Genomic DNA, 115,343 nt, shown 5'->3' with positions numbered 1-115,343 from the left:
AGCATCATTATAACCAGGCTTTCATGCTTTTCATGAAAAAAGGTTTTGATGAAACAGCACTTCGCAAGGTCATTCAAAAGATCGCCATTCATCATGATGCATTACGCATAGCAGTCCGTGAGTCAGACAGTGGATACGAAACATGGTATCGAGGAATAGAGGAAGGTGAGCTGTATAGTCTTGAAGTGATTGATTTGAGAGGCGAAACAGACTGCACCCAAACCATTGAGACCAAAGTAAATGAAATTCAGAGTAGTATTGCTCTAACAGAAGGTCCACTTATCAAGCTGGGACTGTTCCAATGTCAAGAAGGGGACCACCTACTGATTGTCATTCACCATGTGGCAGTTGATGGCGTTTCGTGGCGAATTTTATTTGAAGATATCGCGAGTGGTTATGAACAGGCCCTAAAAGGTGAAGCAATTAGCTTCCCACAAAAAACGGATTCCTTCCAAAAGTGGGCCGAGGAACTATCTCTTTATGCAGACAGCGAAGAATTGCAAAAAGAGAAATCATATTGGCAACAGATTGAACAAATAGACAAGACAGATTTGCCAAAGGATTTCATTCAGGAACAGTCAGTGATTGGGGAAAGTCAAATCGTAGCAGTGCAATGGACAGATCAAGAGACGGAGCAGTTGCTAAAACAAGCAAATCGCGCTTACAGCACAGAAGTTAACGATTTATTGCTCACGGCTTTGGGAATGGCTATACACGATTGGACTGGTACAGAGCAAGTGCTTGTGAATGTAGAGGGTCACGGTCGCGAATCCATTATTCAAGATATTGACGTTACGCGTACGGTAGGTTGGTTTACAAGTCTGTATCCTGTTGTGCTCCAGATGGGGACAGATCAAGGTGTCTCTCAACGGATCAAGCAAGTCAAAGAAATGATGCGCCAAATTCCGCATAAGGGGATTGGTTATGGTATTTTACGCTACTTAACCCAATCTCAAGATAGAGACATAAGCAGAGCAGAGCCTGAGATCAGCTTTAACTATTTGGGTCAATTTGATCAGGATTTACAGCATAATGCTCTTCAACTGTCGAATCATTCAAGTGGAGCTTTCGTAAGTGGACAGGCAGTGAGAAAATATACACTTGACTTGAATGCAATGGTCACAGATGGATCGTTAAAACTTACAATTAGTTACAGTAGTAAAGAATATCGCAAAGAAACAATGGAGCAATTAGGTGAACTTTTACGTGTAAGCCTACAACTAGTGATTGCGCACTGCTTAACAAAAGAGCAGGTAGAACTAACACCAAGCGATCTATTGTTAAAAGGACTGACTGTCGAGGAACTTGATCGGTTCGTGGCACAAACGAAGCATATTGGTGAGATTGAGAACGTTTACTCATTGACACCGATGCAAAAAGGTATGTTGTTCCACAACCTGATGGACTCACATTCAGGGGCTTATTTTGAACAATTAACGTTTGAAATACAGGGTAGCTTTGATGTCATCACTTTTGGTAAAAGTCTAGATGCCCTCACACAAAGGCATGCAACACTGAGAACCAACTTCTACAGTGGATGGAAAGATGATCCTGTTCAGGTCGTTTATCGACAAAAGAGCAGTGAGCTATACTTTGAAGATTTGCGCGAAATGGACGAGGCAGAACGTGAGATGTATCTGACTACCTTTACCAGCCAAGACAAAGCAAGAGGATTTGATCTGGCTGAAGATTCTCTGATGCGTGTATCGATTTTGCGTACGACAGCAGAAACCTATCATTTCATTTGGAGTTTCCATCATATTGTGATGGACGGCTGGTGCTTACCAATAATGACCAAAGAAGTGTTTGAAGGCTACTCCGCCATTCTGCAAAAAAGACAACCTGAGTTGGAAGACGTAACGCCTTATAGCCAGTACATTGATTGGTTAGAGCGTCAAAATGAAGAGGATACATCCAAATATTGGAGCAATTATTTGGCAGGCTACGAGAGTCAATCACTCTTGCCAAAAGAGAAGCCGCAGAACAGAGAAGGCTACTCTGCTAAGAAGCTGACTAACGTGCTTACTAAGACACTGGTTGCCCGAATGAATCAGGTCGCGAAGCAACATCAGGTGACAATTAATACGTTCATGCAGACCGCATGGGGCATTTTATTACAAAAATATAACAGTAATCAGGATGTTGTTTTTGGGAGTGTCGTTTCAGGAAGAACGGCAGATATACCAGGAATTGAAGGGGTAATTGGTTTATTTATCAATACTATTCCGGTACGGATTCGTTGTAAAGGGGAAGAAACGTTAGGAGAAGTATTGCGAAAAGTGCAGGAGCAAGCACTGGAATCGCATGCGTACGATACGCATCCTCTCTATGACATTCAAGGTCTGACTGCACAAAAACAAGATTTAATTAACCATATCATGGTGTTTGAGAATTATCCTGTGGAACATGAAATGGAACAATTGGGAATTGGTAAACAAGCCAGCTACACAATTGTAGATGTAAAAGTAACGGAACAAACAAACTATGATTTCAATATAGCTGTAATACCGGGCGAAGAGACGAAGCTTTTATTGGAATATAATGCTCTGGTATATGATGAAGCGAGTGTTGAGCGAATCGGGATGCACTTTGTTCATATGCTGGAGCAGATTGTAGACAATCCAGATGCTCGCGTAAACGAACTAGAAGCTGTGACACCAATAGAGAAAACGCAGATTGTTGATGTATTCAACAATACTCAAGCGAACTATCCACGCGAGAAAACGGTTTACCAGTTGTTTGAAGAACATGCGGAGCAAACTCCGGATCAAGTGGCGGTCGTTTATGAAGATGAACAATTGACCTATCGTGAATTAAACGAGAAAGCAAATCAACTAGCACGGACCCTACGAGCAAAGGGAGTTCAGGCAAACCAATTAGTCGGCATCATGGTAGAACGTTCTTTAGAAATGATAGTTGGTATCTTTGGGATATTAAAAGCTGGAGGGGCCTATGTGCCTATTGATCCAGAATACCCGGAAGAGCGTATTCGTTATATGCTGGAGGATTCTGGTGCACAGCTGTTGATGGTTCAAAGTCATTTGCAGGAGCGTATCTCCTTCGAGGGAACACTCCTAATGCTAGATGATGAGAAAGTGTACAGCGCAGACGATACCAATGTAGAACCAATCACTGGACCTAATGATTTGGCTTATGTTATTTACACATCTGGAACAACGGGCAAACCAAAAGGTGTCATGGTTGAGCATCACGGTCTGTGCAATTTAAAAACGTATTTTGAATACAATTTGAACCTGAGCGCCCAAGATAGAACGGTGCAGTTTGCCAGCATGTCGTTTGATGCTGCATGCGCAGAGTTCTTTAAAGCTTTTATTTGTGGTGGAACATTATTTATACCTCCTACTTCCGTCATTATGAATTACCGTTTGTTTGAAAACTATATCACAAAAAATCAAATTACTGTTGCGGCCTTGCCTCCTACTTATGCAATTTATCTGGAGCCAAGCAATATGCCTAGCTTAAAAACGTTGATCACTGCTGGGTCTGCCTCTTCTGTTGAATTAGTACAGAAATGGAAAGATCATGTGTCATATTTTAATGCCTATGGTCCAACAGAGGATTCAATCTGCTCATCTGTATGGTCTTATGACAAGGATTCCATGTCTGAGAAAGTTGTTCCTATCGGAAGTCCTATTAAAAACCATCGGATCTACATTGTAGATGCAGACGGTCATTTACTACCTATCGGTGTTCCAGGCGAGCTATGCATCGCTGGGGAAGGGTTAGCACGAGGGTATTTGAATCGGCCAGAACTTACAGAAGAAAAATTTGTGAATAGCCGTTTTAGAGAAGGCGAGCGGATGTACAGAACGGGCGATCTGGCAAGATGGATGTCAGATGGTACCATTGAATATTTGGGCCGAATTGATCATCAGGTAAAAATCCGTGGATACCGTATTGAGCTTGGTGAGGTTGAAGCGCAGCTGTTGAAGATAGATTCGGTTCAAGAAGCTATTGTCATAGCGAGGGAAGATGAAGCAGGGCAAAAGCATTTATGCGCCTATTTTGTTGCTGAAACCCAGCTGAGTATGGTCGAACTCAGAAGCGAATTATCCCATGAACTACCTACTTACATGATTCCGTCTTACTTTGTGCAATTGGAGCAAATGCCGCTTACCTCAAATGGGAAAATTGATCGAAAAGAGCTACCTGCACCTGAAGAAATCATGCACACCGGAGTGGAATATGTAGCTCCTCGGACAGAAGTGGAGCAATTGTTGGTATCCATTTGGAAAACTGTTTTAGGAAGTCAGAAAATGGGTATCTTGGATAATTTCTTTGATCTAGGAGGAGACTCAATCAAAGCAATCCAAGTCTCTTCTAGATTACTTCAATCTGGATACAAGCTGGAAATGAAGGATTTGTTTAAATATCCAACAATAGAAAAGCTATGCCCACAGCTTCAATTGGTTAGCAAAATAGCAGATCAAGGGGAAGTAGAGGGTCAAACAGCTCTTACACCGATACAGCGCTGGTTCTTTGAACAGATGAAGGTCGAACAGCATCATCATTTTAACCAAGCGTTCATGTTGTATCGCAAAGAAGGGTTTGTGGAGACAGCGCTTTGTGAGGTTATGCAGAAGGTTGCTTCTCATCATGACGCTTTGCGGATGGTATTTACTCTGACTGAGAATGGATACCAGGCACGGAATCGCAGAGTGGACGAAGGGGAGCTATACACTCTTGAAGTTATTGACCTCAAAGGAGTAATAGATTGCTCCAAAGCGATTGAGAAGAAAGCAAATGAAATTCAAAGTAGCATAAATATACTTGAAGGCCCGCTCATGAAACTTGGCTTGTTCCAATGTGTAGATGGGGACCATCTATTGATCGTTATTCATCACTTAGCAGTAGACGGAATTTCGTGGCGAATTCTATTTGAAGATCTTGCAACGGGTTATGAACAAGTGAAGAACGGAGCAGCAATTCAACTACCGCAAAAAACCGATTCGTTCCAAATGTGGACCGAACAGTTGTCCCTTTATGCGAACAGTGAAGCAATGGAGAATGAACAAAAGTACTGGCAACAGATTGAGCAAATGAACATGCCGCTACTTCCAAAGGATTATGCTCAAGCGAAGAAGCTGGTACAAGATAGCGAAATAGTTACCGTTCAATGGACTGAACAGGAAACGGAACAATTGCTGAAACAGGCGAATCGTGCATACGCAACAGAAGTAAATGATTTGTTACTGACTGCACTTGGGATGACAATCCATGCTTGGACTGGTATGGAACAGGTTTTCGTTAATCTTGAAGGGCACGGTAGAGAGTCAATCATTGCGGATGTTGATATCACCCGAACAGTGGGTTGGTTTACAAGTCAGTATCCAGTTGTGGTAGAGGTACAAGCGGGTAGGAATTTATCTCAGAAAATTAAGGGCGTCAAGGAAGGGCTACGCCATATTCCTAAAAAGGGTATTGGTTACGGAATCTTGAGATACCTATCAACGTTGCAGGGCAACGTTGTATTTGAAGTAGAGCCGGAAATCAGTTTTAACTACTTAGGTCAGTTTGATCAGGATTACCAGCATAACGAGATGCAGCTATCACCTTATTCCGTTGGAGAAGCTGTAAGTGAACTGATAGAAATGAAAACCGCTTTAAATATTAACGGAATGATTTCTAATGGCAGATTAGAGATGTCAATCAGATATAGTGACAAGGAATATAACAAAGAAACAATTGAGCAAGTAGCTAGCTTGTTCCAAGAGTCTTTACGTGATGTGGTAGCACATTGCGTGGCGAAAAAAAGTACAGAACTTACGCCAAGTGATGTTTTATTAGCTGAACTGAGCATTGAGGAGCTTGATCGGTTAGTAGAACAAACGCAAGAAGTAGGCGAAGTGGAAAATGTATACGAATTAACGCCGATGCAGAAAGGTATGTATTTCCACAGCTTGATGAATCCGCATTCTGGTGCTTATTTTGAACAAACAACCTTTGATCTAACGGGAAGCTTCGATCTTACCGCGTATGCTAAAAGTTTAGATGCATGGGTACAAAGACACGAGGCATTGAGAACAAACTTCTACAATGGCTTGAAAGACCAGCCAGTACAAGTGGTTTATCGACACAAAAATGGTGAACTTCACTATGAAGACTTACGCGAAATGGATATGGCTACACGAAATTCCTATATCGCAACTTATAAGAGCGAAGACAAAGCAAGAGGCTTTGATTTAGCTCATGATTCATTAATTCGTGTATCGATTCTTCGCACAGAGGAAGAAAAGTACCACTTTATTTGGAGCTTCCACCATATGGTGATGGACGGCTGGTGCGTGTCTATCATGACAAAAGAAGTATTTGGTGGCTATATTGCGATTCGGGAAAACAGGCAGCCTGAGTATGCTGCATTGACTCCTTATAGTCACTATATTGAATGGCTAGGACGGCAAGATCGGGAGAGTGCATCTAGCTACTGGAGCGAGTATTTAGCTGGGTATGAACAGCAAACGTTGTTGATAAACGAGAAGAAGCATGGGAAAGACAGCCAAGCAGAGGGTTATGTGGCAACTAAGCTAAATTGCACGTTTAGTAAAGAACTTACCAAACGTTTGAATCAAACAGCTAAGCAGAATCAGGTAACAATCAATACACTGATGCAGACTGCATGGGGAATCATGCTCCAGAAATATAATAATCATCATGATGCCGTCTTTGGAAGCGTCGTCTCTGGAAGACCGGCTGACATTCCTGGTGTTGAAAACATCCTTGGTTTGTTTATCAATACAATTCCAGTACGTATTCGTTGTGAAGCAGAGGAAACAGTTGCGGAGGTAATGAGAAAGATTCAGGAACAAGCACTGGCATCTAATGCTTATGACACCTATCCGCTCTACGATATTCAGGCGCTAACCGAACAAAAACAGGATTTAATCAATCACATTATGGTGTTTGAGAATTATCCAATGGAACAGCAAATTGAGCAATTGGGAAGCACTGGACAGTCAAAATTTGAAATTGGCAACATAGATACGGTGGAACAGACTAACTATGACTTCAACCTGATCATTATGCCTGGCGAAGAGATGGGGATTTGCTACGGTTATAATACTTTGGTATTTGATCGGGCGAGTATTGAGAAAATACAGGGTCATTTTGTTCACATTGTCGAGCAAATTACGTCCAATCCGCATCAATGTGTAAGCGAATTAGAATTGGTCACTGCAACTGAGAAAGAGCAAATTTTAGCTATGTTTAATGATACGAAAGCGACATATCCACAGGACAAAATGCTTCATCAATTGTTTGAGAGTCAGGTGGAGCGTACACCAGATCAGGTGGCAATTGTTTGTGAAGAATCAAAGCTTTCCTATCGTGAACTGAATGAACGCGCAAATCAATTAGCCAGAACCTTGCGAATGAAAGGTGTAAAAGCCGATCAGCTCGTAGGTATCATGGCTGAGCGGTCGCTAGAGATGATCGTCGGTATGTTGGGCATTTTAAAAGCTGGCGGTGCCTATGTGCCAATTGATCCTGAGTATCCGCAGGAGCGTATCAGCTACATGCTAGAGGATGCGAATGTTACACTGTTCGTATCACAGCGTCATTTGCAGGATCGAGTATCGTTTACAGGTACACTCGTGCTGTTGGAAGAGGAAACCTCATACCAGACAGATGGTTCGAATCTGGAGCCGATACATGGGCCAAAAGATATGGCCTATGTCATCTATACATCAGGCACAACAGGCAAGCCTAAGGGCGTTATGGTGCAGCATGCAAGCATTGTAAACACGATCCTTTGGAAAGCGGACACGTACCAGTTTTCGATGGAAGATCATGTTTTGATGGTAACTCCGTTTGTGTTTGATCCATTCCTTACACACTTATTTGGACCTTTAGTCATGGGATCAACGGTATATCTATTACCTGATGAAGAAAGTAAGGACCATGAGGCTATCAAGAAAGCAATTACACAACAAAAAATTACTCACTTACAAAGCTCACCTAGCTTTTTATGGGCGATGGTAGAGACTATGAATCCACAAGATTTACAGTCAGTAAAAAATATTGTCGTGGGTGGAGAGAAGATCGTTTCAGCACTTGTTAGAAAGGTGGCGGAGTTAAATCCGAACATCGAAATTTGCAACGAATACGGTCCTACAGAAAGTACTGTAGTAACCACGTCACTATCCATAACGCAGCCAGAACAGGAACTCTCGATTGGAAAACCAATTGCAAACAAACGAGTTTATATCGTAGACCAACATAATCAGCTTCAGCCAGTTGGAGTAGCCGGGGAGCTGTGCATTGCAGGAGCAGGACTGGCTAGGGGTTACTTACATCTTCCAGAGCTTTCGGCAGAGAAGTTCGTTGATAATCCGTTTGCATCAGAAGAGAAGATGTACAAGACAGGCGATTTGGCTAAATGGCTACCAGATGGAAACATCGAGTATTTGGGCCGCATCGACCACCAAGTAAAAATCCGTGGCTATCGCATCGAACTTGGTGAGGTGGAAGCGCAACTGTTACGTGTAGATTCTGTGCGCGAAGCAATTGTGATTGCACGTGAAGAGGAAGATGGACAGAAGCATCTATGCGCGTATTTTGTAGCGGATAAGCAATTAACCGTAGGTGACCTTCGAAGTGAGTTGTCTCAAGAATTACCTAGTTATATGATTCCAGCTTACTTTATGCAATTGGAACAAATGCCACTTACTACAAATGGAAAAATTGACCGTAAAGCATTGCCTGCTCCAGAGGGAGGCGTGCAAACAGGAGTGGAATATGTAGCGCCACGCACATCGGTTGAGCAAACGCTTGTTTCCATTTGGCAGGCTGTTTTAGGAAGTCAACAGATTGGTATTTTAGAGAATTTCCTTGATCTTGGAGGCGACTCTATTAAAGCCATTCAGGTTTCTTCCAGACTGCTTCAAGCAGGCTACAAGCTTGAAATAAAAGATTTGTTCAAATATCCAACTGTGGCCCAATTAAGTCCACATCTCCAATTGGTTAGCAAAATTGCTGATCAAAGGGAAGTGGTAGGTGCGGCAAAACTAACGCCAATTCACCACTGGCTTTTTGAACAAAAATCAGCTGAACCACACCATTTTAACCAGGCAGTCATGCTGTATCAGAAGCAAGGATTCGATGAAATGGTACTGCGTCAAGTGATGCAGAAGATTGCAGAGCATCATGATGCCCTACGGATGGTTTTCCCAATGACCTCCGATGGATACGAGGCTTGGAATCGTGGAGTGGATGAAGGAGAGCTGTATAGCCTCGAAATAATTGATCTGAAGGATGAAGTTGAGCTTGCGCAGGTAATTGAGGCGAAAGCAAACGAGATTCAAAGTAGCATTAATATAACAGAAGGCCCACTAATGAAGCTCGGACTATTTAAATGTGCAGAAGGCGATCATTTGCTGATTGTGATTCATCATTTGGCAGTAGATGGTGTTTCTTGGAGAATCCTGTTTGAAGATATCGCGGCTGGTTACGAGCAAGTATTGAGTGGACAAGAGATTCGTCTGCCTCAAAAAACCGATTCATTCCAGACTTGGGCAGAGCAGTTATCTTACTATGCCAACAGTCAGACAATGGGCGCAGAACGGGCATATTGGAATCAAGTCGAACAGACTAAATTGATCCCGTTGCCTAAGGATCACATACAGAAGAAATCATTGGTACGAGATGGAGAAATCATTACAGTACGTTGGACAGAACAAGAAACAGAGCAGCTATTGAAGCAGGCAAACCGTGCCTACAACACGGAAGTTAATGATCTGTTACTCACAGCGCTTGGAATAGCTATTCATGCGTGGACGGGCACAGAACAAGTACTAGTCAATTTAGAAGGGCATGGTCGGGAGTCTATCATTCCAGACGTAGATATTACACGTACAGTGGGCTGGTTCACAAGTCAGTTCCCAGTTGTTTTAAAGACCAACGCGAGCAGGAATGTCGCCCAGCAGATTAAGACGGTCAAAGAGGGACTTCGTCAAATCCCACAAAAGGGTATTGGTTACGGTATCCTCAGATACTTGTCTGAGCCGCAAGAGGGTATGACATTTAGAGTAGAACCTGAGATCACTTTTAACTATCTAGGGCAGTTTGATCAGGATTTGCAACGTAATGCTATGCAATTCTCTCCATATTCAAGTGGAGCAGCTGTTAGCCAAGATAAGGAACGTAGATACACGTTGGACATGAATGGTCTGATTTCTGGAGGCGTCCTGGAGCTTACGATTGGCTACAATGGCAAGGAGTACCGTCAGGAAACGATGAAGCATGTGGCTGAGTTATTACGTTCGAGCTTGCAAGCGGTGATTGAACACTGCGTAGCTAAGGAACGTACGGAATTGACGCCAAGCGATATTTTGTTAAAAGGTCTGACCGTTGAAGAATTGGAGCGTTTGGTGGAAGATACCCAGCATATAGGCGAGATTGAGAACGTCTACCCGTTGACGCCGATGCAGAAGGGCATGTATTTCCACAGCTTGATGAATCCACTGTCGGGAGCTTATTTTGAACAAACAACCTTTGATTTGATTGGAAGCTTCGATGTTATTGCTTTTGGTAAGAGCTTAGATATTTTGACACAAAGGCATGTAGCGTTGAGAACGAATTTCTACAGCGGTTGGAAAGACCTACCGGTACAAGTGGCTTACCAAAATAAGCGCAGCGAGCTTTACTATGAGGACTTGCGCCAAATGGATAAGGCGAAACGTGAGGCTTATCTCACTACCTTCGCAATTGAGGATAAAGCAAAAGGATTCGATTTGGCTCATGATTCACTCATTCGTGTGTCCATTTTACGTACAGATGAAGAAGGCTATCACTTAATCTGGAGTTTCCATCATATTGTGATGGATGGCTGGTGCTTATCTTTAATGACACAAGAAGTATTTGGTAGTTATTTTGCCATTAGAGGAAATAGGCAGCCTGAGCTTGACGACGTAACGCCATATAGTAACTATATCGAGTGGTTGGCAAATCAAGATGATGCAGAAGCATCCAAATACTGGAGCGAATATTTAACTAGTTATGATCAGCAAACCTTGTTACCAAAAGGAAAGACACAAAGCAAATCGGAGGGGTACGTTGCTCAGAAGCTAACTCGTGAGCTTGGCATAGAGCTAACCGGACGTTTACAACAGGTAGCAAAGCAGGCACAGGTGACAATTAATACGTTGGTGCAATCAGCGTGGGGAGTTACCTTGCAAAAGTATAACGATAGCCAGGATGTGGTTTTCGGAAGTGTCGTCTCTGGAAGACCATCTGAAATTCCAGGAATTGAAAATATCATTGGCTTATTCATCAACACGGTCCCAGTACGTATCCGTTGCAAGGGGGAAGAATCCTTTGCAGATGTAATGAGCCGCGGACAGGAACAGGCGCTAGCATCTCAAGCGTTTGATACTTATCCGCTATACGATATTCAACGACTGACCTCACAAAAACAAGATTTGATTAACCATATTGTGGTGTTTGAAAATTATCCAATGGGGCAACAAATCGAGCAATTGGGTAGTAGTGATCAAGAAAGCTTTGAGATTGCAAATATCGAGATCATGGAACAAACGAACTATGACTTCAACCTGTCGGTCATACCGGGAGAAAACATGGATGTTTGCTCCGAATACAATGCCCTTGTCTATGATCAAGAAGGTATTGAGCAGATTTTGGGGCATTTTGTACACATCATGGAGCAAATCGCGGACAACCCTCACATCCGAGTAAACGAGCTGGAACTGATAACAGCAGGAGAGAAGAAACATATTCTAGAGGTATTTAACGATACAGCTACGGATTACCCACGAGCGATGACAGTCCAGCAGTTATTTGAAGCACAGGTAGAGAGTACGCCAGATCAAGTCGCGGTTGTTTATGAGGGAAGTCAATTAACATACCGTGAGTTAAACGAACAGGCAAATCAATTGGCGCGAACGTTACGAGCTGACGGAGTACAAGCTGACCAATTAGTAGGTATCATGGTGGAGCGCTCTCTAGAGATGATGGTCGGTATCCTAGGGATTTTAAAAGCTGGCGCTGCTTATGTACCAATTGACCCTGAGTATCCAGAGGAACGTATCAGCTACATGCTGGAGGATGCAGGAGCTAAGTTGCTAGTGACGCAAAGTCATTTACAAGAGCGCGTATCCTTCACAGGAAGAATTGTGATGCTGGATGATTCAGAAGCTTATAACGAGGATCATTCCAATCTAGAACCGATACAAGGACCAAATCATTTAGCATATGTTATTTATACATCAGGAACAACCGGTAAGCCAAAAGGGGTCATGATCGAGCATCAACAACTGACAGCTATGGCTCAAGCTTGGAAACTAGCATACGGTTTAGACGGAGAGCATCCAAAAGTATTGCAGTGGGCTAGTTTTTCCTTTGATGTATTCACAGGCGATTATGTCCGTGCATTATTGCATGGTGGAGAACTGATTATATGCCCAAGTCAATCAAGACTAGAACCTGCGAGCATTTATGAGCTACTCAGGGGGCATAAAGTGTCCATTTTTGAATCGACACCAGCTATTGTCATTCCACTCATGGATTATGTATATGAAAACAAATTGGACATCGATTCTTTGAAAACGCTAATTGTAGGTTCAGATCACTGCCCTCCAGATGCGTTTGCCACATTGCTAACCAGATTTGGCTTGCACATGCGTATTCTCAATAGCTATGGGGTAACGGAAGCGTGCATTGATTCTAGCTTCTTTGAACAGACGGACTCTCTAGTAGCAATGAATATACCGATTGGTAAGCCATTGCCTAATGTGAAAATGTATGTTTTAGATGAAAATCATGTGATACAGCCTATCGGGATATCAGGAGAATTATATATTGCTGGAAGTGGTGTGGGACGAGGTTACCTGAACCGTCCTGAGATGACGGAAGAGAAATTTATGGATAATCCGTTTGTTACAGGAGAGCGGATGTATAGAACGGGTGACTTGGTAAGATGGTTGCCAGATGGCAATATCGAATATTTGGGTCGAATAGATCATCAGGTGAAAATCCGTGGGAACCGTATTGAGTTAGGAGAAGTGGAAACACAGCTCTTAAAAATCGCGACGATAAAAGAGAATGTCGTAGTTGCACAAGAAGATCAGGTCGGTAGAAAGTACCTATGCGCCTACTTTGTTGCAGACAAGAAACGATCTGCAAGTGAATTAAGAGGGGCATTATCACAAGTGCTTCCGAGTTTCATGGTTCCTTCTTATTTTGTGCAAATAGAGCAATTACCACTTACACCAAATGGAAAAATCGACCGTAAAGCGTTACCTGTTCCAGAAGGAAACGTGGAAAGCGATATCGAATACGTGGGACCTCGCACAGCCGCGGAGAGAATGCTAGTTTCCATTTGGCAAGCTGTCCTCGGAACAAAAGCGATCGGGATCATGGATAATTTCTTTGATCTTGGCGGTGACTCGATTAAATCTATTCAGGTCTCTTCCCGCTTATTACAAGCAGGTTTTAAGCTGGAAATGAAAGACTTGTTCCGCTATCCAACTGTGGCGCAGCTAAGCAAACATATTCATTCCGTTACAAGAATAGCTGATCAAGGTGAGGTAATAGGAGAAGTGTTGTTGACACCGATTCAACGCTGGTTCTTTGAGCAATCCTTTGCAGATCAGCATCACTACAATCAAGCCATGATGTTATACCGAGAAGAAGGCTTCGATGAAACAGCTCTTCATAAGGTAATGGAAAAGATTACGGAACACCATGACGTGTTACGGATGGTATTCCGTGCTTCTGAGGAACAGTATCAGGCATGGAATCGCGGAGTAGGAGAAGGTGAATCATACAGTCTGGAAGTGTTTGATTTCAAAGGCACAGCCGACTGCGCTCAAGCGATCGAAGACAAGGCTAATCAGATGCAGGCGAGCATCAATTTAAGCGAAGGCCCTCTTCTAAGACTAGGATTGTTCCAATGTGAGGATGGGGATCATCTGCTCATTGTCATCCATCATTTAGTCGTAGATGGTGTTTCTTGGAGAATTTTATTTGAAGATATTGCGAATGGATATGAACAAGCGGTTAAGGGCGAAAGCATCCACTTCCCGTATAAAACAGATTCATTCCGTACATGGGCAGAAGAATTATCTCATTACGCGAACAGCGAAAAAATCGAACTTGAACGGGAATATTGGCAGCAAATTGAACAAACTGCAACAACTCCATTACCGAAAGATAACAAGCAAGTTACTACATTTATAAAAGACATCGAATTCGTCACGGTTCATTGGACAGAGCAGGAAACCGAGCAACTGTTAAAACTAGCAAACCGAGCCTATAACACAGAAGTGAATGATTTATTGCTCGCAGCTTTAGGCATGGCAATTCAGACTTGGACCGGAATGGAACAAGTGCTGGTGAATATGGAGGGACATGGTAGAGAAGCTATTCTCTCAGATGTCGATATCACACGCACAATAGGATGGTTTACGAGTCAATATCCTGTTCTGCTACAGATGGATGCAGCTAAACAGGTGTCTAAGCAAATTAAAACGGTTAAAGAAGGTCTCCGCCAAATATCGCAAAAGGGAATTGGCTACGGAATCCTAAGATACTTGTCTGACTGCGAGGAAGGTAATAGATTCTCAGCCGAGCCTGAAATCAGCTTTAACTATCTCGGTCAGTTTGATCAAGACCTACAAAACAACGCCATTGAGCTATCTCCATTCTCAAAAGGCGCAGACATGAGCGCAAATGCGAACATGCAATATGCATTGGATATGAACGGTATGATCTCGAATGGTGCATTGTCGATGACGATCCATTACAGTGGCAAAGAGTATCATCGTGAAACGATGGAGCAGTTCACTGAGCTCTTACAAGAGAGTCTGCGTGAAGTGATTGCACACTGCGTAACGAAAGAACGTACAGAACTAACGCCAAGCGATGTTTTGTTACAAGGACTGACAGTAGAAGAGCTGGAACAGATAGATGCACAAACCAGAAACATTGGTGAAATTGAAAACATATATGCCATGACGCCGATGCAGAAGGGTATGTGGTTCCACAGTCTCATGGATCCGCAATCAGGAGCTTACTTTGAACAAACGACGTTTGACGTGCTTGGGCGCTTCGATGCTACCGTTTTTGGACAGAGCTTACAAATGCTGTTCCAACGACATGAGATTTTTAGAACAAACTTCTACAACGGATGGAAAGATCAGCCGGTACAAGTCGTGTACCAAGATAGAAATAGAGCACTTCATTATGAAGAATTGCTGGGAATGGATGAAATAGAACGCGACTCTTACATTGAATGCTTTATCGAGAAGGACAGGGCAACTGGATTTGACCTAAGTCAGGACATATTGCTACGCGTGTCGATTCTACGAACTGGTAAGGAAACTTATAGAATCATCTGGAGTTCCCATCATATTCTCATGGATGGCTGGTGCTTGTCTCTGGTTGCTCAAGAGGTGTTCGAATGTTATTTTGCCATCTTGCAAAACAGAGAACCAAAATTGGCTGAGGTACCACCGTACAGTGCCTATATAGAGTGGTTAGAACGCCAAGACAGAGAAGAAGCATCTACTTATTGGAGCGGTTATTTAGCTGGATATGATCAACAGACGATCGTACCAAAAGAGAAGGTGCAAAGGAAAGAAGATCCAGTTTTCGACCATCGTTTCTGCGATTTAGGCAGAGAACTAACTTCACAGATGAATGGGTTAGCAAGACAACATCAAGTGACGATCTATACACTGATGCAGACTGTTTGGGGTGTGATGCTTCAGAAATACAACGGTAGTCAGGATGTCGTTTTTGGAAGCGTAGTATCCGGAAGACCAGCTGACATTCCAGATGTTGAGAGTATGATTGGTTTATTCATTAATACCATTCCGATACGTATTCGTTCGGAGGCAGGTGCTACATTTGCTGAAGTGATGAAACAAAGTCAGGAGCATGCTCTAGCATCCCATGCTTATGACACGTATCCACTATATGAAATTCAAGCCTTGACTGAACAAAAACAAGATTTGATCAATCATATTATGGTGTTTGAGAACTATCCGATGGAACAGCAAATGGAGCAAGTAGGAGGCAATGACCCATCAGCCTTTGAGATTGCCAACGTTAAGATTGTAGAACAGACAAATTATGACTTTAACCTAAATGTTCTGCCTGGTGAAGAGATCAGAGTTCATATCGAGTACAATACGTCCGTGTTTGACCAGACAGGCATTGACAGGATTCTGGGGCATTTTGTTCACATGATGCAACAAGTAATCAACAATCCTCATGTGCCTGTAACCGAGCTTGAATTGGTAACAGCTAAAGAGAAAGAGCAAATCATGGGTGTATGTAACAATACAGAAGCAGATTCACATTCACATCAAGAGAAGACTGTCCAGAAGTTGTTTGAGGATCAGGTGGAACGTACACCAAATCAAGTGGCGATTGTATGTGAAGGTGAGCAACTGACTTATCATGAGCTGAATGAACGGGCAAATCAGCTAGCGAGAACCTTAAGAAGTAAGGGGATTGAAGCTGATCAACTGGTGGGTATCATGGTTGAGCGTTCTGTAGAGATGATGGTCGGTATCTTAGGGATAATAAAAGCCGGCGCTGCTTATGTACCGATTGATCCCGAGTATCCAGAAGAACGTATCAGCTACATGCTTGAGGATGCGAGTGCAAATCTATTAGTCCTGCAGAGTCACTTAAAAGATCGTGTCTCCTTTACAGGAAATCTCGTAATGTTGGACGACTCAGAGGCATATAGCGAAGATGGTTCAAATCTGGAACCGATACAGGGTCCAAATCACTTAGCATATGTGATCTATACATCAGGAACAACAGGCAAGCCAAAAGGGGTCATGATTGAACACAAGCAACTAACTGCTATGTCTCATGCTTGGAAACTGTCATACGGATTAGATGAACAGAATCCAAAAGTATTGCAATGGGCTAGTTTTGCCTTTGACGTATTCACGGGAGATTATGTCCGTGCCCTCTTGAACGGTGGGGAATTAATTATATGTCCAAGTCATTCAAGATTAGAGCCTGCTAACATCTATGAGCTAATTAATAAGCATCAGGTTACCATTTTTGAATCGACGCCAGCTATTATGATCCCACTTATGGATTACGTCTACGAAAACAAATTGGATATCCAGTCTTTGAAAACGTTGATTGTGGGTTCAGACCAATGTCCTGTGGATGCATTTGCTCAACTGCTAAGCAGATTTGGTGAACATATGCGCATTCTTAACAGCTATGGTGTGACCGAAGCGTGCATTGATTCTAGTTATTTTGAGCAAACAAGCTCTCTATTGTCGTTGAACTTACCGATAGGAAAACCATTGCCTAACGTAAGAATGTACATTTTAGATGAGAACCGTGCTATACAGCCTGTGGGTATTCCAGGTGAGTTGTATATTGCTGGGATCGGTGTGGGACGTGGCTATCTGAATCGTCCAGATATGACAGCTGAGAAATTTGTAGATAGTCCTTTTGTAGACAACGAAAGAATGTACAGAACGGGTGACTTGGTACGATGGTTATCAGATGGCAATATCGAGTATGTAGGCCGGATCGATCATCAAGTGAAAATTCGCGGAAATCGAATTGAGCTAGGCGAAATAGAAGCGCAATTGTTGAAAATAGATTCGGTTGAAGAAGTTGTGGTCATTGCCCAAGAAGATTCTGTAGGACAGAAGCAGCTGTGCGCCTATTTTGTAGCTGACAATCAACTTACTGTAAGCGACCTAAGAAGTACATTGTCACAAGAGCTGCCTGGATATATGATCCCGTCTTATTTTGTACAGCTTGAGGAGTTACCATTAACACCAAATGGAAAAATTGATCGAAAAGCACTACCTGTTCCTGACGGTAGCATGCAAACAGGAGTAGAGCATGTAGCACCACGTACTCCAATGGAACTCAGCTTGGCTAATATTTGGGAAGAGGTACTGGGTACTTCAAACATTGGAGTGAAGGACAACTTCTTTGATATTGGAGGTCACTCTTTACGTGCTACAACTTTGGTGGCTAAGATTCACAAAGAATTGGGCCTTAACGTAGCGTTACGGGACGTATTTAGTTCTCCGACGATTGAACAAATGGCAGCAGGAATAACAGGTATGGAATATAGGGCTTATGCTTCTATACCAGTAATTGAAAAGAGAGATTTCTATCCTGTCTCATCCGCGCAAAAACGGTTGTATATATTAGGACAGATGGAAGGCGGAGAGCTTAGCTACAATATGCCGAGTGTTCTCCTGGTAGAGGGTCCTCTTAATCGAGCATCATTAGAGGAAGCCTTCAAAAAACTGATTGGACGACATGAAGCACTGCGCACTGGATTTGAAATGGTAAATGGAATGCCGATACAGCGTGTTTATCAGGATGTGGAATTTGAAGTAGAGTACGGGCAGGCAACTGATGAAGAAGTAGAAAATATCGTTCGCGCATTCGTACGTGCATTTGATTTGGAAAAAGCGCCACTTCTCAGAGTGGGACTTATCGAGCTTGGGGTGGAACGACATCTCCTACTGTTTGATATTCACCACATCGTTTCTGATGGTGCTTCAACAAGCATTCTGATACATGAGTTCGTTCAATTATATAGAGGCGTGGAACTATCACCGCTTCGAATTCAGTACAAGGACTATGCAGTGTGGCAGCAAACGGAAGTACAAGGCCAACACATGGGCAAACAAGAAGAGTATTGGCTGGATGTCTTCCGTGGAGAAATCCCAGTGTTAGATATGCCAACCGACTATGCAAGGCCTGCTGTACAAAGTTATCAGGGAGACACATTTGAATTCGTCATTGATGAACAAAGAAGCAATGGATTAAAACAAATCGCAGCACAAACCGGTTCCACCTTATTTATGGTCTTACTGGCTAGCTATTCAACTATGCTCTCCAAATATAGTGGACAAGAAGATGTCATTGTAGGAACTCCGATTGCGGGAAGACCTCATGCTGATTTGGACAGCTTGATCGGTATGTTCATAAATACACTAGCAATTCGTACACAGCCAGCAGGAGAGAAATCCTTCTATGACTACGTGCAGGAAGTCAAAGAGCATGCGCTAAAAGCATTTGAAAATCAGGAGTATCCGTTTGAGGAACTGGTGGAAAAATTGCATGTGGCGCGTGATTTCAGCCGAAATCCATTGTTTGACACAATGTTTATCATGCAAAACGTGGAGAACGAGGAACTTGCTATTGAGGGATTGCGATTTACGCCTTTTGCGGATGAGCATGCTGTTGCCAAGTTTGATCTAACACTAAATGCGATGGAAGAAGCAGATAGCATCAGATGCGGAATGGAATATGCCACTTCTCTATATAAACGAGAAACCATAGAGCGAATGGCAGAGCATTTCCTACAGGTGATCGATGGAATTATCAACGATCCAGAGGAGAAGCTTTCTTCCCTTGAGATGATAACCTCGAAAGAGAAAGCTTTCATTCTTGATACATTTAATGACACGGCAGGAGATTACCCACGTGAGAAAACGATTCACCAGTTATTTGAAAGTCAGGTAGAGCGCACGCCGGAGCAAGTAGCTGTAGTCTACGAAGGACAGCAGATGACGTTCCGTGAACTAAACGAGCGAGCGAACCAACTGGCTCGAACATTACGTGCAGAAGGTGTACAGCCAGATCAACTAGTTGGCATTATGGTGGAGCGTTCCTTGGAAATGATGGTCGGACTATTAGGTATCTTGAAAGCCGGTGGGGCTTATGTACCGATTGATCCAGAATATCCAGAAGAGCGCATCCGTTATATGCTGGAGGATGCTGGAGCCAAGTTGGTTGTTATGCAAAGCCAATTACAAGACCGTCTAGCTTTTGCAAAGAGACTTCTATCCTTAGACGAGGAAGCTTCTTACCATCAAGACGGCTCAAATCTGAATCCGCTAAGTAGCTCTACTGATTTGGCTTATGTGATCTATACGTCTGGATCGACAGGCAAACCAAAAGGAGTCATGATTCAACATCAGTCGGTCGTGAACTTTATCCAGGGCATCACGGACCAGATTGATTTTGTCCAAGGGAAGTCCCTGCTTTCTGTTACTACCATCTCGTTTGATATCTTCGTGTTAGAAACGTTCCTTTCCTTAAGTAAAGGGGTAAGAGTCGTTCTAGCTAGTGGGGTTCAACAAACAGATCCGAAAGCCTTACGTGATGTGATGGTAGAACAGCAAATAGATATGATTCAAATGACGCCGTCTCGTATGCAGATGTTGCTGTCATCCGATCATGTCGATTGCTTACAAGACCTACAAGAAATCATGCTCGGAGGAGAAGCATTGCCTACTTCCTTGCTGGAGATACTGCGTAAGAATACTCCGGCGCGTCTGTACAATATGTACGGTCCAACGGAAACTACTGTATGGTCGTCAGTTGGCGAAGTAACAGAAGGAGAGCACATCACCATCGGTAAACCGCTTGTTAATACACGCTTTTATCTTCTAAATGAGGAGGGGCAACCTCAACCAATTGGGGTAGCAGGGGAGCTGTGCATTGCTGGCGAGGGACTGGCAAGAGGCTACTGGAACCGTTCTGAGCTTACGGAAGAGAAGTTTGCAGAAAACCCAATCGTGCCAGGAGAAAGAATATATAAAACGGGAGATTTGGCCAAATGGCTTCCAGATGGCACGATCGAGTATCTAGGTCGAATCGACCATCAAGTAAAAATCAGAGGCCATCGAATTGAGCTTGGGGAAGTAGAGACACAATTATTGCACGTGGATTCTGTACAGGAAGCAGTGGTAATCGCACGGAGAGACCAAGAGGGACAACAGCAGTTATGCGCATACTTTGTAGCTGAGCAGCAACTGACCGTTAGTGATCTTAAAGGTCAATTGTCCCATGAACTACCGAGCTATATGGTTCCGTCTTACTTCGTCCAATTAGAGCAAATGCCACTTACACCAAATGGAAAGATTGACCGCAACGCATTGCCTGCCCCAGAAGGTGGCATTCACACTGGAGCAGAGTACGTGGCACCTCGCACATGGATGGAAGCCAAGTTGGTACAGATTTGGCAAGAGGTACTTGGTCTTACAAACATCGGAATTAGAGACAACTTCTTTGAAATCGGTGGTCATTCCTTACGAGCAACGACTTTGGTCGCTAAAATTTATAAAGAAATAAACAAAAATCTTCCATTACGGGATGCATTCCAATACCCGACTATTGAGCAAATGGCACATGTAATAGAGGGTATGGAACAAAGCGCGTATGCGTCTATTCCAGTCATTGAAGAAAGTGAGTTCTACCCGGTATCTTCTGCTCAGAAGCGTTTGTACATCTTGAGTCAGTTAACAGGTGGCGAAATTAGCTACAATATGCCAGACATTGTGATGATCGAAGGGGCGTTGGATCAACAGCGGGTAGAGGAAGCCTTCCGTAAATTGATCGCACGTCATGAAACCTTACGAACCAGCTTTGAGATGGTAAATGGAGAGCCCGTACAACGAGTCCACCAACAAGCTGATTTCGCAGTTACGTATGCGCAAGCGAGTCTAGAAGAAGCAGAAGACCATGTTCGTGAATTTGTTCGTGAATTTGACCTACAAAAAGCACCATTATTACGTGTTGGTTTGATTGAAATGTCAGCGGATCGCTATCTCTTGCTGTTTGATATGCACCATATCATCTCTGATGGAGTTTCCATGGGCATTCTCATTCAAGAATTTGCCCGTCTATATGGCGGAGAAGAGCTACCACCTCTTCGCATCCAATACAAAGATTATGCTGTATGGCAACAAGTAGGCGTTCACAGTGAGCAGATGAAACAACAGGAAGCATATTGGTTGGATGCATTCCGGGGGGAAATTCCTGTACTGGATATGCCGACTGATTATGTGCGACCAGCTTTACAAAGCTTTGTCGGAGAAACAATTGAATTTGTTATTGACGATACAGGCAGAGAAGGATTAAAGAAACTCGCGGCACGAACCGGCTCTACCTTGCATATGGTAATGCTTGCAGCCTATACAACGCTCTTGCACAAATATACAGGGCAAGAGGATGTAATCGTAGGAACTCCGATTGCAGGAAGACCACATGCTGATCTTGAGCCTATGATCGGGGTATTCCTGAACACCTTAGCACTTCGTACCTATCCGTCTGGAGACAAGTCGTTCTACGAATATTTGCAAGAAGTGAAGGTAAGTGCTCTTAAAGCATATGAGAATCAGGATTATCCGTTTGAAGAATTGGTAGAGAAACTGAATGTAAACAGAGATTTAAGCCGAAATGCGCTGTTTGACACGATGTTTGAATTTATCAATTTGGAGCAAGACGGGCTACACATGGAAGGTTTGAATGTTCAGCCTTATCCAAGTGAAAATACCGTGGCTAAATTCGATCTGACATTAGAAGCAATCGAAAGAGCAGAAGGTATCGTGTTCACGATGGAATATGCTACGTCCCTGTTTAAGAGAGAGACAGTTGAGCGTATGGCAGGACATTTCAAACAAGTCATTCAAGCTATTGTCCATAATCCGCAAGCTACATTATCGTCCTTAGAGATGATTACTCCAGCAGAAAAAGGGACAATTTTAGAAGGATTCAACGCTACGACTACTGATTATCCACGTGAGAAAACAATCCATCTCTTGTTTGAAGAACAAGTGGAACGTTCTCCAGATCAGGTAGCAGTTGTCTATGAGGGCAGCCAATTAACATATCGTGAACTGAATGAGCGAGCGAATCAACTAGCTCGAACATTACGAGCTGAAGGCGTGCAAGCTGATCAGTTGGTCGGCATTATGGTTGATCGTTCTGTTGAAATGATGGTTGGGATATTGGGAATTCTCAAATCTGGCGGTGCGTATGTGCCAATTGATCCTGAATATCCAGAAGAGCGAATCAGCTATCTGCTAGAGGATGCTGGAGCAAAACTATTGATCATGCAGAGTCATTTATTTGAGCGAGTATCCTTTACTGGAAAAATCGTGATGCTAGATGATTCAGACTCCTATAGTCAAGATGGATCAAATCTACAAGCAGCATCGAATCCGAATAATCTTGCTTATGTCATCTATACATCAGGAACAACGGGCAAGCCAAAAGGTGTCATGATAGAGCACAAGCAGGTAACTTCTATCGCTTCTGCTTGGAAGCAAGCCTACCGTTTAGATGAAGAGTCAGTGAGATTGTTGCAATGGGCCAGTTTTTCCTTTGACGTATTTACGGGTGATTATGTTCGAGCTCTTTTACATGGTGGGAAATTAGTGATTTGCCCTAGCCAGTCTAGGTTAGATCCTACTCGTATCTATGGACTTATGAGAGAACATGGAATTACGATTTTTGAATCTACGCCAGCTATCGCTATTCCACTAATGGAGTATGTGTACGAAAACAGCTTGGACATTCGTTCCTTGAAAACATTAATTGTAGGGTCAGATCAATGTCCTCCAGATGCCTTTGCCCAATTGGTAAGCAGATTTGGTTCGCATATGCGTATTTTAAACAGCTACGGTGTAACGGAAGCGTGCATTGATTCTAGTTATTTCGAACAGTCCGATGCTCTGCCAGCGTTGAGTTTACCTATAGGTAAACCGTTGCCTAACGTAAAAATGTACGTGTTAAATGAGAACCATGCTATTTTACCTGTGGGTGTTCTAGGCGAGTTGTATATTGCTGGAAACGGTGTAGGACGCGGTTACTTAAACCGTCCAGAAATGACGGCGGAAAAATTCGTGGATAACCCGTTTGCATTGGGAGAGAAAATGTACAGAACAGGAGACTTGGCAAGATGGTTGTCGGATGGAAACCTTGAGTATATTGGACGAATCGACCACCAAGTGAAAATTCGTGGAAATCGAATTGAACTAGGGGAAGTCGAAACAAAGCTCTTGAAGACACCATTCATGCAAGAGGCTGTGGTCATCGCCCGCGAAGATGAAGCTGGATTAAAGCAGTTATGCGCGTATTTTGTAGCGAACAAAACGCTTACTCTAAGCGAGCTTAGAAGCACTTTGTCTCAAGAATTGCCAGGGTACATGATCCCGTCCTACTTTGTCCAATTGGATCAGATGCCGCTTACACCAAACGGTAAAATCGACCGCAAAGCATTACCTGCTCCAGAAGGAAGTGTCCAAACTGGTGCAAATTACGTAGCGCCACGCACACCGATTGAAAAAACACTTGTTTCGATTTGGCAGGCTGTACTGGGAACAGACGCGATTGGGATCATGGATAAATTCTTTGATCTTGGTGGTGACTCTATTAAATCCATTCAGGTTTCTTCACGCTTGTTCCAGGCAGGATATAAGCTGGAAATGAAGGATTTGTTCCAGTATCCAACCGTTGCTGAATTGAGCAAACGTGTTCAATCGATCACTCGTATCGCAGACCAAGGCGAAGTAGTAGGCGAAGTGGGATTGACACCGATTCAGCGTTGGTTCTTCGAGCAGGCTTATACAGAACAGCATCACTATAACCAAACCGTCATGTTGTTTAAAGAGCAAGGCTTTGATGAAGAGGCACTTCACAAGGTGATGCAAAAGATTGCCTGGCACCATGATGCATTGAGGACGGTATATACTCCAACCGAAAGCGGATATAAGGCATGGAACCGTGGAGTAGAGGAAGGCGAACTGTACAGCCTGGAAGTTGTTGATTTCAGGGATGTAACCGATGGTGCTAAAGCGGTGGAAGCAAAAGCAAGCGAATTGCAAAGCAGCATGAACATAGGTGAAGGACCGCTTATGAAACTAGGATTGTTCCGTTGCACAAATGGTGATCATTTGTTGATTATTCTTCACCACTTGGTCGTAGATGGAGTTTCATGGCGTATTCTGTTCGAAGATATTGCGACTGGGTATGAGCAAGCATTGAGCGGAGAAGAAATTTGCTTCCCGCACAAAACAGATTCATTCCAGACGTGGGCAAGCCAATTGGCTCTTTATGCTAATTCAGATGAAATGGAGCATGAACGGGAGTATTGGCAAAAGCTTGGACAAATTCCAATGACTCGATTGCCAAAAGATAACACCCAAGCTATTTCGATCATGAAAGATAGCCAGTCTATTATGGTGCATTGGACAGCCCAGGAAACGGAGCAGCTACTGAAACTAGCGAATCGTGCCTACAATACAGAAGTAAATGATTTGTTGCTCACAGCACTTGGTATGGCCATCCATTCTTGGACAGGCTTAGAACAAATTCATGTGAGTCTGGAAGGTCACGGACGCGAGTCAATCCTTCAAGACATGGATATCACCCGAACAGTGGGGTGGTTTACAAGTCAATTCCCAGTCGTTCTAGAGATGCATGCAGGTAAACATGTGTCCCAGCGAATCAAGAGTGTTAAGGAAGAACTTCGCCACATTCCACAAAAGGGAATTGGTTACGGCATTCTAAGATATTTATCAGAGCGAAGCGAAGGTGTAGCTTTTACAGAGCCAGAGATCAGCTTTAACTATTTGGGGCAGTTTGACCAGGACTTGCAAAACAATGACATTCAGCTATCACCATTTGCGAGTGGCGCAGAAACCAGCCAAAACGCATCTATGCCGTATACACTTGACATGAACGGTTTAATCTCGGAAGGTGCCTTATCGCTTGAAATTAACTACAGTGGTAAAGAGTATCAGAGGGAGACGATGGAGAAGCTAGCTGAATTGCTACAAGCAAGCCTCCGTGAAGTAGTGGCGCACTGCGTAGCCAAGGAACGTCCGGAATTAACGCCAAGTGATGTCTTGTTACGAGGACTGACGGTTGAGGAACTAGAACAGATCGTAGAACAGACCACCCAGGTAGGTGAAGTCGAAAATATTTACGCGATGACGCCTATGCAGAAGGGAATGTGGTTCCATAGCTTGATGGACCCGCAGTCTGGGGCTTACTTTGAACAAACGACGTTTGACATAAGTGGACGTTTCAATGTTGAGGTTTTTGAAACGAGCTTACGAATGCTGTTCCAAAGACATGAAATATTTAGAACGAATTTCTACAACGGATGGAAAGAGCAGCCGCTACAAGTGGTATATCGAGAAAAAGACAGCGCGCTTTACTACGAAGACTTGATGGCGATGAATGACGAAGTGCGGAAGCCTTACATCGATACCTTCATCAAGAAAGACAAGGAAACAGGCTTTGATTTAAGCCAAGATTTATTGATGCGCGTGTCGGTTCTTCGTATTGGGGAAGAAGACTACAAACTTATCTGGAGCTCCCATCATATTTTGATGGATGGCTGGTGCTTATCGCTGGTCGCCTCAGAGGTGTTTGAATGTTACTTTGCCATTCAGCAACAAAGAGCACCGCAATTGGCCGAAGTATCTCCGTATAGTGCCTATATTGAATGGCTGGAACGCCAAGACAGTAAGGAAGCCTCTAGCTATTGGAGCAACTATTTGGCAGGATACGATCAACAAACGATGGTGCCAAAAGCACAGTCGTCTAGCAAAGTGGAAGAGCAGGTATTCATGACTAGCTTCTGCGATGTAGGTAAAGAACTGACGCTACAGATGAATACAGTAGCAAGACAACAGCAGGTTACGATCAATACACTCATGCAGACCGTTTGGGGCTTGATGCTTCAAAAGTACAATGGAACCGATGATGTCGTCTTTGGAAGTGTTGTTTCGGGTAGACCAGCGGATATTCGGGACGTTGAGAACATGATTGGCTTGTTCATCAATACGATCCCAGTACGTATCCATTGCAAAGAAACAGCCACTTTCACCGACTTACTGAAACAGAATCAAGAAAAAGCGCTCGCATCCCATGCATATGACACCCATCCGCTCTATGAGATTCAGGCACTAACGGAACAAAAACAGGATTTGATCAACCATATTATGGTGTTTGAGAATTATCCGGTCGAACAGCAGATGGAGCAAGTAGGAAAAGATGACGAAACGGCATTTGAGGTCACTAACGTCAAGATGGTGGAGCAAACCAACTACGACTTTAATCTCATTGTTATCCCTGGTGAAGAGATTAGAATCCACATTGAGTATAATGCGTCTATGTATGATCAAACGGGCGTTGAGAGGATTTTGGGACATTTTGTTCACGTCATGCAGCAAGTGATCAATAACCCGGCTGTTGCTGTAAATGCGGTTGAATTAGTAACACAACAAGAAAAAGCGCAAATCGTCGAGGTATTTAACCATACAGCAGTTGCTTATCCTCAGGAGTACATGATCCAACAATTGTTTGAACAGCAAGCGGAGCGCACACCAGACCAACTGGCAATTGTATATGAAGCTGAGCAAATGACCTATCTTGAATTGAATGAACGGGCAAATCAACTAGCTAGAAGCTTACGAGTGAAAGGTGTACAAGCTGATCAATTGGTTGCCATTATGGCCGAGCGTTCCTTAGAGATGATTGTCGGTATGCTTGGAATCTTGAAGGCTGGTGGGGCGTATGTACCGATTGACCCAGAATACCCAGAGGAACGTATCCGTTACATGCTAGAAGATGCAGGAGTGCAGTTGGTAGTTACGCAACATCAGTTGCAAGAGCAAGTTTCCTTCTTTGCTGCTGATAAGCTTGTGCTTCTAGACGATAAAGCGACTTATCAAGAGGAGCGATCAAATCTGGAGCCGATACATGGACCGAACAACTTGGCCTATGTCATCTACACCTCTGGAACCACTGGCAAGCCTAAGGGCGTTATGGTTGAACACGCAAGTATAGCTAATACGATTCACTGGAAAGCAAATACGTATGGATTTACTGGAAACGACCGGGTGCTGATGGTTACTCCATTTGTCTTTGATCCATTTCTTACACACTTGTTTGGTCCATTGGTATCTGGTTCAACAGTGTATTTGTTGCCAGATGGGGAAAGCAAAGACCCTGTTGCTATTAAAAAAGCTATTACGCAACAGAGCATTACGCATCTGCAAAGCTCACCTAGCTTCTTATGGAGTATCGTGGATACGATGAATCCCGAAGATTTGCAGTCAGTAAAGAATATCGTTGTCGGCGGAGAGAATATCGTTTCGGCGTTAGTTAAGAGAGTGACGGAAATGAATCCGTACATTGAAATTTGCAACGAATACGGTCCTACAGAAAGCAGTGTAGTCACTACTTCTCTATCGATTACACATGCGGATCAGGAACTCTCCATCGGAGCACCGATCGCAAATAAGCAGGTCTATATCGTAGACCCTCACAATCAGCTTCAGCCGATAGGAGTAGCAGGAGAGCTATGCATTGCGGGAGCTGGTTTAGCTAGAGGATATTTACATCTTCCGGAGCTTACAGCGGAGAAATTCGTGGATAACCCATTTGTAGCAGAAGAACGGATGTACAGAACAGGCGACTTAGCAAGATGGCTACCAGATGGCAATATCGAATATGTAGGTCGTATTGATCATCAAGTGAAGATTCGGGGCTATCGCATAGAGCTTGGCGAAGTGGAAGCACAGATGACGAAACTAGCACCGATTCAAGAAGCTACCGTCATTGTAAAAGAGGAGGAAGCTGGACAAAATCAGCTATGCGCCTACTTTGTTTCTGAAACGCAGCTGAAGGTAAGTGAACTTAGAAAAGCATTAACTCATGTGTTGCCTGAGTATATGGTTCCATCATATTTTGTACAATTGGAGCAAATGCCACTTACTTCGAATGGAAAAATTGATCGCAAAGCGTTACCTGCGCCTGAGGGAAGCATTCAAAGCGGAAAAGAATATGTGGCCCCTCGCACATCAGTTGAAGCTAAATTGGCATTGATTTGGCAAGAAGTACTCAGTCTCTCAAGCATAGGAGTAAAAGAGAACTTCTTTGAAGTGGGAGGACACTCGTTACGAGCAACAACTTTGGTTGCTAAGATTCACAAAGAGATGAACGTTGTTGTGCCACTTAGGGACATCTTCAAAAATCCGACGATTGAACAAATGGCTCAACTGATCGCTAGCATGGAGCAAATCACGTACGCTTCCATTCCTGTTATAGAGGAAAGCGAGTACTACTTGGTTTCCTCTGCTCAAAAGAGATTGTACATTCTCAGCCATCTTGAAGGTGGAGAGCTTAGTTACAATATGCCGGGCATCATGATGCTAGAAGGTTCATTAGACCAGAAGCGTGTAGAAGCAACGTTCCAAACATTGACCCAACGACATGAGACGCTACGCACGGGATTTGAATTGGTCAATGGGGAGCCTATGCAACGAGTTCATGATGAAGTGTCATTTATGCTGGAGTATTGGGAAACCAGCCTAGAGGAAGCAGAGCCGATTATCAATGAGTTCGTACGCTCGTTTGACCTCAAGCAGGCTCCACTATTACGGGTAGGCTTACTTTCAGTTGATATCAATCAGTATATCTTACTGTTTGACATGCACCATATTATCTCTGACGGTGTTTCCATGGGCGTTCTAATGCAAGAATTTGTCCAACTATATCGGGGAGAAGAACTATCTCCACTTCGAATCCAGTACAAGGATTATGCCGCTTGGCAGCAGGCAGGTATTCAGAGCGAGTGGATGAGCAAGCAAGAAGCTTACTGGATGGAAGTCTTTGCGGGTGAAATTCCTGTTTTAGACATGCCAATTGATTATCAACGGCCTGCAACTAGAAGTTTTGAGGGAGAAGCAATCGAATTCGTAATTGACAAACTGAGAAGCGAAGGGCTTAGAAAGCTTGCAGCAGACAATGAAACTACGCTGTACATGGTGCTACTCGCAGTTTATACAACGCTGCTTTCTAAACAAAGTGGCCAAGAAGATATTATTGTCGGTACCCCGATTGCGGCAAGACCGCACGCTGATCTAGAGTCAATCATCGGAATGTTCGTCAACACACTGGCTATTCGTAATTATCCAGAGGCTGATAAATCGTTCCTGAGTTACTTGCAAGAGGTCAAAGACAGTTCATTACAAGCTTATGAAAATCAAGATTATCCATTTGAAGAACTAGTTGAGAAGCTGGATGTGAAAAGGGATTTAAGCCGTAACCCGTTGTTTGACACAATGTTCGTCTTACAAAATACGGAGCAAGGAGATTTGTTCATTGAAGGCTTGCAACTGAAACCTTATGGAGAACAACCTATCGTAGCTAAGTTTGATTTGACTTTAAATGCAGAAGAGCTTGAAGACAGTATTGAGTGTAGCTTTGATTTTGCAAGCTCCCTGTACAAGCGTGAAACGATGGAACGGATGATCGAGCATTTCATGCAAGTAATCGATTCTATCATTGCAGATCCAGAGGCACAGCTCTCTTCCATTGAGATGATTACGTCACATGAAAAAGCCACAATCCTTGAGACATTCAATGATTCACAGGCTGATTATCCGCGGGAGAAAGCAATCCATCAGTTCTTTGAAGAGCAGGTGGCACTTGTTCCGGATCATGTCGCAGTTGTATACGAGGGGGAACAGCTTTCTTATCGTGAACTAAACAAGAAGGCAAATCGATTGGCAAGATCATTGGTGGCTCAAGGAGTTCAGGCAGATGGGCTAGTAGGAATAATGGCCGAACGGTCTCTGGACATGGTTGTCGGAATGCTTGCGATCTTAAAAGCAGGAGGAGCCTATGTACCGATTGATCCAGAGTATCCGGAAGAACGGATTGCCTATATGTTGGAGGATTCAGGTGTAGAGCTGTTAGTGTTGCAGTCACATTTACAAGAGCACGTAGCTTTCGATAAGAAAGTTGTGCTACTAGATGACGAACAAGCCTACCATACAGATGATTCTAATTTGGAACTCAGATCTGGACCGAACCATCTAGCCTACGTGATCTATACGTCAGGGACGACAGGGAAGCCGAAAGGAACCTTAATTGAGCATAAGAACGTGGTTCGTCTGTTATTCAACAGCAAAAACTTGTTTGATTTTAATGCTTCTGATACATGGACGTTATTCCATTCATTCTGCTTCGATTTCTCCGTGTGGGAAATGTATGGGGCACTTTTATACGGTGGAAAATTGGTTATCGTGCCTCAACTGACAGCCAAGAGTCCGAAGCAATTCCTTCAGTTACTCGAGGATCAGCAAGTGACGATATTGAATCAAACACCAACCTATTTCTATCAATTGCTTCAGGAAGAGGCAAGTGATGGCAAAAAAGAGTTGGCCATACGAAATGTGATTTTCGGTGGTGAGGCGTTAAGTCCATCCTTGTTGAAAGATTGGAAGGCGAAATACCCGCACATCCAATTAATTAACATGTATGGAATAACAGAAACCACAGTACATGTCACGTACAAGGAAATTACAGAAGCAGAGATTTCTCAAGCGAAAAGCAATATTGGTAAAACGATCCCAACCTTATGCGCATACATCTTAGATGAACATATGCGACTGCAGCCTGTTGGAGTTAAGGGAGAGCTGTATATTGCTGGTGTAGGATTAGCTCGAGGCTACTTGAATCGTCCAGAGCTGACCAATGATCGATTCGTTACTAATCCATTTGCACCGGGCGAGCGGATGTATAAGACCGGGGATTTGGCGAGATGGCTTGCGGATGGCAACATTGAGTATTTAGGTCGAATTGACCATCAAGTTAAAATTCGTGGCTATCGCATTGAGCTAGGAGAAGTGGAAACTCAGCTGCTGAACATTGAATCCGTCCAAGAAGCGATCGTGATTGCACATGAAGATGAGAGTGGAGAAAAATACTTATGCTCCTACTTTGTGGCAAACAACGAACTGACCGTAAGCGAGCTAAGAAGAGCATTATCACAACAGTTGCCTGACTACATGATTCCGGCTTATTTCGTGCAAGTGGAGCGGATGCCTTTAACCTCGAACGGAAAACTAGATCGAAAAGCGCTACCAGCACCAGAAGAAGGTCTGAAGACTGGAAGAGAATATGTTGCTCCTCGAACACGGGTAGAAGAGAAGTTAGCTCAAATCTGGCAAGATGTACTGGGACTATCACAAGTAGGAGTGACGGAAAACTTCTTCGAGATTGGAGGACACTCCCTACGCGCAACGACTCTAGTTGCTAAAATACATCAAGTACTAGACACAAGCATTACACTACGAGATGTGTTCCAGATTCCAACGATTGAGCAGATGGCTAATCGAATTGCGAATATGGAAAAACACGCTTATATATCCATTCCAATTGCAGAAGAAAAAGATTACTATCCTGTATCCTCAGCTCAAAAACGTCTCTATATTTTGAGTCATGTGGAGGGTGGGGAGCTTAGCTACAATATGCCAGGCGTTATGACGATAGAAGGTCAGTTGGATCGGATGAAGCTAGAGACAGCATTCCGACATTTGATTGATCGTCACGAGACATTACGCACAGGCTTTGAAATGGTAGATGGAGAGGTAGTTCAACGGGTCTATAAAGACGTGGAGTTTGCAGTGGAAAATATACAAGCGAGAGATGAGGAAGTGGAAGCACGGATAAGCGGTTTTGTGCGGAAGTTTGATCTTCAGCAGGCGCCATTAATCAGGGTTGGACTCATTGAAGTGGAACTGGATCGACATATCTTGCTGTATGATATGCACCATATCATATCTGATGGAGTCTCGATGGGTATTCTGATGCAAGAAGTTGCCGAACTGTATGAAGGCAAAGAGTTGTCACCATTGCGGCTTCAGTATAAGGATTATGCGGTTTGGCAACAGCAAAGATCGCAGAGTGAGCTATATGAGCAGCAAGAGAACTACTGGTTTGGTGAATTCTTTGGTCAACTGCCTGTCTTGGATTTATTGATTGCTTATCCGAGACCTGTGGTGCGTAGCTTCGAGGGTGCAGAGTACGAATTTGTGATTGAACGTGGATTGTCTGAACAAGTAAACCGGTTGGCTGAAAATAGTGGAAGCACATTGTATATGCTTCTCATGGCTACCTATACGACCTTGCTTTCTAAGTACAGCGGACAAGAAGACATCATTGTTGGTACTCCTGTCGCTGGAAGATTGTCTGCAGAATTGGAACCACTTATCGGTATGTTTGTCAACACGTTAGCAATCCGTAATTACCCACAGAAGGATAAGACGTTCCAAGTTTACTTGGAGGAAGTTAAAGAACGTACGTTCCAAGCCTTTGAGAACCAAGAGTATCCATTGGAAGAACTGGTGGAAAAACTGAATGTGAAGCGGGATGCGAGCAGAAATCCACTGTTTGATACGGTGTTTGTCATGCACAATACGGAAAGTCAGGAAGCAACCATCGAATCGCTATCCATTACTCCTTATGTGCAAGAGCATACCGTTGCCAAATTTGACTTAACATTGTCAATGAGCACAGAAGAGGGAGAGATTAGAGGAGCATTCGAATATTGCACAAAGCTTTTCAATAAAAACATGATTGAACAGCTAGCAAATGATTTCGTACGGATATTGTCGGAGGTTGTCAGCACTCCAGATAAAAAGCTAGGGGCAATCGATTTGTTAGAGAATGCTACTAGCAACGACCAGCTTGTAGAATCCATTCAATTTGATTTTTAAGGGAAAAGAATACTTTTAACGAGTGTGTGCTATGGAGAGATCCATAGCACACGCTCAACATTTATTTCTTTGCACTCATTCATTTCGTTGCGGATATTAAAGGTAAGAAGAGGTGTGGATGTATGATAGTGGACAGTGGACACCTCGTTGTTCGTTTCCTTCATATGTAAATAAAAAATTGGAGTGATGCAATTGAAAGCTCTATTTGAAAAAGAAAAGGCTTTTTGGAGCAACAAGTTTGATGCCGAAGATCATCTCGTAAGTCTTCCGTATAATAGAACAACCACTATAAGCAGAAATACGGACAGCTTCCATACTGTTTGCACTACGTTGCCACCCCATATTTCCCAAAGAATCAGTTCCATAGCAGGCGGGTCATCTTTAGCCATCTTTATGATCTTGTTAGCTGGTGTAGAATGCTTGTTGCACAAATATAGTAACGAAGAAAATGTGATTGTAGGCGTTCCCGGAATACGTACATCAGATGATGCCCCACCACTTTCGAATCAGCTATTGATTTTGAAAAATGAAGTACATAGCAAGAGTACATTCAAGTCTTTGTTAAACCAAATGAAGACATCCGTCAGTGAAGCAATCAAACATCAAAGTCTCCCATTTTGGAATTTTATAGATAGACTGAATGTACATTACGATTCGAAACATGTACCTATTGTCAATACCATCGTTTCGTTAAAAGAGATTCATCCGCTAGATTTCGAGGAACACGCGACTTTTGACATCCATTTTCAATTTGATTTGGAGAATGGTTCTCTTCATTTAACTACTATTTATAACGAAAATCGTTATGATCAAGAGCTGATTGCCCAAGTTGGGAGGCATTTATCTCATATTTTATCCATTGTCTTATTTAACCTTGACCTTTCTTTAGATCAAGTTGATCTGTTTTTAGAAGCTGAGAAAGAACAGCTTTTGCTTACTTTCAATAATACGAAAACGGCATATCCGAGAGAGAAGACCATTCAACAGTTGTTTGAGAGTCAGGTACAGCGTACACCGGATCAGGTGGCAATTGTCTTTGAAGATAAGCAAATGACCTATAAGGAGCTAAATGAAAAGGCTAATCAACTAGCACGAACTTTGAGAACGAAAGGAGTCCAAGCAGGACAGTTGATAGGACTTATGGTTGAGCGTTCTCTAGAAATGATCATCGGAATTTTCGGGATTTTAAAAGCAGGGGGAGCTTATGTACCAATTGATCCAGAATATCCGAATGATCGTATTCGTTACATGCTCGAAGACTCGGGAGCAAAGCTATTCGTATTGCAAAGTCATTTACAGCATCGAGTGGATTTTAAGGGAACGTGCCTATTGATAGATGATTCGGAGGCTTACAGTGAGGACGGTTCCAACTTGGAGCCATTAGCAGAAGCTACCGATGTAGCTTATGTAATCTATACTTCTGGATCTACTGGGGCACCTAAAGGTACGCAAATCAGACACTTCAGTGCTACAAGAGTCGTAATGAACACAAATTACATCGAAATTGGAGAAAAAGATACGCTACTACAGCTTTCTAACTATGTGTTTGATGGTTCTGTATTTGATATCTACGGTGCTTTACTGAATGGCGCAAAGCTGGTCTTAATTAAACGAACGGATATGCTTGATCTGAATAAATTAAGTGTAGTTATTGAGCAACAGAATGTTACGGTTTCCTTTATGCCTACCGCATTTTTCAACATGCTGGTAGACCACCAGCTAACATGCTTAAAGAATATCCGCAAAGTCCTAATTGGAGGAGAACGGGCATCGGTTAGTCATGTAAGGAAGGCATTTGATTATTTGGGACCAGAACGGTTAATTCATGTTTATGGCCCGACGGAGAGTACGGTTTTCACCACCTTTTATCCAATTGATTCTCCATTGGAAGCTGTAGCTACAGTTCCGATTGGGAAACCGCTAGCCAATACATTGGTGTACGTGGTGGATCAGGCGAACAACCTCAAACCGATTGGGGTTACAGGCGAATTGTGTATAGCAGGAGAAGGTCTATCTATTGGATATCTCAACAGAGAAGAGTTGAATGTGGAAAAATTCGTGGATAATCCGTTTGTACCGGGAACCCAAATGTATCGTACAGGTGATTTGGTTAAAATGCTTCCAGACGGAACCATTGAGTTTTTGGACCGGATTGATAAACAGGTAAAAATCAGAGGATTTAGAATTGAGCTGGGAGAGATTGAAAATGCACTTTTAACATTCCCAGAGATCAACGAAGCAGTTGTTATGGATGGAATAAAGGATGGAAATAAATATTTAGCAGCGTATTACGTCGTAAAAGAGTCAATCCAAGTGGGGGAGCTACTCAGAAATCTGTCAGAGAAGCTACCCGAATATATGGTTCCCGATTATTTCATGCCACTTAACCAGATGCCTCTTACTCCGAACGGAAAAATTGATCGGAAAATGCTCCCCGATGTTGAGGACACTTTGCAAATAGAAGTAGAATATGTGGCACCACGCACAAAGTTGGAAGAACAATTAGAAGATATTTGGAAACGAATTTTAAGCATACCCAAGATTGGAATGAGGGATAACTTTTTTGACAGAGGCGGCCATTCTTTACGAGCAACAGCCTTGGTATCTACGATTCATAAAGAGATTCAAAAGAATATACAGCTAAGAGATGTATTTCAAAATCCAACGATCGAACAGATGGCTCAATTAATTGAGGATATGGAACAAACGGCATATTCAATCATACCAATTATGGAAGAAAAGCCATATTATCCGGTCTCTTCTGCACAAAAGCGACTCTATATTTTGGGTCAGCTAGTAGGTGGGGAACTTAGCTACAATATGCCGAGTGCTTTGATTTTAGAGGGAGTGTTAGACCGAGTACGTTTAGAAAAAGCTTTTGATCAACTAATCGCACGTCATGAAATATTGCGTACCAGCTTTGAACTAGTAAACGGAGAACCAATTCAACGTGTGCACAAGGAAGTTTCTTTCGCCATTGAGTATGTTCAAGTTGCAAATGAAGCAGTAGCAGAAGGCTTTATTCGTGATTTTATACGAATGTTTGATTTGCAAAGTGCCCCATTGTTGCGAGTGGGACTTGTCGAGCTGGCCTCAGATCGTCATATATTATTGTTTGACATGCATCATATCATTTCTGATGGAACTTCTTTCAGCGTTCTTATTCAGGAATTTTCCGGATTGTATGGGAAAGAGGATTTACCTGAACAGCGAATTCAGTATAAAGATTACGCTTCTTGGCAACAGCAACAAATGCAAAGTGAATGGTATCAACAACAAGAGAACTATTGGCTACAAGCATTTTCAGGGGAACTACCTGTACTCCATATGCCTACTGATTATACCCGTCCAGCTGTGAGAAGCTTTGCTGGAAGTCTGTTGGAGTTTGTAATCGACAAACAAAGAAGTGAGGAACTAAAACAACTTGCAGCACAAACTGGATCGACTTTATATATGGTGTTATTGGCCATTTATACCACGCTACTAAGTAAATACAGTGGGCAAGAGGATATTATTGTAGGAACTCCGATTGCTGGAAGACCTCATGCAGATTTAGAAAGTCTGATCGGTATGTTTGTAAACACTCTGGCGATACGGAATTATCCGATGAGTGAGAAGACGTTTTATGAATACTTACAAGAAGTCAAAGAAACCTCTTTGAAGGCGTATGAGAATCAAGACTACCTCTTTGAAGAGTTGGTAGATAAGCTGGATGTAAACAGGGATATGAGTCGTAATCCACTATTTGATACGATGTTTGTGCTGCAAAATCTAGAAAGTAAGGAACAGGATTTGGAAGGCCTGCGTATCACACCATATGCCAGCGAACATACGATATCAAAATTTGATTTGACACTAAATGCAATGGAAGATGCAGATACGATCATGTGCAGTTTCGAATATGCTACAACGCTTTACAAGCGAGAAACAATCGAGCGTATGACGGAGCATTTTCTACAGATAATTGACGTACTTGTAAGTAATCCACATGCAAAGCTTTCCTCCATTAATATGATGACGCCTCAGGAGAAGGCATTGATTCTCGAAACGTTTAATGATACGACAGTGGATGATCTACAGGAGCAAACGATTCACCAGTTATTTGAAAGTCAGGTTGAGCGTACACCGGATCAAGTGGCTGTAGTCTATAAAGGTGAGCAACTGACGTACCGTGAAGTAAACGAGCGAGCCAATCAATTGGCACGAACCCTGCGAGCGGAAGGGATAGGGCCCGATCAACTCGTTGGTATTATGGTGGAGCGTTCTCTTGATATGATGGTCGGTCTCTTAGCAATCTTGAAAGCGGGGGGAGCTTACGTACCGATTGATCCAGCATATCCGGAAGAGCGGATCCGCTACATGCTAGAAGATGCGGGGGCCAAGCTGGTAGTGGTGCACAGCCATTTGCAGGAGCGTATTTCTTTTGCCGGAAAATGTCTCACTTTGGATGAGGAGGCTTCCTATCAGAAAGATGCGTCCAACCCTGAACCGATAAGTGGTCCAGCTGATTTAGCCTATGTCATCTACACATCAGGATCGACAGGTAAGCCTAAAGGGGTCATGATAACTCATCAAGCAGTGGTCAATCTGGTACATGGCATATCGGATCGGATCGACTTTGCTCAAGGGAAGTCCCTTCTTTCCGTTACCACAATTTCGTTTGATATCTTCGTGCTAGAAACGTTTCTTTCACTATGTAAAGGGGTAAGGGTCGTCCTAGCTAGCGGGGAGCAACAGACCGACCCGCAAGCCTTGAGCGAGGTCATTTTGGAACAGCAAATTGATATGATTCAAATGACCCCTTCTCGTATGCAGATGCTTCTGTCATCCATGCATGGTACGGAGCGTGTGAAATGTCTAAAGGGAATACGTGAGATTATGCTTGGTGGAGAAGCTCTTCCTGCTTCTTTGCTTAACACGTTACGTGAGCATACTCAGGCACGGTTGTACAACATGTACGGTCCGACCGAAACAACCGTTTGGTCATCAGTTGGAGAAGTGACGACAGGAGAGTCTATCACGATTGGCAAGCCATTGATGAACACGCTCTTCTATATTCTAAGTACCGAGGGTCATCCTCAACCGATTGGGGTAGCAGGTGAGCTATGTATCGCGGGCGAGGGACTGGCAAGAGGTTACTGGAATCGTCCAGAATTAACGGCGGAGAAGTTTGTGGAAAACCCGGTTATGGCAGGCAGTAAGATGTATCAAACAGGCGATTTGGCAAAGTGGCTTCCCGATGGCACCATCGAGTATCTGGGCCGAATCGACCATCAGGTTAAAATCCGGGGCTATCGCATTGAGCTTGGGGAAGTAGAAGCACAGCTTGTAAACATGGAAGCGGTACAAGAAACCGTGGTAATCGCACGAGAAGACCAAGCTGGGCACAAACAATTATGCGCATATATTGTAGCAGAAAAGCAATTGACCATGAGTGAACTAAAAAGCAGATTGTCTCATGAACTGCCTGGCTACATGATCCCGTCTTACTTCGTGCAGTTGGATAAAATACCACATACACCAAACGGAAAGATCGATCGTAAGGCTTTGCCTGCCCCAGAGGATGGTAGCCATATGGGAGTAGAATACATGGCGCCTCGTACGTGGATGGAGACTAAGCTTGTGCAAATTTGGCAGGAGGTTCTTGGTCTTCCAAACATCGGGATGAAGGACAACTTCTTTGATATTGGTGGTCACTCCTTGCGAGCTACCAATTTGGTCTCCAAAATCTACAAAGAGTTGAACCAGAATCTGCCGTTACGGGATGCTTTCCAATATCCTACCATTGAGCAAATGGCAGAAGTATTGGAGAAAAGAGAAGAAATCGCTTATGCGTCTATTCCAATCATTGAAGAGAGAGAGTACTATCCGGTTTCTTCTGCCCAGAAGCGATTGTACATTTTGAGTCAATTAACAGGTGGCGAAATTAGTTACAATATGCCGGATGTGGTGGTGATAGAGGGGGAACTGGATCAAGGGCGATTAGAGATAGCCTTCCGCAAGCTGATTTCGCGTCATGAAACATTACGAACCAGTTTTGAACTGGTAAACGGAGAACCCATGCAACGAGTACACCAAGATGTGGATTTTGTGGTGGAGTATGCGCAAGCCAGTATGGAAGAGGCAGAAGCATATATTCAAGGCTTTGTTCGCACGTTTGACCTTGAGCAAGCGCCATTACTTCGTGTTGGGCTGGTTGAACTAGCGAGAGACCGCCATCTTCTGATGTTTGACATGCACCATATAATTTCTGATGGTGTTTCCTTGGGCATTTTGATCCAAGAATTTGTCAGCTTATATGGGGGGGAAGAATTATCTCCACTGCGCATCCAATACAAAGATTATGCGGCATGGCAGCAAGAAGGCGTTAAGAGCGAGGAAATGAAACAGCAAGAAGCATACTGGCGTGAAGTCTTCCAAGGAGACATTCCTGTACTCGACATGCCAACCGATTATGTCCGTCCGGCCATGCAAAGCTTTGAGGGTGATACGATTGAAATTGTCATCAGCAAAAAGAGCAGGGATGGCTTGCGGAAGATAGCAGCACAAACCGGTTCCACCTTGTATATGGTATTGTTAGCAGCTTATACAACCCTGTTACATAAATATACGGGTCAGGAAGATGTGATTGTAGGAACTCCGATTGCCGGAAGATCTCATCCGGATTTGGAGCCGATCATCGGTATGTTTGTCAACACTTTGTCTATTCGTACCTATCCAGTAGGTGAGAAAACGTTCTATGAGTTTGTGCAAGAAGTTAAAGAGAAGGCATTAGGAGCGTACGAAAACCAGAATTATCCATTTGAAGAGCTAGTAGACAAGCTGGATGTCAAGAGAGATTTGAGCCGAAATCCAATGTTTGACACGATGTTTGAGTTGAAGAATCTAGAGCAAGAAGAATTGAGTATCGAGGGCTTGCATCTTACTTCTTATGTGGACGACCATGCGGTGTCTAAGTTTGATTTAACTTGGAATGCGGTAGAGCAAGCAGAGGGAATCGTATGTAGCATTGAATATGCTACTTCTCTCTATAAGGAAGAAACAGTTGAGCGGATGGGAGAGCATTTTGTACAGTTAATTGAAACGATTGTGCATGATCCACATGCAACGCTCTCATCTCTTACTATAATAACGCACCAAGAGAAAGAGCAGATTCTAGCAGTATTTAATGATACGACGTCGGATTATGTAGCGGATAAGACGATCCATCAGATGTTTGAGAGTCAGGTGGAGCGTACGCCGGATCAAGTAGCAGTGATCTACGAGGCTAGCCAACTGACATATCGTGAGCTGAATGAACGAGCTAATCAACTGGCGAGAACCTTGCGAAAAGAGGGTGTACAAGCTGATCAGTTAGTTGGCATCATGGTTGAACGCTCCTTGGAGATGATGATTGCAATCTTCGCGATTTTGAAAGCGGGCGGTGCTTATGTGCCGATTGACCCAGAGTTTCCTGAGGAACGTATTAGCTACATGCTAGAGGATGCGGGTACGAAGTTGTTGTTGGTGCAAAATCATTTACGCGACCGGGTATCTTTTGCGGGAAAACTGGTTGATTTAAATGATGGACAAATGTATAGCAAGGACAAATCTAATCTCTTGCCTATAAATGATTCACAACACTTAGCCTATGTCATCTATACGTCTGGATCAACAGGCAAGCCTAAAGGGGTTATGGTAGAACATCATTCTGTCATAAACCGACTGATGTGGATGCAAACTAGATACCCAATTACAGAAACAGACACTATTTTACAAAAAACAGCAATTACGTTTGACGTATCAGTGTGGGAACTGTTTTGGTGGTCCCTCGTAGGCTCAAAAGTATGTTTATTATCTTTGGGGGGCGAGAAGAACCCTGAACGCATCGTTGAGACGATAGCTGAGCAAGGTATTACCACTATGCATTTTGTCCCAGCTATGCTGCACGCTTTTTTAGAGTACCTTGAGCAATGTTCAAGCAAGGATATAAAGAGAAAACTTCATAATCTGAGACAAGTTTTTGCGAGTGGGGAAGCTTTGGCGCCTTCACAAGTAGCCAGGTTCCACCATATCATTGCATCAGTGAACCAAGCACAACTCATTAACTTGTATGGACCGACTGAAGCTACTGTAGACGTATCGTACTTTGATTGTCGTGCAGATCAAGAGTACACAGTAGTCCCGATAGGCAAACCAATTTTCAATACGCAACTCTACATTGTTCAAAATGAAACGGAACACCTTCAACCGATCAGTGTAGCAGGAGAGTTGTGCATAGCGGGAGTGGGGTTGGCCAGAGGCTATTTAAATCGTCCCGAGCTTACGGCAGAGAAGTTTGTGAACAACCCGTTCGTGCCAAACGAACGAATGTACAAAACGGGAGACTTGGCAAGATGGCAACCAGATGGAAATATCGAGTATCTTGGTAGGATCGACCATCAGGTGAAGATTCGCGGCTACCGCATTGAGCTTGGCGAAGTAGAAGCACAACTCTTGAAAGTGGAAACGATTCAAGAGGCGGTGGTAATCGCAAGGGAAGACGCAACAGGACAGAAGCAACTATGCGTGTATTTCGTAGCCGATAAACCACTGATTGTAAAAGATCTAAGAAGCACATTGTCACAACATTTACCTGGATACATGATTCCTTCTTACTTTGTGCAATTAGAACGGATGCCATTATCACCGAATGGAAAAATCGATCGTAGGGCGTTACCTGCTCCTGAAGGAAGTATGCAAACAGGAGTGGAACATGTAGCACCGCGTACCCAGATAGAAGTGCAGATAGCAAAAATTTGGCAAGAGGTGCTTGGGATTCCAAGCATTGGGGTGAAAGACAACTTCTTTGACAGTGGAGGACATTCCTTACGAGCCACTACTCTAGTTGCCATGATGCATAAAGAGATGGGCATCAGTCTTCCCTTGCGTGATGTTTTCGGATATCCCACGATTGAACAAATGGCAGAACGAGTATCTGGGATAGATTATGTTGCTCACTCCTCGATCCCCGTGATCCAGGAGAGAGAGTTCTATCCAGTATCTTCTGCTCAAAAGCGATTGTTTATTTTAAATCAAATCGAAGGTGGAGGACTCAGCTATAACATGCCAAGTGTCCTGATGGTAGAGGGACAGCTTCATCGAGAGAATCTTGAAGAAGCATTCCAAAGCCTGATCGACCGCCATGAGACACTTCGAACAGGCTTTGAGATGGTGAATGGAGAGCCAATCCAACATATTTACCGTGACGTGACATTTGAGGTTGAGTACTCACAGGCAAAAGAAGGGGAGACGGCAGAAATCATTCAAGGATTCGTGCGTTCATTTGATCTTGCAAAAGCACCGCTCTTGCGGGTTGGGCTTATCGAACTTGAAGCGGATCGCCACGTCTTGATGCTTGACATGCATCACATCATTTCTGACGCTGTTTCCACAAGTATTTTCGTTCAAGAGTTCTTCCAATTGTACAAAGGAGAGGAGCTAGAACCGCTTCGAATTCAGTACAAGGATTATGCGGTGTGGCAGCAAGAAGAAGTACAAAGTGAACGAATGATCAACCAGGAAGCATATTGGTTGGAAGTCCATAGCGGTGAAAGCCCGGTACTTGATTTGCCAACAGATTATCCAAGACCTGCGGTACAAAGCTATCAGGGAGATACATTCGAATTTGTGATCGATCAACAAAGAAGCGATGGAATGAGACAGATTGCTGCACAAACGGGATCGACCTTGTACATGGTTTTGTTGGCTACTTATACCATTTTATTAAGCAAAAACAGTAGACAGGAAGATATCGTTGTAGGAACTCCGATAGCGGGAAGACCGCATGCAGACCTTGGTGGATTGATTGGTATGTTCGTTAACACCCTAGCGATTCGCACCTATCCAGCGGCAGAAAAAACATTTTACGAATATGTCCAAGAGGTCAAAGAGCATGCGCTACATGCATTTGAAAATCAGGAGTACCCATTTGAGGAACTGGTAGAGAAATTACATGTAGCACGTGATTTCAGTCGCAACCCGCTGTTTGACACTATGTTTGTCTTACAAAATGTGGAGCAAGGAGAACATACTATCGAGGGCTTACAACTTAGACCGTATCAGGGAGAGCATACCGTTTCTAAGTTTGATGTAACCTTATATGCCGAAGAAGATGATGAAACCATTGTGTGTACTTTCGAATTTGCTACGTCGCTGTTCAAACGAGACACCATAGAGCGAATGGCAGAGCATTTTCTACAGATAATCGACAGCATTATGATTGATTCGCATACGAAGCTCTCTACCATTGAGATAATCACGCCTCAAGAGAAAGAGTTAATTCTAAAAACTTTTAATGACACAGTAGCGGATTATCCAAGGGAGAAAACGATTTACCAATTATTTGAGAGTCAGATGGAGCGTACACCGGAGCATGTGGCTGTAGTCTTCGAAGGAGAGCAACTAACATATCGTGAATTAAACGAGCGAGCGAATCAACTGGCACGAACTCTGCGAGCGGAAGGGATAGAAGCGAATCAGTTGGTGGGGATTATGGTCGAACGTTCCCTTGACATGATGATCGGGCTGTTGGGTATCTTGAAAGCTGGAGGAGCCTACGTGCCAATTGACCCAGACTACCCGGGAGAGCGTATTCGCTACATGTTGGAGGATGCGGGAGCCAAATTGGTAGTGCTGCAAAGCCATTTGAAAGAGCAGATATCTTTTACTGGCAGATTTGTAGCTCTAGATGAGGAAGCTTCCTATCAGAAAGAAATATCTAACCTTGAACCGATCAGTGGTCCTGCTGATTTAGCCTATGTCATTTATACATCTGGATCGACAGGCAAGCCAAAAGGCGTCATGATTTTACAGCAGGCGGTTGTCAACCTGTTGCAAGGCATAACCAATCAAATCGACTTTACCCAAGGGAAGTCACTTCTTTCTGTTACGACGATTTCATTTGATATCTTTGTATTAGAAACGTTACTTTCGTTAAGTAAAGGAGTAAGGGTAGTTCTAGCTAGTGGCATTCAGCAAATAGAACCGAGGGCATTAAGTGATGTGATTCAAAAACAACAGGTGGACATGATCCAAATGACACCTTCCCGCATGCAAATGTTGTTATCCTCGGGGCACATCCAGTGCTTGCAGGGCTTACAAGAAATCATGTTTGGTGGAGAAGCACTTCCAGCTTCTATGCTCAAAACCTTGCGTGAGAATACGCAGGCACGTTTGTATAATATGTACGGTCCAACGGAAACAACGGTGTATTCATCGGTGGGACAACTGATGGAAGGAGAAAACATAACGATCGGCAAACCGCTCGTGAACACTACCTGCTATATTTTGAATGCTGAAAACCATATCCAACCGATTGGGATAGCAGGTGAACTGTGCATTGCAGGAGAAGGATTGGCAAAAGGCTACTGGAACCGTCCTGAGCTATCAGCAGAAAAATTCGTAGAGAACCCGTTTGTGGCAGGAGAGAGGATGTATAAAACAGGAGATATGGCAAGATGGCTACCAGATGGCAGCATCGAGTACCTGGGGCGAATGGACCATCAGGTAAAAATTCGGGGTTACCGCATTGAGCTTGGTGAAATCGAAGCGCAACTCCTACAAGTACCTTCCGTTCATGAAGCGGTGGTGATTGCAAGAGAGGACCAAGTGGGGCAGAAGCATTTGTGCGCTTATTTTGTGGCAAAACAGCAACTTACAGTAGGTGAAATAAGAAGTTCGCTGTTACAAGATTTACCTACTTACATGGTTCCATCCTATTTCATTCAACTTGAGCAACTGCCGTTGACACCAAACGGGAAAATCGATCGAAATGCGTTACCTGCACCAGAAGGAAATATCCATCTAGGAGTGGAATATACTGCTCCACAAACACCAACGGAATTGCAATTGGTAGAAATTTGGAAAGAAGTACTTGGTGTTCTCAAAATAGGTAGAAAAGACAATTTCTTTGAGCTAGGTGGACATTCTTTACATGTCCTTGAATTAATCAGGAAGATCTATACTGATATTCGAGTCGAAATCCCTATCCGTGTAGTGTTTGAAATGCCCACTATAGAAGGAATGGCGCAGGAAATTGTAAGATCCATGTTTGAAAAAAATCATAACAACCCGATCATGAAATTAAACGAACATGGACGTGTGAATGTGTTCTGCTTCCCTCCAGCGATCGGATATGGAATGGCTTACATCGACATGGCGAAACTACTTGAAAACCATTGTGTGATATACGGCATCGACTTTATCGAAGAATATAAAAATGATGAGGATTTAATGGAACAATATGTAAAAATCCTTACTGACGTACAAGACAAACAACCATACGTGTTCTTGGGTTATTCAATGGGAGGTAATCTCGCATTTGAAGTGGCAAAAGCTATGAAGCTAAAAGGCTATGAAGTAAAGGATATTATCATGCTTGATTCTATTAGAAGCAATGGAGAGGCAGAATTCTCGGAGGAAGAAGCAATAAAACAAATCGATTCTCTATTAGAAGACATGCCTGAACAGTATAAGCATCTTGTAACTCCTGCTTATACGAACAGAATTTATTCATATGCTAGGTATCGGAATCAACTTGTAAATACGGGTACTGTCCAGGCAAACATCCATGAATTAATAGCAAAAGATTCTACGAGAAAGGGATCAACGGAGGATTGTTCTTGGTCATGGGGAGATGCAACACTTGGTACTCATACTGAACATCAAGCGAAGGGGACGCATGAAGAGATGCTTGACCCTGAAATGATTGGGGAGAATGTAAGATTAGTACGTCTCATTGTCCAACAAATCATCGATGAAACGTACGCTGTCACTTCTAATGCAACGAATCGTTTTAGGTAGACATTGCAAGTCAAAATGATCATTGTTACAAAATCCAGTATAACGTAGACGAATAGAATTTACGGGCATGATATTCTCGAATGGGTAAATGTGGGTAAACACCAGTCTCTATTCGTGAGCGATCATGCCCGTTACTCTTTGAAACACTTTTACACAGATTTACTTGATGATTACTTTACGGTGAAACTATTTTGGTTTACAGGTAACTATATTTTCTATTGTGATTAGAGGAAGATTTCCTAAGCAACTTTCCTTTTCTTTCTTTGAGGTTTATCACGTCTAGAAGAGAGGATGGCAGCATATAGACAAATGACAGCTGCCACCCAAAAGACAGTATGAAGAGCAGCCATATAAGCTTCTACATTTAATATATCAGTGCTGCTAGAGTCAGGTTGATTGTCTGTTAATCTATTTAATTGAAAAGAGAATAGTGAGATAGCAAATGTCGTACCCAATACCATTCCGATATTTCGGACTAATGCATTTAGACCGCCTGCTATTCCCAACAGTTTATGTGGAACAGACCCTAGAATACTGGCATTGTTTGGAGATAGAAAAAGACCAGAACCGATTCCAAAGATGGCCATGTGCATCGCAACAAGCCAAGCAGGCTCACTAGTCGTAAGCCGGGTGAGCAGGACAAAGGAAATGGCATTAATCAACAGACCTGAAATCGTTAAGTAATAAGAACCAATTTTATCTGAAAGCCAGCCAGATAGCGGGGCCACTATCGCCATCATCACAGCATTTGCCATCATGACATAGCCCACGATTTTTGGGGGATATTCTAGCACCAATTGCATATAAAATGGCATGAGAATTGTTATGCAAAACAAGGAGAGAAATGAAAATAGAGCAGCAAAGCTCCCTGAACGGAATGTACGAATCTTAAATAGAGAGAAGTCAAGCATTGGATATGAGATTCGTGTTTCGCGTCGATAGAACAAGACGAAGATTACTAATGAAAAGAGAATGCCACCTAGTGTAATACTTGTTGTCCAACCGTGTTCTTCCGCATTGGAGATGGTATATAGGAACGTAATCATACTTGTCATGTACATAATGGAACCAAGATAGTCAAAAGGTTCTCCCGCGCGTTTTTGGTGCTGTTTTGGCATGATACGCAGAGCTACAATAAATCCGATTAAACCAATCGGTACGTTAATCCAAAAGATAGATTCCCAACCAAAAGAACTAACTAGAATACCACCGATGGCTGGACCTGACAATGAACCAAGTGATACCACCATGCCTGTTATTCCAAGGGCACGGCCACGTTCTTCTTTGGGAAAAGTGGCAGCAATAATGGCTTGACTGTTAGCCATGAGCAGTGCAGCACCAGCAGCTTGCACGACCCGCATACCAATTAACATCCAGATGGATTCTGACAAACCGCATAAAGCAGAGCCAATCATAAAAATTAAAAACCCAAGATTATATAATCTCCCACGACCAAATAGATCAGATAACTTTCCAATAATGGGCAGGAGGGCAGCGATTGCTAATAAGTAGGCGGTTACAACCCATTGTACGACGTGTAACGGAACCTGTAATGTACTGGAAATGCTAGGAAGAGCGACATTCGTGATGCTTCCATCCAATGTTGACATAAAGATTCCCAGAGACACGTTGGTTAGTATCCACCAGCGTAGTGCAGTGCTGGTAGTAGATAGATGACCTTCCTGACTCATCTTATTTCCTCCTTATAAACCGAAATGGTCTATCCTTTTTTAATGAGCATACGAATAGTCTCAGAGAGGTCAAGGTTGTTTTTTTGACACAAGGATTGCAGTTTTTGGTATGTTTCCTCATCTAGTCTGACATGGATGGCATGCTGTAGTCGCTCATCCTCAAGTTTACGTGGGCGCCCCCGTCCTAGTTTTTTACGAAAAATCTCATCCTTATTGGGCTTTCTGTCAACGATCACATAGCCTTGTTTTTCTATCCATTCATCCCCTTGATTTTTATTCCAAACAAAAAGCGCTTTTTTGCGAACCTTTGCTAGATATATATCCATTTTTTGATCATCTAATCCATGTTCTATTGCTTCTTTTAACCATTTTTGCTCGAAGGCTTGAGCGAATTCTTGAAAAGAGCTGAATCGATTATCCATAAATGAATTCCACCTTTTTTGTTCTACAGAAAATATAATCCCGTTTCTAGAAATAAGCAATCCTTTTTTTGTGCTACAAAAAATATAGGGATTTGTCTTTTTATATTTAAACCTGCATAAACCAGAAAAAATATGCTCTTCTCTTGCAATTTCTGAAAGTTTGATTATCATTAAAAAAGGAAGTTCATTGATGTCTAAGGCTGGCTGACTACTGTCATTCCATTCATCCTGTGCTTTCACGCATACGCGTACAGAGTATGGCGGGCTTGATAACTGGTATACCACTGCTAAGTATTAACCCACCATAAAACAGCTTGAGCAACGCTTTTTGGTTTGCGCTGGTTGTTTTGTGGTGGGTTTTTTTATTTTTTTGTAGCTGGTGGAAGAAAGAAAAGGAGGATATAACCCTTGAACAAAACGATTTCATTTACTATCAACGATACGTTGCATCAAGCAGAAGAGGGAACTAGAATTCTTGATTATCTTCTTGAACACGAGATAAAACATCCTCATATTTGCTATTCACCTATCTTAGGTCCTATCCAAACATGTGATACCTGTACCTGTGAAATTGACGGACAGTTGATGAGAGCTTGCTCTACAGTTGTACAGGAGGGTATGAACATCAAGACCTCTTCTTCACGGGCACAGGATGCGCAAAAACAAGCTATGGATCGTGTACTGGAAAACCACATGCTGTACTGTACCGTCTGTGATAATAACAACGGTAATTGTCGTGTACATAATACCGTAGAGCTGATGGAAGTGGAGCATCAGGAGCGACCGTTTCGAGAAAAAGGCTACGAGGTGGATATGTCCCATCCCTTTTACAGATATGATCCAAATCAGTGCATTCTGTGTGGACGTTGTGTAGAAGCTTGTCAGGATTTACAAGTAAACGAGACCTTGACCATTGATTGGGAACGTGAAATGCCTCGCGTTATCTGGGATCAGGATAAATCTATTAATGAATCCTCCTGTGTCTCCTGTGGGCATTGTGTCACTGTATGTCCGTGCAATGCTTTAATGGAAAAAACCATGCTGGGTGAAGCAGGCTTCATGACCAATATTGGAAAAGATTTGCTTGATCCCATGATTGAATTGGTTAAGGAAGTAGAGCCTGGTTACAGTGGAATTTTGGCCATATCCGAAGTAGAAGCGGCAATGCGCGAAACTCGGACGAAAAAGACAAAAACGGTGTGTACATTTTGCGGCGTAGGCTGTAGCTTTGAGGTTTGGACGAAAGGACGCCAAATTTTAAAAATTGAACCATCTGAGGAAGCACCAGTCAATAGCATTTCTACCTGTATTAAAGGAAAATTTGGATGGGATTTCGTGAATAGTAGCGAACGGTTGACAACACCGCTGATTCGACGTGGAGATGAGTTCGTCCCGGCGACATGGGAGGAAGCGCTTACATTGATTGCGAGTAAGTGGAAAGAGATGAGAGAGAAGTATGGTGGCGACGCATTCGGTTTCGTTAGCTCGTCAAAGACAACCAATGAAGAATCTTACTTGATCCAAAAATTAGCTCGACAGGTTTTTGAAACAAATAACGTGGACAATTGTTCGCGTTACTGTCAGTCTCCAGCTACAGATGGATTACTATCGACCGTTGGTTATGGTGGCGACTCAGGCGTTATTACAGATATTGCTGCTGCGGGCTTGGTGATTATCATCGGGGCTAATCCGACAGAAGGTCATCCAGTCTTGGCAACACGGGTGAAGCGGGCGAAGAAATTACATGGTCAAAAACTAATTGTTTCCGATCTACGCAAACATGAAATGGCAGAACGTTCCGATTTGTATTTACATCCTAATCAGGGCACTGATTTCGTTTGGTTAACAGCGGTAGCTAAATATATCATTGATCAGGGCTGGCATGCTGCTGACTTCCTAGCAGAGCGTGTCACACACTTAGACGAATATAAGAATGTCATACAAAGGTACACACTTGAATATGCGGAAGAAGTGACTGGAATTTCACAAGAGCAACTAAAAGAAACAGCAAAAATGATTTGCGAGGCAGATGGTACATGCGTACTGTGGGGCATGGGCGTTACCCAAAACGTAGCAGGCTCTCATACATCAGCTGCTATTGCCAACCTTTTATTAATCACGGGTAATTTTGGACGTCATGGTGCGGGAGCGTACCCACTGCGTGGACATAATAACGTTCAGGGCGCTTGCGATATGGGTTCCTTGCCAAATTGGTTACCTGGTTACCAATCCATCTCTGATGATGTGGCACGTCAAAAATTTGAGAAGGCGTATGACGTGAAGATTTCTAATAAACCGGGTTATACAAACATTCAGATGCTACAAGCGGTAGAAGAAGGCAAGCTAAAAGCTATGTATTTGATCGGAGAAGATATGGCTTGGGTTGATTCCAATTCCAATCATGTGCAGGAGACCTTAAGTAAGCTTGATTTTTTTGTGGTACAGGACATTTTTTTCACAAGGACAGCGCAATTTGCAGACGTCATTTTGCCTGCCGCCCCTTCTTTAGAAAAAGACGGTACGTTTACTAATACAGAAAGACGGATTCAACGATTATATCAAGCATTGCCTACATTGGAAGGCTCCAAGCCAGATTGGTGGATCATTACACAGCTTGCTAACCATCTCGGAGCCAACTGGGAGTATGGATACCCGGGTGATATTATGGACGAAATTGCATGCTTAAGTCCAATTTTCTCAGGAGTTAGCTATGAAAGGTTGAAAGACTGGAACAGTTTGATTTGGCCTGTGTTGCCAGATGGAACAGACGAACCGTTACTCTACATCAATCGCTTTAATTTTCCTGATGGCAAGGCTCGTCTTTCCTTGGTAGAGTATGTACCACCTGTTGCCTATCCAGCGGAATTTGATCTTGTAGTTAATAACGGACGTTTATTAGAACACTTCCATGAAGGGAATATGACTAATAAATCGAAAGGTATTCAATATAAAGTGCCAGAAGTATTTGTCGAGGTTCCACCAGATCTTGCTTGTGAGCGGGGAATAAAAGATGGCTCCTTGGTACGATTAGTGTCTCCATATGGAGCCATCAAGTTACGGGCCGTCGTGACTAAACGAGTACAAGGAAAAGAGCTATACGTCCCGATGAACTCAGTCAGTTGTGACAATGCCATCAATATCCTAACAGGTAATGCAGTAGATATACGGACGCAAACACCAGCCTATAAACAAACCAAGGTGCGCATGGAAGTGCTTGAGCAGAATGGCCAGAATCCATTGCCAAAAAATAATCCACGTAATGCCAAACGAAATCCACAGTTGGGTGTTCAGGTGGAACGCAAATGGGCACGGACTGATTATGACCCCATTGCTGATGTGAACGTAGCAGGAGGGAAGCAATAATGGCCAGACCAATTTCAAAAATAGCTAAACCAGTTGTAACAAAAGAAGAGAATCAGGAATTGCAACTTACTCAACTTAAAGAAGAGCTTGCCATGCATGCTCAAAGTATTCGTCAATCCGTAAAACTGTTAGATGAACTACATCAAGCAGGAGTTCTAGAAACTGTACAGTCTATGGTTCAAAGCAAGGAAAAGATGGCAGGCATCGCAATTAAGCAATTGGTAAAGCCAAACGTAACCAAGTCGATTAACAACGTCATGGCGTTAACGGACGCTTTATCTGAATTAGAACCAGAGATGACCAAGAAGCTAGTGGCAAGTGTTACTCATGGTTTGCAAAAAGCAGAAGAAGCAAGTGCAAAAGAGAATAAAGTTGGCATGTTTGATCTGTTCAAAGCTCTACAAGATCCTGATATTAACCGTGCCATTTGTTTTGGATTGAATATGTTAAAAGGGGTAGGAGAAAGCTTAAAGGAGCAAGAGAAGGAAAAATAGAAGATCGGTGAGCAGTTATAAGGAACAAGTAAAGAGGCGGCATGTGACCGCCTTTTTTATATTTTCAACCCCATAAAGGTGTAGTGGAATATTGTTTTGAGCGTTTACCGATTCATAATAGTAGAAAAAGCAAAAGATTTTTACAGGAATTTTTAATTTTGATAGCACAAATATCCATCCCAGAAAAACAAACATACGTTCCTTTTTTCGGTGGAAGCCCTTACAAAAATTTATTTTTATAAATAAAACTATCTTTTTTTTATAAAAAATGTGGAAGTGTTATTTTGTTAAAGATGAAAAAGGCGTACTAACAAGGTTTTTTAGTTTAATTACAGAAATTTCACAAGAGTTATATTATAAAATATATGGATGACAAATCAAGGGGGCTGTGGTACGGTAGCAGTAATCCATACCTGGCGGAACAGTGTACGTCTGACATGTACACTTTAACACCAAGAATTTAAGGAAGTGAAATGATGAAGAAATTAGGACTTTTACCCAAAATCATTCTAGGGATCATATTAGGGGTAATTATTGGCTCCATCTCGCCTGAGTGGATCGTCAAAGGATTTGCAACGTTTAGTGGTATTTTCAGTAATTTCCTTAATTTTATTATTCCGTTGATTATTATCGGATTTATTGCTCCTGGTATTGGGGAGCTTGGAAAGGGTGCTGGAAAACTCTTAGGATTAACCACAGCAATCGCATATGGTTCTACAATTGTAGCAGGATTGGCCGCCTATTTTGTAAGCACCAACTTTTTCCCACATATTTTAGAGGTTGGAAAACTAACTAGTGCTTTTCAAAATCCAGAAGAAGCATTAACCCAGGCTTACTTTACGATTGAAATTCCGCCGATAATGGGCGTAATGAGTGCACTTATGCTTGCTTTTACCTTAGGACTAGGGTCTGCTGCCCTCAAGGGAGATTCCCTACTAAAAGTGATGGTTGATCTTAGAGGAATTGTTGAAAAGGTGATTTCCTCTGTTATCGTACCGTTATTGCCTGTGCATATCATGTGTGTATTTACCAATCTGACATATGCTGGACAAGTACAACTAATTATCTCTGTATTCTTTAAAGTCTTTATAATTATTATTACTTTGCATATGGTGTATATTATCGTGCAGTATTTTATTGCTGGACAACTAGGGCGCAAAAGGTTTTTGCCACTAATGAAGAATATGCTCCCTGTCTACATGACAGCAATCGGTACACAATCTTCCGCGGCTACAATACCTGTTACCTTGCGTCAAGTGAAGAAAAATAAGGTAAGTGACCAGATTGCAGACTTTGTAGTCCCTCTATGTGCAACTATTCACCTATCCGGAAGTACGATTACGCTCGTCAGCTGTGCCATGGCTGTAATGATGTTGAATGGAATGACGACTTCTTTCGATATTGTGTTTCCATTTATTCTAATGCTGGGCATTACCATGGTGGCTGCCCCAGGTGTACCAGGTGGAGCCGTAATGTCAGCAATTGGTTTATTGCAATTAATGCTTGGGTTTAGCCCATCACTGACATCACTAATGATTGCTCTTTATATAGCACAAGATAGTTTTGGAACAGCGTGCAACGTAACAGGGGATGGAGCGATTGCAATTATAGTGGATCGTATTAAAGGCGGGCAAAAAATACAGGAGCCTGCAGAACAGATGGAACCAATCCTATAATTATGGAAAAGGCTCTACTCATTTACATTGGGTAGAGCCTTTTTTACTTACTAAAGATAATTGATAGGTAAATAAAAGTTTGCTAGATGTTTCCTTTTCATATAAGGGATTTCAATTTATACTTCATAGAGAAAGCAATCAGTAAGGAGTGGATTTCATGCAAGATATCTATCGCGCATTTGTATTGGATGTGATGGATGGCCAATCCAACATGCAGATACAAGAACGGTCTATAGCAGATTTGCCAGATGGAGAGGTAACGATTCGTGTTGCCTATTCCAGTGTTAATTTCAAAGACGGCATGGCGACGATCCCGAATCGCATAATCCGCAAATACCCTATGGTTCCGGGTATTGATATGGCTGGAGTCGTAATCGCTTCTACGGATGAGCGCTACCAAATAGGCGATCAGGTTATTGCTACAAGCTATGAAATAGGTGTGTCACATCCAGGCGGGTTTAGCGAAATTGCTAGAGTACCAGCTAAATGGGTCGTGCCTTTACCAAATGGTTTGACGATGAAAGAAGCCATGATTTTGGGAACAGCAGGTTTTACAGCAGCCTTATCAATTGTGCGCCTAGAGGAGAATGGTTTGTCTAAAGAACAAGGTCCTGTATTGGTTACTGGTTCTACAGGTGGTGTTGGTAGTGTCGCCGTTGATATTCTAGCAAAAAGCGGATATGAGGTAACGGCCAGTACGGGTAAAGAGAGTGAGCATGCTTATTTAAAAGAACTAGGAGCAACAAACATTTTGCATCGTAATGAGGTTATTGCTACGGACGAAAAACCAATGCGTCAACAGCTTTGGGCTGGAGCCGTAGATCCAGTCGGGGGGAAAACATTAGAGTACATACTTTCTACCCTCAAGTATGGAGGTTCGGTAGCCGTAAGTGGTTTAACCGGAGGAGTGGACGTGGCTACGAGTGTATACCCGTTCATTTTACGAGGAGTGAACCTATTAGGGATAGATTCAGTCTATTGCCCGATGAATAAACGTGAAAAGGTATGGCAGCGCCTCGCAACCGATCTGAAACCACAACATTTGACAGATCAGATGGCGAAGGAAATTACGTTGGAAGAATTATCAGTGACCCTTTCTCAAATTTTAGAGGGTCAAATACGTGGCAGAACAATTGTGAAATTGTAATTGACGCTAGAACCTTCTGTTTTGTGTCCTTATGTTACGGGTAAAGTAACAGGATAACTGTTACTCTTAATTCCCCTGCGATTGGTTGGGGTAAAATATCCTTTTATCCACAAATGTAGTGAGTAGAACGATGAATAAAACGCTTGGAAGGGACTTAGGTCCCTTCCTTTTTTGTTGATTTAGAGGGTGAAGTATAAGTTCTAATTTTGAGGGATAGGAACTAGGGTTCTCGTGGGGCAAAAGCCACTTAATCGTGAAAGGAGGAATAGGTTAAGGCTAGCATAATGGCCAGTCTTGCTACAATATTCAATCAATTATTCCTGCCTAATCATGTTTCAAATAACTGTCCCTCTAAAGCCTTGATATATCGCTCAGCAGATTTTTGCACAGTTTCATTTGCATGCTCGGCTACTATTCCATGAAAGGCATTGTATAGTCGATTAAATGGTAATCCCTTTACTCTATCAGCCATTTCTCTTACTTTATTTGCAGGTAATGGAATTAGGTTCGGATAGCTATACATAAAGCTTACCCATGAATTGTCTGCCACTACTTGAATGATATCCCCTGTTAAAAGAAGACCTTTGCCGTTATTTCCATCTTTCCAATGTAAGACAGACCCGCCTTTAAAATGTCCTCCCAATCGCTGAATGGTCAATTGATCGGTCAAGGCATGAGACTCTCCTGACCAGTAAACGATGTGTTCACTGGGACGAGTGATCCATTCTTTATCAGCTTCATGAACATAGATGGGAGCGTTAAAGGTTTCTGCCCATTCCACTTGTGTCGAATAATAATGTGGATGAGAAAGGGCAATTGCTTGGATTCCACCTAATGTCTGTAACTCCTCAACGGTTGATTGATCCAAATAGGTAATGCAATCCCACAAAAGATGAAGACCATTACTTTGTACGAGGTACGCATTTTGTCCGATTGCAAATTTTGGTTTCGTTGTAATACTAAATAATCCGTCTTCTTTTTGTAAAATTTCATTCGTATAGACTTTCTTTTGTTGCATCTCTTCTAGTGTTGTCCACGTTTGTCCAATAGGGTTCACATATTGTCTTTCTTCCTTACAAATAACACAATAAGGGGGAACTTCCTTGCTTCTAGGGTATTGAACTCCGCATGTAGTACAGATGAAATGTAACATATATAAGCTCCTTTATATTCAGTATTTCCCATAAATAGTATACATGGAAAGGAAACATTGATCTTGTACCAATGACTGATAAAGGGAAACGAAAACAGCGGGCTACTTTATCCATATAGGCCTACTTGTTTTCGTTTTTAATTTGTCTAGAGTCATTTTAAGACTTAGTAAATGTTCTTGCTTGCTCTACTGCACGCTTTCGATCGTGTGAGGTAAAAGGCAAGGATGTTCAACCAGAAGAATGCTTTCCAAACAGAGAGCCATGTGGGCCGATAGCCACGATACCAAGTCATGTATAAGCAGGACATAAGAATGGGCTTATTTTGTCCGTCACGGTTTTTTCATGGGTTATGGTTCACTTGTGTTTTTTTCCTACTGTCGACATGCTATGATATGAATAATAGATGTTTTCTGACAGAATATGATGGGAATGTGCTCAAAAAATAGGAGGCTTTTATGTTAAAACGTTATGTAACAGCTGGTGCCTTTTTAGCATTGTTAGGAGTAGCTTTAGGAGCTTTCGGTGCTCATGTTCTCGAAAAGATGTTGGATGCAAAAGGGTTGGCCACTTTTGAAACTGGGGTACGTTACCAAATGTATCACGCACTAGGCTTGTTATTCGTCGGGCTGTTGGGTAATCAACTAGGTGAGTCTAAGATGTTGAAATGGGCGGGTAATTTCTTGTTGGCTGGTATTCTCATCTTCTCGGGTTCCCTGTATCTCTTATGTGCAACAGGAGTTAAAATGCTAGGAGCTATTACCCCGATCGGCGGCGTCTGTTTCTTATTGGGTTGGCTTTTTGTAGTATTGGCAGTGAGAAAGAAATCATAAGAGGAGCACCGTTGTAGATTGCCTCGGCTTACATAGTTTTCCGATAGCAATATGTAAAAGACCAGATGCTCCCCAAATGATTGCTGTACGTACACGAATTACGATACGAGCTATGCCTATTCTTGCTTTGGGTCCATATGGGGTGGGGAATTGGACCCGAAAGATTTATACACGATCCTCCTCTAATTTGTAGGTTAGCTTACAACCATTCATTAAATTTACGAATGTACCATTTTTTTATGAAATGGGTGAGGAGAGCATAACTAAGTAATATTCCTACTAACCAAGGGAAATATTCCAGTGGTAACGGCTGTAATCCAACACTTGCTCCAAATGCAGAGAACGGTATATAGATTCCCGCAATGATAATGACACTGGTTAAAAGTAATACCGGTAAACTAGCTCGACTCTGAATAAATGGTATTTTTTCTGTGCGAATCATATGCACAATGAGAGTTTGAGACAATAGTCCTTCGATAAACCAGCCAGATTGGAATAAGGATTGATCAGCAATGGTATTGGCTGCAAATACATAATACATGACGAAATAGGTAGCATAATCGAAGATCGAGCTAATAGGACCGATGAAGATCATGAATCGACCCACCGATTTAGCATCCCACTTTCTTGGAGTCTGTAAAAATTTCTTATCCATGTTGTCCCAAGGGATGGATAGCATTGAAATATCGTAAAACAAATTTTGAATTAACAAGTGAATGGGTAACATGGGGAGGAAAGGCAGGAATGCACTTGAACCCAGTACACTAAATACATTACCAAAATTGGAACTAGCCGTCATCTTGATATATTTAATTATGTTCCCAAACGTTCTACGCCCTTCGATAACTCCTTTTTCTAAAACCATCAAGCTTTTTTCTAACAAAATGATATCTGCTGATTCTTTTGCGATATCGACTGCTGTATCCACCGAAATTCCCACATCTGCATCACGTAAAGATGCTGCGTCATTGATTCCATCCCCCATGAACCCCACAGTGTGACCTTTACTTTGAAGTGCTCGAACAATTCTTGCCTTTTGTAGCGGATTCAGCTTGGCAAAGACTGTTGTCTTTTCAGCTAGATCAGCTAGCATCTCATCCGTTATATCATCAATTTCACTTCCTAGAACAATCCGATCTACTTGTAAACCTATGTCTTTACAAACCTTACGAGTAACTGCTGCATTATCACCTGTAAGGACTTTGACATCGACACCGTTTTTATTCAGTGCTTGTATTGCGGTTGCGGCACTTTCCTTTGGTGGATCTAAAAAGCCAATGTATCCTACAAGAATCATATCACTCTCATCTTTGACGCTGTACGAATTGTCTATTGAGTCAGAATGTTTAATGGCAACGGCGACAACACGTAAACCATCTGTGTTTAATCCATGTACAACTTCTTGTATGTTATCCGTCATTTGTGATGTAAGGGGCACGATTTGTCCATTAGTAGATACTTCAGTACAAATACTTAGAATTTCTTCCATAGCCCCTTTACAAATGAGAATACGTCCTCCATTGTTTTTTTCTAATGCCACTGACATTCTGCGTCGATTAAAATCGAAAGGTATTTCATCTATTTTTTGATAGCTCTTCTCGGCTCCCAGAACGTCGGTTAGCTCGGCATGCTCTAAGACGGCAACATCTAATAAATTTTTTAATCCTGTTTGATGGTAACTGTTTAAATAGGCATACTCCAATACGTTCTTACTTTCGTTCCCATAAATATCCAAATGCTTTTCTAAAACGATTTTATCTTGAGTAAGTGTTCCCGTCTTGTCTGTGCATAAAATGTCCATAGCTCCAAAATTTTGGATAGCATTGAGTCTCTTTACAACCACTTTGTTGCGAGCCATGCTGATCGCACCTTTGGCTAGATTGGCTGTAACAATAACGGGGAGCATTTCTGGCGTTAAGCCAACAGCAACTGATAACCCGAAGAAAAGAGCTTCCATCCAATCACCTTTAGTAAAACCATTTATGAAGAAAATGATGGGAACCATAATTAACATAAAGCGAATAAGGACAAAGGTAACGCTGTTCACGCCTTTATCAAAGCTTGTCAACGGACGTTTACCTACCAATGTTTTTGTCATAGAACCAAAGTAAGTAGAAGACCCGGTCGAAACCACTAGGGCAGTGGCAGAACCACTAATCACGTTTGTCCCCATATAACAAATATTTGAAAGTTCTAATGCATTTAGAGATTGAAGGGCGGAAGCTTGTTTTTCTACGGGTAAGGCTTCACCGGTGAGAGCCGATTCACTGACAAACAGATCTTTGGAGAAGAGAATTCGAACATCTGCTGGAACAAGATCTCCGGCTGAAAGATGGATCATGTCACCAGGTACTAGTCTCTCCATATCGATCTCTTGTTTTGTGGATAGTCGGGTTACTGTTGCAGTTGTTTTGACCATCGCTTTCAGTTTTTCTGCTGTCCGTATGGAACGGAATTCCTGAGTAAAGGTGATTAGCACGCTGATGGAAACCATCGTGCTGATGATGATGGCTGCTTCTAAATCATCTGAAAAGTAGGAGAATATATCTAACCCAAGCAAAATCAGTATAAATGGATTCTTGAAGCATGAAAGAAGCTGTATATACCAAGCGGGCTGTTTTTCATGGGCAATTTGATTTTTTCCGTATTGATTCAATCGCTCGTTGACTTCAGGTTCCGATAGCCCATTCATGGTTGTAGATAACGATTGCATAAGGGTATCGATATGCATTGTAGATGCTTCGATCAAATGAGAAGAAATGTCGTGGTTCAAAGATGTTTTATTGATATGTTTTTGTCGTTTCATGTTGTTACCTCCCGAGTGTGAAAAATAGACACAAAAAAACTCCCCCTGTAAGAGAGAGCTAGCTGAACTATTTTTCTATGCACTCGCATGTCAAGTACGCATACTTAAATACACCCACGTTGTTGGTAAAGGAGGGCGAAAAAAAGAGCATAGCAAACATGTAAGAGCATAGAAAATATGCTTCTCTCTTGATACAGAATGTTGAAATACCTGCTTTATTCGACTACTACTACTAGGACTGTCTTCCATGTGGGATTCCCCCCTTTACAAAATGAAAAACCCTCTAGAATAACTAGAGGGTCTGAAGTATGCATACAAAAATAAGCATTTTCGTTCCCCCTAGTCGAGTTTTGGCACTATACAACGTAAAGAGAATAACGATCTCTTAGCCACCTTAAGAAAAGCCTTAATCCGACAGTTCCTGTTCTACCCATGGGCATCTTTCGATATTTCTGGGCAGTGGCCTATGTTTGTATAGGAGCCTCACCTAACGAGGACTTATTTGTTACTAGTGAATCATACTGGTACATTTCGGAATTGTCAATAGCTAAAAAAAATTGATAACAAAAATAGGCGAAAAAAACGATTTTATTTACCTACATAAGCTTGTTCAAACAAAGACTTTATTTCCTTAACGCTAGGGGTACGCGGATTTGTTATCGTACACTTATCCTGCATGGCCACTTCGACCAAATTGTCTAGCTCCCGATAAAACTCCTCTTTTTTTACACCAGCTTCTTTTAGAGAGGCGGGCATTCCTAACTCTTTTCGAAGTTTTTTCACTGCTAAAATCAGATTTTTCACTCCGTTTCGTGTATCGGAGGAAGGTAAATTTAAAAGTTTGGCAATATCTGCATATTTGCTGGCTGCCATACTAAAATTGCGATCCGTGTACCCTTTAATGTTGGCATTGTATTCAATAACGTATGGCAGAACAATGCCATTGCTTCTCCCATGAGAGATATGAAATTTTGCTCCAATAATATGTGCCATACTGTGGCTGATACCAAGTGAGGTAGCATTAAAGGCAAGACCGGCTATACAGGAGGCATTATGCATTTTTTCGCGGGCCAGATGATCTTCTCCGTTTCGGAACGATTTTTCTAAATAGGCAAAAACCAGACGAATGGCTTTCTCTGAAAAAGCATCTGTAAAGTCGGAAGAAAGCGTAGATACGTAGGCTTCCAGCGCATGAGTCAACACATCTATGCCGGTATCAGCTGTTATAAAAGGAGGGACCGTTTTGACGAGTTCAGGGTCTAGTATGGCTTCGGTAGGCAGCATTTCATCAGAAACAAGAGGGTATTTTACATTTTTGCTACTATCCGTAACCACAGAAAAATTCGTCACCTCAGAGCCAGTTCCACTGGTAGTTGGCACGGCAATGAATGTCACTTCTTTTGCAACCGTTTCCTTCTGATTCATGCGATTTTTAAACAGACAAATCGCCTTTGCTGCATCTATAGCTGACCCTCCGCCTAAGGCAATCACGATATCTGGGTCAGCTGCACTCATGATCTGTACACCGTTCACGATATTTTCTAGTGGAGGATCTGGCACGATGTTATGAAAAATAGTGATATGTTCGTTTTTTTCCTCGAGTTGTTGTTTTACTTTTTCAATCATACCGGATTTGATCATAAAGGGATCTGTCACCACTAAAATACGTTTATTCTCAATACGTTGGAGGCTAGTTAATGCGTCTGCCCCGAAGTGAACTATGGTTTTTACCTGGAAATGGTTCATATCTTTCTCCTTTCAAATGAACATACGTCTATCGCAAGGAATACCTAAGTAGGTGGCTCCCCAAAAAACGAAGAAGGGTCGTAAACTTATATCCGATTTCATATCTTTCTCCTTTTGATAGGAGGAATAAAGTTAGTTTGTCTTTCATTAGCCTGATTTATTTCATACTTTTTTTATAAAAACATGTTTTACATTAAGAGCATATTTTCTCTACCTTACAATCATAATAACTACAAGTGTGGTGATTAAGCATATGGAAGAGAAACAACGTGTCATACAAGAGTATGTTCCCGGAAAACAGGTGACCCTCGCGCACTTGATTGCAAATCCTAATCCCGATTTGTATAAAAAGTTGGGGCTTCTCTCTGAAAATATCAAAGCGATTGGAATCCTTACCATAACACCAAGTGAGGCATCCATCATTGCAGCAGATGTGGCCACGAAGTCAGCAGATGTTTCCATTGGATTCGTAGATAGATTCAGTGGTTCGCTTGTCATTACGGGAGACATTTCAAGTGTGGAATCTGCATTACGAGAAGTACTAAACATGCTTTCCAAGGTATTACATTTTTCATCCGCATCCATAACGAGGTCATAGCAATGGGAAAAATAATGATGTTAGTAGGTAGGACGGGATGTGGAAAAACAACCCTGTCTCAGGCCCTCATGAATGCCAAACTCAGCTACCATAAGACACAGATGATTGAAACTGTAGAAAATATTATTGATACACCTGGTGAGTATATTGAGAACCGAAATTATTACCGTGCGCTTATCGTAACCTCAGCGGAGTGTGATTTGATTGGGCTCGTACAAGATTGCACAGATCAAACTAGCTTGTTTCCCGCTCAGTTCGCTAGCGCTTTTGCCAAACCTGTGATTGGTATTGTCAGCAAAGTAGATAGGTGCGAACAACAAGAAAAACTGACCCGTGCTGAACAGTTTTTACGAGAAGCAGGAGCAGAACAAATCTTTCATGTGAGTAGCTATGAAAGCCAAGGTCTTGAAAAAATCAAAGATTTGCTTGCAACAAACACTTGAGGTGGTAACAGGATGAGAGAAGAAGTGCTGAGTGTCGGGATTGACATTGGGACATCAACCACACAGTTGGTGTTTAGCAAGATCGGCATCGAGAATACAGCATCTGCTTTTGGAGTTCCTCGAATAAAAATCGTGGATAAGGAGATTATCTATCGAAGTGATATTCATTTTACTCCGTTACTTTCGCAAACCGAGATTAATAGCGACGAGGTACGCAGAATTGTAGAAAGAGAGTATCAGCGAGCGCATGTTCAACCTGGAGACGTGCAAACAGGGGCGGTCATCATCACGGGTGAGACCGCTCGAAAACAAAATGCAAGAGATGTTTTGCAGCGTTTGAGTGGTTTTGCCGGGGATTTTGTTGTAGCAACGGCAGGTCCAGATCTGGAATCCATTATTTCTGCCAAGGGTGCTGGAATAGATAAAGTATCGGAAGAAAAGGGCGCTACCGTTGTCAACTTAGATATTGGTGGTGGTACAACCAACTTAGCGGTATTTCACGAAGGAGAGTTGGTTAGTACGGGGTGTCTGGACATTGGCGGTAGACTCATCAAAATAGATCCTTCTTCAGGGAAAATTATCTACATCGCAGATAAAATCAAGCAGTTAATCAGCGAGAGGGAACTACATATGAAAGAAGGTGATACAGCCGATATAGAGCAGTTGCGTAAAGTAGTTATTGAGATGGTAAGCCTACTGGAACAGTCAGTTAATCTGATACACCGTACTCCATTTTATCAAACCATCGTAACTCATCACGGGATCGACGACAGTATACGTCCCCAATATATCTCTTTCTCTGGCGGGGTGGCTGATTATGTCTATCATCCGGAAACAAATGATGTACTTGCTTACGGGGATATAGGAATTTTGCTAGGACAAGCGATTCGCCAATCCACTCTCTGCGAAAAAATAAAACTGGTGCAAGCCGTAGAAACCATCCGGGCAACTGTGGTGGGAGCAGGTACGCATACAACGGAGATTAGTGGTAGCACCATTACATACACAGAAGAAAACTTTCCTATGAAAAATCTGCCCATTTTAAAGCTGACGGAAGAGGATGAGTCGCAAGGTTTCGCTCATCTACAAGATGTCTTAAAAGAAAAATTGCGCTGGTTCATTCTGGAAAATGAATGGCAACCTGTCGCCATTGCTATACGTGGGAAAAAAAGTCCAAGCTTCACAGAGATTCAGGAGCTTTCACAAGCCTTAATCGGTGGAATGGAAGCTTTGATAAAAGTAGATTTGCCGCTAGTGGTTATTGTCGAAATGGATTTTGCCAAAGTGTTAGGTCAAACCATGCATAAGCAACTGCAATTTTCTCGAGAAGTTATATGCATTGATAGTATCCGATTAGAAAACGGCGATTACATCGACATAGGAAAACCACTGGCAAATGGCCGTGTGCTACCTGTGATCATTAAGACTCTAGTATTTCATTCCTAACAGTTATGAGGTGACGACGTTGAAACTTAAAACAAATCTTTTCGGCAATGCCTATCAATTCAAAAATGTTATGGATGTCATGGCGAAAGCAAACGAAGAAAAATCAGGGGATAAATTGGCTGGCGTCGCTGCAGAAAGCTCTGAAGAGAGGGTGGCAGCCAAGATTGTGTTGAGTGAGTTTACAATGGCTGAATTACGTAACAATCCAGCGATACCCTATGAAGAAGACGAAGTGACACGTATTATTCAAGATGGCGTCAACGAAAAAATTTATAACGAAATAAAAAACTGGACAGTTTCTGAGCTACGAGAATGGATTTTGGATGAAAATACCACGGAGGAAAACATTAAGAGGATCAGTCGAGGATTAACCAGTGAAATGGTTGCGGCAGTTACTAAGCTTATGTCGAATTTGGATTTAATTTACGGCGCCCGTAAAATTCGCATCCAAGCCCACTGTAATACAACGATTGGCTATGAGGGGACTCTGTCAGCTCGATTGCAACCTAACCATCCAACAGATGATCCTGATGGAATTACAGCTTCGTTAATGGAAGGGCTTACCTTTGGTATTGGTGATGCTGTTATCGGTTTAAATCCCGTAGATGACTCTGTTGAAAGCGTAAGTCGGGTATTGAAGAGATTTGAAGATTTTAAGCAAAAGTGGTCGATTCCCACACAAAACTGTGTGTTAGCTCATGTGACTACCCAGATGGAAGCTATTCGTAAAGGAGCCCCAGCCGACCTCATTTTCCAAAGTATCGCTGGCTCCCAAAAAGGAAATGAGGCATTTGGGATTTCAGGAGACATGATTGAAGAGGCACGTCAATTGGCACAAAGAGAAGGAACAGCGACAGGACCGAATGTCATGTATTTTGAGACAGGACAAGGTTCTGAACTGTCTTCGGAAGCCCATTATGGTGTTGATCAGGTAACGTTGGAAGCGCGTTGCTATGGCTTCGCTAAGAGATATGATCCGTTCTTAGTAAATACAGTGGTTGGTTTCATTGGACCTGAGTACCTGTACAACAGTACGCAAGTGATTCGTGCTGGTCTAGAAGATCATTTCATGGGCAAACTGACCGGTATTTCCATGGGATGCGATGCTTGCTATACCAACCATATGAAAGCGGATCAAAACGATATTGAGAACTTGGCGGTTCTGCTGTCTACAGCTGGTTGTAACTATTTCATGGGTATTCCACATGGAGACGACGTTATGTTGAACTATCAAACAACTGGTTACCATGAAACAGCAACTCTGCGTGAGCTACTTCATTTACGACCAATTACTGAGTTTGAAAAGTGGATGGAAAAAATGGGATTCATTGAGAATGGAAAGCTAACAAAACGTGCTGGGGATGCATCTGTTTTCCTAGCGTAAAGGAATGGAGGCTAGAACATGCTTCAGGAAAATGACATCAGACAAGTAGTAGAACAGGTTTTAGCGGAAATGACCTCCAATACTGGTGTAGAGAAAACGGAAGGAAAAATTGAAATTAAATCTGCCAAGCCACGACCTGAATCCAACGTTGGCGGTGGCTGGGTTGTGCAGCAGCAGATGCCTTCTGATGGAACCATCGATGATATTACGAAAATTGATCTAAAAAAACAATTGTTGGTGCCAAATCCACTAGATGCAAAGGGCTATTTAAAAATGAAAGAACGTACGCCTGCTCGTCTCGGAATCTGGCGTGCAGGGCCGCGTTATAAGACAGAAACCATACTGCGCTTTCGTGCTGACCATGCTGCGGCGCAGGATGCCGTGTTTTCTAATGTAGATGAACAGTTCTTAAAAGATATGAATCTATTTACCGTACAGACGCTTTGCAAGGATAAGGATGAATATTTGACCAGACCTGATTTAGGCCGAAAAATATCGGATGAAGGTTTGCAAAAGATTAAGGAAAACTGCCAGAAGCAGCCACAAGTTCAAATCTTTGTTTCTGATGGGTTAAGCTCCGCTGCGGTAGAAGCAAACGCGAAGGATATTTTGCCAGCCATCATTCAAGGGTTGGAAGGCTATAAAATTCAGGTAGGAACACCGTTTTTTGTAAAATTGGGCCGTGTTGGCGCTATGGATCAAATCTCTGAGATAGTAGGGGCCGATGTAACTTGTGTGCTGATTGGTGAGCGTCCAGGTCTGGTCACAGCAGAGTCAATGAGTGCTTATATCGCTTACAAGGCCACAATTAACATGCCAGAAGCACGGCGCACAGTAATCTCTAATATTCATAAAGGCGGAACACCTTCTGTAGAAGCAGGTGCACATATTGCAGAATTGATTAAGACCATGTTGGAGAAAAAAGCAAGTGGAATCGATCTAAAACTATAAACTTCCCATTATCCTTAGGAGGGAAATTTGAATGAAGAATGATGCACTTCGGGCGAATGTGTTGAGTGTAAAAATCATCCCAAATGTGGCTCCCGATATGGCAAAAGCATTTCGGTTGCAACCAAACCAAAAAAGTTTAGGGATTTTGACGGCTGATAGCGATGATGTAACCTATACCGCTTTGGATGAAGCGACTAAGGAGGCAGCTGTTGATGTCGTTTACGCCAAATCAATGTACGCAGGGGCAGCCAATGCTAACTCTAAACTGGCTGGCGAAGTAATTGGAATACTGGCTGGCCCTAATCCAGCAGAAATTCGTAGTGGTTTAAATGCGGCGGTTGACTTCATTAACAATGGAGCTCATTTTATTAGTGCTAATGACGATGATTCTATCGCTTATTACGCTCATTGCGTCTCCCGACCAGGAACATATCTTACCGAGGTAGCTAATCTGAAGGATGCAGAAGCGATTGCCTACTTGATTGCGCCGCCTCTGGAAGCAATGTATGCCCTTGATGCTGCTTTGAAAGCGGCTGATGTTCAGATGGCTACCTTTTACGGACCACCCTCCGAGACTAACTTTGGCGGTGCTCTACTAACAGGCAGTCAATCTGCCTGTAAAGCAGCATGTGATGCATTTGCTGAAGCTGTCCAATACGTTGCTGAAAATCCACAGAGTTACTAATTATAAGGTGATCTTATGAAAAATAGTGCCTTAGGGCTCATTGAGGTAAAAGGATTGTTAGCGTCAATAGAAGCGGCAGATGCAGCTATGAAGGCAGCCAATGTTAACTTGATTGGCTTAGAGAAAGTAAAGGGCGGTCTTGTTACCGTAAAAATCCATGGAGATGTATCAGCGATTACCTCTGCTGTGGAAGCAGGGGCGGAAGCGGTGAACAAATTTGGCACACTGATTTCTAAACATGTGATCCCTAATCCAGATGATAGTTTATATGCAATGGTTAAGCAGCCAAATGTTACACCAGTCCAAACACAAAGTATCAATCAAGCGTCACAAATAACTCAAGCACCATCAACGACTAAGACATTACCAGTAGCTGAAAAATTAACGACAAACGAAGGTACACAACTCTTTGATAAGGAAACGCGTTCTTCCTCGATGGAGGCTATAACGATTCCAAAACAGGAACTTTTATCCACATTCAATTTGACTAGCTCGGCACGCTCTGCTGGCGAAGTGGGTGAGGGAACTGACATGTCAACCATAGACCGCAATAGCCCGGTGGAACAATTGCAGAATATGACAGTAAGTGAGTTAAGGGAGGAAGCGAAAAAGCTAGGAATCGTTAGCATTAACAACAAACAACTGAAACAGGCTAAAAAAACTCAACTTGTTCAGGAGATTACCAAATTGCATAAAGAAGGAGTAACAACATGATGCTTTCTGATAAAGACTTACTTTCTGTACAAGAAGTGAGAAATCTCATCAAGAAATCGAAGAATGCTCAATATGCCTTGAGCCAGATGTCTCAGGAACACATCGACGCAATTGTAAAAGCAGTTGCAAATGCAGGTGTTGCAAATGCTGAGTCTCTGGCAAAGATAGCGGTGGAAGAAACTGGATTTGGTATCAGAGAAGATAAGGTGATAAAAAACCTATTTGGAAGCAAAGTAGTGTATGAGCATATCAAGGATATGAAGACCATTGGAGTTTTAAAGGAAGACACAGCGAAAAAAGTCATCGAAGTAGGTGTGCCAGTAGGAGTGATTGCCGGGTTAATTCCATCCACAAACCCGACCTCAACCGTGCTGTATAAGTCTCTTATTTCCATTAAAGCAGGGAACTCCATCATTTTTTCACCCCATCCAAACGCGAAAAAATGTATTTTGGAAACCATAAAAATTATTCGGGAAGCAGTTACATCTGTTGGCGGACCGGAAGATATCGTTACTTGTATGGAGATGCCCACCATTCAAGGAACCAATGAGTTGATGAAGCATAAAGACGTTCGGTTGATTTTAGCAACAGGCGGCTCTGCAATGGTAAAAGCAGCCTACAGTTCTGGAACCCCAGCAATCGGTGTTGGATCTGGTAATGGCCCTGCTTACATTGACAAATCTGCTGATTTATCGAATGCTGTTAAGCGTATTTTAGATAGCTCAACCTTTGACAATGGAACAATTTGTGCTTCCGAGCAGTCGGTCGTCGTTGAAAGATGCATGAAAGAGAAAGTAATAGCAGAATTTAAAAAGCAGGGAGCTTATTTTCTAACTCCGGATGAAAAGGAAAAAGTTGGTCGATTCATTATGCGAGAAAACGGGTCTATGAACCCACAAATCGTTGGGAAAAGCGTGAAGCATATAGCCAATTTGGCAATGATAACGGTTCCCACTGGAGCAAGACTTCTAATTGGGGAAGAAACCGAAATTGGCCATAAAGTAGCGTTCTCTCGGGAAAAACTGGCTCCTATTCTAGGTTTCTACACATCTGACAGCATGGAGAAGGCGTGTGATCTATGTGTGGAAATTTTATTAAATGAGGGAGCAGGTCATACCTGTATTATTCACGCGCAAGACGAGGATGTCATTCGTTATTTTGGTTTACGTCAACCTGTATCCCGCTTTTTGGTAAATACACCAGCAGCATTGGGAGGAATCGGGGGTACAACCAATTTAGTTCCTGCTCTAACCTTGGGCTGTGGAGCAGTGGGCAATAACTCTACTTCAGATAACGTAGGACCTATGAATTTACTGAATATCCGCCGTATTGCTTATGGGGTTAGGGAGCTGGAGGATTTACGTCCACATCAAGCAACTTGCAACACGCAGGGAGGATCTGGGGTCACTGATGATGTGGTAAATGTCATAATCCAGAAAGTCCTAGCGGATTTGAAGCACAGCAACTGCATCTCCTAGCATTTTAACTGTAAAAAAGATGACATGAAAAAACGGAGGAATTGAAATGGCAAGTACAAATGCATTAGGAATGATTGAGACAAAAGGACTTGTAAGTGCAATTGAAGCAGCTGACGCCATGGTGAAAGCAGCTAATGTAGAACTGGTTGGTAAAGAACAAGTGGGTGGCGGCTTAGTAACTGTGATGGTTCGCGGAGATGTTGGTGCAGTAAAAGCAGCAACAGATGCTGGAGCAGCAGCAGCAGAACGTATTGGAGAACTGATTTCTGTACACGTTATTCCACGTCCACACACTGAGGTGGATAGCATTCTTCCCAAGTCTAAACAACAACAACAAGCCTAATTTCAGGAACATACTATCCCTTACAGCTTTCGGTCGATGATAAATGTATCGGCGTTTAAAAGCTATAGCGGATAGTATGCCCTCTCTACATGATATGTGGAGGAATAACCTATGAGTGTGCTGACCGAGAGTGAGTTAAGAAACGCTCTAAAAAAGAAGAGTATATGCGAATATACAGTTCCTAAAGGTACAATTATTACCCCTTCAGCCAAGCAGTTTATGTCGGAAAAAGCCATCAAGCTCATTGAAGTAGATGACAACTTGCCTACTTCCCTTTCCTCTTCTTTGGAAGAGGGAGAAAAAGAGGAGCTGTCAACTTTTACTCCTAGATATCAATGTTTGAATGGTGGCTATCTGGAACACAAACCAGAACATTTGACTTTTCTGCATGGAACAACTTTGGTGTCAAAAACCCATCGTCGTATTGTTTTTCAAGGTAAACTGGAAACTCTTATAGCTGAAATACTTCGTTTACAGGCGAAAATGGCAAAGAGAAATAAAGAGGAGCTTGTAAAGGATTTGGAGGGAATGCTGGGGTTTGTCCGTGAGGTGCTTCGGGCAGATCAGATGGACGAAGCGTTGACAGAGATTTCAATTCTAGGCATGAATAGCTACGACCTTCAGGAAATGGCGCACCATCCTCAAGTCTATTTCGGGATATCTCCTCCTGTTTTACATTATCAAATGGGAGAGTCAGCTATCGAGTTATATGCGTTACGAACACGATCAAGAGAATTAGAAATTGTATCTATTCAAACATATGTAAATGAAGATGGGATCAACCAAAGACCTGATTTAATTGAGGCCATTAACCGTATCAGCAGTTGCTTTTTGATAATCATGTACAAGCACATGACTCAAAAGAAGGTGAAGAAATGACAAAAAGTGAAATTAATCAAATTGTGGAAAAAGTGGTAGCTGCGGTTAAGCAGAAACTACTCATTCCCGTTGAAGCTTCAGGAAGACATGTGCATTTATCTCGAAAGACCATTGATATTTTATTTGGAGAGGGATATTCTCTCACAAAAGCAAAAGAATTGTCCCAACCAGGGCAATTTAGTTGCGTGGAGCGAGTAGATTTGATCGGTCCTAAAGGAACGATTAAGAATGTGGCTGTACTGGGACCTGAAAGGCAAAATACACAAGTGGAGGTTTCTTTAACAGATGCAGTTACTTTAGGAATTAAGCCACCTATTCGCGAATCAGGAAATTTAGCAGAAAGTGCAGAGATTACGTTGGCTACGCAGCATGCATCCGTTCCAGTCAAAGCTGCGATCATTGCCAAGCGGCACATTCACATGTCGGTTGAGGATGCTCAATGGTTTGGGCTTTCAGATAGGGAAAATGTATGCGTGGAAGTACTTGGAACAAGACCAGTTACTTTTCAAGAAGTAACCATTCGGGTAAGTCCACATTTTCGTACGTTTATGCATATTGATTACGATGAAGCCAATGCGTGTGGCTATCGAAAAGATACGGTTGCTAGACTCGTTAGGAAGTGACGAGTTTGGAAATAAAACAACTGATAGAAGCAATTACCAGCGAGGTTTTAACTCGATTGGATGCACTCCATGTGGAGAAAAAGCCCAAAATACTAGTATTTTCTCCAAATGAAAGCGAATGGCTCGCAGTAAAGTCTATTCTCACTGGAAAATTTGACGCCCATTCTGTTGTGATTGATGATCTGATGTCTAGGCAAGAGTGGACTGATGGCCTATCAGAATTTGACGTTCAATCTTTTTCCTTCATCCTGCTAACAGGATTACATTGTTACACGCTAGCTTCACTTGCATTAGGGCTTGTTGCCACTGATAACGTAATTATTCAGGCGCTGTTACAAGGTAAAAAAGTGTACCTGTTACAAGAAGGCATCGAGTATCGACATTATCATCAAACAGCTCCAGCTCATTTATATGAGTTGTATCAATCCTACGAACAGAAGCTAATCACATATGGAGTGAATTTGATCAAAAGAGGAGATATTCATCTTTTACCTATCTCAGTTAAAACTTCACATTCAAATCGTGCAGAAGAGCATTACATTCATTTGGATGGGAATAGTAACGTAACAGAGACCTCAGAAGAAGTGTTGCATATAAAACAGAAGGTTATATCTGAATCTGTGTTAAAAAAGTTATTTTTATTAGGAGCACATTCGTTTACCATTTTACCGAATGCCATCTTAACTCCACTGGCTAAAGATTTCATACGAATAAATCATATTACTGTCAAGAAAATGAAGGAGGAGGGCAAAAACGAGTGATTATTGGAAGAATCATTGGTAACGTTTGGGCCACAAGAAAAGATGCAAAATTAGATAGTCTCAAACTTATGATTGTTGCCCCCTCCGAAATCTTTGGTGGTGAATCGTCGAAAACCTTTGTAGCAGCGGATGCTGCAGGCTCTGGCATTGGTGATTTGGTACTGGTAACGAAAGGTGGTTCGGCAAGAGCTGCTTTTGATCAAGTAAAAGCGCCCGTTGATGCGACGATCGTTGGTATTATAGATAGTTATGAGCTGAGAGACTCATATAAGGAGGACAGTGTATGAGCATCAATGAAATTATCATTTACATAATGGTAATCTTCATGGCATTAGGGGCAATTGACAAATGTCTAGATAATAAATTTCATTTGGGTGATAAGTTCGAGGAAGGGATTATGGCGATGGGATCGCTCACGCTTGCAATGGTGGGGGTCATCTCGTTGGCACCTGTGCTGGCGACGCTATTAAAACCGATCGTTGTGCCCTTATATACAGCCTTAGGCGCTGATCCTGCCATGTTTGCCACCACTTTATTAGCAAACGACATGGGAGGATATCCTTTAGCGATGCAGATGGCAAGCAATCCAGAAGCAGGACGTTTTGCTGGTATCATACTTGGTTCTATGCTTGGTCCTACTATTGTATTTACCATCCCTGTTGCACTTGGCATCATTGAAAAAGAAGACCGTAAATACCTTGCTACGGGGGTTCTGGCCGGAATTATGACCATTCCCATTGGGTGCTTGGTAGGTGGATTGGTTGCGGGATATGACCCTGGGATGATTTTACGCAATCTGGTGCCAATCATTCTGGTAGCACTAATTATTGGCATTGGACTATGGCTAGCCCCAAATGGAATGATAAAAGGCTTTAGCGTTTTTGGCAAAGGGGTTGTTATTGTTATTACGCTAGCACTAGGAGCTATTATTATTGAAACGTTAACGGGTTTAGTCATTATTCCCGGTATGGCTCCTATCTGGGATGGTATTGAAATTGTCGGTTCTATTGCTATTGTACTAGCTGGTGCATTTCCAATGGTATATGTGATAACTAAAGTTTTCCAAAAACCATTGCTCAAATTGGGCTCATTACTTGGCATGAATGACAAAGCAGCAGCAGGACTGGTAGCGTCGCTTGCCAATAATATTCCGATGTTTGGCATTTTAAAAGAGATGGATACACGAGGGAAGATAATAAATATCGCCTTCGCAGTTAGTGCATCGTTTACTTTTGGGGATCATTTGGGTTTTACAGCCGGTGTGGAAAAAGGTCTGATTTTCCCAATGATTGTGGGGAAATTGGTGGGTGGAATCACTGCCGTGTTAGTGGCCATTTTGATTGCTTCCAAATCAAAGCTAACGGCGGAAAGTGAGGAGAAATAAATGCAATCGGATACAGCATCCCTTGAAGCGTTAGTTCGTAAAATTGTTTTGGAAAAACTGAAGCAACTAAACAAATCACCGGATTCAGTAGAAAAGAATATTGATCCAAGTGGTGTAATGTCTGTTAAATTAAACACCTTAAAACTGGACCTCTTCGATACGGGAAAACCAAATGATCGCGTCTATTTAAAAGATGCTTTTGATTTACAAGAGAGTCCTCGCCTTGGGTGTGGGATGATGGAAATGAAAGAGACCACATTCGACTGGACTCTGAAATATGATGAAATTGATTATATTATAGAGGGAACGCTAGAAATTGTAATTAATGGCCGTCGTGTTATCGGACACGCAGGCGATATTATCCTGATTCCCAAAAATACAAGCATTCAGTTCTCTGTCCCTACTTATGCCAAGTTCTTATATGTTACGTATCCGGCAAACTGGCAAGAGCTTGAATGATAGAAAAGAAAAGTAGGAGGATTGATGCCCGTTTTCACAAAGCGTCGATCCTCCTTTTCTCTACGATAAAATAGGATAATATATAGATTGAATTTTCTGTTGATTATAAAAAGCACAAAGCGTATAGTAATATGAGAGTAGTATGGGCAGCGCTTGTATGCTTGGCTGGAGCGGTAGCCCAGACCCCGGTAACGGATAATACACACAATTATTCAAGTGAGCGGACTGGAAGCGAAAATGGTAAGCCAAAAAATCAAAGGATGGTGTTTTTCTGATGCTACAACCAATGTTTGATCGTTTGGAACAGCTTTTCCCTGAACTAGTTGATTTTCGTCGAGATTTGCATATGTATCCAGAGCTTTCCTTTCAAGAAGTTAAAACGCCTAAAAAAATAGCAGAATATTTAAGAAAATTAGGGCTAGAGGTAAAAACAGGTGTAGGTGGGAATGGTGTATTGGGAATTTTGAAAGGGGGGAAACCAGGTAAGACGGTTGCTTTGCGAGCTGATTTTGATGCTCTTCCCATCCAAGATGAAAAAGAAGTAGCATATAAATCCTGTGTACCAGGTGTGATGCACGCATGTGGTCATGATGTTCACACCGCAGGATTATTGGGAGTTGCTAAGGTTTTAAGTGAGCATCGTGCAGAATTGCCTGGGACCGTCGTATTTATTCATCAGTTTGCTGAAGAGTTGTTACCGGGTGGAGCGATCTCGATGATTGAAGCGGGATGCCTTGACGGAGTAGATGTTATTTACTGTGCCCATGTTTCTTCTGAGCATCCTGTAGGAGTTGTTGGTGTAAAAGCTGGCTATCTCATGGCGGCGGCCGATTCTTTTTCCATTCAAATAACTGGTAAAGGTGGTCATGGCGCTTATCCGCATAAAACGATTGATCCGTTAGTGATTGGGAGCCAATTGGTACTAAATCTTCAGCAAATCGTCAGTAGACGCGTCGATCCTCTTCAAGCGGCAGTGTTGACAGTGGGAAGCTTTCAAGCGGGCAAAGCGTTTAATGTAATTCCACATTCGGTTTCCTTATCTGGAACCGTACGTACATTTAATGAGGATGTCCGGCAAACGATCGAAACCTCACTTAGACAAATCACCAAAACTACCTGTGAAGGTGCTGGGGCAACGGTTACGGTCGAATATGAGCGCGGCTATCCTGCTGTATGTAACGAAGAGAAAGAAACAGAGCGTATCCATCAACTCGCAAAGCTTTTGGTAGGTGAAGAGCAAGCGAAAGTCTTAGAAGCTCGCATGGGTGCTGAAGATTTTGCTTATTATTTACAGAAAGTACCTGGTACGTTCTTCTATGTGGGTGGACGAAATCCAGAAATTAACGCAACCTATCCACATCATCATCCCATGTTTGACGTGGATGAGCGCTCCATGCTTGTGACGGGCAAGCTGTTTATTTCGGCGGTAATGAACTATCTGACTGAAGGGAAAATGCTGCCGGAAGTACAGGAACAAAAAGTAGGATTAGGATCATAGGTTCGTATAGAAGGAATAGTAATAAATATAGAGAAGGAAGGTAAAGCGAGGGGTTACTGTAAGCATTCTGTTCGAGTAGACAGAGTGGTGCAGGGCTTCTCGCTTTTTTGACGTGGTTAGGAAAGAAACATTAAATGATTCAGCCCCGTTGCTCCTTAAACTCTGCTGACTTCCAAAAAAAGCATCGATCGGGCCCAAGAGCTGGGAGGTCAAGGCATTACAGCAAATGTTGTCTCTCCAGGATTAGTAGAGACAGATGCGACAGCCTGAGGATATTGCAAAAGCCATTAGTGATGATAGTGCCTATCTAACAGGAAGTTATCTGCCTGTCAGTGGTGGAGGCGAAATGAAGTAACCCATAGATGAAGTAGTAGAATGTCCTCTACCTGATCATAAGTAAGAAATGAAATACGCTCGTGAATCGGGGGTTTTTGCTATCAAACCGGCACCCACACCGAGCATTGTTATTAAGTAGCACACTCAGATCGATTATCTGAATGTGCTTTTTTCGTAAATAAACATCTCTTTTATTTCGTAAACAACTATTTTATTAAGGGGGGAATCCGCAACTATATCATTGAGATCGCGAAGTTGTAGTTAAAAATATCATGTATAGTAGAACGATAGCGGCTATTGTCATGTAGGATATTGTTAATCCAAATGCATCTGCTATTGTACTACTAGCTATTGGCCCAATCATCATACCGATTGAATAAGCCGTATTATAAAGAGCGAATGTAATTCCATATGAATTAATACCACTTTTTTGTGAAATATCTGCGAGTTGTGGAAGGCATGGTGCAAGAACCATTCCCATACTGATTCCTAAAAAGGCTAGAGCGCACACCTGCACCCAAAGCATATTCGGAAGAGCAACCAAGGGTAGTGCAATAGCCACCATAATTAGACCTGTAATAATTGCTTTCATGTGTCCAATACGAGTAGACATTGTACCAATAATTGGAGTTGGTAAGCCATAAGCTAGAGTTGGAACAGCAAATAGCAGACCTATAACACCAGGTGTTGCACTTAGAACCTTCTGTAAATGTAGTGGAAGTGTGGGTTCTAACACACTTCAAGACCTTGAAGTGAGCGTGCGATAACGAGTATCCAAAAGCTGTCAGCAAAAGCAAATAAGATTGTTGCAGCTCCCAAGCCTAATAATCCTCATAGCATAGGCCCCTTTCTTCCAATCTTATCTGATAATGCTCCAAAAACAGGAGTTGCGATTAAAAGCGTTATGGCATAACTACTGAACAGGAATCCGATAGCCGTTTGAGAAGCCCCTAGTGATGTGACGTATTTAGGCAAGATTGGCACAATTAATCCATAGATAAGCATATCAGTGAATACTGCTAAAGCAACAACAAATAGGGCTGCCTTTTTCGTTTTCTCTGAAATAAGCGAAATTTCCATTGAGAATCCTCCCTTTCCGTTTACGTATTTATTTTTAATTCTTGTTTCATATCTTCAATAAACTTTAATTGCATCTCACATTGAGCATAAATATTAGTAAAAATCATCATAGGAAAAATAAACATATGGAATTACCAGGGGGAATTACCAATAAACTGTAGAATCCATATTATGAACAAAAATATAACATTGTTAGGAGGATTTAAAAATGTTTAAAGGTAATTCCATTTTCCTTTCAGTCATCTTGTCGTTATCGATCTTGTCTTCTTCTCTAGTATTAGGTCCGGCGTCAATTTCAGCAGCAGATCATGGAGCTATACCAATCAATATTACTAAGCAGCAGCAAGGCATTCTCCCTGTAATATGGGCCATTGCAGCGATTGTAACAGCAGGTGCTACCACTTATACGGTTTATACAGTCCATGAAAGAAATTCTGATATGGCTGAAAGACGTGCTCAAGATTGCAAAGATGCAGGGGGGATTCCAGAAGTAAAAAACACTTTTCCTGGCATTGGATATGATGTCAAATGCAAAATCAGACAATAAAAAGTAAACGAAAAAGAATGATCTATCCCCTGTTGATCATGGTCTTTGTTGCGGTTTGTTTTACTTTTTTGAACTTTCACCATGTTAGAAACTACAAACTTACTGAAATGCAGTCCCAAGATTGTAAAGAAGCTGGAGGCGTTCCAGAAGTATCAAATACCTGGGGCGGATTAGGATTTACATTCACATGCAAAACAAAAGACGCATTATAGTTGGTATTTGTAACAAACAACTTTATGTAAGGGTGTAGCTTATGCTGCATCTTTTTTTATTGGCCAAATTCAGAAAGGATGATCATCATGAAAGTTGTTCTTCAAGACAAAGAAAAATTACGTTGGTATCTAACATCTGTCTGATCTTCCTAGTGGAGACTAAACAAAAACTTTCACTCTTTTTAACCCGACTTCCTAAAAGTGAAGCGAAAAGGAACAGAAACAGGTTGATATTGTAAGATATTATCAAAACAACAATTGAGACTGTTCATAGGAAGGGGTAGAACCGTGAGAGTAGAAACACAAGGTTCCTTAATCATTAAATTGAGGATGTCTGAAATGGATGACGATGAATCGGTAGAAGAAGAAGCTAAACAATTAGTAAGCTCTACTCGAAGGGTATGACGATAGCCATATAATGGATATGACACATCGTCATTTTTTGTTGACATATAAACACGTTGTCATTTATTATTGGTTTATGCTCAGTTATGACACGTTGTCACTTTTAAGCTAGATTGGAGTAATATAGTATTATCAAACATCTTTGTTTTGAAATATAAATATTCAAGGAGGTTCATAATGAATTTGTTAGAAGTAAAAAATATAAACAAGTCATATACCATTTATAAAAAAGAAAAAACAAAAATACTTCATGATGTAAATCTAAGTTTTAATAAAGGAGAGTTCGTATCTATACTTGGTGAATCAGGATGTGGAAAATCAACTTTAATGAATATTATTGGTGGGATGGACTCTGATTTTGGAGGAGAAGTCCTGGTAGAAGGAACGAACTTAAAAAACATGAAGGAACATGAACTTGATGATTATAGAAAAAGTAAAATCGGTTTTGTATTCCAAAGTTTTAATTTAATCCCCCACCTTAGCGTATTAGAAAACGTAACGATTGTCATGCAAATGGCAAGTAAGAGTGAAAAAGAACGAAATGAAAGAGCAAAAGACCTTTTAACTGAAGTCGGCTTAAAAGAACACATGATGAAAAAGCCAAATCAACTTTCTGGTGGACAAAAACAGCGTGTAGCAATTGCTCGTGCATTAGCTAACGAACCAGAAATCCTTTTAGCTGACGAACCAACGGGAGCTTTGGATAAAGAAACGAGTCAACAAATACTTGAATTACTAGATAACATTGCAAAAAAGGGAAAACTAGTAATCACAGTAACTCACTCTCAAAAGGTTGCCGATTCTGGTAGTAGAATTGTGAAAATTGATGATGGGAAAGTTATCGAAGACATAAATCTGAAGGATAGTTACCAAGCTAAAGAAACGTCTCCACAAGTAAAATCTAAAAGCCTTAGCTTGGCTTCTTCGTTTAAACTTGCGTTGAAAAATATGAAGTTGAATGCAAAAAGAAATATCTTAGTCGCTTTAGGTGGTTCCATTGGTATATTAAGTGTTATTTTGATGTTGTCATTAGGTAGCGGTGTAACAAACTATATCAATGAAGAAATCAACTCCAGTATGAACCCCTTAATGGTTGAAATCACCAAAAAAGGGGAAGAAAATAATGATACAGGTAATTCCATGCCTATGTTAGGTGCAAAAGAACCTTTTAACGAAGAAGATATTGAACAAATTAAAAATATTGAACACGTTAATAGGGTTGAGAAAGTAACATCTTTTAACATGAAAAGTAGTGCAGGATTAGGGGACAAGCGTTCAGATATCATGCAATTCTCAACCATGACTGATTCAATTAAAAAGGAAAATGTAGAAAAAGGTCATCTTCCAGGTGAAAATGAGGTTCTCTTAACACCATCTTTAGCGAAAGCATTAAGCAGCAATGAAAACTACAAGTCGTTAATTGGTAAAGAAATAAGTGTCTATGTTACCGAAATTGGAATAGACAACAAACCTGTTACCATCGAAAATAAATTAAAAGTGTCTGGTATTTATAAGGCTGAAAGTATGGGACCACAAGGAACAACGATGGCATATGTAAAATATGAAACATTAGAAAATGCATATGCAAAGCAGGGATTAACTTTAAGCCCTACTCAAATTAACGCATTTGCAGATAAACAAGAACAGGTAGATGCGATTAAAACAAAATTAGAGAATGATGGATTTGAAAGTTCGCAAATGGCTGAAATGCTTAAAAAGGTTACTTCCTATTTAGATATGGCTACTGTCCTACTGGCAGGAATTGCGGGAATTTCTCTAATTGTTTCGGGTATTATGATTTTAGTTGTTTTATATATCAGCGTAGTTGAAAGAACAAAAGAAATTGGAATATTACGTGCTGTTGGGGCAAGAAAGAAAGACATAAAACGAATTTTCTTCTCAGAATCGGCTTTGCTTGGATTATTTAGTGGGTTAATAGCTGTGATTGTTGCCACAGTTATTAGTGTAATAGGAAATAGCATTTTATCAAATAGCTTCGGTGCAGAACTCATCAATCTAACGGGACAAAATGTGTTCTTTGGTATAGCGGTCAGTATGATTGTAAGTATAATTGCAGGAATTATGCCATCATCCAAAGCTGCAAAATTGGACCCGATGGAATCGCTAAGATTTGAATAAAATTTTGACTTAATCTAAGGTTCTAATATAAACGACAGCGACACATTGTCACATTTTTTGTTGACATATGACACGTTGTCGTTTATGATTGAATATATTTGACTGTGACACATCGTCATTTTACTTGATTGGAGGATAAAAAATGCCTAAACAAACCTTTTTTAATTTACCAAATAATAAAAAAGAAACCTTAATAAATGCTGCTATGAAAGAATTTTCAAGAGCTCCATTATTCGAAGCATCGATTTCCAATATTATTAAGGACGCTGGAATACCTAGGGGAAGCTTTTATCAATACTTTGAGGATAAAGAAGATGTTTTCTTCTTTTTATTAAATGAGAACTCCAAAAGGGACAATGAGAAGTTTATTTCGATATTAAAAGAAAAGGATGGCGATTTATTTGACTCATTTATCGGATTCTTCCATTATATGTTAATGAACTTTCAGAACTTAGAAAATCGCAACTTTTTTAGAAATGCCTTTTTGAATATGAATTATAAAGTAGAAAATACATTGACCCGAAATGTGAACGAGGTTAATTATAAAAATCGATTATCAGAAATCATGGTTTTAATAAGTACAGAAAAACTAAACATAACTGATGAACGAGAAATATTCCATGTTTTGAAGATTATCATGGCTGTGACGTTCCAAAATCTCATTCATAATTTCGCAAGGGACCTCCCATTGGATGAGTCGGTAAAAAACTATACTTTAGACCTTTCTTTACTTAAAAAAGGTCTTTATAAAGAGGAGTATAAATGAAAGATTTAGAAGTCAAAGAAATGAGGAAGTTCCAAATGGAAGATGTGCAAAGATGGAGTCACTTCTTATTACCCTATAAATTCGCATTAGATGAACTGAAAACGAAAATTAATATTATGGCTGAAGAAGCAAAATATTTAAATGATTACAATCCAATTGAACATATTAAAACGAGAATTAAAAGTCCGGAAAGTATAATGGCGAAACTAGAAAGAAAAAATATCGTCCCGTCATGTTAAGTTCAAGTAGCTCTTGCTACTCTTCTCTCCGGATATGTGGCTTCGAACTATTCTCTACGCCCTGAGCCTTTTTATCTCGGAATTGCTTTTAGTATCATAGGCATTCTTCTCTCTTTCTTTACGAAAGATACATCGCAGCATATAAAGATACAGGCTCAACAACAGAAGTAGTCTGATGCCGATGAAAGAATATCGACACAGGAAGTATTCCGTCAAACAACATGGAAGAATAAAACATTATCCAGCTGTAGTTTTGCTGGACTTTCCACAAATCTAAAAGATGGTATGGCTTGGGGGCTATTTCCGGTTTTCTTTCTGGCTTCCGGCCTTTCATTCAGTCAGATTGGCATCATTGTAGCCCTTTATCCGACAGCATGGGGATTCTTCCAGCTATTTACCGGGGCATTAAGTGATCGAATTGGCCGAAAGTGGCTCATTGCTTTTGGAATGTGGACGCAAGCAGGAGCGATCTGGTTGATTGTATTCACCCATACGTACACATTCTGGCTGGTAGGTGCGATCCTATTAGGGTGATTACAGAGAATACCTCCTGCCCGGATAAAAAGGTTTATGTATCTGATATTCAAAGCAATCTCTACATTACAAAACCTGCCGTTTCACAAATGCTTAATACACTTGAAAAAAAGGGTTATGTCATCCGTGAGATTGACAAGAGTGATCGGCGAAAAATTGCAGTTGCGCTAACCTCTGAAGGACAGGGGGTTCTAAGAAGGACGGAAGAATACTCCAATAAAATGCCAAAAAACCATTTCTCGTTTTGGGGAAGAAAATACGTAGCAACTCATAGAACTTCTAACGCTTTTGTCGGATATATCCGAAGAGCTGAAGCGCGAGTCCTAACAGTAAGATTAAGAAAAGGAGACGATCTACTTGATAAAGCTTGCAAAGTATTTAAAGCCATTTATTTTCGGATTGATTTCGGCTATTGTTCTTTTATTCGGACAAGCTATAAGCGAATTAAGTCTGCCGAACTATATGTCGGACATTGTAAATGTCGGTATTCAGCAAAACGGTATTGAAAACTCTGCTCCCGATGCGATCAGCCAGGACGGAATAAATCTAATGACCACCTTTATGACTGCCAGCGAAAAGCAGCTTGTTGATGAAAATTATGAGCTTGTATCCGTCACAGACAAGAATGCAGATGGAAAGACATATAACAGTCTTTACCCCGAGGCCGTTGCGCAGATTTTTGTGAAAAAGAATGTAGACAAGGCCGTTAATGCAGGACTTGATCGTGCCTTCGAAGCAGCAACGGGGACACTGATGAATGTCATGCAAGATATGGCAGAACAACCTAGTGATGTTAATGACGGCACTGAATCAACCGTTTCAAATGGTATCGACCTCACACAGCTTTATCAGGCACAACCGATGCTTGAGACGTTACCGGAATCTGCCGTTGCTGCTGCACACGAAAAAGCAGTCAATAACGAGGCCTCACTAAAGCAAAGCGGTATTATGTTCGCTAAGGCTTTTTACGATGAGTTAGGTATGGACATAAGCGGTATGCAGACCGCCTATATTCTTAGAATAGGTCTATTGATGCTTGCGATAGCCTTATTGGGTGGATTGGCCACGGTTTTGGTTAGCTTATTGTCTTCAAGAATTGCGGCTGGAGTCGCCCGGAATTTGCGTAAAGATGTGTTTGACAAAATTGAGAGCTTTTCAAATGTCGAATTTGATAAGTTCTCGGTAGCTTCCCTCATTACACGATGCACCAACGACATTACTCAAATACAACAGCTGCTCATGATGGGAATCAGAATGATCTGCTATGCACCGATCATGGGAATCGGCGGTGTCATTATGGCAGTAAACAAATCAATCTCCATGAGTTGGATTATCGCGGTTGCGTGCATCGTTCTTGTAGGCATGATTTTGGTTATTATGGCCATCGCCATGCCCAAATTTAAAATCATTCAAAACATGGTTGACAAACTGAATTTGGTTTCTAGAGAAAATTTAAGTGGCATGACGGTTATCCGTGCATTCGGTACAAAGAGGCATGAGAAGAAACGCTTTGAAAAGGCAAATGGGGATTTGACAGAAACAAATCTGTTTGTAAACCGCGTTATGGTGTCGCTGATGCCTATTATGATGCTCGTTATGAACGGCGTAACTCTGATCATTGTTTGGGTCGGCGCCCATCACATTGCAAGTTCTACCATGCAGGTTGGCGATATGATGGCATTTATGCAATATGCCATCCAAATCATTACGGCTTTCTTGATGCTTTCTATGACGTTTATTCTTGTCCCTCGGGCAGCGGTGTCGGCTGGTCGCATCGCCGAAGTGTTAGAAACGAAGAATTCCATTGATGAACCGCAGAACCCTAAACGTTTTAATGCTACTCAAAAAGGTCTTGTAGAGTTTAAGCATGTTCATTTTCGATATCATGGCGCGGAAGAAGACGCTCTAAGCGATGTTACATTTACTGCAAAACCGGGTGAAACAACTGCCATTATCGGCTCCACTGGTTCTGGAAAAACAACGATTGCGAGCTTGGCGCTTCGGTTTTATGATGTGAGCAAAGGTCAGATTACGGTCGATGGCGTGGATGTGCGAGAGGCAAATCTGAAGGATTTGCGTTCCAAATTCGGTTATGTACCGCAAAGAGGGGTGTTGCTCTCCGGGACTATTGCATCTAACATTCATTATGGCAAGAAAGACGCGACGGATACTGATGTGGAAACTGCGGCGAAAGTAGCGCAAGCACTGGAGTTTATATCTGAAAAACCGGAGGGTTTGGATTCGGAGATCGCTCAAGGCGGCACGAATGTTTCCGGTGGGCAAAAGCAGAGATTATCCATTGCGCGAGCATTGGCAAAGGAACCGGAAATCTTTATCTTTGACGACAGCTTCTCCGCTTTAGATCTCAAAACAGACGCAGCCTTGCGCAAAGCTCTGAAAGAACACACAGGCGACAGTACGGTCATCGTAGTGGCGCAAAGGGTAAGCACGATTATGAGCGCGGAACAAATTATCGTCCTGGATGAAGGCAAAATCGTTGGATGTGGAACACATAAGGAACTTTTGAAAAACTGCCCACCATATTATGAGATTGCCTCGTCGCAACTATCAGGGGAGGAATTAGCGTGAGTCAGCAAAATAATAAAACGAAAAGCAGTGAGCAAAAAGGCCCCATGGGTAGCGGCATGATGCCCGGTGTCATGATGGCAGGTGCAAAAGCCAAAGACTTTAAAGGTTCGATATCGAAACTCATTGGATATTTGGGAAAGCATACACGGATGATTATTTTTGTATGTATTCTGGCCATTATCTCCACAGTGTTTACCATTCTGGGGCCAAAGATTTTGGGACAAGCCACCGATGAACTTTTTACCGGCATTATGAGGCAAATTGCAGGTACTGGTGGCATAAACTTTGGGAAAATTGGCGAGATTATTTTATGGTTGGCTGGATTATATGGTGTCAGTGCGCTTTTCTCTTATTTGCAAGGCTTTGTGATGTCGGGTGTAACTGCAAAGGTGACTTTTAAGCTGAGAAATGATATAAGCGAAAAAATGCACAAACTGCCCTTGGGATACTATGACAAGGTATCACATGGAGATGTGCTCAGCAGAATCACCAACGATGTGGACACGATCAGCCAAACCTTAAACCAAAGTATAACACAAATTATCACTTCGGTGGCCTCGCTCATAGGTATAGCCATCATGATGTTTTCCATCAGTTGGCAGCTTACTCTGGCTGCATTGTGCATTCTTCCTCTTTCCATGATTGTAGTCATTATAGTTATGAAAAAATCACAAAGGCATTTTAAAGACCAACAGAAGTTTCTTGGAAGCGTCAACGGACATGTAGAGGAAATGTTCGGCAGCCATGTAGTGGTAAAGGCCTTCGGCGGTGAAGAGGATTCGTCAAGAATCTTTGGGCAATATAACGAATCTCTTTATAAATCCGCATGGAAAGCAAACTTCCTATCGGGACTTATGATGCCTATAACCGCCTTTATTGGCAATCTCTCATATGTAGCCATCTGTATATTAGGCGGTTACTTTGCCGCTAACGGAACGATGACTATTGGCGGAATACAAGCCTTTATTCAATATGTACGTTCGTTTACGCAGCCTATTTCTCAAATTGCCAGTATCTCCAATGTTCTTCAGCAAACGGCTGCTGCCGCGGAGCGTGTATTTGAGTTTTTGGACGAACCAGAAGAAGTGAAGGAAGAGCCAAATGCTCTGTCCGTGAATCATAATGGTGCAGCGTCCAATACCGATACGCTGGTGAATGTAGAGGGTCATGTTGACTTTAATCAGGTTTCGTTTGGTTATAATCCAGATAAGAATATTATTAATTCTTTCAGCGCCAAAGTTAAGCCAGGGCAGAAGATCGCTATTGTCGGCCCAACCGGCGCAGGGAAGTCGACAATTGTGAAGCTGTTAATGCGTTTTTATGATGTCAACAACGGTGCGATCACAATTGACGGGCACGACATTCGAAAGTTCAAACGCGATGAACTTCGCTCATTATTTGGAATGGTTTTGCAGGACACATGGTTATTTAACGGCACGATTGCCGACAATATCCGCTATGGTAAGCTAGACGCTTCCGAAGAGGATGTGAAAAATGCGGCTGTAGCCGCACAGGTTGACCATTTTGTCCGAACATTGCCTGACGGATATAACATGATACTTAATGAAGAGGCTGATAATATATCACAAGGTCAAAAGCAACTGCTGACTATAGCCAGAGCCATTTTGGCAGACCCCAAAATATTAATTCTTGATGAAGCAACCAGCAGCGTGGATACACGTACCGAGATTTTGATCCAAAAAGCAATGGATAATCTGATGAAAGGGCGAACGAGCTTTGTGATTGCACATCGATTATCCACTATTCGAAACGCCGATTTGATATTAGTTATGCGTAATGGCGATATTGTTGAGCAGGGCACACATGATGAGCTTGTTAGCAAGAATGGTGTCTATACCACTCTTTACAACAGCCAATTTGAATCAGCAGTCTGACATCAAAATGAAATATGAGATGGCATTGGTAAAAAACATCTGTGACTAAGCGTTGTCTCTGGAAACGAGCGATCACTCAGGAAGGCACTCTTGCCTTGTCTTGAGGATCGCTTGTTTTGTTGTAATTGATCATGGCGGAAAGCGATAAAGCGGTCGTAAAGAGTGCATTTGCTACTATGGAATTCAGCCATAAAAAAGAACATGAATTGGTGTCTCGAATCAGAAAATCCGAGATAGTCATCCCAGAACTATCTTTAGTTGCAATTAATAAGGAAGATAATTACGAAATCGTTGGTCATATTCTTTTATCGAAAATAAAAATTAGTAACGATCACTTGCTCTTGCGCCTGTTTCTGCCTTACCAGAGTATCAAAATAAAGGCGTAGGAAAACAATTTATTTGCGAAGCATTAAAAAGAGCAACAGAACTTGGTTACAATTCTGTTGTTGTATTGGGGCATCCAGAATATTATCCGAAATGCGGCTTTCTTTAGTTTAGTGTTGACAGTCCATACTATAAAATTGAATATAGATATCTAGTTTTTAAAGAAATAAAAAGAATGGGTAACCTTACATTGAATACTGTAAAGTCACCCATTCTGATACAAATGTGCTAGTTGATTACATCAATTTCCTTGAAAATCATCCAGAAGAGATATTATCTGGTTTAACAGTGATTGTGAAGTCAGCTAGCACACATGTTTTTTCGATAGACAGCTTTATAGAGAAGTTTTCTGAAGAGATACGAACCTTTCATAACTCTCATGATCCAATTGATAAAGACCATCATCTTCGGTTCCGATTTTATTTGGCTACCTATTATTTTCAAAATGAGCGTTATGAAGAGGGGATAAAGAATACCCTGAGATGTTTGGCTTTAACCTTAATTCTGAATAATCAAACTTTTTTCATGCAATGCGTAGCATTGTTTGAAGCACAGAGGCATCACGCAACAGAGCCACAAAAATTAGAGTATAGAAAGATTATGCAGGAGATAAGAATGTTTGAGAGGGTGGACGTGACAGAGGTAAAAGAGACTCACTAGCATCATGTAGTAGACTTCTAAAGGTTAGATAGGGAGCGACAATAGTCGCTCTTATTATTTTGTAATTATTACCAAATTTCTCAGTCTTATTTATTCTGAATAGTGGTTTATAGTAATAATTGGAAGGGATGTGGGTGAAAAGAAAGGTGGCGATATCAAAAAAGTATTCGATCCTTAGCAAGCATGTACGGCTTCAGGCAAACTGGGGTCCTCAAATACAATATTAATTATATTTGAGGGTAGTCTTTTATTGTTTTCTAAATTTACAGTACAGGAAGTAAATGACCCCAATGATTAAAGCAAACCAGATTGAATACCTTAAAATTTTGAAGATGTATTCATCTAATGTCAAAACAGTAATTGTATATGTACCCTTTACTTCTACAGATTCTTGCCTACTTAAAAATAAAATATTTAGGCATAAACCAGCTAAAAATCCATACCAAAGTGTCTCAACAATTTTGTTTTTCACTCATAATTCCCACCTTTTCTAATGTTTAACCCATAAACAATTTCCCTCATTTACATCTTATTATAACAAAAAAATACTCAGGAGGAAAAAAATGAAAAAACTAATTTCTCGTACATTTCTCTCATTTTGCACCTTATTTCTTGCAGTATTAACATCTGTATCGGCACAAGGAACAAATACAACCTTAGAGAATGATTTTTCTGATCAATTCACCAAAGTCTGCGAATACGAAAAACTAGGTGACGTAAGCTATAAAAAAGGCAATGATGGAGAACAATACAAGGTTATTAAGATTACAGACACAGAAGGATTTGCTAAGCTACAAGGAATAGAATTAGACTCCAAGGATGAAATTACAGTTGTTATACCAGAAGAAGATAATAAGCTTGAATCTCCTAAAATCAATGCGGATAACGGAGCTTATCTAGTCGGAGATTTATATCTTGATGATGTTAATACTACCAGAGCTTGCGCTATGGAGATGGCAGGAAATAGTTTTTATGGTCCTCCAGGGGGAAAAATGTCTTTTACAGATTCTTGGGCTGTAACACTCAAATCTTCTTATAAAATTGATGCTAAATTGGTAAAAGCTGAATTGGATATTACTGTTGGGAAGACCGAATCGAAAACTGACGAACAAAATATCTCTGTACCTTATGGTAAACGAGGCGAAATTCAAGCGTATCGTATGGATAAAATTCATAATTTTAAAATAATGCAGAAAGGTATTTTTAGTGATAGCGAAAAAGGTTCAGGTTATGTTAGTGAACCGCTTGGTTTTTGTTTTGTCACAAGGGTTTATTAAGAATTTAACATCAATGTCGCATAGCTGAGTACCAATTATTTCATATGTATAAACCTTAACGTCCGAATACAAAAAATTCGGACGTTTTGCTTGCTAATGAACCTGTTCATAGAAATTAAATTAAAAATAATATGGAGTTCCTATCGTGCCTCTCGAAGGGTATGACGATAGCCATATAATGGATATGACACACCGTCATTTTTTGTTGACATATGACACGTTGTCGTTTATGATTGAATATATTTGACTGTGACACATCGTCACTTCACTTGATTGGAGGATAAAGAATGCCTAAACAAACCTTTTTTAATTTACCAAATAATAAAAAAGAAACCTTAATAAATGCTGCTATGAAAGAATTTTCAAGAGTTCCATTATTCGAAGCATCGATTTCCAATATTATTAAGGACGCCGGAATACCTAGGGGAAGCTTTTATCAATACTTTGAGGATAAAGAAGATGTTTTCTTCTTTTTATTAAATGAGAACTCCAAAAGGGACAATGAGAAGTTTATTTCGATATTAAAAGAAAAGGATGGCGATTTATTTGACTCATTTATCGGATTTTACCATTATATGTTAATTGGCTTTCAGAACCTAGAAAATCGCAACTTTTTTAGAAATGCCTTTTTGAATATGAATTATAAAGTTGAAAATACATTGACCCGAAATGTGAACGAGGTTAATTATAAAAATCGATTATCAGAAATCATGGTTTTAATAAGTACAGAAAAACTAAACATAACTGATGAACGAGAAATATTCCATGTCCTGAAGATTATCATGGCTGTGACGTTTCAAAATCTCATTCAAAATTTCGCAAAGGACCTCCCCTTGGATGAGTCGGTAAAAAACTATACTTTAGACCTTTCCTTACTTAAAAAAGGTTTTTATAAAGAGGTGTATAAATGAAAGATTTAGAAGTCAAAGAAATGAGGAAGTTCCAAATGGAAGATGTGCAAAGATGGAGTCACTTCTTATTACCCTATAAATTCGCATTAGATGAACTGAAAACGAAAATTAATATTATGGCTGAAGAAGCAAAATATTTAAATGATTACAATCCAATTGAACATATTAAAACGAGAATTAAAAGTCCGGAAAGTATAATGGCGAAACTAGAAAGAAAAAATATCGTCCCGTCATTGTTAAGTTCAAAAAGTCATTTATTTGATATTGCTGGAATGAGAATAGTTTGTTCCTTTGTCAATGATATCTATGACATCTACGACCAGCTAATAAATCGAAAAGATATAAAAATCATGGAAGTAAAGGATTACATTAAGTGTCCGAAACCAAATGGGTATCAAAGTTTACATTTAATAGTCCAAATTCCTGTTACATTATCTCACGGAATTGAAAATGTTTATGCCGAAATTCAGCTTCGAACGTTAGCCATGGATTTTTGGGCTAGTTTGGAACATAAAATTTATTACAAATATGATAAAAGAATCCCTAACTATCTAGAGAAAGACCTATTAGAAGCATCGCAAACTGCTAAATTAATGGATGAAAAAATGATGAGTATTCACGATGAAGTCAAAAATTTACATTAACCAACAATGTTTTAATATCTTTTTTATACTAGGAGGATTTATATGGAAATAAAAGAGTTGAAAAATGGAAAATAAATATCAACTAACCCCTTCAATAAGGGGTGTAACTCCTACTGAATAAGTTGTTAAAAAACTTAAGTAACAAGGTATATTGATGCACAATAATGCAAAGGATTACATGAGAAGGAGTGAAATCATATGGATGGGTCCATGGAGCTAACTAAAGAAAATGAAAGTACAAAACATCGCGGACTTTTAATTGTTGGTCTTTTAGTTGCTATGTTTTTCGCTTCACTTGATAATACAATTGTTGGTACTGCCATGCCACGAATTGTTGGTGAACTTGGGGGATTAGGTGTCATGACCTGGCTTACAATAGCCTACATGCTTGCGTCCACTACTGTTGTTCCTATCGCAGGGAAGTTAGCGGATTTGGTAGGACGAAAATCCGTGTATGTTACAGGGATTGTTATATTCTTGGTAGGTTCTGCTCTTTGTGGAATGGCACAATCAATGACCCAATTAATCATCTTCCGTGGAATTCAAGGGTTAGGCGGAGGCGTAATGATGCCGATGGCAATGATTATTATCGGTGATATTTTTACAGGTTCCCAAAGAGCAAAATGGCAAGGAGTTTTCGGGGCTGTTTTTGGATTGTCTTCTATCATTGGTCCTCAAGTTGGAGGATGGATTGTCGATGCATCCAATTGGCGATGGGTGTTTTATATTAATATGCCTGTTGGTATTCTTGCAGTCATTTTAATTAGTTTGGGACTTAAAAATAAAAAATTAGAAGGACCAGTTAAAATAGACATTGCTGGAATTTTTACCATGATTGTTGGCGTTGTCAGTTTGCTTCTTGCCTTGACATTTGGAGGAAAGGATTATCCTTGGGGTTCATGGCAGATTGTCTCTCTTTTTGTCATTTCTGCGGTGTTTCTCATTAGCTTTGTTATCGTTGAATCTAAAACAAGCGAACCGATTTTACCTATGTATTTATTTAAAAATAAGACTTTTTCCATTTTAAATGGTATTGGATTCCTAATGTCTGTAGGAATGTTTGGTGCCATTATGTTTGTTCCTCTTTTTATGCAAGGGATAATAGGAATGAGTCCATCACAATCTGGAACGATGATGATTCCCATGATGGTATCAATGATGGTTGCAAGTATTCTTGGAGGTCAGTTAGTTAGAAAGATTGGAGTAAAAACACAAATTATTATTGGTATGATTATAATGGGAGTAGGCTTTTGGTTATTATCAACAATGGGGATTGACACTACAAAATTAGTGGCAATGGGCTTTATGGCAACACTTGGCTTAGGTATGGGCTTAGTAATGCCAATTCTAACCCTTGCGTTACAAGAGAGTTTTCCAAAATCACAATTAGGTGTTGTTACATCATCCAGTCAATTTTTCCGCCAAATCGGTGGGACATTTGGAATGGCAGTTTTGGGAGCAATTATGAATTACCGTTCAACAAATTTACTGACAGACAAATTAGTTCCAACATTAGAAAAGCTTCCACCAGAAGCAGGTGGGTTAGTACAACAATTTGAAGGAATGATTAAAGAGTCACCTCAAGGGGTCTATTCGATGTTGCTTAGTCCAGAAACATTAGAAAAAATTCCTACTGCAATTCAAAATATGATAGTCCCTGTTCTAAAAACAACATTAGTTGATGCATTGCATAGCGTATTTCTTTTCGGCTTCATATTTGTAGTATTGGGAGCCCTTTTATCTTTCTTTATGGGGAAAATTAAGCTATCTGATTCTAAAAAAGAACAAACAGAAGGATGACATTTTCATTTTCGATAAATGTACTGACAATAAATAATTAGAAGAATATCCTCCAACATACAATTACCATGTATCGTTGGGGGATTGTTGTTTCATTCTTTAATTGTCTTTTTTTATTGATAGGGATAGCACCACATGCCCATCAAGCTAAGAATTTTATAGCACCCCCAGAACGAAAATTATAATATTTTTACCCCCAAAATGCTCATTTTATCATTTTGGGGGTAATCCTTTAGCTTGATGGAGATGTGGGACCACCAGAAGAAAATTGATATTTTGCTGCTAAGTTAAAAGCCCTTGCTAAATTGGAGGGCACTGAAAATCTTACGATTTTCCGAAGGAATTATATAGCTTCATCAAAAAAAAGACGGCTCAAATTCATTTCTTGAATGCAAGAGTCGTCTTTTTACCATTTTCATCGGTTTATTATTTTGTTTTTAATCCATTAATTTCAATATTCTTTTTAAGTTTACAGTGAATATAGCCATTGCCCCTTGTAACTCCATGCCAATAAGACCCGAAGATGATGCCACATCATACCCGTGTCTGTGTTTTAGCTCACTGTTTTTCGCTTCAATTTTATATCTTTCCTTTGATTTTTCTTTAAAGTACTCACTCTCTTGGAATTTTGCCTGTTCAGTATGTTCACTGGATTTAATACTCACTGAGTAACTTTTGCTTTTTGCTCCGTCTTTATAACAATCCTCTTTCAATGGACATTGCTTGCATTTCTCAATATCAAAGTAATACGTATCCGTTTGATTTTTCCCTACACCTTTTTTCCCTTGTCGAGCTTTACGGACTGCCATATGTCCTGCTTTACACACATACATCCCGGCATCCTTATTAAATTCAAATTCATCTTCCTTTTTACGATTCCCTTGCGTAACGAGAGGGTTTAATTTAGAAACTAGTTTGATTTCATTCTTTTTACTGTAAATAATATTATCTTTTTCCGAATAAGCTGTATCACCGATAACTGTTTCAATCTCCATGTCAGCTTCTATACTTTTCTCAATCAACGTTTGTAATTGCTTTCCATCACTTTTTTCTCCAGAAGTAATTGTTGCGGCTGTGATTATCCTTTCTTCACTCATTGCCAAGTGTGTTTTGTAGCCAAAAAACGAGGAATCTGCACTTTTATGACCAAGTTTTGCATCAGGATCTTCTGAGATTTGCAACTGTTCGAGGTCATCAGTGACAGTTTCTTTCAGTAGATTTAACTGTTCTTTTACTTTTGGATACTCGGAGATATTGCCTTCTTTTTCGATTACGTCAATGAGCTTTTGACAGTAGTCTATTTCATCCTCTAATACATTGGATGTTGTTTTAGCAGGGAACTTCTGCTTCATATTTTCATCTATTGTGTAGACGGCTTTTCTTAATTTCTTTGATCGATCCGTGAGGATCTCCTTCGGAGATTTTTGATTATAGCGAGCTTTCGTATGAGTAGCATCAACAATAATAGCTTTACTTTTGATAATCCCCTTTTCAATAGCGATTTGAACTGTTTTATTAATAAGCATATCTAGAAGGTTAATGTCTTTTAAACGTAGCTTTCGAAATTTGGTTAAAGAACTCGCTTCTATCACTTTCTCCTCTGGTACCATATGGAGAAAATACTTAAATGACATGTCATATTTCGAACGTTCAACCAAATCTACATCAGACAAATCATAAATAGACTTCAACAATAAATATTTAAACATACGAATAGGATCAATAGCTTTACGACCATTATCTAGGCAGTATTTATCCTTAAGCTCGTCATACACAAAAGAGAAGTCCATAAGTTCGTTGATTTTTCGTAACAAATTATCCTTCGGAACGACTACATCATATATAGCTATAAATGGACTGAAGATCATTGATTGTTGTTTTTGAATCATCGTACCCACCCACATAAATTGATACTTTTATTATACAGAAAAAAGGTACAATCACCTCGAAAAATGAGGGATTATACCTTTTTTTTGTTAAGTGGACTTTTTCAGTGCCCTCCTAAATTGTAGGGGCTTTTTTTTCGCCAAAACCTCCATCTTCTCGTCAAAGGATTCGACCAGACTGATACGGAATTACGGAACGTGGGGGATAACGCATGATGAAAAGCCGATTGAAAGTGATCTTGGCAGAACGGACATGCACTGTACCATAAATCAAAGGGAGATGGTGCAGATATGGATCACTCCAAGTAATCATTCGAATTTTTAGGCAAATAGTCGATGGCTTTCTGTCATCAGGACCAGTTAAAAAATACCAATTGTCTATTGAAAATAATGTATTTAGACTGACCGCAAGTTATTGAACTAACGGGCAGAATAGCGGAAAAATATGGTGATTAAAGTTTTGAGATTTTCAAGTATTGTACTATGATAAACTTGATTCCATTATTTGATTCGAGCGATGGTATGGGACAGTGCCCCTTACTCTTACACAATTTAGAGAACAGTATACCTAAGGAGTGGTAGAAATGGCGCGTGTTTTATTTATTAATGGTGGATCAGAGGGACATATCAATCCAACTATTGGAGTTGTGCAAGAGCTTATTTCGCGTGGAGAAGAGGTAGTGTACTTTTCTATAGAAACTTTTCGGGAGCGTATTGAGAAGACGGGAGCTTCAGTACGAACATTTGACGATCAAAAATTTATAAAAGCCTTTATCTCAGGTGGAAGAGATTATTTACTCGAAAGAATCAACGGTCTTTTACTTACGGCAGATATAGTCATACCAAGCGTTCTTGAACAGATCAAAGGAGAGCATTTTGATTACATCATCCATGATTCCATGTTTGGTTGCGGACGTTTACTTGCTCAAATTCTTAAGCTTCCTGCAATCAACTCTTGTACTTCTTTTGCGCAGACAAAAGTATCATTCGATAAAATGTTGGAACAATTTTCTATAAAAGTCCCTACAAAAATAGTTAAACCTATAAACGATAAATTTCAAAGCCTGACGGTAATGGTGAAGGAAAAATATGATGTGGAGATCCATTCTCCTTACGAAGTGTTTTGTAATCCTGCACCACTTACAATCGTTTATACAACAAGGGAGTTTCAACCTTATGGAGAAGCATTCGACCAAACTTATAAATTTGTAGGTCCATCCATCTCTTCACGATTAACTCAAGAAAACTTCGACTTTACTGCAATCAAGGGGAAAGACCCAATTTACATTTCACTGGGTACAGTCTTTAACCAAGCAATTGATTTCTATAAGCTTTGTTTTGAGGCATTTGGGAACACTGATCATACTATTGTCATGTCTATTGGGAATAAATCCCGAATTTCTGATTTAGGGGAAATTCCTAAAAACTTCATCGTAAAAAATTATGTTCCACAAACTGATGTACTGCAATACACTAAATTATTTATTACACATGGTGGAATGAACAGTACCAATGAAGGTCTCTATTACGGGGTTCCGCTAATTGTAATCCCACAAAGCGCGGATCAGCCGATAATTGCGGGGCAAGTCGCCAATATCGGAGCAGGCATTAAATTACAAATGCAAAGCTTGACTGCAAATCAACTACGTGAAGCCGTAGATCATGTGTTAAGCCTCTCATCTTTCAAGAAAGATGTTGAAAATATTAGGGAATCCTTTCGAAAATCAGGTGGGTATCATCAAGCTGTTGATGAGATTTTCGAATTTAAAAGTCAATATCATATCTAAATATAAAAATTTTTTAGCTACTATATTGTTGACTTTTTCCCAGTGGTTACTGCAACTTCTTTTGTAATTAAGTAATGGAACAGGATCTATTATAAAAGAAAGATTGTATACTTAAATACTTAAATACTTAAAGTAACACGGGATCAAGAGCGCAACCAAGAAGCTGCTGCAGAGATATTCGGCAGCTTTGCTGTGCTAAATGGCAGGCAACAAGTCAATAGATAAATGATTGAACTAACGGATTCAATAGCTCCATAAATAAAAGCCAGTCTAACACTTTATTTTCGTGTGAAGTGCACCCCTTAAAGTAGACATTGGAAAAACCCTCGAGGTTGGTCTAATCATTTTTGAAAAAAGCCTTTATGAAATTGATTTAAATGTATAAAAGGTAATGGAAATTGCCATTCCTGAAAGCTTACAACCCAACCAAGTGAGTTCGTTACAAGTCAAGCTGACAGACAAAAATAAGCCCATATCAGATGCTGAAGATGTGCAATTGAAAATTTGGCAGGTAAATCAGGAGCAAGAGAGTAAGCGGTATAAAGCAGCACCTAAAGCCGATAAAACAGACAACAATACAGAAAGTAAATCTGAGCATCGTCAAGGGGATTCTGCTGGGGTCTATGAAAGTAACGTGATTTTTCGAGAGGGTGGTGTCTACTACGTACAAGCTTATGTCAAAGCACACGGTCTGTCTTTGCTGCCTACCAAGCGCGTGATAGTAGGAAACCTGTCAAGAGAAGAGCAACAAGCGTTGGAAAAAGAAAGAGATCAACAGGGAGATCAAGCTCAACAAGCTCAACAAGATCATTCACATCATCATTGATGTCGTTTTTAGGCTTTACATGGAGCCGAGTACGAGACGTAGCGTTTCCCTCTAGTGTGTATAGACAAAGGAGCTTTCTAGATATATCCGTGGAAAGCTTTTTTGCCATTGGGAGTTGCTATATATTTAATAGTGACATTTGGAAGCAAGAACCAGGCTTCTTGTATAAAGACATTTTCTAAAATAAAAAGGCCCTTAGACAAGGGCCTCCCATCCTACTCTTGACGCTTAAAATCTTCACTGTGCAGATACGTAACTGCACCTTTATAGGAGTTGTAGGAATCCTCCAGATTGTCTCCTGTGTATACGTTAAACAATTCATCCTCTTGTATCAGGCGTAGCGTATCACCTTTTCTGTTTACCCAAATCTCTTCAATAGGATCAGCTGAATCGAGATCGTTTTCGGTTTCAACATATTCTGTAGATAAATGTGCGATAGAATCAGCAATCAAGCTACGCAATTGCTCTTCGGAATAATCGCGGATATTTACCATACCTTTTGGACCAGTCTTTTTTTTCGGAAGGTGGCCTGCATAGACAAAACCATTACCATTTGGGTGGAGATGATTCACAACAATCTTTTTGTCGTGAAGGCTTTCTTCAAAATGGTAGTTCAGGCGTCCTAAGGAAACCTCTTTTTTTGTTAGTTCTGGGAACGATTCAATAATCGCTTGTTTTTGTTCGAAAGTTAGCATGAAATCCTCCGTGGTTCTACATCATCGAGATATACAAAATCATATCATGATAAAAGTATACCATAAGCTTCCTGTGGATGAAATCTTAGAGAAAGGGAAGCCTGACTCTACACCAAGAGACAGGCTTCCCTTGTGTTCATCCTAATCAATAGGTGGTAACATTTTTGATTCTTTTACCATAGAGGAGCTGCAGATGGGACAAACCGGTACTTTGTCAAAAGATAAGTTTTCTCTCATCCAGCAGATGCAATCATTTTTGGTACATGCCCAGATAGAGGTTTCCACATCTTCTACCGGTTCTTCTTGTTTGCGAGAATAATACATTGCAAAACACCTCCAAGCTTCTTTTCGAAACTCATATACTCTTTATCCTAAACCTTCCAGTGGACTTTTTATTCACAGGCGGAGAAAGTAGTACAAGTCTTACTACGTTGAAAAATTAGGCAACAACGTAAAAGGCTTGCTCTTGTATTGTAGCTTATTTTGTTACAATATAGAAATAGAGTAGTAATGGGGTACGGTTAGATAGGAAATTCAGAGAATGACATGTAGGAAGGTGATTGTAGTGACACATCAGTCAGATATTGAAAAACGTAAATCAGAACATATTGAGATTTGTTTACATAAAGAGGTATCTAATCGGCTTACGACAGGTTTGGAGCAGTATCATTTTTTACATGCGGCCCTACCAGAGATTCGTTTTGACGATGTTTCGTTACATACGTCTTTCTTAGGAAAAAGCATAGGGACTCCTTTCCAGGTGAGTTCCATGACAGGTGGAACGAAAGGTGCCCAACAAATTAATACCACATTAGCGATTGCGGCTGAAGCCAGGGGCTGGGCTATGGGTTTAGGTTCCGTCCGTGCTGCCTTGGAGAGTGAAGAACTTGCTCGAACCTTTAGAGTGAGAGAACACGCTCCATCTATTCCGATTATCGCCAATTTAGGGGCTGTTCAGCTTAATTATGGTTATACGGTAAAGGAATGTCTTCGCTGTGTGGAGTTGGTTGAAGCTGATGCGCTCGTTTTACATCTAAATAGCATGCAAGAGATTTTCCAACCTGGAGGGGATCAAGATTTTAGACAGTTGCTCCCAAAAATTGAGCAGGTCTGTGAGAGAAGTCCAATTCCAATTGGAGTAAAAGAAGTAGGATTTGGCATTGATTCGCAAACAGCTAGACGTCTTGTGGATGCAGGCGTTTCCTTTATCGATGTGGCAGGGGCTGGTGGCACTTCCTGGATTGAGGTAGAAAAGTACCGATCGAATGAACCGATGAAGCAAATAGCGGCAGAGGCGTTCCAAGATTGGGGTATTCCGACAGCAGTTTCCTTACAAACCATCCGTGAGGAGCTTCCATTTTTTCCTTTAATCGGAAGCGGTGGTATTCAGAACGGGGTAGAAGCGGCAAAAGCTATTGCTCTGGGAGCAGACTTAATCGGGTTTGGTCGTGCACTACTTGAAGCGGCTACTAAATCCATTGATGAGGTTGTAGCACTCATGGAACGAGTTGAGTTTGAATGTCGTGTAGCCATGTTTGGAATAGGTGTGTCTACTATTGATGAGCTTACAGCTACAGATCGCTTATGGCGAATGGATTCATCAAAAATCGATCGGATCAAACGATGAAATATGAATTGACCAAAATGGATTCTTCTGTTAATTTGTATGGTTGTAATCGTTAGAGGGTTTCGGTAGATTTTGACAGCATGAGAGGAGAGTACGAACGTGTTTTCCAAGATGGTATCCACCTATCCTCGGGCCCTGTGGATTTTGGCGATCGGGGCCATTATTAATGTAACGGGGATGCCTTTTATTTGGCCTTTGAATAATATTTATATCACCCAAGTGTTGGGTAAGCCAGCTACGGTAGCTGGACTCGTATTGATGCTTCATGCTGGTATGGGCATTGTAGGAAGCATGGCGGGTGGCATTTTACATGACAAGATTGGTGGAATTAAAACGATCTTTGCTGGTGTACTTATCTCTGCTGCTTGTGTTACTTCGCTAGCTTTTTTTCGAGAATGGCCATTTTATGTCTGTATGATGGGCGTTCTTGGTTTTAGTAACAGTATGGTTTTCCCAGTCCTAAATGCGATGGCTGGAAGTATTTGGCCAGAAGGGGGACGACGAGCTTTTAACTTGTTATACTTGTCGCAAAATCTAGGTGTAGCGGTTGGTTCTGCTTTGGGCGGAGTGGTTGCTAGTGTATCGTTCATGTTTGTTTTCTTAGTCAATGGATTAACCAATTTAATCTTTTTAGCCGTGATTGGTTTTGGCTTAGATTTAAAGAAGATTGCGGCAGAGACAGTGGCCCGACATGTACAAAGAAAGGCAGAGCAAGCAGCTGACAGATCTCCCAAGAATGAAACCTCTGTGTGGAGAACACCCTCTGGTTTATCTTTGATGATTCTTGGTTTAGGATTTGCCATAACATGGATTCCATATGTACAATGGTCGACGAATCTATCTTCTTATATGACTCGGTTAGGGTATTCGTTATCCCAATATAGCTTGTTGTGGACGATTAATGGGGCTTTGATAATCCTAGCTCAGCCTTTATGTGCGTATGTCACACGTCATTATTTGTCTAATCTGCGTTCTCAAATGATCGCTGGCTTGTTTATATTTGTTTGCGGAATGGGTGTTTTAGCATATGATCAGGCTTATAGTCATTTTGTCATCGGTATGATGATTGTAACATTAGGAGAGATGTTGTTATGGCCAGCGGTACCAGCGGCAGCGGCAGAACTGTCCGTTCCTGGTAAAGAGGGCTTATTCCAAGGGGCTGTGAGCGGTGCGGCTACTGCAGGTCGCATGGTTGGTCCTTTTATCGGAGGGCTACTGTACGAAAGCTTCTCACCAGTCTTCATGCTGTACGTTATGATTGCTATCTGTGTGTTACCTCTTTTCTGTTATTTATTTTACGATCGCCCGTTATACGGCAATCTCAGAGACCGGATCTAACATACGAAGGAAAAACTAGAAATACAAGAAAGGGCTGTTTCCTAGTAGGAATGAACCTACAGAGGACAGCCTTTTTTGTATTTTTCTGTTTAGATGAAGAGTTCATTGGCAACATTCGTGTGGATGATTATCTTGTATTGTTGCTTTCCAAAGCTATAAGGAAGCTCAGATTTTTCTGTGCTTTTTCAGGGATACCTGCCGGAGTTACCTCTGTCCATCCTTTTCCATTTAAGCCTTTCGCATAAACTTCTAAATAGGCCCCTTTTCGCAGACTTTTAGAAGCAATCATAATAAAGGTATTTTTCTCTCCTTTATCATCATATCCTATCAATTTATATTCCCATTGTGTATTGTTTAGTTGTTTACCGTCAGTCTCCACGACAGTGTAGTACGGCTTCACCGGAATAGTAGGGTTGAGTCTGTCCAGCATGACAGATTGTCCTCTTAGACCAAACAGAATAAGGAGTATACTAGCTACGACGGCTGCTAGGATGATAAGAAATTTGTTAATAGACACGAAGTACCTCCCAAAATTTTTCTAGTAGTGATGAAATCAGTCTACTTGGTTTATAGATTCAGGAAAATGCATCTATCTTACATCCAACTTACACTTTTGTAAGAAAAAGTTGTTCGTATAGTGTGGTACAAAATGGATAAAATAAAGGCGGATTACCAACAAGTGGAGGGGCGAGTGTGGAGACAGCTATCAAACCTATTGTTGTTGTAAGTAAATGCCTGGAATTCGCGGAGTGTCGTTACAATGGAGCTGTTCTTTCTGATATCACTGTGCAAAGTTTAACTCCATACGTCACTTTTGTTCCAATCTGTCCTGAGGTAGAAATCGGTCTGGGTATTCCACGTGAAACCATTCGAATCATCAAAGAAGGGGAGCAACACCGGCTAGTACAGCCTTCAACACGCGTAGATCTTAGTACACAGATGAATGCCTTTTCTGATCATTTTTTACAAAATGTGAGGGAAGTAGATGGTTTTATTTTGAAAAATCGTTCGCCAAGTTGTGGAGTAAAAGATGTTAAAGTATATAGTGGTTGGGAGAGGGCACCTGTCGTAGAAAGCGGTCCCGGTTTTTTTGGTAATAAGGTGGAAGCATATTTTCCTCATGCCGCTATTGAAGAAGAAGGTAGGTTAAAAAATTTTACCATTAGAGAACACTTTTTTACGAAGCTGTTTACGCAAGCTTATTTTCGCCATATGCAAATGGCGCCTACTATTCAAAAATTAATTCAATTTCATGCTGAAAACAAGTATTTATTTATGTCATATAATCAAAAGCTTACTAAAGAGCTGGGGAAAATCGTTGCAAACCACGACAAAAAAACAGAAAAGCAGGTCTGGGATGAGTATGCTAAACTGTTACCCAACATGTTTAAGCGTACAGCTCGATATACTTCCAATATTAATGTCTGCCAGCATATTATGGGCTATTTTAGTAAGGAGCTGTCCTCGAAGGAAAAGGAACACTTTATGCATTTACTAAGTAGGTATCGAGAGAGGAAATTGCCATTAAGTAGTATGACTAGTCTTTTAAAATCATGGGTTTACAGGTATGAACAAGAGTATTTGTTACGACAACGCTTTTTTGAACCCTATCCTGAGGGATTGATCGACTTGGGGGATTCCGGAAAAGGGAGGGATTACTGATAAAAAAGTTTGCAGGAACTTGTTGTCACTCTGACAAATAAACTTATAGAGAGTTCGGGGTATGTAATGCGTTTTGATGAAAGGAATGAAGCAGCTGCCAAGGCGGAAAAGGAAGGTCTTGCAGTGGAATTCCAATAGGAGCAAGCAACCAAAAATATCGTTCCTGCATGCCAAAAGCTTGCTATTCATTGTGGATGGAGATAATAAGCATCTAATGTTTTGCTCAGAAGACGGTAAAAATGATGGAAAAGCTCCAATTGAATATCCTGAGTCTGTAGAATGGAATAAGCTGCTGAAAAAATATCTTATTTCTAATAGAGGGTCGATCCTGTAACAGAAGGGGATCGGCTTTTTTGTTAAGCAGACGAAATTTCAAAGCGTCTTTTTTCTTTTACCTGGTATTTCAAGAGGGAGAGTAGCCTTTTCTAGATAGTCAAAAAATCAATTCCATGAAATAATAATCAGATTACTACTACAAAAGATACACATTCCATCTAGATAGAGGAGATTTGTTGTTATGGATACCTATAAAAATCAGAAACCCGATCTGGGTTCATACGTAAAGATAAAGGAACAAAGAATTGACAGTAGGTTGCGACAATTAGGCGAAATTGGTAGGACTTCTGAAAAGGGAGTTACTAGACTAGCTTTGACAAATGAAGATATGTTAGCCCAAAGTATGGTTGCTAGCTGGATGAAAGAAGCAGGAATGTATGTTCGACAAGACTGCTTTGGGAATTTGATTGGTAGAAAAGAAGGGATCAATCCTCATGCACCTGCGGTAATGCTAGGTTCTCATATCGATTCGGTTCCTAACGGTGGTAGATTCGATGGCACTGTCGGAGTCATTGGTGGAATTGAGGTTGTACAGGTCTTGACCGAAAATAACGTGCAGCATGAGCATCCTATTGAAGTAGTTGCCTTCTGTGATGAAGAAGGAGTTCGTTTTTCAGATGGATTTTTTGGTAGCAGGGGGATGTGGGGAAAGCTTATTCCAGAAGATTTAGTTAGACGTGACGAGCAAGGTGTGACAAGATCAGAGGCTTTACAGCAATGTGGCTTTCCGTCTCAAAAACGAACATCAGATATGCGGAGTCCTGAGGATATAAAAGCGTATCTAGAGCTACATATTGAACAAGGTCCCTACCTGCAAGCAGTCAATGAGCCTGTAGGGATTGTTACAAGCATTATGGGTGTGCAATTGATTAAAATCAAATTGGCTGGCCAGTCTGGTCATGCTGGTACTGTACCGATGAACATGCGTCAAGACCCAATGATGGGTGCAGCCGAAGCAATAGTAGGGTTGGAAAAACTATGTAGTGCTGATAGTAGTAAACCTACCGTTGGGACTGTGGGGACTTTCGGGCTGGAACCGGGTGCTTGCAATGTTATTCCAGGTTCTGTTGAATTCACAATTGATATTCGAGATATAGATGATCAACGGTTGTTACAGATTTTGACCGATTTGGACGCCTTGCTTTCAGAAATATCCTTACGACGCGGGCTAGATTATCAGATTGAAAATTTACTAACGATCAAACAAGCGGATGCTTCCACTGAACTTGTACAGATGTTTCGTGAAATTGGCTTGAAAAGAACTGTGGAGTTTCCAGAGATGTTTAGTGGAGCAGGTCATGACGCGATGATCATGTCTGAAGTAACGGAAATGGGTATGTTATTTGTTCGTTGTAAAGATGGGGTTAGCCATCATCCCAGTGAGTGGGCCGAGGTATCAGATATTTGTATAGGTGTAGAGTATTTGTATGAGGCGGTTTGTCGTTTAGCTACCTGATCTGATGAATGGTAAATGCAGGGGGACAAGCATTGTGAAAGGGTGCATATTTCATGGAGAGCATAGAGGACTTGCAGCAACAGTTACGTACCATTGAGACGTGGGAGCAAGATCAAAAGGATTTATGGTTCTGGGAGAAAATAGGTCGACTTCCGTTTGTATGGCTAGATCGCACTGTCCCAAAGGCATTAAAGGAAAAAGTGGGGGATTTGATAAACGAAATGGGCGCCTATATACAGACGGGTGGCAAATACCTTATCAAAAATCAAGATGTTTGGAATCGATTTAGCAACTCTCCCAATAGGATTGAACAAGTGCAGGTTAGAGCCTTACAAGAAATGGATCAAGTAGCCATTCAATTAACAGAATCGCGCACTAATGTTGCGATGGTTCAAGGGGCTACAACAGGATTTGGCGGTATGTTTACACTTGCGATAGACATACCAATTGTCATTGGCCTTTCCTTAAAAGTGTTGCAGGAAATGGCACTTACTTATGGATATGACCCTCATGACAAGGTAGAGCGTGTTTTTATTATCAAATGTCTACAATTTACTTCCGCAGATGTTGTTGGAAAAAAGGCAATTTTGGAAGAGCTGGCCTATTTTGATCAAGGAGAAAAACATCAAGAAGTCATAGCTCAGCTACAAGGTTGGCGCGAAGTTAGTTTGACATATATGGATAATATGGCTTGGAAAAAATTATTTCAGTTAATCCCAATAGCTGGTATGTTTTTTGGTGCATATACCAATCGAACACAGATTGCTGACATAGCAATGACAGGTCAGATGTTATACAAGAAGCGGAGAATATTGCAAAGGTTAGCAGAACAAGACACAAGTAAAGCGATGATTGATCCCCAAAGCGTAATGGAGTAACGGTTGGAAAAAGATGCTTTACAATTTATAGACCAGACGCTATACTATGGAAAAGTTTGCAAAAGGAGGTGCAGGTACATGTCAGGAACTGTTCAAGCGTGGTTTGTGGTAGAAATGTCCAGTCAAACACATGATTTCGTCAACAACGGGAGAAGTCTGTCCATTTTTAACTCTACTAACAAATACGAACGGTTTCCATTAACGCGTACCTTGCATGCATAACCTCCCTTCCATTTTTCGATCATGATGATCGAATTACATTAAGAGGAAAAGATGCCACAGGTGGTAGGTGCCTGTGGTTTTTTGTACTGGTAAAACGCACCAGTTATAATCATGTATGGGATGATCCAAGAGGCTTGTATTCGCTTGTGTAACGTTTGTGGGGGCCGATTTCCAAGGAGGAAATAGATCATGATCGTTCTAGCTGCTAATTCTATTTCAAAATCATTCGGAGCCAATTTGGTTTTAACTGAAATTTCTTGCGAGGTAAATCAAATGTCACGTATAGGAATTGTTGGGCCAAATGGAGCTGGAAAAAGCACACTTTGCACCTTGTTACTAGGGCTAGATACCCCAGATTCAGGCTCTATTTTTCGAGCTAAAGATGCCACATTTGCTTATTTACCACAGCAGCCTGTGTACCCAAGGGAATGGACAGGGCGCAATGTGATACAAAGTGCTTTTTCTAAGGTGCAAGAAATAGAGTGGTCCATACAATCGTGCCAACAACTCATGTCAAATATAGATGAGTATCAAAAATTATCGACAGAAGAACAGAACAAATTATTATTTCGCTATCAACGCTTGCAGGATACCTTTGAGCAACTAGACGGATATATGGTGGAAGCTAGGATTCAAATGGTAGTAGATGGTCTTCGGTTGTCATCTTCGTTACTTGACACTCCCTTCTCGCAGTTAAGTGGAGGAGAAAAGACGAAAATTGGCTTGGCTAAAATTTTATGTGAAAAAAGTGATGTACTCCTCTTAGATGAGCCTACTAACCATCTCGATGTGGAATCAATGGAGTGGTTAGAGCAATTTTTACGTGAATATCCAGGTACGATTTTGCTAATCTCTCATGACCGCTACTTTTTGGATGCAGTGGCTACGAGTATATGGGAAGTAGATAGTGGTGAATTGCAAACCTATCAAGGTAATTACAGTGTTTTTGTGAAAGAAAAAGAGGAACGTGTATTACGACAATTCGCTGATTATCAAGAACAACAAAAGAAAATCAAGAAAATGAAAGAAGCAATTAAACGATTACGTGAATGGGGAAATCAAGCTAATCCTCCCAATGATTCTTTTCATCGTCGGGCCAAAAGTATGGAAAAGGCATTGGAACGAATGGAGAAAATCGAACGTCCACGTCTGGAAGCAGACAAGATGGATTTGTATTTTCAAAAAACAGACCGAAGCGGTCGGGATGTCATACAAATTAATAATGTGACAAAAGCTTTCGGGAAAGTTTGTTTATTACAAGAAGCGAATTTCTCCCTACGGTATGGTGAACGGAAAGCACTGCTTGGTTCCAATGGTAGTGGCAAATCCACATTCATTAAAATGGTACTAGGAGAGGTAGAGCCAGATGCAGGTCGTGTAATGCTAGGGAGCCAAGTAAAGGTTGGGTATTTATCTCAACAGGCACTGGAAGGAGACCCTAGCCGACGTGTCATTGATGCCTTTAGGGAAGCCGCCATTGTGACAGAAGCTCAAGCTAGACATATGCTGGCTCGTTTTTTGTTCTATGGAGAGCATGTGTTTAAACGAGTGGGTCAGCTAAGTGGAGGAGAACGGATGCGACTGCGGTTGGCTCAATTAATGAATCAAGACATTAATCTATTTATACTAGATGAGCCAACTAACCATTTAGATATCGAAGCCCGAGAGACGTTGGAAGAAGCCTTACTTCATTACAAAGGATCGCTCTTAATCGTGTCTCATGATCGATATTTCTTACAGAAGATGGTAGAAGGTGTCTACTGGATTGATAACCAACAACTGATACATTATGAAGGAACCTATGAAGAAGCAAGAGAAAAGCGTAAAAAACAACAGTTGTATGAAAATAATAAAATGGGAAACGACAAGCAGAAAAGTACATGCTTAAAGCGATTGCAGATTGAAGAGCCAAATCGTAATTATCAGTCACAACAGGGGAACAAGATAGAGTCAGAAAAACAGATACATCAAGTAAAACAAGCAGCTCATACTCATGTTGAATCTGTAAAAATTGGGAAATCTACTATCCAAACAGAGAGTAAAAGTCTGGCACAAACAAAACCCCTTACTAAACACAGAGTGACAAAAATGAATTCGTTTAAGCTTCAACAATTAGAAACAGAGATCGCTCAGAAAGAAGAGCAATGTGAGCAATGGCAGCAAGAGATGGAGCTAGTTAAGGACGACTATGTACAACTCATTCGCTATCAGAATCTGATAACGGAACAAGAACTAGAGATCAAACAGCTTTATGAAAATTGGTACGCAATGCAAGAAGAGGAATAGATTGAACCCATGATTGTAAGCAAAGCAAGCAACATTATTCGAAGAATGTTGCTTGCTTTTTTGTATGATCGGAGTGAATATGGCTTGTAGGCTTGTCACACGAGGAGAAGGTCTTTTCTTTATAATTTACTAGTCGTTCGATTTACTGCTTTACTCAAAGCATCATCAAGAACATGCGCATACTGCATCGTGGTATCTATTTTTGAATGGCCCAATTGAGCTTGAAGTTGATGGGGATCAGGGTTTAGACGCAAAAATTGGGTAGCAAAGCTATGGCGTAACTTATGGACAGAAATGTCTGGCATTCCAAAAGCATTTCCATATTTTTTTACTAGTTTCTGAACGGAGCGTAAATCAATACGGTGACCGATTGGCTTTGTGGGCGATATCGTTAGAAATAAAGCATCCTCACTAGCAGGAGGTTGATATTTCTGACGTGTGTTCATATAACGAAGCAAATATTCCTTTCCCCAATCACTGAAGAAGGGGGCGTCCTCTTTTTTTCCTTTTCGAATCATCAAGACCTGATTTTTCTCGAGTACCACGTTTTGGAGGTTTAAATTTACTATTTCCGATACACGAAATCCTCCTGAAAGGACTAGCGCGATAATAGCTACATCTCGATCGCGATTCCGGTAATGAAAATTTAATTTTTTCTTGGTATCACAATACTGCAAGTATCCATGGTAGACAAAATCAACGAACTTCTGTATTTCGTCATCTACTAATATTTTGGAACGGATAGCATTTGCACGAGCGAGTGGTGTAACCTCTTCCACATGTAACTCAATTTTTGCCATCACGTTACGCTTTAAATATGATTCACCATGTTCATCTTCTGAGAGCGCAGATAGATAGTAAAAAAGAGACTTTAAACTAGACAGCTTGCGAGATATTGTCAAATCGCTATATTCTTTTTTAGCGCTTTTGGTCGGCTTTGTTAACAACAATGAACGCTCAAATAGATGAGAATCCTGTAAGTAGAGGAGATAGGATTCTACTGTTTCTTTACGCAAACTCTCTAACTCATTGAGGGCAATGTCGTTCATCTGTGGGGCTTTGGAGAGACCCTCTGCCATAAGCCAGCGAAAAAAGAACTCAAAATCGCGCAGATAACCGAGTAGAGTAGAGACAGAAGCGCGTTTCGATCTTTTATGGTCGACATATTTTTCTACATACCAAGGAAAAGAAGGGATTCTTTCAATTAATTGTACGGTATCCCGTTGTTTTGTTACAGACATGAGAAAGACCACCTTATCCGTTGTTTCATCGTTATAAAATCACTTTGTCCTCATACATGGGTATATCTTATTATAGAACGCTTGTTCTTATTTAACAAGCTATATTCTATTTTTGTGTCGTTTTATAATAAAACCTTTTGCAAAGTTGTAGAATATACGCGAGAACCATCATTTTATTGAATAGAAAAAGGTATAGAGTTACTAATTTTGCTAGTAATATACCTAGTTGTCTGCTGTGGGGTGATCGGATTTTATTTTTTGTTTGTAGGCACTTTGCGTCTTGCTCTTTTGATAGAAACATTGTATGCTAGGTGACAAGACTACATTTAGTGTCTTATATGAATTTAATATACTACATACTGATAAAAGTTACTTTGCTGCCGAGAATTAGGTGTCATTTTGCGACTTAATAGGGAATCTGGTGTAATTCCAGAGCTGTCCCCGCAACTGTAAGTGTGGATGAAATGAGCATACCACTGTATAGGCATGTCTTTCAGGCAACTTATATGGGAAGGGCTCAAAGTAAAGTGAAACACAAGTCAGTAGACCTGCCCATTCTCTTAGTTTCACATCTTCGGGGAATGGGAAGTTGAAACGGTACGGGGATTAAATAGTAGCGGTTCTTTAGTTTGCTATTTTTTCTTTTGTTGTGCCGTTTTAGAGCTCACCCATGAAGGGATGAGCTTTTTATATTGGCAAAAAGTGGCAATTATCAGCAGTCAGCCTATTACCATCATATGTCCTTTATACATGAAAGGGGGGTACATTGATGCTGATCGTATATGATTCCAAAACAGGGAATGTGAAACGCTTCGTCCAAAAACTAGATTTTCGCTGTATACAAATTTCCGATGATGTCGTCATAAACGAACCTTTCATTCTGATTACTTATACAACGGGATTTGGACAAGTTCCTGAAACGACACAACAATTCCTATCTCAACATTCTCAATGGATGAAGGGAGTTGCAACTAGCGGGAACATGAATTGGGGAACTCGCTATGGACTAGCAGCTGACCAAATTGCCGAACAATACAATGTGCCATTAGTAATGAAATTTGAATTGAGCGGTACCAGAAGAGATGTAGAAACTTTTAAGCAGGAGGTATTTCACTTTGTCCACGCAACTACCACAATGGATCACGTTGAACAACGAAATTATGGTGAAGAAAGACGGGAAATTTCAGTTTCATAAAGATTTAGAGGCTGCGAAGAGCTATTTCGTTGATTATGTAAATCAGAATACGGTCTTTTTCCATAACCTACGTGAGAAAATTAATTATTTGATTGAAAATGACTATTATGAGGCTGAAGTGTTTGAAGGCTATGAATTCGCTGATATCGAACGAGTCTATCGCTACGTATATGATAAAAAATTCCGTTTCCCTTCCTTTATGAGCGCATTCAAGTTCTATCATAACTATGCGATGAAAACAAATGATGAAAGCAAATTCCTTGAACGTTATGAGGATCGGATAGCTGTAGTTGCTCTATTTCTAGCAAAGGGAGACAGCGAAAAAGCTCTACAATATGCAGATCTATTAATCTCGCAAGAATATCAGCCAGCTACTCCTACCTTCTTAAATGCAGGTAAGAAAAGACGTGGAGAACTGGTTAGCTGTTTCTTACTTGAGGTAGATGATTCTATGAATTCGATTGGTTTCTCTATCAATTCAGCCTTACAACTTAGCAAAATTGGTGGCGGAGTGAGTTTAAATCTAAGCAAAATCCGTGCAGCAGGAGAACAGATCAAAGGATTAGACGGTAAGGCAAGTGGGGTTCTTCCTGTCATGAAGCTGTTTGAAGATGCGTTCTCATACGCGAACCAACTAGGTCAACGCGATGGTAGTGGTGTTGTTTATCTCAATATTTTCCATGCAGATATTCAAGAATTCTTAGATACGAAAAAAATCAACAGCGATGAGAAAATCAGGATTAAAACCTTGTCACTTGGCGTTGTTGCTCCTAATAAATTCTTTGACTTGGTAGAAAAAGATAAAGACATGTACTTGTTCTATCCACACACGGTGTTCCGAGAGTATGGTGAGCATCTAGACGATATGGATATGGGTATCATGTATGAAGAGTTGGTTAATAACCCACGTGTCCGCAAGAAAAAAATCGGAGCACGAGATCTGATAATGAAATTGGCTCAAATCCAGATGGAGTCTGGTTATCCATATATTATGTATGTCGATAATGCTAATGAATATCACGCATTAAAAGAGATCGGACGAGTTAAATTCTCTAATCTGTGTAGCGAAATAGCTCAGCTTAGTGAAGTTTCCAACATTAATGATTATGGAGTAGACGATGTTATTAATCGAGATATCTCTTGTAACTTAGGCTCGCTTAACATAGTAAATGTAATGAGCAATAAGAGAATGCGAGAAACGATTCATTTAGCAATGGATGCTCTTACCGAAGTTACTGACCGTACAAATATTTCTATTGTTCCATCTGTGGCAAAAGCAAATCGCGAGCTTCATTCTGTTGGCTTAGGAGCCATGAATCTACACGGATATCTTGCTAAAAATAAAATCTCTTATGAATCAAAGGAAGCTATTGATTTTGTACGTACATTCTTCATGATCTTGAATTTTTATTCGCTAGAACGATCTATGCTTATTGCAAAAGAGCGCGGAATTACTTTTGTAGACTTTGAGCGTAGTGAATATGCATCTGGTGCTTATTTTGAACGTTATCAACAACATGATTACTCACCAAAAAATGAAAAAATTCAACAGTTGTTCGAAGGCCACCACATTCCAACGAAGGAAGATTGGGCCCGTTTGCAAGATGAGGTACAAACCTACGGACTCTATCATGCGTATCGATTAGCGATTGCTCCTACGGGTTCCATCTCATACCTGCAATCTTCAACGGCGTCTATTGCACCGATCACGCAACGTATTGAGGAGCGCGAATATGGTGATTCCAAAACCATTTACCCGATGCCATTCTTAGATGATGAGAATTTCTTCTACTATAAAGAGGCGTATGATATGAACATGTTCAATGTCATCGATCTCGTTGCAGAAGTACAAGTGCATATTGATCAAGCGATTTCTACCATTCTGTATGTAAAAGATGATGCGACCACACGAGATTTGGCTATGTATTATATCTATGCTCAGAAAAAAGGCTTGAAGACGCTGTATTATACTCGTACGAAGAAAAAAACCATCGAGGAATGCGTTAGTTGCAGCGTATAAGAGAGGAGCATGGCAATGTCTAAATTCGAAGCAGTGAACTGGAATGAACCGGAAACCCAGTATACGGAGATGTTATGGACGCAAAATACATCCCAGTTCTGGTTAGATACAGAGATTCCGATTTCGAAGGATCTAAAATCATGGACGAACTTAACTGAGAATGAACGTGATACGTATATGAAGGTATTAGGTGGATTAACGTTGCTTGATACCGAGCAAGGAAATGTTGGCATGCCGATGATTGCACAGCATGTTAAAGAAAAACAAAAGAAAGCAATTCTGATTTTCCAGGCGGCGATGGAAGAGATTCATGCTAAGAGCTATAGCACTATTTTTACAACAGTAGCAAGTTCAGAGCGGATTCACGAAATTTTTCAATGGGTAAAAGAAGATAAACATTTGCAATATAAAACAGCAGTTATTGATGATATCTACAGAAATATCAAAGATGGCGATGATATGAGCTTATATAAAGCGATGGTAGCGTCTGTCTTCTTAGAAAGCTTCCTGTTTTATTCTGGTTTCTTCTATCCGTTATTTTTAGCTGGTCAAGGGAAAATGGTTGCCAGCGGAGAGATTATCAAGCTGATTATTCGTGATGAGAGTGTGCATGGTGTGTTTGTTGGGTTATTAGCACAAGAAGTTTATGCTAGATTAACAGAAGATGAACAACATCACGCAACCCAGTTTGTTGATGAGCTTCTTCAATCCCTATACAAAAATGAATTAGAGTATACAGAAACGCTGTATGATTCAATTGGTCTGACACATGAAGTGAAAAAATATATTCGTTATAATGCTAACAAAGCTCTCATGAACCTGGGATTAGAACAACTATTTGAAGAAGAAGAAGTTCATCCTGTTGTGTTAAACGGTATTCGTACAGAAACGAGTACGCATGATTTCTTCTCCACAAAGGGAAGTGGCTATCAAAAAGGGAAAGTGGAGCCGTTGCATGATCAAGATTTTGATTTCTTGAACCAACGTGTAAAAGACACATCTTGTGAGTAAGAGCATTTAAATGGCGAACTAGGCCAAATACGTGCAAATGGAAGCTAACGAAAAGGATCATGGTTGGAATGTAAAATCCAACTATGGTCCTTTTGTATAATTTGGAAGTATAAATAGATTGAAAATTCCGTTGAACTTTGAGGGTGTATGCGATATATTACATATTGAAAAGGAGGGAAGACATGCCAATTCCTAGAAATTATGTAGCTCCTATTCGAGTGTCAGCCAAAGATCGTGCCTTCTCTCACATTCGGAGATGGATTATAGATGGAACACTAAAGCCGGGTGAAAAATTGGTAGACGTCCAGCTGGCTGAAGCGTTGAGCGTGAGTAGGACACCTGTCAGAGAAGCTTTGCAATTACTAGAAGTACAGGGTTTAGTTCAGATGCAACCAGGAAAAGATACCAGAGTCACCCATATTGAGAAGGAAGATATCTTAAAAGTATATCCGACGCTTGCTACGTTACATGCCTTGGCAGCTGATTTTGCTTCCGTACATTTCGTGCCTCAACATATTGAACAGTTACAAGAATGGAATGCAAAATTTGCAGAGGCGATCCGTAGAGGAGAGCCTTATCAAGCGATGGAGTATGACGAGCAATTTCACAATTTGATCACGGATGTAGCTGACAATCCATATTTGACGTCGTTTCATATTTCGTTACAAAATCATATTCGCCGGTTTAAATATGTGTTTTTAAAGCAAACTTATGCGATGAATGTAGCTTCCGTTGATGAACATGAGCACATTATTCAGGCGTTACGAACTGGGAATCAAGAAAAACTTGAAACAAGTATTAAACAAAATATCCTCAGACCCATGCGTGAGCTATATGAACTCATGTAGAAAATACAGATAGAGACAACAGGGAGGCTTTATTATGGGAGTTGTGGAGAAAATCAGTTCTTTTGCAGGGAAGACATTTACAGTGTGGGTACTGTTATTTTCCGTTATTGCGTATGTATATCCAGAGCATTTTAAATGGATTGGAGCTTATGTTATTCCGTTGCTAGGAATCGTGATGTTTGGCATGGGTTTAACCATATCTGCTTCTGACTTTAAAGAAGTGTTTCGTCGTCCAAAAGATGTTGCATTGGGCGTTGTTGGGCATTATCTTGTGATGCCACTATTGGCATTTTTATTAGCTTATTTCTTAGATTTGCCGCCAGAAATTGCAGTTGGAGTAATTTTGGTAGGGTGCTGTCCAAGCGGCACTGCCTCCAATGTGATGGTCTTTTTATCAAGAGGGGATGTGGCTCTTGCTGTAGCAATCGCTTCTGTCTCAACACTACTTGCTCCTATCGTTACACCGTTTTTAATTTTACTGTTGGCAAGTAAATGGGTAGATATTAATATCTGGTCCTTATTTTATTCTATTATTCAAGTGGTTATCATTCCGTTAGCCTTGGGGTTTTTAGTGAAAAAATTTTTTGGAAAACAGGCAGCCGCAAGCGTGAAAGCATTGCCATTGGTTTCCGTAGTGGCAATTGTAATGATCATCTGCGGCGTAGTTGCAGGGAACCAGGCTAAACTAGCTTCGGCAGGTGTAATGATTTTTGCTGTTGTGGTGCTACATAACGTACTTGGTTTTCTGTTGGGATTCTTATTTGCTCGTCTATGTGGAATGGATCTAGCTAAGCAAAAAGCAGTTGCCATGGAAGTAGGTATGCAGAATTCGGGTCTAGGAGTCGCGATTGCAACGGCACATTTTTCTCCCTTAGCAGCAGTTCCAAGTGCTATTTTTAGTGTCTGGCACAATATTTCAGGCTCTGTATTGGCATCAATTTTTAGTAGAATGAAGGAGAAGAATGTAGCTGATAGAGAGTAAAATAATAAAGAGAAAAGAGCTGATTGGTGCCCAAAAAAGGGGTAAATCAGGCTCTTTTTCTATGAACTGGACGTTTTTACATCTGATCCATATGAAATACTTGTTTTAATCCTTAGCTAGAGCCTGGCAAAGGAATCTGAGTTGCTGTCTCGAAAAAGTATTCAATTCAAGCCTCTTCCTAAATGGATTAGATACTGGGAACTCAGAAATTGGTTTAAATGTCATTTCGACAAAGAAGAACCATTGCCGGATGAATGGAACGGTGAACTCTATGTGAAGAAATTTATTCCCTAACTCATCCCCCTATTACTGATAAATATTACGATAGACGGCAGGCGTTATCCGTTCAAATTTTTTGAACGTTTTGATAAAGTAGCTAGGTTCGCTGAATCCCAATTCGTTGCTGACTTGAGAGATGGACAGATCGGTTGTCTCTAGAATTTGTTTGGCCCACTCCATCTTCAAGCGTGGAATGAACACGGAAAAATTCTCCCCGGTTTCCTTCGTGAACATACGACTGAAATAGCTTGGGCTTACATGGCAAATATCGGCCATGTCCGTTAATTTGATGTTTTCATTTTTGTGAGCATAGATATAATCAAAAGCCGGTTGAAGAATGGTGTTGGAAGAAATCCTTTTATGGTTAGACATTTTTATGATCTGGCTATCAATAAGTGTATTTTCCAGCTCTTTTTTTATGGTTTGAATATTGCGGTACGAGTGCTCGGCAATAGAATCAAAAACAGGCTGGTCCGTTGTTAACGCATGACGGTACATATCGATCATTGAATTTTTATTTATAGCCTCTTCCACAATATAATTGCATAAATGATACAGCATTTCAGAAATGGTTGTTATTTCGTCATAGGACAGAACTGGGAGAGAAGCATAGTCTTGTTCCAAGTCGAGGAACTTTTTATGGGTATCGGCATTTGTTGGCCGAGTTACAATTTGTTCGAGCTCCATCGGATTATCGCGCAATTTTACCTGTCCCGCCATAATAGCCCCAATGTACTGATTATGGACAATAATAGGGATGGCAATATCAATAATATTAAAATGGCAAAGGTAGATATAGGGTTGATTCAGTCGCACAGCCTCAAGACCGCCTCTTGCATCACATTTCTGGCAGTATTCGGACAATGGGCCGTCTTTTCGTATCGCCTGACAGAAGCTCTGGCATTGGCTGTGCTGCGTTACCGGCACGCCTTTGTAGTCGGTTGTTATAATGGCCATTTTAGTCACCAGGGAGAGAGAGTCCTGCAGCTTCTGCCACTTTTCCAGATCCATAATTTTGTCCAATTTGAAATGCAAGGTCATGTGATCAATTCTCCTTTTGTAACTTATTATAGCATAATAATCGGATGGCAGGACAAGATAATACCATTTTTCTGCTTGCAGGAAAAGATAATACGATGAGAAAGAGCTTTATTTGGAGTGAATAGTTCAATGATATTTGTAGAAGATGGATCTATAATG

Annotated in this window: 60 protein-coding genes, 5 pseudogenes and 1 riboswitch (1 of these 66 only partly in view); of the genes and pseudogenes, 52 read left to right on the top strand and 13 right to left on the bottom strand. The window is 41.1% G+C overall.

Annotated features, from left to right (window positions below; all coding sequences use genetic code 11):
- Positions 1–33,353 carry the 3' portion of an amino acid adenylation domain-containing protein gene (locus EEL30_19270; protein ID QDX94235.1) on the top strand. 3,235 nt of this gene lie to the left of the window's left edge, so only the last 33,353 of its 36,588 coding nucleotides appear in the window; its start codon lies beyond the left edge, outside the window; the stop codon is at positions 33,351–33,353.
- Positions 33,354–33,539: 186 nt separating this feature from the next.
- Entirely contained in the window at positions 33,540–46,175 is a 12,636-nt protein-coding gene (locus EEL30_19265) for an amino acid adenylation domain-containing protein (GenBank protein QDX94234.1), read from the top strand.
- Between the two features lie 239 nt (positions 46,176–46,414).
- Here the strand turns inward: EEL30_19265 and EEL30_19260 are convergent, their stop codons facing one another.
- Positions 46,415–47,866 (bottom strand): DHA2 family efflux MFS transporter permease subunit, encoded by a 1,452-nt coding sequence (locus EEL30_19260; GenBank protein ID QDX94233.1) that lies wholly within the window; start codon positions 47,864–47,866, stop codon positions 46,415–46,417.
- 29 nt (positions 47,867–47,895) lie between these two features.
- Positions 47,896–48,288, bottom strand: coding sequence for an AT hook motif family protein (locus EEL30_19255; GenBank protein QDX95825.1), 393 nt, complete (start codon positions 48,286–48,288; stop codon positions 47,896–47,898).
- Positions 48,289–48,696: 408 nt separating this feature from the next.
- On the opposite strand from EEL30_19255, the gene EEL30_19250 reads away from it, so the two are divergent.
- The 4 genes from EEL30_19250 (at position 48,697) to EEL30_19235 (ending at position 54,968) form a co-directional block, all read left to right on the top strand.
- A complete protein-coding gene (locus EEL30_19250) occupies positions 48,697–51,651 on the top strand; it encodes a formate dehydrogenase subunit alpha (protein ID QDX94232.1) in 2,955 nt (984 codons plus the stop codon).
- A complete protein-coding gene (locus EEL30_19245) occupies positions 51,651–52,145 on the top strand; it encodes a DUF1641 domain-containing protein (GenBank protein QDX94231.1) in 495 nt (164 codons plus the stop codon). Before EEL30_19250 ends, EEL30_19245 begins: the two co-directional genes overlap by 1 nt.
- A 476-nt stretch (positions 52,146–52,621) precedes the next feature.
- The gene (locus EEL30_19240) at positions 52,622–53,821 is read left to right on the top strand and encodes a dicarboxylate/amino acid:cation symporter (GenBank protein ID QDX94230.1); all 1,200 of its coding nucleotides are present in this window, start codon (positions 52,622–52,624) and stop codon (positions 53,819–53,821) included.
- A 157-nt stretch (positions 53,822–53,978) separates the two neighbouring features.
- Positions 53,979–54,968: an acryloyl-CoA reductase gene (locus tag EEL30_19235; protein ID QDX94229.1), complete on the top strand. Its 990-nt coding sequence runs from the start codon at positions 53,979–53,981 to the stop codon at positions 54,966–54,968.
- A 328-nt stretch (positions 54,969–55,296) separates the two neighbouring features.
- Here the strand turns inward: EEL30_19235 and EEL30_19230 are convergent, their stop codons facing one another.
- Entirely contained in the window at positions 55,297–56,121 is an 825-nt protein-coding gene (locus EEL30_19230; protein ID QDX94228.1) for a hypothetical protein, read from the bottom strand.
- Between the two features lie 456 nt (positions 56,122–56,577).
- On the opposite strand from EEL30_19230, the gene EEL30_19225 reads away from it, so the two are divergent.
- Positions 56,578–56,952, top strand: a complete 375-nt coding sequence (locus EEL30_19225) for a DUF423 domain-containing protein (protein ID QDX94227.1) — start codon at positions 56,578–56,580, stop codon at positions 56,950–56,952.
- 199 nt (positions 56,953–57,151) lie between these two features.
- Here EEL30_19225 and mgtA read toward each other — a convergent pair whose 3' ends face one another.
- Complete coding sequence (gene mgtA, locus EEL30_19220) at positions 57,152–59,758, bottom strand: magnesium-translocating P-type ATPase (protein ID QDX94226.1); 2,607 nt, start codon at positions 59,756–59,758, stop codon at positions 57,152–57,154.
- A gap of 588 nt (positions 59,759–60,346) precedes the next feature.
- Positions 60,347–61,504 (bottom strand): iron-containing alcohol dehydrogenase, encoded by a 1,158-nt coding sequence (locus tag EEL30_19215; protein ID QDX94225.1) that lies wholly within the window; start codon positions 61,502–61,504, stop codon positions 60,347–60,349.
- Positions 61,505–61,757: 253 nt separating this feature from the next.
- Between EEL30_19215 and eutS the strand changes: the two genes are divergently transcribed.
- From eutS to EEL30_19130, 17 genes and pseudogenes are all read left to right on the top strand, one after another.
- Positions 61,758–62,102 (top strand): ethanolamine utilization microcompartment protein EutS, encoded by a 345-nt coding sequence (gene eutS / locus EEL30_19210; GenBank protein QDX94224.1) that lies wholly within the window; start codon positions 61,758–61,760, stop codon positions 62,100–62,102.
- A 2-nt stretch (positions 62,103–62,104) separates the two neighbouring features.
- Entirely contained in the window at positions 62,105–62,545 is a 441-nt protein-coding gene (gene eutP, locus EEL30_19205) for a EutP/PduV family microcompartment system protein (protein ID QDX94223.1), read from the top strand.
- A 12-nt stretch (positions 62,546–62,557) separates the two neighbouring features.
- A complete protein-coding gene (eutA, locus tag EEL30_19200; GenBank protein ID QDX94222.1) occupies positions 62,558–63,991 on the top strand; it encodes an ethanolamine ammonia-lyase reactivating factor EutA in 1,434 nt (477 codons plus the stop codon).
- Between the two features lie 19 nt (positions 63,992–64,010).
- Entirely contained in the window at positions 64,011–65,375 is a 1,365-nt protein-coding gene (gene eutB / locus EEL30_19195) for an ethanolamine ammonia-lyase subunit EutB (protein QDX94221.1), read from the top strand.
- An 18-nt stretch (positions 65,376–65,393) separates the two neighbouring features.
- Positions 65,394–66,326 (top strand): ethanolamine ammonia-lyase subunit EutC, encoded by a 933-nt coding sequence (locus EEL30_19190; protein ID QDX94220.1) that lies wholly within the window; start codon positions 65,394–65,396, stop codon positions 66,324–66,326.
- A 31-nt stretch (positions 66,327–66,357) separates the two neighbouring features.
- The gene (eutL, locus tag EEL30_19185) at positions 66,358–67,011 is read left to right on the top strand and encodes an ethanolamine utilization microcompartment protein EutL (protein ID QDX94219.1); all 654 of its coding nucleotides are present in this window, start codon (positions 66,358–66,360) and stop codon (positions 67,009–67,011) included.
- Between the two features lie 15 nt (positions 67,012–67,026).
- Complete coding sequence (locus EEL30_19180) at positions 67,027–67,725, top strand: BMC domain-containing protein (GenBank protein ID QDX94218.1); 699 nt, start codon at positions 67,027–67,029, stop codon at positions 67,723–67,725.
- Positions 67,722–69,203, top strand: a complete 1,482-nt coding sequence (locus EEL30_19175) for an acetaldehyde dehydrogenase (acetylating) (protein ID QDX94217.1) — start codon at positions 67,722–67,724, stop codon at positions 69,201–69,203. The genes EEL30_19180 and EEL30_19175 overlap by 4 nt, the downstream gene beginning before the upstream one ends.
- A gap of 46 nt (positions 69,204–69,249) precedes the next feature.
- A complete protein-coding gene (gene eutM / locus EEL30_19170; GenBank protein ID QDX94216.1) occupies positions 69,250–69,546 on the top strand; it encodes an ethanolamine utilization microcompartment protein EutM in 297 nt (98 codons plus the stop codon).
- 111 nt (positions 69,547–69,657) lie between these two features.
- Positions 69,658–70,425, top strand: a complete 768-nt coding sequence (locus EEL30_19165) for a cobalamin adenosyltransferase (GenBank protein QDX94215.1) — start codon at positions 69,658–69,660, stop codon at positions 70,423–70,425.
- Positions 70,422–71,048, top strand: coding sequence for a phosphate propanoyltransferase (gene pduL, locus EEL30_19160; protein QDX94214.1), 627 nt, complete (start codon positions 70,422–70,424; stop codon positions 71,046–71,048). Before EEL30_19165 ends, pduL begins: the two co-directional genes overlap by 4 nt.
- Positions 71,049–71,053: 5 nt before the next feature.
- On the top strand, positions 71,054–71,809 hold the full coding sequence (locus EEL30_19155) for a hypothetical protein (GenBank protein ID QDX94213.1): 756 nt from the start codon (positions 71,054–71,056) through the stop codon (positions 71,807–71,809).
- Positions 71,806–72,096: an ethanolamine utilization protein EutN gene (locus EEL30_19150; GenBank protein ID QDX94212.1), complete on the top strand. Its 291-nt coding sequence runs from the start codon at positions 71,806–71,808 to the stop codon at positions 72,094–72,096. Before EEL30_19155 ends, EEL30_19150 begins: the two co-directional genes overlap by 4 nt.
- Positions 72,093–73,193: an ethanolamine utilization protein EutH gene (gene eutH, locus EEL30_19145; GenBank protein ID QDX94211.1), complete on the top strand. Its 1,101-nt coding sequence runs from the start codon at positions 72,093–72,095 to the stop codon at positions 73,191–73,193. The genes EEL30_19150 and eutH overlap by 4 nt, the downstream gene beginning before the upstream one ends.
- A complete protein-coding gene (locus tag EEL30_19140) occupies positions 73,194–73,652 on the top strand; it encodes a DUF861 domain-containing protein (GenBank protein QDX94210.1) in 459 nt (152 codons plus the stop codon). It begins immediately after the preceding gene.
- A gap of 274 nt (positions 73,653–73,926) precedes the next feature.
- Positions 73,927–75,150: an amidohydrolase gene (locus tag EEL30_19135; GenBank protein QDX94209.1), complete on the top strand. Its 1,224-nt coding sequence runs from the start codon at positions 73,927–73,929 to the stop codon at positions 75,148–75,150.
- 192 nt (positions 75,151–75,342) lie between these two features.
- Positions 75,343–75,505: pseudogene (locus EEL30_19130) on the top strand (short-chain dehydrogenase).
- Positions 75,506–75,724: 219 nt separating this feature from the next.
- Here the strand turns inward: EEL30_19130 and EEL30_19125 are convergent.
- Positions 75,725–76,566 (bottom strand): annotated as a pseudogene (locus EEL30_19125) (MFS transporter).
- 208 nt (positions 76,567–76,774) lie between these two features.
- Here EEL30_19125 and EEL30_19120 point away from each other — a divergent pair.
- From EEL30_19120 to EEL30_19070, 11 genes and pseudogenes are all read left to right on the top strand, one after another.
- Positions 76,775–77,113, top strand: a complete 339-nt coding sequence (locus EEL30_19120; protein QDX94208.1) for a hypothetical protein — start codon at positions 76,775–76,777, stop codon at positions 77,111–77,113.
- Positions 77,095–77,325, top strand: a complete 231-nt coding sequence (locus EEL30_19115) for a hypothetical protein (GenBank protein ID QDX94207.1) — start codon at positions 77,095–77,097, stop codon at positions 77,323–77,325. The genes EEL30_19120 and EEL30_19115 overlap by 19 nt, the downstream gene beginning before the upstream one ends.
- A 582-nt stretch (positions 77,326–77,907) precedes the next feature.
- Positions 77,908–79,869 carry an ABC transporter ATP-binding protein/permease gene (locus EEL30_19110; GenBank protein ID QDX94206.1) on the top strand — a complete coding sequence of 654 codons (1,962 nt, stop codon included), beginning with the start codon at positions 77,908–77,910 and terminating at the stop codon, positions 79,867–79,869.
- A gap of 142 nt (positions 79,870–80,011) precedes the next feature.
- Positions 80,012–80,635 carry a TetR/AcrR family transcriptional regulator gene (locus EEL30_19105; GenBank protein QDX94205.1) on the top strand — a complete coding sequence of 208 codons (624 nt, stop codon included), beginning with the start codon at positions 80,012–80,014 and terminating at the stop codon, positions 80,633–80,635.
- 35 nt (positions 80,636–80,670) lie between these two features.
- A pseudogene (locus EEL30_19100) lies at positions 80,671–80,868 on the top strand (GTP pyrophosphokinase family protein).
- Between the two features lie 42 nt (positions 80,869–80,910).
- Positions 80,911–81,408 (top strand): annotated as a pseudogene (locus EEL30_19095) (MFS transporter).
- Positions 81,303–81,914 carry a MarR family transcriptional regulator gene (locus EEL30_19090; GenBank protein ID QDX94204.1) on the top strand — a complete coding sequence of 204 codons (612 nt, stop codon included), beginning with the start codon at positions 81,303–81,305 and terminating at the stop codon, positions 81,912–81,914. The pseudogene EEL30_19095 and the gene EEL30_19090 overlap by 106 nt, the downstream one beginning before the upstream one ends.
- On the top strand, positions 81,766–83,997 hold the full coding sequence (locus EEL30_19085; GenBank protein QDX94203.1) for an ABC transporter ATP-binding protein: 2,232 nt from the start codon (positions 81,766–81,768) through the stop codon (positions 83,995–83,997). The genes EEL30_19090 and EEL30_19085 overlap by 149 nt, the downstream gene beginning before the upstream one ends.
- A gap of 44 nt (positions 83,998–84,041) precedes the next feature.
- Positions 84,042–85,892 carry an ABC transporter ATP-binding protein gene (locus EEL30_19080; GenBank protein QDX95824.1) on the top strand — a complete coding sequence of 617 codons (1,851 nt, stop codon included), beginning with the start codon at positions 84,042–84,044 and terminating at the stop codon, positions 85,890–85,892.
- A gap of 131 nt (positions 85,893–86,023) precedes the next feature.
- A pseudogene (locus EEL30_19075) lies at positions 86,024–86,385 on the top strand (N-acetyltransferase).
- A gap of 179 nt (positions 86,386–86,564) precedes the next feature.
- Positions 86,565–86,936 carry a hypothetical protein gene (locus tag EEL30_19070; protein QDX94202.1) on the top strand — a complete coding sequence of 124 codons (372 nt, stop codon included), beginning with the start codon at positions 86,565–86,567 and terminating at the stop codon, positions 86,934–86,936.
- A gap of 247 nt (positions 86,937–87,183) precedes the next feature.
- Here the strand turns inward: EEL30_19070 and EEL30_19065 are convergent, their stop codons facing one another.
- A complete protein-coding gene (locus tag EEL30_19065) occupies positions 87,184–87,408 on the bottom strand; it encodes a hypothetical protein (GenBank protein QDX94201.1) in 225 nt (74 codons plus the stop codon).
- Between the two features lie 91 nt (positions 87,409–87,499).
- Between EEL30_19065 and EEL30_19060 the strand changes: the two genes are divergently transcribed.
- From EEL30_19060 to EEL30_19045, 4 genes are all read left to right on the top strand, one after another.
- Entirely contained in the window at positions 87,500–88,213 is a 714-nt protein-coding gene (locus EEL30_19060) for a hypothetical protein (GenBank protein ID QDX94200.1), read from the top strand.
- Between the two features lie 287 nt (positions 88,214–88,500).
- Positions 88,501–89,124, top strand: coding sequence for a TetR/AcrR family transcriptional regulator (locus tag EEL30_19055; protein ID QDX94199.1), 624 nt, complete (start codon positions 88,501–88,503; stop codon positions 89,122–89,124).
- Positions 89,125–89,159: 35 nt separating this feature from the next.
- On the top strand, positions 89,160–89,768 hold the full coding sequence (locus EEL30_19050) for a GTP pyrophosphokinase family protein (GenBank protein ID QDX95823.1): 609 nt from the start codon (positions 89,160–89,162) through the stop codon (positions 89,766–89,768).
- A 210-nt stretch (positions 89,769–89,978) separates the two neighbouring features.
- Positions 89,979–91,568 carry a DHA2 family efflux MFS transporter permease subunit gene (locus EEL30_19045; protein ID QDX95822.1) on the top strand — a complete coding sequence of 530 codons (1,590 nt, stop codon included), beginning with the start codon at positions 89,979–89,981 and terminating at the stop codon, positions 91,566–91,568.
- Positions 91,569–92,005: 437 nt separating this feature from the next.
- On the opposite strand, the gene EEL30_19040 is transcribed toward EEL30_19045, so the two are convergent.
- A complete protein-coding gene (locus EEL30_19040) occupies positions 92,006–93,457 on the bottom strand; it encodes an IS1182 family transposase (protein QDX94198.1) in 1,452 nt (483 codons plus the stop codon).
- Between the two features lie 581 nt (positions 93,458–94,038).
- On the opposite strand from EEL30_19040, the gene EEL30_19035 reads away from it, so the two are divergent.
- Both EEL30_19035 and EEL30_19030 read left to right on the top strand, forming a co-directional pair.
- Positions 94,039–95,241: a glycosyl transferase family 1 gene (locus tag EEL30_19035; protein ID QDX94197.1), complete on the top strand. Its 1,203-nt coding sequence runs from the start codon at positions 94,039–94,041 to the stop codon at positions 95,239–95,241.
- A gap of 391 nt (positions 95,242–95,632) precedes the next feature.
- Positions 95,633–96,067 carry a hypothetical protein gene (locus tag EEL30_19030; GenBank protein ID QDX94196.1) on the top strand — a complete coding sequence of 145 codons (435 nt, stop codon included), beginning with the start codon at positions 95,633–95,635 and terminating at the stop codon, positions 96,065–96,067.
- Positions 96,068–96,282: 215 nt separating this feature from the next.
- Here the strand turns inward: EEL30_19030 and EEL30_19025 are convergent, their stop codons facing one another.
- Entirely contained in the window at positions 96,283–96,762 is a 480-nt protein-coding gene (locus EEL30_19025; protein ID QDX94195.1) for a hypothetical protein, read from the bottom strand.
- A 141-nt stretch (positions 96,763–96,903) separates the two neighbouring features.
- Entirely contained in the window at positions 96,904–97,086 is a 183-nt protein-coding gene (locus tag EEL30_19020) for a cold-shock protein (GenBank protein QDX94194.1), read from the bottom strand.
- A 241-nt stretch (positions 97,087–97,327) separates the two neighbouring features.
- On the opposite strand from EEL30_19020, the gene EEL30_19015 reads away from it, so the two are divergent.
- Together EEL30_19015 and EEL30_19010 are read left to right on the top strand one after the other, a co-directional pair.
- Complete coding sequence (locus EEL30_19015) at positions 97,328–98,389, top strand: type 2 isopentenyl-diphosphate Delta-isomerase (protein ID QDX94193.1); 1,062 nt, start codon at positions 97,328–97,330, stop codon at positions 98,387–98,389.
- A 99-nt stretch (positions 98,390–98,488) separates the two neighbouring features.
- Positions 98,489–99,727, top strand: a complete 1,239-nt coding sequence (locus EEL30_19010) for an MFS transporter (GenBank protein QDX94192.1) — start codon at positions 98,489–98,491, stop codon at positions 99,725–99,727.
- A gap of 127 nt (positions 99,728–99,854) precedes the next feature.
- Here EEL30_19010 and EEL30_19005 read toward each other — a convergent pair whose 3' ends face one another.
- Positions 99,855–100,244: a YxeA family protein gene (locus tag EEL30_19005; GenBank protein QDX94191.1), complete on the bottom strand. Its 390-nt coding sequence runs from the start codon at positions 100,242–100,244 to the stop codon at positions 99,855–99,857.
- Between the two features lie 176 nt (positions 100,245–100,420).
- On the opposite strand from EEL30_19005, the gene EEL30_19000 reads away from it, so the two are divergent.
- The 4 genes from EEL30_19000 to EEL30_18985 all read left to right on the top strand — a co-directional run bounded on the left by EEL30_19000 (position 100,421) and on the right by EEL30_18985 (position 106,567).
- Positions 100,421–101,389, top strand: a complete 969-nt coding sequence (locus EEL30_19000; GenBank protein ID QDX94190.1) for a DUF1722 domain-containing protein — start codon at positions 100,421–100,423, stop codon at positions 101,387–101,389.
- Positions 101,390–101,906: 517 nt separating this feature from the next.
- On the top strand, positions 101,907–103,181 hold the full coding sequence (locus EEL30_18995) for a Zn-dependent hydrolase (GenBank protein ID QDX94189.1): 1,275 nt from the start codon (positions 101,907–101,909) through the stop codon (positions 103,179–103,181).
- A gap of 53 nt (positions 103,182–103,234) precedes the next feature.
- On the top strand, positions 103,235–104,059 hold the full coding sequence (locus tag EEL30_18990; protein ID QDX94188.1) for an EcsC family protein: 825 nt from the start codon (positions 103,235–103,237) through the stop codon (positions 104,057–104,059).
- 411 nt (positions 104,060–104,470) lie between these two features.
- Positions 104,471–106,567, top strand: coding sequence for an ABC transporter ATP-binding protein (locus EEL30_18985; GenBank protein QDX94187.1), 2,097 nt, complete (start codon positions 104,471–104,473; stop codon positions 106,565–106,567).
- Between the two features lie 119 nt (positions 106,568–106,686).
- Here the strand turns inward: EEL30_18985 and xerS are convergent, their stop codons facing one another.
- Positions 106,687–107,808, bottom strand: a complete 1,122-nt coding sequence (xerS, locus tag EEL30_18980) for a tyrosine recombinase XerS (protein QDX94186.1) — start codon at positions 107,806–107,808, stop codon at positions 106,687–106,689.
- A 372-nt stretch (positions 107,809–108,180) separates the two neighbouring features.
- Positions 108,181–108,379: riboswitch (cobalamin riboswitch) on the top strand.
- Positions 108,380–108,577: 198 nt separating this feature from the next.
- Between xerS and nrdI the strand changes: the two genes are divergently transcribed.
- From nrdI to EEL30_18955, 5 genes are all read left to right on the top strand, one after another.
- Positions 108,578–109,003 (top strand): class Ib ribonucleoside-diphosphate reductase assembly flavoprotein NrdI, encoded by a 426-nt coding sequence (gene nrdI / locus EEL30_18975; protein QDX94185.1) that lies wholly within the window; start codon positions 108,578–108,580, stop codon positions 109,001–109,003.
- Positions 108,924–111,023, top strand: coding sequence for a class 1b ribonucleoside-diphosphate reductase subunit alpha (gene nrdE, locus EEL30_18970; protein QDX94184.1), 2,100 nt, complete (start codon positions 108,924–108,926; stop codon positions 111,021–111,023). The genes nrdI and nrdE overlap by 80 nt, the downstream gene beginning before the upstream one ends.
- A gap of 15 nt (positions 111,024–111,038) precedes the next feature.
- Positions 111,039–112,034: a class 1b ribonucleoside-diphosphate reductase subunit beta gene (nrdF, locus tag EEL30_18965; protein ID QDX94183.1), complete on the top strand. Its 996-nt coding sequence runs from the start codon at positions 111,039–111,041 to the stop codon at positions 112,032–112,034.
- 182 nt (positions 112,035–112,216) lie between these two features.
- The gene (locus EEL30_18960) at positions 112,217–112,882 is read left to right on the top strand and encodes a GntR family transcriptional regulator (protein QDX94182.1); all 666 of its coding nucleotides are present in this window, start codon (positions 112,217–112,219) and stop codon (positions 112,880–112,882) included.
- Between the two features lie 34 nt (positions 112,883–112,916).
- A complete protein-coding gene (locus tag EEL30_18955; GenBank protein ID QDX94181.1) occupies positions 112,917–113,864 on the top strand; it encodes a bile acid:sodium symporter family protein in 948 nt (315 codons plus the stop codon).
- A 306-nt stretch (positions 113,865–114,170) separates the two neighbouring features.
- On the opposite strand, the gene EEL30_18950 is transcribed toward EEL30_18955, so the two are convergent.
- Positions 114,171–115,184: a helix-turn-helix domain-containing protein gene (locus EEL30_18950; protein QDX94180.1), complete on the bottom strand. Its 1,014-nt coding sequence runs from the start codon at positions 115,182–115,184 to the stop codon at positions 114,171–114,173.
- Between the last annotated feature and the right edge of the window lie 159 nt (positions 115,185–115,343).

Source organism: Brevibacillus laterosporus, from assembly GCA_007833815.1.
GTDB classification, from domain to species: Bacteria; Bacillota; Bacilli; order Brevibacillales; family Brevibacillaceae; genus Brevibacillus_B; species Brevibacillus_B laterosporus_D.
Note: the sequence above shows the minus strand (reverse complement) of the source record. Positions and strands in the feature narration are given on the sequence as shown.

What these genes read in the sequence shown, in the direction of transcription:
- EEL30_19265 (QDX94234.1), top strand. Translation starts at nt 33,540, where the DNA reads ATGCAATTGAAAGCTCTATTTGAAAAAGAAAAGGCTTTTTGGAGCAAC.
- EEL30_19260 (QDX94233.1), bottom strand. Translation starts at nt 47,866, where the DNA reads ATGAGTCAGGAAGGTCATCTATCTACTACCAGCACTGCACTACGCTGG.
- EEL30_19255 (QDX95825.1), bottom strand. Translation starts at nt 48,288, where the DNA reads ATGGATAATCGATTCAGCTCTTTTCAAGAATTCGCTCAAGCCTTCGAG.
- EEL30_19245 (QDX94231.1), top strand. Translation starts at nt 51,651, where the DNA reads ATGGCCAGACCAATTTCAAAAATAGCTAAACCAGTTGTAACAAAAGAA.
- EEL30_19240 (QDX94230.1), top strand. Translation starts at nt 52,622, where the DNA reads ATGAAGAAATTAGGACTTTTACCCAAAATCATTCTAGGGATCATATTA.
- EEL30_19235 (QDX94229.1), top strand. Translation starts at nt 53,979, where the DNA reads ATGCAAGATATCTATCGCGCATTTGTATTGGATGTGATGGATGGCCAA.
- EEL30_19230 (QDX94228.1), bottom strand. Translation starts at nt 56,121, where the DNA reads ATGTTACATTTCATCTGTACTACATGCGGAGTTCAATACCCTAGAAGC.
- EEL30_19225 (QDX94227.1), top strand. Translation starts at nt 56,578, where the DNA reads ATGTTAAAACGTTATGTAACAGCTGGTGCCTTTTTAGCATTGTTAGGA.
- mgtA (QDX94226.1), bottom strand. Translation starts at nt 59,758, where the DNA reads ATGAAACGACAAAAACATATCAATAAAACATCTTTGAACCACGACATT.
- EEL30_19215 (QDX94225.1), bottom strand. Translation starts at nt 61,504, where the DNA reads ATGAACCATTTCCAGGTAAAAACCATAGTTCACTTCGGGGCAGACGCA.
- eutS (QDX94224.1), top strand. Translation starts at nt 61,758, where the DNA reads ATGGAAGAGAAACAACGTGTCATACAAGAGTATGTTCCCGGAAAACAG.
- eutP (QDX94223.1), top strand. Translation starts at nt 62,105, where the DNA reads ATGGGAAAAATAATGATGTTAGTAGGTAGGACGGGATGTGGAAAAACA.
- eutA (QDX94222.1), top strand. Translation starts at nt 62,558, where the DNA reads ATGAGAGAAGAAGTGCTGAGTGTCGGGATTGACATTGGGACATCAACC.
- EEL30_19190 (QDX94220.1), top strand. Translation starts at nt 65,394, where the DNA reads ATGCTTCAGGAAAATGACATCAGACAAGTAGTAGAACAGGTTTTAGCG.
- eutL (QDX94219.1), top strand. Translation starts at nt 66,358, where the DNA reads ATGAAGAATGATGCACTTCGGGCGAATGTGTTGAGTGTAAAAATCATC.
- EEL30_19180 (QDX94218.1), top strand. Translation starts at nt 67,027, where the DNA reads ATGAAAAATAGTGCCTTAGGGCTCATTGAGGTAAAAGGATTGTTAGCG.
- EEL30_19175 (QDX94217.1), top strand. Translation starts at nt 67,722, where the DNA reads ATGATGCTTTCTGATAAAGACTTACTTTCTGTACAAGAAGTGAGAAAT.
- eutM (QDX94216.1), top strand. Translation starts at nt 69,250, where the DNA reads ATGGCAAGTACAAATGCATTAGGAATGATTGAGACAAAAGGACTTGTA.
- EEL30_19165 (QDX94215.1), top strand. Translation starts at nt 69,658, where the DNA reads ATGAGTGTGCTGACCGAGAGTGAGTTAAGAAACGCTCTAAAAAAGAAG.
- pduL (QDX94214.1), top strand. Translation starts at nt 70,422, where the DNA reads ATGACAAAAAGTGAAATTAATCAAATTGTGGAAAAAGTGGTAGCTGCG.
- eutH (QDX94211.1), top strand. Translation starts at nt 72,093, where the DNA reads ATGAGCATCAATGAAATTATCATTTACATAATGGTAATCTTCATGGCA.
- EEL30_19140 (QDX94210.1), top strand. Translation starts at nt 73,194, where the DNA reads ATGCAATCGGATACAGCATCCCTTGAAGCGTTAGTTCGTAAAATTGTT.
- EEL30_19135 (QDX94209.1), top strand. Translation starts at nt 73,927, where the DNA reads ATGCTACAACCAATGTTTGATCGTTTGGAACAGCTTTTCCCTGAACTA.
- EEL30_19120 (QDX94208.1), top strand. Translation starts at nt 76,775, where the DNA reads ATGTTTAAAGGTAATTCCATTTTCCTTTCAGTCATCTTGTCGTTATCG.
- EEL30_19115 (QDX94207.1), top strand. Translation starts at nt 77,095, where the DNA reads ATGCAAAATCAGACAATAAAAAGTAAACGAAAAAGAATGATCTATCCC.
- EEL30_19110 (QDX94206.1), top strand. Translation starts at nt 77,908, where the DNA reads ATGAATTTGTTAGAAGTAAAAAATATAAACAAGTCATATACCATTTAT.
- EEL30_19105 (QDX94205.1), top strand. Translation starts at nt 80,012, where the DNA reads ATGCCTAAACAAACCTTTTTTAATTTACCAAATAATAAAAAAGAAACC.
- EEL30_19080 (QDX95824.1), top strand. Translation starts at nt 84,042, where the DNA reads ATGGGTAGCGGCATGATGCCCGGTGTCATGATGGCAGGTGCAAAAGCC.
- EEL30_19060 (QDX94200.1), top strand. Translation starts at nt 87,500, where the DNA reads ATGAAAAAACTAATTTCTCGTACATTTCTCTCATTTTGCACCTTATTT.
- EEL30_19055 (QDX94199.1), top strand. Translation starts at nt 88,501, where the DNA reads ATGCCTAAACAAACCTTTTTTAATTTACCAAATAATAAAAAAGAAACC.
- EEL30_19050 (QDX95823.1), top strand. Translation starts at nt 89,160, where the DNA reads ATGGAAGATGTGCAAAGATGGAGTCACTTCTTATTACCCTATAAATTC.
- EEL30_19045 (QDX95822.1), top strand. Translation starts at nt 89,979, where the DNA reads ATGGAGCTAACTAAAGAAAATGAAAGTACAAAACATCGCGGACTTTTA.
- EEL30_19040 (QDX94198.1), bottom strand. Translation starts at nt 93,457, where the DNA reads ATGATTCAAAAACAACAATCAATGATCTTCAGTCCATTTATAGCTATA.
- EEL30_19035 (QDX94197.1), top strand. Translation starts at nt 94,039, where the DNA reads ATGGCGCGTGTTTTATTTATTAATGGTGGATCAGAGGGACATATCAAT.
- EEL30_19030 (QDX94196.1), top strand. Translation starts at nt 95,633, where the DNA reads ATGGAAATTGCCATTCCTGAAAGCTTACAACCCAACCAAGTGAGTTCG.
- EEL30_19025 (QDX94195.1), bottom strand. Translation starts at nt 96,762, where the DNA reads ATGCTAACTTTCGAACAAAAACAAGCGATTATTGAATCGTTCCCAGAA.
- EEL30_19020 (QDX94194.1), bottom strand. Translation starts at nt 97,086, where the DNA reads ATGTATTATTCTCGCAAACAAGAAGAACCGGTAGAAGATGTGGAAACC.
- EEL30_18995 (QDX94189.1), top strand. Translation starts at nt 101,907, where the DNA reads ATGGATACCTATAAAAATCAGAAACCCGATCTGGGTTCATACGTAAAG.
- EEL30_18990 (QDX94188.1), top strand. Translation starts at nt 103,235, where the DNA reads ATGGAGAGCATAGAGGACTTGCAGCAACAGTTACGTACCATTGAGACG.
- EEL30_18985 (QDX94187.1), top strand. Translation starts at nt 104,471, where the DNA reads ATGATCGTTCTAGCTGCTAATTCTATTTCAAAATCATTCGGAGCCAAT.
- xerS (QDX94186.1), bottom strand. Translation starts at nt 107,808, where the DNA reads ATGTCTGTAACAAAACAACGGGATACCGTACAATTAATTGAAAGAATC.
- nrdI (QDX94185.1), top strand. Translation starts at nt 108,578, where the DNA reads ATGCTGATCGTATATGATTCCAAAACAGGGAATGTGAAACGCTTCGTC.
- nrdF (QDX94183.1), top strand. Translation starts at nt 111,039, where the DNA reads ATGTCTAAATTCGAAGCAGTGAACTGGAATGAACCGGAAACCCAGTAT.
- EEL30_18960 (QDX94182.1), top strand. Translation starts at nt 112,217, where the DNA reads ATGCCAATTCCTAGAAATTATGTAGCTCCTATTCGAGTGTCAGCCAAA.
- EEL30_18955 (QDX94181.1), top strand. Translation starts at nt 112,917, where the DNA reads ATGGGAGTTGTGGAGAAAATCAGTTCTTTTGCAGGGAAGACATTTACA.
- EEL30_18950 (QDX94180.1), bottom strand. Translation starts at nt 115,184, where the DNA reads ATGACCTTGCATTTCAAATTGGACAAAATTATGGATCTGGAAAAGTGG.